At 54.5% G+C, this 83,169-nt stretch carries 76 protein-coding genes, 1 tRNA gene, 1 pseudogene and 1 riboswitch; of the genes and pseudogenes, 40 read left to right on the top strand and 38 right to left on the bottom strand.

Going from position 1 to position 83,169, the window contains the following annotated elements:
- Positions 1-326 (top strand): annotated as a pseudogene (locus G491_RS0122875) (IS4 family transposase); the annotation flags it as partial.
- Here G491_RS0122875 and G491_RS0122870 read toward each other — a convergent pair.
- Both G491_RS0122870 and G491_RS35635 read right to left on the bottom strand, forming a co-directional pair.
- Positions 323-2,182, bottom strand: a complete 1,860-nt coding sequence (locus G491_RS0122870) for a P-loop NTPase fold protein (protein ID WP_282706001.1) — start codon at positions 2,180-2,182, stop codon at positions 323-325. The pseudogene G491_RS0122875 and the gene G491_RS0122870 sit on opposite strands and share 4 nt — an antisense overlap.
- Positions 2,183-2,311: 129 nt before the next feature.
- Positions 2,312-2,809 (bottom strand): hypothetical protein, encoded by a 498-nt coding sequence (locus G491_RS35635; protein WP_157468510.1) that lies wholly within the window; start codon positions 2,807-2,809, stop codon positions 2,312-2,314.
- Between the two features lie 249 nt (positions 2,810-3,058).
- Here G491_RS35635 and G491_RS0122860 point away from each other — a divergent pair, with 249 nt between their 5' ends.
- The gene (locus G491_RS0122860; RefSeq protein WP_028316198.1) at positions 3,059-3,601 is read left to right on the top strand and encodes an REP-associated tyrosine transposase; all 543 of its coding nucleotides are present in this window, start codon (positions 3,059-3,061) and stop codon (positions 3,599-3,601) included.
- A gap of 396 nt (positions 3,602-3,997) precedes the next feature.
- Here G491_RS0122860 and G491_RS0122855 read toward each other — a convergent pair whose 3' ends face one another.
- Both G491_RS0122855 and G491_RS0122850 read right to left on the bottom strand, forming a co-directional pair.
- Positions 3,998-4,453: a DUF3795 domain-containing protein gene (locus G491_RS0122855; RefSeq protein ID WP_028316197.1), complete on the bottom strand. Its 456-nt coding sequence runs from the start codon at positions 4,451-4,453 to the stop codon at positions 3,998-4,000.
- 145 nt (positions 4,454-4,598) lie between these two features.
- Positions 4,599-5,030, bottom strand: a complete 432-nt coding sequence (locus G491_RS0122850; protein WP_028316196.1) for a DUF1499 domain-containing protein — start codon at positions 5,028-5,030, stop codon at positions 4,599-4,601.
- A 328-nt stretch (positions 5,031-5,358) separates the two neighbouring features.
- On the opposite strand from G491_RS0122850, the gene G491_RS35055 reads away from it, so the two are divergent.
- The 3 genes from G491_RS35055 (at position 5,359) to G491_RS0122835 (ending at position 7,551) form a co-directional block, all read left to right on the top strand.
- Positions 5,359-5,511: a TetR/AcrR family transcriptional regulator gene (locus tag G491_RS35055; protein WP_084511650.1), complete on the top strand. Its 153-nt coding sequence runs from the start codon at positions 5,359-5,361 to the stop codon at positions 5,509-5,511.
- A 46-nt stretch (positions 5,512-5,557) separates the two neighbouring features.
- Positions 5,558-6,745, top strand: a complete 1,188-nt coding sequence (locus G491_RS34500; protein ID WP_157468508.1) for a TetR/AcrR family transcriptional regulator — start codon at positions 5,558-5,560, stop codon at positions 6,743-6,745.
- An 80-nt stretch (positions 6,746-6,825) separates the two neighbouring features.
- Positions 6,826-7,551 (top strand): epoxyqueuosine reductase, encoded by a 726-nt coding sequence (locus tag G491_RS0122835; protein ID WP_028316194.1) that lies wholly within the window; start codon positions 6,826-6,828, stop codon positions 7,549-7,551.
- Between the two features lie 3 nt (positions 7,552-7,554).
- Here G491_RS0122835 and G491_RS0122830 read toward each other — a convergent pair whose 3' ends face one another.
- The 5 genes from G491_RS0122830 to G491_RS0122810 form a co-directional block, all read right to left on the bottom strand.
- Positions 7,555-8,358, bottom strand: a complete 804-nt coding sequence (locus tag G491_RS0122830; protein ID WP_015949410.1) for an enoyl-CoA hydratase-related protein — start codon at positions 8,356-8,358, stop codon at positions 7,555-7,557.
- Positions 8,359-8,454: 96 nt separating this feature from the next.
- Positions 8,455-10,224 (bottom strand): aldehyde ferredoxin oxidoreductase family protein, encoded by a 1,770-nt coding sequence (locus G491_RS0122825; protein ID WP_028316193.1) that lies wholly within the window; start codon positions 10,222-10,224, stop codon positions 8,455-8,457.
- Positions 10,225-10,226: 2 nt separating this feature from the next.
- The gene (locus G491_RS0122820; RefSeq protein WP_028316192.1) at positions 10,227-12,152 is read right to left on the bottom strand and encodes a molybdopterin biosynthesis protein; all 1,926 of its coding nucleotides are present in this window, start codon (positions 12,150-12,152) and stop codon (positions 10,227-10,229) included.
- 55 nt (positions 12,153-12,207) lie between these two features.
- Positions 12,208-13,440 carry a molybdopterin molybdotransferase MoeA gene (locus tag G491_RS0122815; RefSeq protein WP_028316191.1) on the bottom strand — a complete coding sequence of 411 codons (1,233 nt, stop codon included), beginning with the start codon at positions 13,438-13,440 and terminating at the stop codon, positions 12,208-12,210.
- Positions 13,441-13,508: 68 nt separating this feature from the next.
- On the bottom strand, positions 13,509-14,321 hold the full coding sequence (locus G491_RS0122810) for a M48 family metallopeptidase (RefSeq protein ID WP_035219886.1): 813 nt from the start codon (positions 14,319-14,321) through the stop codon (positions 13,509-13,511).
- A 176-nt stretch (positions 14,322-14,497) separates the two neighbouring features.
- Here G491_RS0122810 and G491_RS0122805 point away from each other — a divergent pair, with 176 nt between their 5' ends.
- From G491_RS0122805 to G491_RS0122775, 6 genes are all read left to right on the top strand, one after another.
- Positions 14,498-15,655, top strand: coding sequence for an iron-containing alcohol dehydrogenase (locus G491_RS0122805; RefSeq protein WP_028316189.1), 1,158 nt, complete (start codon positions 14,498-14,500; stop codon positions 15,653-15,655).
- A 102-nt stretch (positions 15,656-15,757) separates the two neighbouring features.
- Positions 15,758-15,982: a hypothetical protein gene (locus G491_RS0122800; RefSeq protein WP_028316188.1), complete on the top strand. Its 225-nt coding sequence runs from the start codon at positions 15,758-15,760 to the stop codon at positions 15,980-15,982.
- A gap of 77 nt (positions 15,983-16,059) precedes the next feature.
- Positions 16,060-16,482, top strand: a complete 423-nt coding sequence (gene arfB, locus G491_RS0122795; protein ID WP_028316187.1) for an alternative ribosome rescue aminoacyl-tRNA hydrolase ArfB — start codon at positions 16,060-16,062, stop codon at positions 16,480-16,482.
- Positions 16,483-16,510: 28 nt separating this feature from the next.
- A complete protein-coding gene (locus tag G491_RS34495; protein ID WP_051327468.1) occupies positions 16,511-16,939 on the top strand; it encodes a thioredoxin family protein in 429 nt (142 codons plus the stop codon).
- A gap of 266 nt (positions 16,940-17,205) precedes the next feature.
- A complete protein-coding gene (gene msrB / locus G491_RS0122785) occupies positions 17,206-18,285 on the top strand; it encodes a peptide-methionine (R)-S-oxide reductase MsrB (protein ID WP_028316186.1) in 1,080 nt (359 codons plus the stop codon).
- Between the two features lie 341 nt (positions 18,286-18,626).
- Positions 18,627-19,442, top strand: a complete 816-nt coding sequence (locus G491_RS0122775; protein ID WP_028316185.1) for an SDR family oxidoreductase — start codon at positions 18,627-18,629, stop codon at positions 19,440-19,442.
- A 719-nt stretch (positions 19,443-20,161) separates the two neighbouring features.
- On the opposite strand, the gene G491_RS0122765 is transcribed toward G491_RS0122775, so the two are convergent.
- Both G491_RS0122765 and G491_RS0122760 read right to left on the bottom strand, forming a co-directional pair.
- A complete protein-coding gene (locus G491_RS0122765) occupies positions 20,162-20,677 on the bottom strand; it encodes a hypothetical protein (RefSeq protein WP_028316184.1) in 516 nt (171 codons plus the stop codon).
- A gap of 198 nt (positions 20,678-20,875) precedes the next feature.
- Entirely contained in the window at positions 20,876-22,048 is a 1,173-nt protein-coding gene (locus G491_RS0122760; RefSeq protein WP_248635483.1) for an NADH:flavin oxidoreductase, read from the bottom strand.
- A gap of 123 nt (positions 22,049-22,171) precedes the next feature.
- On the opposite strand from G491_RS0122760, the gene G491_RS34490 reads away from it, so the two are divergent.
- Complete coding sequence (locus G491_RS34490; RefSeq protein ID WP_028316182.1) at positions 22,172-22,825, top strand: HEAT repeat domain-containing protein; 654 nt, start codon at positions 22,172-22,174, stop codon at positions 22,823-22,825.
- A 12-nt stretch (positions 22,826-22,837) separates the two neighbouring features.
- Here the strand turns inward: G491_RS34490 and G491_RS0122750 are convergent, their stop codons facing one another.
- Positions 22,838-23,608: an SDR family NAD(P)-dependent oxidoreductase gene (locus tag G491_RS0122750; protein ID WP_028316181.1), complete on the bottom strand. Its 771-nt coding sequence runs from the start codon at positions 23,606-23,608 to the stop codon at positions 22,838-22,840.
- Positions 23,609-23,915: 307 nt separating this feature from the next.
- Here G491_RS0122750 and G491_RS32090 point away from each other — a divergent pair, with 307 nt between their 5' ends.
- Positions 23,916-24,947 (top strand): DHH family phosphoesterase, encoded by a 1,032-nt coding sequence (locus G491_RS32090; protein WP_051327467.1) that lies wholly within the window; start codon positions 23,916-23,918, stop codon positions 24,945-24,947.
- A 9-nt stretch (positions 24,948-24,956) separates the two neighbouring features.
- Here G491_RS32090 and G491_RS0122740 read toward each other — a convergent pair whose 3' ends face one another.
- Entirely contained in the window at positions 24,957-25,334 is a 378-nt protein-coding gene (locus G491_RS0122740) for a response regulator (protein ID WP_028316180.1), read from the bottom strand.
- A 326-nt stretch (positions 25,335-25,660) separates the two neighbouring features.
- On the opposite strand from G491_RS0122740, the gene G491_RS0122735 reads away from it, so the two are divergent.
- The 3 genes from G491_RS0122735 to G491_RS34485 all read left to right on the top strand — a co-directional run bounded on the left by G491_RS0122735 (position 25,661) and on the right by G491_RS34485 (position 30,116).
- Positions 25,661-26,032, top strand: coding sequence for a cupin domain-containing protein (locus tag G491_RS0122735; RefSeq protein WP_035219883.1), 372 nt, complete (start codon positions 25,661-25,663; stop codon positions 26,030-26,032).
- A gap of 48 nt (positions 26,033-26,080) precedes the next feature.
- On the top strand, positions 26,081-27,121 hold the full coding sequence (locus tag G491_RS0122730; protein WP_028316178.1) for a TRAP transporter substrate-binding protein: 1,041 nt from the start codon (positions 26,081-26,083) through the stop codon (positions 27,119-27,121).
- 190 nt (positions 27,122-27,311) lie between these two features.
- The gene (locus G491_RS34485; RefSeq protein ID WP_084511648.1) at positions 27,312-30,116 is read left to right on the top strand and encodes a PAS domain S-box protein; all 2,805 of its coding nucleotides are present in this window, start codon (positions 27,312-27,314) and stop codon (positions 30,114-30,116) included.
- A gap of 265 nt (positions 30,117-30,381) precedes the next feature.
- Here the strand turns inward: G491_RS34485 and G491_RS0122720 are convergent, their stop codons facing one another.
- Together G491_RS0122720 and G491_RS0122715 are read right to left on the bottom strand one after the other, a co-directional pair.
- Entirely contained in the window at positions 30,382-31,527 is a 1,146-nt protein-coding gene (locus tag G491_RS0122720; RefSeq protein ID WP_028316177.1) for a DNA cytosine methyltransferase, read from the bottom strand.
- 5 nt (positions 31,528-31,532) lie between these two features.
- On the bottom strand, positions 31,533-31,943 hold the full coding sequence (locus G491_RS0122715) for a very short patch repair endonuclease (RefSeq protein ID WP_028316176.1): 411 nt from the start codon (positions 31,941-31,943) through the stop codon (positions 31,533-31,535).
- A 716-nt stretch (positions 31,944-32,659) separates the two neighbouring features.
- Here G491_RS0122715 and G491_RS0122705 point away from each other — a divergent pair.
- Positions 32,660-33,580, top strand: a complete 921-nt coding sequence (locus G491_RS0122705; RefSeq protein ID WP_028316175.1) for a DMT family transporter — start codon at positions 32,660-32,662, stop codon at positions 33,578-33,580.
- A gap of 7 nt (positions 33,581-33,587) precedes the next feature.
- Here the strand turns inward: G491_RS0122705 and G491_RS0122700 are convergent, their stop codons facing one another.
- On the bottom strand, positions 33,588-35,426 hold the full coding sequence (locus tag G491_RS0122700; protein WP_169829503.1) for a phospholipase D-like domain-containing protein: 1,839 nt from the start codon (positions 35,424-35,426) through the stop codon (positions 33,588-33,590).
- Positions 35,427-35,805: 379 nt separating this feature from the next.
- Here G491_RS0122700 and G491_RS0122695 point away from each other — a divergent pair, with 379 nt between their 5' ends.
- The 5 genes from G491_RS0122695 (at position 35,806) to G491_RS0122675 (ending at position 42,006) form a co-directional block, all read left to right on the top strand.
- Positions 35,806-37,806 (top strand): oxidoreductase, encoded by a 2,001-nt coding sequence (locus G491_RS0122695; protein ID WP_028316173.1) that lies wholly within the window; start codon positions 35,806-35,808, stop codon positions 37,804-37,806.
- Positions 37,807-38,080: 274 nt separating this feature from the next.
- A complete protein-coding gene (locus G491_RS34480) occupies positions 38,081-40,009 on the top strand; it encodes a methyl-accepting chemotaxis protein (RefSeq protein ID WP_084511652.1) in 1,929 nt (642 codons plus the stop codon).
- A gap of 135 nt (positions 40,010-40,144) precedes the next feature.
- Positions 40,145-40,558, top strand: a complete 414-nt coding sequence (locus tag G491_RS32075; RefSeq protein WP_015949436.1) for a MarR family winged helix-turn-helix transcriptional regulator — start codon at positions 40,145-40,147, stop codon at positions 40,556-40,558.
- Between the two features lie 47 nt (positions 40,559-40,605).
- Positions 40,606-41,169 (top strand): class I SAM-dependent methyltransferase, encoded by a 564-nt coding sequence (locus G491_RS0122680; RefSeq protein ID WP_015949437.1) that lies wholly within the window; start codon positions 40,606-40,608, stop codon positions 41,167-41,169.
- A 15-nt stretch (positions 41,170-41,184) separates the two neighbouring features.
- Positions 41,185-42,006 carry an EFR1 family ferrodoxin gene (locus G491_RS0122675; RefSeq protein WP_015949438.1) on the top strand — a complete coding sequence of 274 codons (822 nt, stop codon included), beginning with the start codon at positions 41,185-41,187 and terminating at the stop codon, positions 42,004-42,006.
- Between the two features lie 58 nt (positions 42,007-42,064).
- Here G491_RS0122675 and G491_RS34475 read toward each other — a convergent pair whose 3' ends face one another.
- Entirely contained in the window at positions 42,065-43,954 is a 1,890-nt protein-coding gene (locus G491_RS34475) for a leucine-rich repeat domain-containing protein (protein ID WP_051327464.1), read from the bottom strand.
- A gap of 527 nt (positions 43,955-44,481) precedes the next feature.
- Here G491_RS34475 and mgtE point away from each other — a divergent pair.
- Positions 44,482-45,867 carry a magnesium transporter gene (gene mgtE / locus G491_RS0122665; RefSeq protein WP_015949440.1) on the top strand — a complete coding sequence of 462 codons (1,386 nt, stop codon included), beginning with the start codon at positions 44,482-44,484 and terminating at the stop codon, positions 45,865-45,867.
- Between the two features lie 36 nt (positions 45,868-45,903).
- On the opposite strand, the gene G491_RS0122660 is transcribed toward mgtE, so the two are convergent.
- The 12 genes from G491_RS0122660 to G491_RS0122605 all read right to left on the bottom strand — a co-directional run bounded on the left by G491_RS0122660 (position 45,904) and on the right by G491_RS0122605 (position 52,754).
- The gene (locus G491_RS0122660; protein ID WP_015949441.1) at positions 45,904-46,320 is read right to left on the bottom strand and encodes a VOC family protein; all 417 of its coding nucleotides are present in this window, start codon (positions 46,318-46,320) and stop codon (positions 45,904-45,906) included.
- Between the two features lie 118 nt (positions 46,321-46,438).
- Positions 46,439-46,888, bottom strand: coding sequence for an arsenate reductase ArsC (locus tag G491_RS0122655; protein ID WP_028316172.1), 450 nt, complete (start codon positions 46,886-46,888; stop codon positions 46,439-46,441).
- Positions 46,889-46,911: 23 nt separating this feature from the next.
- Positions 46,912-47,352, bottom strand: a complete 441-nt coding sequence (locus G491_RS0122650) for an arsenate reductase ArsC (RefSeq protein ID WP_028316171.1) — start codon at positions 47,350-47,352, stop codon at positions 46,912-46,914.
- Between the two features lie 23 nt (positions 47,353-47,375).
- A complete protein-coding gene (locus tag G491_RS0122645; RefSeq protein ID WP_028316170.1) occupies positions 47,376-47,900 on the bottom strand; it encodes a (Fe-S)-binding protein in 525 nt (174 codons plus the stop codon).
- 101 nt (positions 47,901-48,001) lie between these two features.
- Positions 48,002-48,808, bottom strand: a complete 807-nt coding sequence (locus G491_RS0122640; RefSeq protein ID WP_028316169.1) for a sulfite exporter TauE/SafE family protein — start codon at positions 48,806-48,808, stop codon at positions 48,002-48,004.
- A gap of 23 nt (positions 48,809-48,831) precedes the next feature.
- On the bottom strand, positions 48,832-49,224 hold the full coding sequence (locus G491_RS0122635) for a rhodanese-like domain-containing protein (RefSeq protein ID WP_015949446.1): 393 nt from the start codon (positions 49,222-49,224) through the stop codon (positions 48,832-48,834).
- Positions 49,225-49,304: 80 nt separating this feature from the next.
- Positions 49,305-50,021, bottom strand: coding sequence for a cytochrome c biogenesis CcdA family protein (locus G491_RS0122630; protein WP_015949447.1), 717 nt, complete (start codon positions 50,019-50,021; stop codon positions 49,305-49,307).
- On the bottom strand, positions 50,011-50,424 hold the full coding sequence (locus tag G491_RS0122625) for a thioredoxin family protein (protein ID WP_015949448.1): 414 nt from the start codon (positions 50,422-50,424) through the stop codon (positions 50,011-50,013). The genes G491_RS0122630 and G491_RS0122625 overlap by 11 nt, the downstream gene beginning before the upstream one ends.
- A gap of 126 nt (positions 50,425-50,550) precedes the next feature.
- Complete coding sequence (locus tag G491_RS0122620) at positions 50,551-50,781, bottom strand: thioredoxin family protein (protein ID WP_015949449.1); 231 nt, start codon at positions 50,779-50,781, stop codon at positions 50,551-50,553.
- Positions 50,782-50,798: 17 nt separating this feature from the next.
- On the bottom strand, positions 50,799-51,176 hold the full coding sequence (locus G491_RS0122615; protein WP_028316168.1) for a DUF2703 domain-containing protein: 378 nt from the start codon (positions 51,174-51,176) through the stop codon (positions 50,799-50,801).
- A 13-nt stretch (positions 51,177-51,189) separates the two neighbouring features.
- Positions 51,190-52,302, bottom strand: coding sequence for a permease (locus G491_RS0122610; RefSeq protein ID WP_028316167.1), 1,113 nt, complete (start codon positions 52,300-52,302; stop codon positions 51,190-51,192).
- Between the two features lie 89 nt (positions 52,303-52,391).
- On the bottom strand, positions 52,392-52,754 hold the full coding sequence (locus G491_RS0122605; RefSeq protein WP_028316166.1) for an ArsR/SmtB family transcription factor: 363 nt from the start codon (positions 52,752-52,754) through the stop codon (positions 52,392-52,394).
- Between the two features lie 315 nt (positions 52,755-53,069).
- On the opposite strand from G491_RS0122605, the gene G491_RS0122600 reads away from it, so the two are divergent.
- The 12 genes from G491_RS0122600 (at position 53,070) to G491_RS0122545 (ending at position 65,446) form a co-directional block, all read left to right on the top strand.
- Positions 53,070-53,145, top strand: a tRNA-Gly gene (locus tag G491_RS0122600).
- A 219-nt stretch (positions 53,146-53,364) separates the two neighbouring features.
- Positions 53,365-53,913, top strand: a complete 549-nt coding sequence (locus G491_RS0122595; RefSeq protein WP_015949453.1) for a ribosome maturation factor RimP — start codon at positions 53,365-53,367, stop codon at positions 53,911-53,913.
- Entirely contained in the window at positions 53,907-55,373 is a 1,467-nt protein-coding gene (gene nusA / locus G491_RS0122590; protein ID WP_015949454.1) for a transcription termination factor NusA, read from the top strand. The genes G491_RS0122595 and nusA overlap by 7 nt, the downstream gene beginning before the upstream one ends.
- 187 nt (positions 55,374-55,560) lie before the next feature.
- A complete protein-coding gene (gene infB / locus G491_RS0122585; protein ID WP_028316164.1) occupies positions 55,561-58,683 on the top strand; it encodes a translation initiation factor IF-2 in 3,123 nt (1,040 codons plus the stop codon).
- 54 nt (positions 58,684-58,737) lie between these two features.
- Positions 58,738-59,025 (top strand): DUF503 domain-containing protein, encoded by a 288-nt coding sequence (locus G491_RS0122580; protein ID WP_015949456.1) that lies wholly within the window; start codon positions 58,738-58,740, stop codon positions 59,023-59,025.
- Entirely contained in the window at positions 59,022-59,393 is a 372-nt protein-coding gene (gene rbfA, locus G491_RS0122575; RefSeq protein WP_015949457.1) for a 30S ribosome-binding factor RbfA, read from the top strand. Before G491_RS0122580 ends, rbfA begins: the two co-directional genes overlap by 4 nt.
- 5 nt (positions 59,394-59,398) lie before the next feature.
- The gene (gene truB, locus G491_RS32065) at positions 59,399-60,412 is read left to right on the top strand and encodes a tRNA pseudouridine(55) synthase TruB (RefSeq protein WP_169829502.1); all 1,014 of its coding nucleotides are present in this window, start codon (positions 59,399-59,401) and stop codon (positions 60,410-60,412) included.
- A gap of 23 nt (positions 60,413-60,435) precedes the next feature.
- Positions 60,436-60,705 carry a 30S ribosomal protein S15 gene (gene rpsO, locus G491_RS0122565; protein ID WP_015949459.1) on the top strand — a complete coding sequence of 90 codons (270 nt, stop codon included), beginning with the start codon at positions 60,436-60,438 and terminating at the stop codon, positions 60,703-60,705.
- Between the two features lie 97 nt (positions 60,706-60,802).
- Positions 60,803-62,941, top strand: coding sequence for a polyribonucleotide nucleotidyltransferase (pnp, locus tag G491_RS0122560; RefSeq protein ID WP_028316163.1), 2,139 nt, complete (start codon positions 60,803-60,805; stop codon positions 62,939-62,941).
- Positions 62,886-64,142, top strand: a complete 1,257-nt coding sequence (locus G491_RS0122555; protein WP_028316162.1) for a M16 family metallopeptidase — start codon at positions 62,886-62,888, stop codon at positions 64,140-64,142. Before pnp ends, G491_RS0122555 begins: the two co-directional genes overlap by 56 nt.
- Before the next feature lie 8 nt (positions 64,143-64,150).
- On the top strand, positions 64,151-64,615 hold the full coding sequence (dut, locus tag G491_RS0122550) for a dUTP diphosphatase (protein WP_035219879.1): 465 nt from the start codon (positions 64,151-64,153) through the stop codon (positions 64,613-64,615).
- Positions 64,616-64,639: 24 nt separating this feature from the next.
- Positions 64,640-65,446, top strand: a complete 807-nt coding sequence (locus tag G491_RS0122545; RefSeq protein ID WP_028316160.1) for an MBL fold metallo-hydrolase — start codon at positions 64,640-64,642, stop codon at positions 65,444-65,446.
- 7 nt (positions 65,447-65,453) lie between these two features.
- On the opposite strand, the gene G491_RS0122540 is transcribed toward G491_RS0122545, so the two are convergent.
- Positions 65,454-66,557 (bottom strand): lipase secretion chaperone, encoded by a 1,104-nt coding sequence (locus G491_RS0122540; protein ID WP_028316159.1) that lies wholly within the window; start codon positions 66,555-66,557, stop codon positions 65,454-65,456.
- A gap of 200 nt (positions 66,558-66,757) precedes the next feature.
- Between G491_RS0122540 and G491_RS0122535 the strand changes: the two genes are divergently transcribed.
- Both G491_RS0122535 and G491_RS36770 read left to right on the top strand, forming a co-directional pair.
- Positions 66,758-67,027 (top strand): type II toxin-antitoxin system HicB family antitoxin, encoded by a 270-nt coding sequence (locus tag G491_RS0122535; protein WP_028316158.1) that lies wholly within the window; start codon positions 66,758-66,760, stop codon positions 67,025-67,027.
- A 4-nt stretch (positions 67,028-67,031) separates the two neighbouring features.
- Positions 67,032-67,262: a type II toxin-antitoxin system HicA family toxin gene (locus G491_RS36770; RefSeq protein ID WP_028316157.1), complete on the top strand. Its 231-nt coding sequence runs from the start codon at positions 67,032-67,034 to the stop codon at positions 67,260-67,262.
- 120 nt (positions 67,263-67,382) lie between these two features.
- Here the strand turns inward: G491_RS36770 and G491_RS0122525 are convergent, their stop codons facing one another.
- From G491_RS0122525 to G491_RS0122510, 4 genes are all read right to left on the bottom strand, one after another.
- Positions 67,383-68,276, bottom strand: a complete 894-nt coding sequence (locus G491_RS0122525) for an esterase/lipase family protein (protein WP_248635479.1) — start codon at positions 68,274-68,276, stop codon at positions 67,383-67,385.
- A gap of 62 nt (positions 68,277-68,338) precedes the next feature.
- A riboswitch (cyclic di-GMP riboswitch) is annotated at positions 68,339-68,418 on the bottom strand.
- 194 nt (positions 68,419-68,612) lie between these two features.
- Complete coding sequence (locus G491_RS32060; RefSeq protein WP_169829501.1) at positions 68,613-69,512, bottom strand: alpha/beta hydrolase; 900 nt, start codon at positions 69,510-69,512, stop codon at positions 68,613-68,615.
- Positions 69,513-69,910: 398 nt separating this feature from the next.
- Complete coding sequence (locus G491_RS0122515; protein WP_028316155.1) at positions 69,911-71,113, bottom strand: toxic anion resistance protein; 1,203 nt, start codon at positions 71,111-71,113, stop codon at positions 69,911-69,913.
- A 253-nt stretch (positions 71,114-71,366) separates the two neighbouring features.
- Positions 71,367-73,601, bottom strand: coding sequence for a dockerin type I domain-containing protein (locus tag G491_RS0122510; RefSeq protein ID WP_028316154.1), 2,235 nt, complete (start codon positions 73,599-73,601; stop codon positions 71,367-71,369).
- 615 nt (positions 73,602-74,216) lie between these two features.
- On the opposite strand from G491_RS0122510, the gene G491_RS0122505 reads away from it, so the two are divergent.
- Positions 74,217-74,654, top strand: a complete 438-nt coding sequence (locus G491_RS0122505) for an Hpt domain-containing protein (protein WP_015949470.1) — start codon at positions 74,217-74,219, stop codon at positions 74,652-74,654.
- A gap of 3 nt (positions 74,655-74,657) precedes the next feature.
- Here G491_RS0122505 and G491_RS0122500 read toward each other — a convergent pair whose 3' ends face one another.
- Both G491_RS0122500 and G491_RS32055 read right to left on the bottom strand, forming a co-directional pair.
- On the bottom strand, positions 74,658-76,379 hold the full coding sequence (locus G491_RS0122500) for a hypothetical protein (RefSeq protein WP_028316153.1): 1,722 nt from the start codon (positions 76,377-76,379) through the stop codon (positions 74,658-74,660).
- 14 nt (positions 76,380-76,393) lie between these two features.
- Positions 76,394-77,134 (bottom strand): class I SAM-dependent methyltransferase, encoded by a 741-nt coding sequence (locus tag G491_RS32055; RefSeq protein WP_169829500.1) that lies wholly within the window; start codon positions 77,132-77,134, stop codon positions 76,394-76,396.
- Between the two features lie 259 nt (positions 77,135-77,393).
- Between G491_RS32055 and G491_RS0122490 the strand changes: the two genes are divergently transcribed.
- Positions 77,394-78,776: a B12-binding domain-containing radical SAM protein gene (locus G491_RS0122490; RefSeq protein ID WP_028316152.1), complete on the top strand. Its 1,383-nt coding sequence runs from the start codon at positions 77,394-77,396 to the stop codon at positions 78,774-78,776.
- A gap of 10 nt (positions 78,777-78,786) precedes the next feature.
- On the opposite strand, the gene G491_RS0122485 is transcribed toward G491_RS0122490, so the two are convergent.
- Positions 78,787-80,175 (bottom strand): aminotransferase-like domain-containing protein, encoded by a 1,389-nt coding sequence (locus G491_RS0122485; protein WP_035219875.1) that lies wholly within the window; start codon positions 80,173-80,175, stop codon positions 78,787-78,789.
- Between the two features lie 167 nt (positions 80,176-80,342).
- On the opposite strand from G491_RS0122485, the gene G491_RS32050 reads away from it, so the two are divergent.
- Entirely contained in the window at positions 80,343-81,812 is a 1,470-nt protein-coding gene (locus tag G491_RS32050; RefSeq protein WP_084511645.1) for a pyridoxal phosphate-dependent decarboxylase family protein, read from the top strand.
- Between the two features lie 78 nt (positions 81,813-81,890).
- Here the strand turns inward: G491_RS32050 and G491_RS0122475 are convergent, their stop codons facing one another.
- Positions 81,891-83,048 (bottom strand): hypothetical protein, encoded by a 1,158-nt coding sequence (locus G491_RS0122475; protein WP_028316150.1) that lies wholly within the window; start codon positions 83,046-83,048, stop codon positions 81,891-81,893.
- Positions 83,049-83,169 lie beyond the last annotated feature (121 nt).

Raw genomic sequence — 83,169 nt, 5'->3', positions numbered from 1 at the left:
TGCTGTACATGGCGAAGGAGCAGAGCAATAATTTTGATGCATTGATCGCTTGTCATTCTCTGGTCATGATCCGTTATCTTCTGCTCGTGTACATTTTGGGCAAACGACAAATGAGCGGCCCAGTGGGGCCGCTTTTCAGGGAATTGTCCGATGATCAGAATGTATTGGTTGTCGCCCAGTCTTTATGGGAAAAGGTCAAGGAATTGCTTTTGGGATCAAGGCAGGTTCTTTGTTACGGAATTGAGCCTGACGTCATGAATTACATCCTTGACATTATTGAAAAAACAATAATTGACCAGATGTCTATAGCATCTGCGAAACTTTAGTTATTTATCTTCGCTTGCCATAATAAACCAGGCGGGTCGCAAAGCCGATTCATTGTCTTGTACAAGGCACTATGGTCCCCTATCTTTATAGCATTTAAAAATGACGAATGTTCGCTGGAATAGGCATCCTGGAAGGCTTGCCTAACCTTTTTTGCCCGGGTTTCGGTGTATTCCCATCCAGGAACAGGGGTGTAAGAATCTTCTCCCGTGACTATTCTCAACAAACAAGCCGCCATCGGCAAATGTCTGTCAAAGGCTTCAACTATGAGTTCTGAAACCAAATCATATAATGTGCCGGAATCAGGGTCATCATCCAACTTGTCGCGATTAAAGGCACGATAATAATCCAAGTCCTTAATACAAGGTGGATTCATTCCTCCAGGAACAGACTTTTGATAATTTATCACATATCGCAGGCAATCAATCACGAGAAGGCGGTAATGAGTTTCGTCTCCGATCAAATCAAAAAATCTGCTCACAGCCTCGCCATAAACATTTTCGTCAATGCCGATTATTTTTCCGTCGACAATTATTTCTATTAGTTTGTTTACCTCCGTTTCCTTCCAGGCGGCTATTTCTCGCATGATATCCTGGTCCGTCACTTTTTCAGATACCTGTTCTCTGACCAGTCTGTTCCAGTAGTTTGGAGCGTATTCGTTATTGACTCCGAGTCCTTGAGGAACATGAGAATTCGCATTCTCATTCAACCCCGGAAATAGAAAAACCAGCAGGGTGTTTACGGCATTTTGCCTTGCTCCCAAATCACTGGTGACAGCATTGATTTTTTGGGAAAGAAATTCTATTTTATCACCCTCCGCGCTTGATTCAGAATTGTTGTGATTCAGGACAACGTCAACAGAAGTCCCTGAATCGGACAATATTTCATTTGAATGTTTTACCATTTCAATATGTGAATTTATGAAAGCAAAAACGGAAAATGCCTCTTCACGGAGAAAGCAAGCCACTATCAAGTCGTCCAGGTCAATTTCACCTCGCAATGTTTCCCATGCTGTCCAGGCCCTCCGCAAGGCGGCTTTGATGGAACGTATGGAACTGCTTGCCAGGATGTGGAGAGCCTCAATGGGTTCCATGAGTAGTGCTTCTTCGGCCGATTTGGGATGCATGGATTCTGCGTTCAAAATGGCTTCGCACCCAAGTCTGTCTTCACACAAATCAAGCCCCAGAATTTCATTGTTAGTTTTTCTCATTGCAGAATCCACGCAACAGCCCTGGAAGTCGTTTATCAATTTAACAAACTCCCGTTTTTCCAGCACCTGGGGAATTACCTCCCGATGCTCTCCAACCCTCAATAGTTCGCTGGACTCTTTAAAGGATTCCCCTGCGGCAATCACAAAAGAAACCCTATTCAAGTCTTTTAAGCGGTCAAGCAAGGACGCCACTTGCTTCATCATGTTTTCAGGATTTGGGTTGCGGTCGATGTCTTCCACAAAAATGACCAGTCTTTTATTGATGGCCTGCAGGATAGAGTCAATTTTTCCAAGCACTTTGCAGGGATCTTGAGAGCCGGAAAGAAATCCTGAGAGCGCCTTAAGGACGGATTGGCCGCTTCCATCCAGGGCTTTTCTATAATTCTCGGGGAGCCGGATAATGCCTGTGCAGTCCACTTCATGAGATAATTTTCGGATTACATGCTTCAGAATGTTTTCCGCGGCGGTTCCTTCCACCACGCCCCATTCCCGCGCCCAGCAGACAAGGTATTCTGGTGACTTGCGGCGAGAAGCCTGCTGCCTGCAGAGTATGTTTTCAACCATATTTAGAATACTGGTCTTGCCGCACCCATAAGGCCCAACCAGGGAGACGGTCTTCATTTTTTCTTTTTGTAGTTGCTCCGCAATTCGATCGGCGAAAATTTTATTGTCAATCAGGTCGTCATCTCTTTTCTCAACGGGCTTTTCCTCTTTGATCCATTTAGGAAATTGTTGAAGATTATCGGGAGGCGTTTTGTTTGATTCCGATATGTCATCCTAATCGTTGCTTTCCATAAAGCCGCTTGGGCGGGAAAGGGACCGGGCGATATAGAAAATCAGCACTGAAACGAGCACAGCTATAATAAGCCCCAAAAGAGGCCATATTATGGCTTGCACAATGGAAAATCCCACCTTGCCAACGTCCATATGAATGAAATACGTGCTTGTGGCGATATAATACAGAACTGTTCCACAAATACCGGCAAACCAAGCAGGCGGGTATTTTAAGGATGAAGACGTGGCCTTACAATGATTAAAACCTCCGATTGGCGCAATGACAAAAAACAGAAGAAGGCCTAATAAGAAGCTCCATAGGACCATGGACCATGGGCTAACAAATCCGTTATCGAGTATATGGCATATCCAGCCGACCATTTTAAATAACAGGCTGCTGAAACATATGCTTATTGCTGTACCGATGAGAGTCAGCAGAACAATGTCCATCCATCGAACAAAAGTTGGCGAGCATGAACTGGATTTTTTGCGGTCAGGCACAATGAACTCCTAGTTCGGAAAGGTCAAAATAAACCTGGATTAGATTTTGTTTATCATAATATTATGAGGGTTAAAATGAAAATAGTTGTTTGTCCAGAGGGCATTTGATAAAGGCTTTTTGGGGGCCACAACCGCAGTAGTTTGGGGGCAACCCAGCACCTCTTTATTGACATCGCATTGTTCGACCATTAGTATTTTAAAATGATATATATCTCAATGGTTTAAAAGTAGAAGCCTTGGGGGAATGCCATGCGCTATCGACGCGTGAAAATGGGGGGTGGAACCTATTTTTTTACGGTGGTCACATACCAGCGCGCCCCTTTTTTCTGTGCTCCTGAAAACTGCCGGCTATTACGTGAGGCCTTCCGGCAGGTGATGGAAAAACATCCTTTTTCCATTGATGCGTTTGTTTTGCTCCCGGACCATCTGCACTGTATATGGACTCTTCCGAGCGGAGACCGGAATTATTCCATGCGCTGGAGGATGATCAAATCCCAATTTACACGGGAATGTAACCGGGATGCCTTGCCTCAACCCAGCGCCGCCAGGGCTCGCAAACAGGAGCAAACCGTCTGGCAGCGTAGATTTTGGGAGCACACCATACGGGACGCCCATGATTATAGGAAGCACGTTGAATACATTCATTTCAATCCGGTAAAGCACGGGCATGCGGAGCGCCCGGCTGAATGGGCGTACTCAAGTTTTCACCGTTTTGTGCGTCAAGGGATATACCCAGTGTCTTGGGGAAGACATCCGAAAGACTATGCCTTTAATGACGAAATCCTTGAGTGAACGTCAGCCGGGGCTGGTTTTGTTGGGTTTCGCATGTCAAGTTTTTGCTTTAAAATGGCATCGTCAACCGACCAATATTGTCGTCAAATTTCACTCTTTCCTATGCTCTACCCAACCTACAACTCATTACTGCTTTAGCTCAAATAAATATATTATATATTCAATGTGTTATAAGTAGAGGCGTAGGTTGGGTAGAGCGCTGGAAAGCGCTTCCAGAAGTTTGCGCGAGATGTCTATCCATGGAGTTGGCCAGGATTGATTTTCATTTCGCGAAACCCAACAACCGATGGCCCCAAGCCTGGGAAGATTAAAGAAAAGCCAAGGAGGTCTTTCTAAGTCATGCCAAGCATGCCGCCGGATTAACAAAAAACCGTCGGCATGCCCGGCTTATCAACTTTATGCCTCATCCCTTTTTGCCAGGATCCAGGGCAAATTGAAATAATCATGCCGGACCTGGGCGGATTTGGTTTCGGCCCATTTGTCCACGCCCATGCGTTTGATCAGGCACAGGTTGAAAACCTTGAAATTGTGGGGCAGCTCCGTGGACATATCCGCGTAGGGATGGAGATAATCGCAGGGAAAATCGTCGCAGTCGCCGCAGAATTCAAGCTCTTTCCCCTTGACGCATTCGTAGGAAGCGCACCGGTGATCCTCTCCAAAAAGGTGCTGATGCAGGGGGATCCTGCCGTCATGGGCCCGGCATCCCATGCAAAGCATGACGTCTATGGGCGTGCCGTATTGTTCGGATATTTTTTTCACTTCCTCCATGGCCGCGTCGTCTTCGTGGGCGAGATAGTAGATGCAATTAAAGCAATCCAGGCCGCAGGGGGCTGTCATAAAGGCATAATCCATGGCGCTTTCTCCTTGGTTGGGGTGAGATATTCATACTGCGCCGTTTTTTAGATCAAGGGGGCGTTGCGGGCATCCCCCAATTGGGGGAGGGGGGCTTTTTTTTTGGCGGCGGCCGATTTTTTTTATCAACCGCCGCCGGAGTTATTTATTGCTTGAACTTTGCGCAGATTTCCTCCATGCGCTTTTTGTTCATCCCAAAATCCGAGTATCCCGTCCTGGAGGCGGAGCGGAAGTGGATCTGATTGGCTTCTTCATCCACCAGGATTTCCACGTCGTCCTTGAACTTGAAAATTTTGGAGGAAAACACGGCGTGGATGTATTTGTCCGTCTTGGCGACGATTTCTGTTCTGGGCATGGCGCTTATAATCGCCGCCAGCTTTTCCATGGCCTGGGCGCCGTCGCCCGAAAAATCAAGAGGCGCCATATAATGCTTGGCGTCGCTGGAATCCGCTTTGGTGGAAACGCAATTGGGCGAATTGGGGCAAGGGTCGATATCAGGGTCTCCGGCCGACGCTCCGCCGGGACCGGCCAGCATGAGCATCCCGGCCAGGGGTATGATCCAAGCGTTAAATTTCATGGTGGGCCTCCTTTAGATGCAAGATTAAGTGTGGACGAACTAATACTAAAAAATGGCGCCGAAACGGATTGTGTCAAATTTTATGTGGTGATTTTAACAGGAATAGAACGATCGCGCGTTCTTTAATGCAAAAGTCGCACACTAGATCAATTCATTTTTGTGAACGGGTTTTATTTTATGAATATTCCGGGAAGCCGCGCCGTTTCAGGGCTTCCGCTTTCTTCCAATCCTGCCGCCGTTTTCAGCGGGTTGCGAGGACGTGAAACAATGATCGTGAACAATTTCACTAGTCGTTGACAGAAGGGTATGGTCCATATTAAAGGGACGTATGGCAAAAAAGGTTCAAAAGAAAAAAGTCGCCTCTTACACCAAAGGTAAGGAGACCCGGAGTAAGATAATCGCTGCGGCCAGAAAGGTTTTCGCAAGCCAGCCCTACACCTCCGCCAGCATCCGGGCCATTGCCAAAGAGGGGGGGATTTAACCACCCGTTGATTCATCATTATTTCCCTTCCAAGGCGGACCTGTTCATGACGGTCACCAGGGAGCTCTATGATGAATACATGGAGCTTAGCTCCACCTGGATGGAAGGCGTCTGGGACATGGGCATGGACGAAAGCCTCCGCACCTCCGTAGAGCGGATTGTGCAGGACGTGTTCGACCATCCGGACGCCTTGCGTACGGTCATGCAGAACATGGCCCACGGCCTGAAAGTGGCGGACCTTCCCGGCCTGGATTTTTTTCCGGAGTTCTGGGCGGGCATCCAGGAGGTTTTTCGCAAGGGGCTGTCGCCGTATGCGTGCCGGCGGGACATCGCCATGTGGATTTTGGGTTTTCACATGGTAATATTCAATTGTGTGGGCGCCCCCCATTATCACGCCAAGGTCCTGGGCATGTCGCATAAGAGCCCCGAGTACAAGCAATGGGTTAAAGACGCTCTGATGTTCCTTTTTTATCCCTCCCTGAAAAAGCTGGTTTTTTCCCAGCCCGGGGACGAGCAGCCCATGACCTGGCCGCTTAACCCGCCCCGCCAGGGCAGCCGAGCTTACGGCTCGCTGCACGCCCAACCGATTGAAAATCTGAAAAAAGGGGAGCAGACCCGGATAAAAATCCTGGAGGCCGCCCGCAAGGTGTTCACCACCCATCCCTATAATACGGCGAGCATCCGCATGATCGGCAAGGAAGGCGGCTTTGACTTCACCCTGATTCACCATTATTTTCCGTCCAAGGCCGAGCTCTTCGAAGCCCTGGCCGCCCAGACCATGGAAGACCTGCTGCCGCAGGCCTATGTGTGGATGGAGGACCTCGCTCCCCTGAAAGTGGAAGACGGGCTTTCCATCTTCGCGGACCGGGCTTTGGATTATTGCGGCAGGAATCCGGCGGCCCTCCACGGCCTCATGCAGAATATCGCCCAGATGAATCAATTGGAGGAAATTCCCGGTTTTGAGCGATTCGCCCAGCTCAACCTGGCCACCCAGGAGGCTTTTCGGGAGTCCACGGGAATTCGTCGGGCCACGGACAAGGAAATCCAGATGTTTTCCTTCGGGGTGTACATGATCCTGTATAACTGCCTGGGCATTGCGCATTTCCCCGCGGAAATCATGGGCCTGAACATGGATGATCAGGAGTACAGACAGTGGGTCAAGGACTTCATGATGATCGTCCTCTTGCCCGTCCTGGAACACATGATCAAACCAAGAGCCCAAAAAGCAAGCTGATTCCCTATTCATTGACCTGCCCATCGGCCTATTCTATCCTAAGATCAGATATCACCAAGACTTATGGCAAGGAGCCTGGCATGTCCGATGGATACACTCTCCGCATAAAAAACACGGCCTCGCAACTGGGCGCTGATTTGGCCGGGATCGCCGATCTCGCCCCATTCAAGGACGAAAAGACCTATCCGGCCTCATTGCTGGCGCCTTTTACCCGCGCCCTTTCCATGGCCGTTCATATTCCGTCCATGGTTTTCGAAACTATCCACGAAAAGCCCAGCGACTTGTACAATCACGTGTACAAGACGGCCAACATGCTCCTGGATCAGATCGCCCTGAAGATGGCGGGCGCCCTGGAGCAGGATGGACACCGGAGCCTGCCCATCCCCGCGTCCCAGATTATTGACGGGAAGGATTATCGCGGCGCTCTAAGCCATAAGGCGATTGCGCGCATGGCGGGCTTGGGCTGGCAGGGCAAGAGCCTGCTTTTGGTGACCCCCAAATTCGGCCCCAGGGTCAGGCTGGTGACCGTGCTGACTAACGCCCCCCTGGAACCGGACGGCCCCGTGAAAAACCGTTGCGGAAAATGCACCAACTGCAAGGACGCCTGCCCGGCCGGCGCCATCAAAGGGGTTCAAACTGAAGACCGCTATCTCACCCGGAACCATGCCCTGGATTTCCAAAAATGCGTGGATAAAACCGCCGAGTTCGCCCGCAAGGACAATATTGGCGCCAGGATTTGCGGCTTTTGCATCAAAGCCTGCCCCTTTGGTCGGAAAAATCCCAAAAACCTGCCCTGGCTGCAGTAGGCTTTACTTCCCCTCAAACTTGGGCTCGCGTTTTTCCTTAAAAGCCTTGGGGCCTTCCTGGGCGTCCTTGCTCATAAACACGGGCAGGGCCAGCTCCAACTCCCTCTGCAGGCCTTCGGACAACGGCTTGCCGCGGTTTTCTATGACGGATTTCTTGATGGCTTCCACGGCAAGGGGGCCGTTTTTGCAGATGATGCCGGCGTATCTTTCCGCCTCTTCCATCACTTTTTCCCTGGGAACGATCTTGTTGATAAAGCCTAAGCGCAAGGCTTCCTCCGCCTCCATCAATTCCCCGGTCAGCAGAATCTCCATGGCCCGGGCGTAAGGCAATTGCCGGGGCAGGCGGATGCTCGACCCTCCGGCCGGAAAGATGGCCCATTTGACTTCCTGCAGCCCGAATTTGACCCCTTCGGCGGCGATGCGGATGTCCGTTGCGTAGAGCGCCTCCATGCCGCCGGCGATGGCGTGGCCGTTGATGGCTGCAATGACCGGCTTATACAAGGGGTATTCCCGCAGGATGGCTTTGTTTACGATCATGGGATCGCTCTGGCAGGCTTTTTCCGCGTCCGTCTCCGCAGGCTTGGCGCCCGTGAACAAGGGTATCAGCTTGCCCAGGTCCGCGCCGGAGCAAAACACCTTGTCGCCGGTCCCGGTCAGAATGGCGCAGCGCATTTCCTTGTCTTCCGCGTAATCCTTCCATGCGTCGATCAATTGCAGGATGGTCTCCGGGTCCATGGCGTTTCTGGCCTCGGGCCGGTTAAAAGTCAGGTAAGCGATATTGTTTCTTTTTTCGTAGATCAAACCCATGGAATTCCTCCTTGATGATTGGGATTAAGGCCGTGAAGAGGGGGGACTAATTTGAATATTAATATAAAATATTCATTTTTGCAAGGAGGAATCCGTCTATAGGGACGAATCCCGTAATAATCCGGAATCGGTCCAGCCGCGCAGGCGGTAGTACTCCGTGAGCATTTCCCGGAAAAATTTCGGGGAAAGCACTTGGCCGGACTCGAGCGCCTGGGAGAAAAAGGCTTTTGGCAGGGTTTCGTGGACGGCGGGCTCCATGCCTTCCCGGAGGTTGAAGCGGCGGACGATGTCTGCAATGTTTCGGGCGATTTGCTGCAGGTTGGTTTTTTCCGGGCTTAGGCCGCAGGTGATGGATATGATCTCGCCCAGAGCGTCCCAAGGGTAAAGATCCCGGTAGAACCGGCAAAGGATCAGGGCGTCAAACAGGGTGAGCCTGTCTTCAAAGTCGATGTACAACTCAACCTTGCCCTCCAATTCATCCGGTTGGGACATGCCGGAAAGTTCGGCCTTATAAAAGGTGGAGCGCAAATGGCAGGCGCCCCTTGGCGAAGTGGCGTAGGCAAGGCCCATGCCTTTGAGCACGCGGGGATCGTACCCGGCAGGCTCCAGGCCCTTGACGTGGACGGCCTGGTCCTCCATGCCCCATTCCCTGGCGGCGTGAATGATTCCCCGCGCCAGGACGTCGCCCACTCCCTCACGCCGGGCGATTTTCCGCAGAAGATCGGCTGCGCCTTGGGCGTCGCCGTATCGGACGGGCAGGTCGACTCGGCCTCGCTCTACGGCTTCCATGGCGAAGGCGCACAGGTTGCCGCTGGTGATGGTGTCCATGCCAAGGGAGTCGCACAAATGGTTCAGATAGACGATTTCTTCAATGGAGTCGATGGCGCACAAACCGCCGAAGGCGTAGATGGTTTCGTATTCCGGGCCTTCTATGGTCAGTCCCTTGTGGGGGCCGTTCAGCACGGTTCCTCTCCGGCCGCAGGCCATGAAGCATTTTGCGCACGCCGCGGGAGTCACCCGGCATTTTTCGTGCAATGCTTCGGCGGAAATTTTCTTCCAGCTTTCAAAATATCCTTGCTTCCAGTATCGGGTGGGAAAGGCGCCGGCCTTGTTCAAGGCCTGCACCATCATGGGCGTGCCTTTGGATTTATAGGCCTGGACGGAGGGATTTTCCTTGGATTCCGCTGCGTAATCCCTGGAGAATTCCCGAAGCCGCGCCGGGTCCGCCATGGGCCTTTTGGCGCTGCCCCAAAAGACCATGGCCTTGACTTTCTTGGACCCCATGACCGCTCCGGGGCCTGTCCGGCCAGCGCTGCGCCACTTGTCGTTTTCAATGACCGCAAACGAAACCAGGTTTTCTCCGGCCGGGCCGATGGCGAGAGCGCCTTTTTTCCCGGCCTTGCCCGAGGCGATTTCAAGGGCTTTTTCCTCCGTTGATATGGCGTCCAGGCCCCAGAGGTTCGAAGCATCGTGAAAATGCACGCCGCCCGGCTCGATTTCCAATACCGTGGGCGCCGCGCACTGGCCTTGCAGGACAATGGCGTCGTATCCGGCGGCGTCCATGGCTTCGGGTGCGCGGCCGCCTGCATAGGATTCGCTGTAAAATCCGGTCTGGGGGCTTTTGGTGTATACCCCGTACCGGCATCCTCCCCAGATCAGGGAGCCGGTCGCAGGTCCGCATGCAAAAATCAGGTTGTTTTCCGGCCCAAGCGGGTCGCAATGAGGCGGGTTATGCTCGTACAACAGGAAGGAGCCCAGGCCCTTGCCGCCCAGGTAGGCGGCGAGGACGTCAGGGTCGGGCTTTTCAATCCGGAAAGATCGGCTTTCCAGATTGATAAACAGAATTTTCCCGTGAAAACCGAACATGGCTACATCAGCACTTCACCGGTGCGCTCCGTGTGGTAGCCTCCCAAGGCGTCCACCCGCTTTTTAAACGCGTCGGAACGAATGGTTTCCAGGAGAATGGCGATTTTTTCAGACTCAAAAATGCCTTCGGGAATGATCAAATCGTACTGCTCGGTGATAACCGGTACGAAATCCAGTTCCAGGGCCTTGGCGGCGGCGTAAATGCCCATGCCGGCGTCAGCCACTTGATTCTGTACCGCGGCGGCCACGGCCATGTGGGTGAACTCGTCGTCCCCGTAACCGTTGATTTTGGAGGGTTTGATGCCCAGTTTGCTCAGGTAATGGTCCAGCAGCACCCGGGTGCCGGAACCGGCTTGCCGGTTGATAAACCGCACCCCGTTCCGGCCGAGGTCTTCCACGGATTGGATGTTTTTGGGATTGCCTTTGGCCACCATCAGGCCTTGCTCCCGCATGACCAGGTGAACCAGCTTGACCGGAATGCCCGCCAGATAGGTTTTGATGTAGCTGATGTTGTATTCCCCGGTTTCCGTGTCCAAAAGGTGGGAGCCTGCAATATGGCACATGCCTTTTTTCATGGCCAAAAGGCCGCCCATGCTTCCCACATGGCTGGAGGACAGGGACAAATACCCCCCCCGGCTGCGCAGGGCGTCAGCCAGGAGATCCAGGGTGTTGTCATGGCTGCCCACGGCCACCAGGGTGTTGTCTATGGTGCGGTTGAAGCGGAGAAGTTCGGCTTCCACCGGCTGTCCGGGGTGCAGGCCCTCGTTTTCGTTGGGTATGCGGATGATGCCGTCCGCTTCGGTAAAGCTGGTGATGGACCCGGCGCCCCGGGGCAGGGGGGTGGCCGCCACCCTGTCGCCCACACGGCCCAGCTTCACCCGAACCATTTCCTCCAGGCCCAGCTTGGACGGAATCTTCCGGGTGGGCTCCACCATGATTTTTTTGCGTAAAGGTTCGGGCTGGCCGAGCATATGGCAAAGCATGGGGCGGATGAACTCGTCGAACACCACAATGGCGGAAACCGGATACCCCGGCACCCCGACCACGGGCACGTTGTTCACGTCGCCCAGAACCACGGGCTTGCCCGGCATGATGGTCACGCCGTGAACCAGCACGTCGCCCAGGTTGTCCACGATATTGGCCGTATGGTCTTCGGATCCGGCGGAGGAACCCGCCAGCACCAGGACCATGTCGTAATCCTCGGTGGCGCCCCGTTCCACGGCCTGCCTGATAACGAAAAAGTCGTCGTCCAGGCTGGTGTTTCGAATCCACTTTCCTCCGGTCTGCTCGATCAGCTTGCCGATCACCCAAGAGTTGGTTTCCAGAACCCGGCCGGGCTGCAGTTCCTCGGGGTAAATCTTTCGCCAATCCACAAGCTCCGTGCCGGTGGGAATAACCAGCACCTTGGGCTGCTTTTTGACTTTGACCTCAAACACCCCGCCTGTGAGCAAAGCGCCCAGACACGTGGGCGTCACCAAATGATTGGTGGGAAACAGCATTTCCGTGGCTACAATGTCCTCGCCCACCTTCCTGACGTAATTCCAGGGAACGGCCGCCGCTTCGATGCGCACCGTGTCGTCGTCTATAACCTGGACCTGCTCGATCATGATGACCGCATTGGTCTGGGGCGGAAGCTGATGGCCCGTGTTCACGTAAAAGGCCTGTTCCCCGACCTTGAGGTCCATGGGATTGGTCTCGCTGGCGTCGAATGTGTCCTGGGCCAGAACCGCAATGCCGTCCATGGCCGCCAAATGCGCGTTGGGCGTGGAAATGCGGGCGAAGGCCGGCTCCGCCAAAACCCTCCCCACGGCGTCCACGGAGGAGATCGTCTCATGCGCCAGTTCGACTTTTTCAGCAAAATGGCTTAACCAGATGTTGCGAGCTTCTTCACGGGTTTTCATGTTCAGGTAAACATGGCGTTTGTTCATGAGCGCCTCCGGCCTTTGGGGCCAAAAAAAATATAGAGATTAATAAGCCTTCATCTTATTTGTCGAACAGGTCCACGCGAACCATGGTTCCCGGGTCCAGCCCTTCGTCGTTCAAATCCACCTGGATAAAACCGTCGGCCTCCACCATGGTGCGGATGACTCCGGATTTTCCGAAGATGGGCTCGGCGGTCAGTTCGCCGTCCTTTTCCACCAGGCGAATCCGCACATAATCGGTCCTGCCTTGCACAGACGGCACGTTCCGGGCGAGTTTGGCCGGAACGGAAACAACTCCGTCCCCGCCTTCATATCCGGCGACATGATGAATAAAAGGACGCACCATGGCGTGAAAAACCACCATGGCCGAGGTCACGTGCCCTGGCAGGCCCCAAACCTGCTTGTCTCCGACTTTCGCCAAAATGGTGGGTTTGCCCGGGCTGATGGACACCCCGTGCACCAGAATGTCGGAGTTCTCAAAGCCTTCGATCACTTCGATGGTATGGTCCCTGGCGCCCACGCTGCTCCCGCCTGAAACCAGCAGCATATCGCACTCGTTTAAGGCCTTTTCGCAGGCCTGGCGCAAGGCTTGGGGATCGTCCCCCACAATGCCGTAGGACCGGTATTCGGCCCCGGCCTGATGGCACAAGCCGCCCAGGGCGTAAGTGTTCATGTCGCGAATTTGCCCCGGCCCGGGCTCTTGATCCGCGGACACCACTTCGTCCCCTGTGGAGACGATTCCAACGATGGGTTTTTTATACACGGACAGGATCGGCTCCCCGACGGAGGCCGCTACGGCAAGATCCTGGGGCCGCAAACGAACACCCTTTTTCAGGACGACTTCGTCCTTTTTCACGTCATCGCCCACGTCCAGCACATTGCCCAGGGGGGCCACGCTTTTATAAACCTCGATGGTTTTGTCATCCAGAATTTCCGTGTGCTCCACCATAACCACGGCGTCCGTCCCTTCGGGCAGCATTCCTCCCGTGGGCATGAGAGCCGCCTGGCCTGGGCCCACGGAAAATTCCGGGGTCGTTCCCATTTCCACCCGGCCCGCCACTTCCAGCATGGCAGGAATGCCTTCCGAGGCCCCAAAGGTGGAGGAGGCGCTCACGGCGTATCCGTCCATGGTGGAGCGGGCGAAAGCCGGGACGTTGTCCTTGCTGACGACGTCTTTCGCCAGAATTCTGCCGCAGGCTTGAAAGACTTCCACTTCCTCCGTCCCGGCCAGGGGGAATCTCCCTGCCATGTCCAGGACCTTCTGGATGGAAATTACCTGAAAAAATTCTCTCATAAGTTAATTGGGTCATCCTGTCTAAAGCGGATTAGTCGGGCATTAAACTTCAATGACCGGAAATTCGCCTATTTTTTGTAATACCTTCGGGCCTCGGGCAAGGTCTGCTTTATCTTGGCAATGCGCGTGGCGTCCGAAGGGTGTGTGCTTAAAAACTCCAGGTTGTTGCTGTTTTTGCTGGAAGCGGACATGCGCTGCCAAAAGCCCACGGCCTGCGCCGGATCGTATCCGGCCATGGCCATAAAAATCAGGCCAAGGCGGTCCGCTTCGGACTCGTGCAGCCGGGAGTAGGGCAGGATCACGCCCACCTGGGATCCCAGGCCGTAGGCCTGCAGCCACAAGGCCCGGGTTTGGGCGGGGCTGTCATGCAGGGCAAGGTCCAGGGCCATGCCGCCCATCTGGGCCATGAGGGACTGGCTCATGCGCTCGGCGCCGTGATTCGCCACAACATGGGCGATTTCGTGCCCCATGACCACGGCAAGCCCGGTTTCATTCTGCGCCACGTCCAGGATGCCCTCATAAACCACCACCTTGCCGCCGGGCATGGCCCAGGCGTTCACCTGATCGTCGGCGATGAGATTGAATTCCCACTGGAATCCGTTCAACTGGCTGCTCATGTTCGCCGCCGCAAAATATCTTTCCACGGCCCTTTGGATGCGATAGCCGACCCTTTGGACCATTTCGGTTTTTTGCCTGTCCGTGCTGACTTTGTGTTCCTTCAAAAACGCGTCGTACTGGGAATAGCTCATGGACTGCATTTGAGCCGGCGACACTAGGGAAAGCTGGGACCTGCCCGTAATGGGAACCGTGGAGCAGGCGGTTAAAACCAAACTAAGGCAAAGGAGCAGAAAGTAGAGCAACGATTTTTTCAGAGCTGGCATGAAATTTCTCCTTATTTTGCATTGATGCACAAATTATGCAAAAATCATATCATTGTAACCCGCTGGCATCAAATAATTTTAGGGGTGCAATTGACAAGCCGGAGCTGATCTGCAATTGAGAATTCTTGTCACAATTTAAGCCTTATGTCCACACATAGCAAACACGGAGTCCGACCATGAGAAATTTCGACTATCACAATCCCACGAAAGTGGTTTTCGGCAAGGGAACCATCAGCCGCCTGAAAAACCTGGTCCCGCCCCGGGGAAAGATCATGCTGGTCACCGGCGGAGAATCCATCCGCAAAAACGGAGTGCACGATCAGGTGATGGATTCGTTGAAAAAACGCGAGGTGGTGGAATTCTCGGGCATCGCCCCCAACCCGGAGTACGACGTCCTGATGCAAGCCGTGGACATGGTTAAAAAGGAAGAGCCTTCCTTCTTACTGGCTGTGGGCGGAGGCTCCATCATGGACGGAACCAAGTTCATCGCTGCGGCCAGCAAATACACCGCCGGCGATCCCTGGGAAATTTGCTCCAAGCTGGCCAAGGTGACGGACGCCCTGCCGCTGGGCGTGGTCGTGACCCTGCCTGCCACCGGTTCCGAAACCAATAATATCGGCGTGGTATCCCGCAAGGCCGAAGAAAAAAAGATCGTTTTTCACGCGGACAAGCTCTTTCCCCGATTTGCGGTCATGGACCCGGAAGTCACTTATTCCCTGCCGGACAACCAGGTGCGCAACGGCGTGGTGGACGCTTTCATCCACGTTTTGGAGCAATACCTTACCTATCCGGTCCAGGCCCCGCTCCAGGACAGGCAGGCCGAAGCCGTGCTCCTGACTCTTCTGGAAGTAGGCCCCAAAACCCTGGCCAAAAAGCAGGATTACGACGCCCGCGCCGGTTTTATGTGGTGCGCCAACCAGGCATTGAACGGGCTCTTGAAGTGCGGCGTGCCCACGGATTTCGCCACGCACAGAATCGGGCACGAACTGACCGTACATTACGGCCTGGCCCACGGCGAGGCTATCGCGGTGGTCTTGTGCTGGCTTTTGCGGCATCAAAGGGAGAACAAGCAGGACAAACTCCTTCAATACGCCCGAAGAATATGGATGATAGAGGATAAGGACGAGGAATTGGCCGTAAACCGGGCTATTGCGGAAACCGAATGCTTTTTCAACGAAATGGGCATGCCCACCCGGTTGACGGACTACGGCATCGACCCCGCCGAAGCTGCGGAAACGGTCCGCAAAGGCCTGGAACGGGATCAGGCGAAGCTGGGAGAGCGCGGACGGATCGGTCCCGCCGAAGCTGCGGATATTGTGCGGGCCAGCGTCTGATTTCAGGCAAGGTTTCGCCTCCGCCCAAAAAGGGTGGCGTTATCCCGTCGGGTGATGTTATGCTGTAGTGGTGTTGATAATCCAAACATGGGAGGATAATCCATGAAGAAGTTTATATGGGGAATTGTCGCGGTTATGTTGCTTTGCATGGCCGCCGGATGTTCCGGCGATGAAGACAACAAAGGATCTTCCGCTGCAGCTAAAGAAGTGAAGAATCCCATGCAAACGCAAGTCAACGCGATGGATAAAGCGGCGAAACTGTCGCACGACCTGTCCGCGCAGCAGCAGGCCAATCAGGCGGAAATGGACAAAATCTTAGAGGAATAAGCCATGTTGGGCGCCTGGCTGGGGCATCGATAGCCTTAATCAGCCAGGAGCATCAAAGCGGAGAAGCCAATTATAGCATGATAGTGGTTAACGACCGAGTAAGCCTTAACGAAGAGGAGATTGACTACGAGTTCGTCAGGTCTTCAGGCCCCGGCGGACAAAACGTAAACAAGGTCAGCACCGCCGTCCAGTTGCGGTTTGACGTCGCAAACAGCCCATCCCTTCCCGAAGACGTCAGGGCCAGGCTGGAAAAGATAGCGCACAACAGGATTTCGGCATCAGGCGTCTTGTTGGTTGACTCCCGGGGAACCAGGAGCCAGCTTAAAAACAAGGAAGAAGCCCTGCAAAGGCTGGTCCGGCTTATTGACATGGCATGCCGTAAGCCCAAGGCCCGGAAGAAAACCAGGCCGACCCTGGCTTCCAGGCAGCGCCGGCTGGACTCGAAAAAGAAGAGAGCCCGCAAAAAGCAGTTCAGGGGAAAGGTGTCTTCCTGGGATTGATCCCCACTATTAACAGGAGTATGTTGGAATGAAACGTTATATCGCAATCCTGGCCCTTGCCGTATTGGTCGCCTTGGCCGCCTGCACCGAGAAGGCGGACGTCGGCCCTTTAAGCATTGATTTTGTCCATGACTATCAAAAAGGCCTGTCCATGGCCAAGGAACAGGGCAAGCCCATCATGCTCGTGTTCGAGGCGGATTGGTGCGGCGCATGCCAGGAATTGAAAAGCACGGTGTTCACGGACAAAAGCGTGGGCGAGGCTTCCAAAAGGCTGATCAATATTTCCGTGAACGTGGATAAGGATAAGGAGAGCCCCAACCAATACCAGGTGCGCTACATCCCCGCCGTCTTTTTTCTCGATCCCTCCGGCGCCAACGTTATGCCCTATCAGGGCCCCAGGACTCCTGAACATTTCATAAAAATGATGAACGCTTTCGGAGACCGCTTTTCTTCCTGACGGAATTTTTCCCCTACCCGTTTTCCACCCCTCATGATTTCGCCATGGGCTTTCCCCCAAACCGGGAAAGCCCTTTTTTCGTTCGTCCTGAAAAGTCGTCATCCCAGCAAGACCCGGTCTGCTTTTTATGACCGCCCAGCAACCCCTATTGTCATCCCGCCGCCGCTCTTTGTTCGTGACAAATAAATGATAATGATTATTTTTTGCGTGTAAGAAGAGGCAACATGAAAAAATTCAGGCAGCCAAATAAAAAAAAGGAGCGACCCATGAATACTTTAATGACCATCATATTAGCGGGGGCGATGCTCCTGGCGTTCGGCGCCGGCGGCGCAGCGGCTCAGGGGCGCCTCCAAAAGGCCACTTTTGCCGGAGGCTGCTTTTGGTGCATGGAAAAGCCTTTCGAGCAAATAGAGGGCGTGGAAGCCGTCATCTCCGGCTATACGGGCGGGGACGTGACAAACCCCACATATGAACAGGTGTCTTCCGGCGCCACCGGGCATCTGGAATCCGTGGAGATCCATTTCGACCCGGACAAGGTGAGCTACGACCAGTTGCTGGAGGTGTTTTGGCGGCAGGTCAACCCTACGGACGAAGGGGGCCAGTTTGTGGACCGGGGCGAGCAATACGGCACGGCCATATTTTACCATTCGGAAGAACAGCGCCTTGCCGCGGAAAGATCCAGGAAAGCCCTGGATGAGTCCGGCCGCTTTGACAAGCCCGTGATCACCCCAATCCGGGAGGCGGGCGAGTTTTACCCGGCCGAGGATTACCATCAGGACTATTATAAAAGGAACCCCTTTCGCTACAAGATTTATCGTTCCAACTCAGGCCGGGACAAGTACCTGGAAAAGGTTTGGGATAAGGATGCAGCTCCCCCTGAAAACAAAACCTCCGGCAAGTACTTCAAGCCGGCGAACGATGTTTTGAAAAAGCGACTGACTTCCCTGCAATACAAGGTCACCCAAAAGGAAGGCACCGAGCCGCCTTTTAAAAACGAATACTGGGACAACAAGAAGCCGGGAATTTACGTGGACATAGTATCCGGCGAGCCTTTGTTCAGCTCCGCGGAAAAATACGATTCGGGAACGGGCTGGCCCAGCTATTACAAGCCCCTGGAGCCGGAGAATATTGTGGAGGTGGAAGACAAGAGCCTGTTCATGACCCGTACGGAAGTGCGGTCCAGGCACGGGGACTCCCATTTGGGCCACGTGTTTGACGACGGCCCTCCGCCCACCGGGCTGCGATATTGCATCAACTCAGCGGCTTTGCGCTTCATCCCCGTCACTGACCTGAAAAAGGAGGGGTACGGAGAATACCTCAAGCATTTCGGCGTTTCGGAGGAATAGAACTTTCTCTTTTTTTTTAGCTTCTTAAGCCTCCTTTTTGCGCCCGGCTCCCCTAAGGGGCCGCGGGCGGAACAAAAAGGACCCGCAGCAGCCTCTGGGGCAATTTGTCCCAATATTTCTGCCATATCTCCCGCCTTTTTGAAGGGAAAAGCAATCTTGCTACTTGTTTTTCCCTTTTCTTTTGGATAAAATCCTGAAAAACTATATGGAAGATCATGGGCCGCCGGTGAACGCCTGATAAATCGCCGGGAATAAACCGGGAAGCATGGCGGCCAAAGCATTCTTTTCACCGTTTTTCAGGTCATTCGGCTTAAAAGCTGATTGGCGCCAGGAGGTAGGCAGTGAAAAATCTGAAGGGGCAGTTGGTATTGATCACCGGAGCGGGAAGCGGCATCGGCCGGAAAATGGCCCACTATTTCGCCAGGGAAGGCAGCAGGCTGGTTCTTGCAGCCACCACCATGGCGGGGCTTGAAAAAGTCGCTTCGGAAGTGGAGGAATTGGGCGCCGAGGCCCGCCCCTATACCGTGGACGTCTCCGACCGCGAGCAGGTTTACGCCATGGCCGGGGAAATTAAAAAGGATCTTGGCAAGGTGGACGTTCTTGTCAACAATGCGGGCGTAGTTTCGGGCAAGCCTTTTCTGGAGTGCGAAGACGAGCAGTTGGAAAGAACCTTGTCCGTAAATGTTCTTGGCCATTTCTGGACCGTCAAAGCCTTTCTGCCGGACATGATAGAAGCCAACCACGGACACATCGTCACCATGTCCTCCTCGGCGGGCTGGATAGGGGTCAACTCACTTGTGGATTACAGCGCATCCAAGTTCGCCAATGTAGGCTTTGACGAGGCCATTCGGCTGGAATTGCGTAAAAACGGCGTCAAGGGCGTGGGAACCACCTGCGTATGCCCCTTTTTCACGGATACGGGCATGTTCGACGGCGTAAAAACCCGGTACAGCTTCCTGCTGCCCATCCTCAAGGAGGACGAGGTGGCCCAACGGGTCGTAAAAGCCGTGAAAAAAGGCAAGACCATGCTTAAAATGCCTCCTTTCACCCATACCATTCCTCTTTTGCGCGTCCTCCCCACCGCCGTGATCGATTTTCTGGCGGTTCATTTGGGGGTCACCAGCTCCATGGACGAATTCCGAGGCCGGGTCCATTAAGGTCCGGCGGACTAGTATACAAAAAAGCCCGTTTCGCACGACAAAGCGAAACGGGCTTTTTTTCTTTATAGGCCGGCGCCATATCCGGCATTTCCATCAAGAACCTCCCGCTCGTCACTCCTGAACGTTTCTATCAGGAATCCAGAGACCTCCCGCCCGTCATTCCCGAGTGTCTTTATCGGGAATCCGGCGTCTCAACTTCTTCTTTTTTCAAACCACGGAAAACACGGAACCCACGGAATGGAATATTTCCGCGCCTTCCGTGCTTTCCGCGGACGACGGGTAACGGGTAGCCCAGGCAGAGCAGTATCCTGCCTGGGTCGCAAAGCGACACGTTGTTCGGTCGCATAGCTTTTAACGCCTGACAACCAGCACGAACAGGCTGTGTTTCCATTGCCTGAAAAAAGGATTTCCTTGGTCTCATACTAAGAATGTCGGGTCGCTGCGCCCAGACTCCTCATCTTTTAAATGCGGATGCGGCGGAAAAACCTTTTAGGTAATCAATTTCAAATACACCGCTTCGCGTGACGGTATCTACATAACAACTTGAATTTTTGGTGGTTTTGTAGGTTGGGTCACGCGGAGCCCGATGCTGAATTAAATTTTCGGGTGCGCTTTCCCCGTCCGGGTTACTGTGAATTCCTTTGCTTCAACGCGAAGCGACCCGACATGATTTTTGGGGATGTTTCGAGAGTGCATGAGATGTCCCCTTAAACCTCTTATGCATTCTCTTGATATACTGATAGCCCTTCTTTAAACGCCTTCTCATAAAACTGGGATACATCTTTGGGGGCGTCATGAAAATACTGGCCTTGATCTTCTTCTACAAGTAAATAGTTGTACAAATACAGAACGCTTTTTTTTGCAAAATCCAGTTTAGGTATTTGAACTTTTTCAAATGAATCCAGATGGGCCACATACTTGTCTCGATAGATTTTCATCTCCTTAATATAATCTTCAAATGCGTCCTCTGTCAGTTCCAAATTCTGTAATAATCCATCAAGAAAGGAATTTGGATCTGAGACAACTTTTCTCCAGCAATGTTTACCCCTCAGGTCGCCAAATAGTTTGCACCATTCTATAACGCAAATATCAATGAAATTACCATTCACACCCTTCCAGAATTGAGTTTCGATTATAAGAGATCCTCCGCTCCAGCCAGCTCTATAATAGGCCATATGTCGAAGGCAGTAGAGGCAGAGTCTTACAACATTTCGAAGTTTATTCCTTTCCATGGGCTGTCTCCAGTTCCCGAGATTGACAATAACATTAGATGCATTTTACCGACATCCGTCAATCACTCATGAATTTCACATGATATTAAGAATCATAGGCGTCGGATCTATCAGAGATAACATATAGTATTGAAATCATATGCGAAGCAACCCGACAAGAAACTTATGTTCCCATGTCATACTAATTGTTCCACATATTTATTCAAACTTCGCCTTCCACTCCGCTCGTTTTTCCTTGGACCATTGGGTGCAGTAGGCCGGCTTGAAGCTCATGACAAGCTGCATGCAGGTGTCTCCGCAGGAGGGGCTGCATGGGATGATTTCGTCCTCCCGGTCATGGCGAACTTTTTCCAGCCAGCCGGGATCCGCCCACAAAGGTCGGGCAAGGCCTATGAGGTCGGCCTTGCCTTCCAGCAGAATCCGCTCTGCAACGGCGCCTTCCTGGATGCGGCCCGCCGCGATCACCGGGATCTCCACTTCCTTTTTCACGGCCGCGGCCAGATCCACCATATAGCAGGGCTGGATGGATTTGATCAGCACTTCGGGAACCATGAAGGATTCCCAGGAGCCGCCGGAAACCGACAAATAGGCCGCGCCCGCCTTTTCCAGAGCCCGGGCGTAGGGCAGGGAGTCCACCAACTCCAGGCCTTCGGGCAGCCATTCGTGAGCCATAAAGCGAAAGCCCACGGGCATGTCGCCCACGGCGTCCCGGACCTTTTTCAGGATCTCCAGGCCGAAGCGCATGCGGTTGTCCAGGGAGCCGCCGTACTCGTCGGTTCTCCGGTTTACCCAGGGGGATATGAACTGAGAGAGAAGGTAGCCCGTGGCGCCATGAAGCTCCACCACGTCAAACCCCGCTTTTTTCGCCCTGACGGCCGCTTCGGCGAACTTGTCCCCCACATGGGCTATGTCGTCCTTGTCCATCTCCTTGTAGGTGCGGCCCAAGCCGAAAGTATCTATATTGGTGGGCGACAAGGGATTGGTCACTACGGAAAATCGGCCCGCATGGTTTAGCTGGATGGCGGCGACGGCGCCTTGGGACTTGATGGCCTCGGCCAGCTTTTCCAGACCGTCCAAAAAGCAGTCGTCGTCGGCCCGGAGGGTTCTGGCGCCTCCTCCGGCCATGGGGTGGTCTATGGAGGTGCTTTCCACCACGATCATAGCGGCCCCGCTTTGGGCCATGAGGGAGTAATGGTCCAGGACCATCTGGGAGACCTCGCCGGTTTCCTTGGCGTATCCCACGTACATGGGGGGCATGACAACGCGGTTGTCCAGCTCCAGGCTTCCTATTTTCAATCCGGAGAACAAACGGGAGTGCATGGCTGCTCCTTTCATTTTATCGGGCGTGATTTTCAGCGTCCATGATAGCACGGGAACCGATTCGCCAACAAGTCCAAGCCTCAATTGACCGCCCGGAACATTTTTTTTCTTGTACACAAAAATGCATGATGTATAGTTTGAAAAAATATACCCAACTGCATGCAGGAGGAGTCCGTGAAAGAAACAGTCCGGTTTGTCAGCTTATGCCTTATGTCAGCGGTTTTGGCGGCCCTATGGGGCTGCGCAACGGTCCAGCAAACGGAACCCAAGGCCGGAGCCCGGCTTGAGGAGCCCCAGGCGCAGGTCCAGGCCCCGGCGCCCAAACCGGTCGAGCAGGTCCAAACGCAGGCGGTCCAGCCCAAGAAAAAGGCGGCTGCGTCCGCCGACGCAGCCGCTGCAAAGAAGCAAAAGACCCTGGCGGCGATCCGGTCCATGTCAAAATTGGGCGACATGGCCTTACAGCACCTGACCGAAATGAGCACCATGCGCGACAGGGACGTGCGGCTGGCCGTCATCGACGCTTTGGGCGGCATTGACAGCCCTTGCGCCTTGGACCCCATCATCACCGCCCTGTCCGACGACGACCGCATGGTCCGCGAAAAGGCGGTCACCTTCCTGATTTATCGCGGCCCGGAGTTGACCCGCGTCCACGTGGACAGGCTGACCAATATTATGCGCAACGCCCATAAATGCTGGCCCGATCCCGCCATGGATGGCGCAACCATTTACGCCTCCCATTTCGCCGGCAAGGTATTGTCCAAGGCCGAATCACCGTTCATCAGCCCGGAGCTGGCCCGGGAAGGGTACGAGGCCATGGTGCATTATTAGCCGGGACGGCCGCTATTTTTGGCTCGACTCCCATTTGTACAGTTTTTGGGCCTCGAACCAGGCAATGAACGGATACAAAAAAGGCAGGTATCCATTGGCTATCCGTATGCTGTTGAACAAGGACGATGGAAAAATCGAGTCCTTGTCTTTTTGGATTCCCCGGACGATGGCGGCCGAAACCTTTTCCGGCTCCTGGCTCGGCCAGGGCACGGGCGTGCCCGACCCCGCCTCCTTGAAAAAGCTGGTCCTGGTGGCAATGGGGAATACCAACTGAATCTTTTGATCCTTTGCAAGCTCAAACCGGTAGGCCGTTGCAAAGCCCCGGATAGCGGCCTTGGTGGAGGAGTACAAGGAATAGCCGGGCAGCGACAAAAAGCTCATGGCGCTGGCCGTCACCACCACCCTGAATGGGCGGTCCTTGTTGATTTCCTTCATTTTTTCCGCCGCGTAAAAGCTGGAAAACACATTGGTCTGGTAGATTTTTTCTATGTGCTTCCAGTCGGGGTTGTTGATCCGCTCATAGTAGGCGAAGCCTGCATTGGCTATGTAAATGTCAATATTGCCCCATTGCTCGAGGGCGAAGTCAAAGAGTTCGTCCATTTTTTCCGGATCGGAAATATCGCACGGAAATTTTACGACGTTGGGGTGGTCGAAATCCACTTTTTCGATGGTTCTCGCCACGGCTATGATTTTGCAGTCAAAGCGGGTCAGACGTTGAAGAAGATCCAGGCCAATGCCCGAGGAAGCCCCGGTCAAAATGATTTTTTTTCCATTGATATCCACAGCGCACCTCTTCCTTTTTTTGAATCCCGGACCGGCGGCGCCGGCCCCATGCGCCCGGGCGAACCTGGCCCGGCGCAATGGAAATTACGTTGTGGGGGGTAACGATTTGTCTGTTCAAATCCGAAAAAAACAAGGGATGGTTGAAGGCGGGCCCTGGCGCGGCTCCCCCAAGGCGGGGTTTTCGCCGACGATCCTTCCGCTTATAATGAAAAACTTACGAGCTATACCCCCTCCATACCTTGCAGTTTTTAAGATTCTATGATCTAACTCCTCAATCGGCGAAAAATCAAGGAAAAAGGAAGAAAAAATGGACGGGTTGCAGGATTTCACAGCTAGGGTTGAGGCCTTTAAGCAGCATATTCTGCCTGCCAGGTCTGTTCTTATTGCGGTTCACGACTATCCTGATCCGGATTGCCTGGCCTCCGGGTTCGGCCTGGGAAATCTCCTGACTTATTGGGGGGTTGACCGTTGGGAAATCACCCATGGCGGCTTTGTGGGCAGGGCCGAAAACCGGATGATGATGCAGTTGCTGGACATCAAGACAACCCCCTTCGCCCTGATCGACCTGCAGGGCTTTGATAAGATCATTATGGTGGACTCCCTTCCGGGCGGGGGGAACGTGTCGCTTCCGGAGGACGTCAAGGTCCACGCCGTGTTCGACCACCACGGCGAGGCGGATTTTCTGCCCGACTCCTGTTTTAAGGAGGTGCACACCCAGATAGGCGCCACCTCCACCCTGGTCGCCCACTATCTGTTCGCCGCCCAATGCCCCCTTTCCCTTAAATTGGCCACCGCCCTGTTTTACGGCATAAAAACCGACACTCAGGACATGGCCATGGACGTTTTGCCCGAAGACCTGGTGGCATACCGGAGGCTCTTTGAACTCATAGAGCACCGCTTGCTGGCCCAGATAGAACACCCTCCCAGGAACATCGACTTCTTTAAGACCCTTTACCGGGCTTCTGCGTCCTTTTCCGAAAGCGCCAGGGTGGGCCTGGTCTACCTGGGCAGGGTCAACACCCCGGACCACGTGGCGGAAATGGCGGACTTGTTTCACAGCCTGGAGGAATCGGAGTATACCGTTAGCTGCGCATTTTATGAGGACGGCCTGTTTTTTTCCATCAGGTGCAAGAAAAACCGCAATGCGGGAACTCTGGCCAAAAAGATTGCAGGCGCTTTCGGGTGCAGCGGCGGCGGGCATGAAAGAGCCGGCGCAGGCCGCATTTCCGTGTCCAAGGAGCAGGAGGAGGAAAAGCTCTGCGCTTTTCGCAAGGTGGTGAGAAAACACCTGGGCATCGAGGGCTCGCAGATAATCCCTTTGGTGGATCGTAAATTGTAGGTGACGCGATTATTCTTCCATAAGGCTTCTTATGGCTTGTGACAGGATATCCAGGTTGCGCAAGGGCTTGTAAAAAACGTGCTCCTGTTTCATGCCGATGTCGAGCAGGATGTTTTGGGGGTAATAATCGTCGGAGCCTGTGTAAATGATAAACTTCAAATGGCTTTGAATTTTCTTCGCCTCCAGCACCACCGTATCCCCGTCTATCCCGGGCAAGCGCATATCCACGATGGCCACGTCAAAATGCTCCTTGGCGGCAAGGTCCAACGCCTGCTCCCCGCTTTCCGCGGAAACCGGCTCAAAACCCTCGTCCTCCAAAAAATTGACAAGGCTGTTTCTCACTGGTTCATCATCGTCGACAACCAGCACCTTTACGTCTATGGTCATCGCACATCCTTTCCGAATAGAGTGGCTTGACAGGGCGGATCAAACAAAATTGCCGAAGCCGATTATCGAATACATGTGGAAGCGCTGTTTCATTACGTGTCCACGCTGGTAATTAGATTACGGCGCCGTTAGGGCTTTTGTCAACCAATCGGCGGTGTAAGAGCCTTCAGGATGGACAAAGGCGCGACGGCCCTGTATGGCTCTGTCGGCGCGACTCCGGCCGGGCCAAAGGGTGGGGCCGCCTTTAAGCGTTAAAGAATAATGAAGATTGTTCAGCCTCCGGTGAAATGCTTGTACTAAGGACGCCGATAAGGTACATTACAGCCATGATAAAAACCGAATACGATCACATAGCGCCTTATGTCACAAAGGACCAGACTTTAATCCGCGAACTGCTGCATCCGGCCGTTCACGGAGAAGGAAGGACCAGCCTGGCCGAGGCTGTTCTGGCGCCGGGGCTGGTAAGCGAGCTTCACCTGCATGAGGCGACGGAAGAGATCTATCATTACACCCAGGGACGCGGCGTTATGACCCTGGGCGTTGAAAAGCTGGACGTTCGCAGGGGAAGCACGGTGCTCATCCCGCCCGGAACCCCTCATCAAGTTGAAAATACGGGAGACGGGGACATGCGCATTCTCTGCATATGCTCGCCGCCGTACTCCCATGAAGATACAAAATTGCTGCAGCGCACTCCATGAAAGAGTTATCAGGAGGCGCGCCCTGCATGCCCGCAGTTTGAGGAACCTATGCTACAAATCAAGTCTGTTTTAGTCGTCTTTTTTCTGTCCATAGCCTGGATTTTCCCGGCCGCATCCCAGGCGGCCAGCATGCCTAACGGCGCTGACGCCTCCTATAAATGGAAATTCGCCACCCTCGCCCCCAGAGGCGTAGGATGGGCTCGCCAAGTGGAGGAGGTCCTTTTTCCCGTTATCCTGGAGGAATGTGAAGGCGACCTGTTCGTCAAAGTCTACTGGGGCGGGGTGCTGGGGGAAGACGCGGACGTGGTCGCCATGATCAAGAGCGGACGATTGTCCGGGGGAGGCTTCGCCGGTCAGGGCGCAACCCTGCTGTGCAAGGAGTTCGGCCTGTTTGAACTGCCGTTTTTGTTCAACGACTACGGCGAGGTGGACTTCATCAAGGAAAAAATGCAGCCCGTCCTGGATGAGGCCGCGGCCCGCAACGGGCTAAAGCTCTTTTTATGGAACGATCAGGATTTTGATCAGATATACTCCACCCGGCATCCCATCGCTTCTCTGGAAGATACGAAAAAGGCCTCCTTCATAGCCTGGTACGGCCCCATGGAAGAGACCCTTTTACACCGACTCGGCGCCAAAACCGTCAAGGTGGAGGTCTCGCGGGCCGCATCCGTCTTGCGCCAAGGCGAGGCCGACGCAGGCATCGCTCCCGCCATCTGGGTGGCCGGAACCCAACTTTACTCCATCCTCCGCTACGTCAATCCTATTAAAATCCGTTACTCTCCCGCCCCCATCGCCGCTTCCATGGAGGCCTGGAACACCTTGCCCGAGGAATACCAGACCGCCTTGTTAAGCCGCCAGATGGAATTGCAGGATAAATTCTGCCAAGGCGTGCGGGAGGACAATGAAAAAAGCATTAAAGCCATGCTGCAATACGGCCTTAAGGAAGTCCGGGTGAGCCCCAGGAACCTGGAAAGCATGCGGCGTCAAGCCCTGCCCGTGTGGAAAGAAATGACCGGCGTCATGTATTCCCAGGAGCTGTTGGATGAGGTCCAGGCTCACCTGGAGGCCTATCGGACCCCCACCCCTTAAGCGGCCCCGCACCTTGGAGGCGTCATCATTCTTGGATTTTTTGTCATCTTTATACCCCTTAAACATGTTCTGTTAAGTGGTTTTTTATGGATTTTATTGAACTGTGTTAAAAACCTTGATTTAATCCATTTCACAGCCTATTGTACTAGCCAAACAATAGAATATTTGGTATTTTATTCCAGAGGGCGGCATGCTAACGACGGGCCAGGAAACAGCCGGGGCGTCATCCCGGACAATGGACTTCAACCCCGTTACCTTGCGCTTTACAGGCAAGGATAAAGCACTGGAGTCGCTTTTCCTGGACGAGTATTTTGAAAAGTCCCTGAGCCAGGCCAGGGGATCGCTCTACCTGATTTTGTTTTATTACCTTTTTTTCGGCTTGCTGGATTCCCGGCTTCTGGCCGATTCAACGGTCAATGCCGTATTCACCATCCGTTTTCTGATCGTCGGCCCCATCATCACCCTGGCTCTTTTCCTCACCTATGCAAAGTTTTTTAAGCTGGTAATGCAGCCGGTGCTGGCCGCGGTCATGTTTATTACCGGGGCGGGCATCGTCATGGTTCTGATCATCGCTCCGCCGCCTCTCAACTTCGCCTATTATGTGGGGCTGATTCTTGTTTTCATCCATGCCTATACATTCACGAAAATCCGTTTCATCTGGGCCTCCCTGGCCGGGTGGGGGCTTGTGATCCTTTACGAAATCGTGACGGTTTGGGTGATTTACACGCCTGCCGCCATTCTAATCGGTAACAATTTTCTTTTAATCTGCGCCAGCGTGGTGGGCATGCTCACCTGCTATTCCATGGAATATTTTGAGCGCAAGAGCTTCTGGCTGAACCATCAACTGCTTACGGAGCACGAAAAGGTTAATCAGGCCAATCAGGAACTGGAGCAGGAAGTGGCCCGGCGCACCCAGGAAATCACCCGCGCCAATCAGGATTTAAGCCTGAAGATCGAGCAGAATCTCCGCATCATGGAGAAGTTGAAGGAGTCCAGGGATTTCGCCGAAAGCCTCATCAAATCTCTCCAGGACGGCCTAGCCGTATTCAGCCCCGAGGGGAGGCATTTGGAAGTAAATCCGGCCTTTTGTCATATGACGGGGTTCTCCCGGGAGGAAATCCTGGACATGTCCCCTCCCCATGCATACTGGGCGCCTGAGGATAAGGCCATGCTGACCCGGGCTTTCGCCAATTCTTCGGCCGTCAGCAGGCCTTCGGGAATGGAAACCGCCCTGGTGCGCAGGGATGGAACCCGGATTCAGATTCTCATAAGCCTGTCCCCCATCCGTCATGAGGGCGAAGATTTGACCGGCTACGTGGTCACCTTCAAAGACATTAACGCCCGGAAAATGGCCGAGCAGGCTTTGGCCCACAGCGAGGCCCGGTATCGGGCCATTCTGGCCAGCATGGAAGAGCTTTATTTTGAGCTGGACTTGTTCGGGCGCTTCATCTTCGTGAATGACGCGGTCATGCGCTTTACCGGATATTCCAGGGAAGAACTGCTGGGCCTGGAAAAAGGATGGTACAACCTGACCATGGATGGGGACCGGATGTTTGGGGCATTTTCCACCATTTACGCTTCGGGGCAGACGGCAGTACTGGAGGATTTTCCCGTCCTGGCCAGGGGCGGAACCGAGAAATTCGCCCAAATTTCCGCTTACCTGATGAGGGACAAGGAAGGCAACCCCATGGGGTTCAAGGGCCTGGGCAGGGACATCACCGAATCCATGGCCGTCGCCCGAGAGAAAAAGCTCCTGGAATCCCAATTGCGCCAATCCCAAAAAATGGAGGCCGTGGGCACCCTCGCCGGCGGCATCGCCCACGATTTCAACAATATCCTGTCAGCCATTATGGCCTACACCGAGGCCATGCTCATGGAGCCCGACGACCGGACTAAAAACGTGACTCGCCTGGAACACGTCAAAAAGGCCAGCCTGCGGGCCCGGGAGTTGATTCGCCAGATTCTGACGTTCTCCCGCAGCACGGAGCACAAAAAAACGCCCGTTTCCCTGCCTTTTGTCACCCGGGAAGCCCTCAAGCTGCTTCGCGCCTCCCTGCCTTCCACCATCAAGATTCAATATCGCGCCGAAGAGAAAATGGGCCGGGTCATGGCGGACCCCACTCAGATTCATCAGGTGCTCATGAACCTTTGCGGCAATGCGGAGCACGCCATGCGAAAAAACGGCGGCGTTCTGGATGTTTCGTTGGATACGGTTTTCCTGCCGCCGGGAGAGGCCGCGCCCCATGTGAACCTGTCGCCGGGGAGATATATCCGGCTTTCCGTGGCTGACACGGGGCAGGGCATGTCCCCTGACGTCAAAAAACGAATTTTCGACCCCTACTACACCACCAAGGAAAAAGGAGAGGGCACCGGCCTGGGGCTGGCCGTGGTCCACGGCATAGTGGAGGCCGGGCAGGGCGCCGTCACCGTGGAAAGCGAAGTGGGAAGAGGCGCGTGCTTCAGGGTTTACCTGCCCGAAACCCTGGAAAAAGAGGAAATTCAGGAGTCCGCAGCCGGAGATGTGGCCGGCGACGAAACCATCTTGCTGGTGGACGACGAATCCGATCTTCTGGATTCTTACACGGCCTTGTTTCGCCACTACGGATACCATGTCTCGGCCCATCAATGCAGTTCCCAGGCCTTTGCCCGGTTTATGAGCGGCCCGGAACAATTTGACCTGGTGGTTACTGATCAGACCATGCCGGAATTGACCGGCCTGGAATTGGCGGCCAAGATCATGAAGGTGCGCCCCGGCCTGCCCGTAATACTGTGCACCGGATACAGCAGCGACGCCGGAGACGAACAGTCCTTCGAAAAAGCCGGCATTCGCAAAATGATCATGAAGCCTTTCGCCTTTGACGAATTCATGAAGGACGTCCGCAAGATCCTGGACGAGGAAAAAGCAGCGCCCGCCAAAAAATTCAAAAAGCCGTCCTCCGGCTCAGGACGCCAAGGAGCAAGAGTTGCAGGCAGTAAAGATCCCTGGCCTTCCTGATTCTGTGTGCATTTCAGCTTTCCCTTTATATGCTTTTAGTCCCATCCAACCGCCTCCCTCCACGGGGATGACGGAGAGCGCCGGCCGTGCTGAATTCCTCAGTTGCTTTAAAACGTTTGAAATCAGTATTGCCCCTGAAAATTATTTCAAGTCCGGCAGTTGGGGAGGATGATTTCACGGAGACACGATCCTTATCTCAACATCATAACCGGTGAATTTTTTCGCCCATACAGAGATAAATTCATGTCCCCAGAATTGCAAAAAATCAAGCGCCGCCGTTATTCACACTGGCTAAAGGATAAAGCAAATTGTCAGCCAGCCAGGACACCACGGGCACGGCCAGGCCGTCGCCGATCAGGTGATAGGCTTCATTGTATTTTTGGGGCAATTGGTATTCGTCGGGCAGGCCCATAAGCCGGGCAGCCTCTCGGGTGGAAATCAGCCGGGTGGAAACGTCCTTGCCGTTTACGATCATCAAAATCTGCCGGCTGGAGCCGCCCGCCGGGGTGCGCAGGCATCCGCTGATCTGGTCGAACCGCACCTCCGCCCTTTGCACCCGGTTTCCGTCCGAATCCTTGCGGGTTCTTTTGTAGACAGTCCCCACGGTCAGCTTTCCGGATTTTTTCGCCGCTTCCACCTTGCTGATATTGGCCTCGGACATCATGGCGAGAATGCGTTTCGTCTCCTCCTGCGCATGCACCGAGACGCTTTCAGGAGCGTCTTCAATCAGGTCGGCCAGTTCAACCTTTCTCGGCTCGGGCCTGGGCAGATTCCACCAAATCCAATCCGTTTTAGTGGAAGCCGGCAGAGAGTCATACGCCTGCGCCGTTTTGGGCGTATGCCAGAATCCGTCAGGCCCTTCCCGGCGCAGGGATTTGGGGATGAGGAGGTTCTTTTTGCAGGCGACGATAAACAGCCTGGGACGGGATTGCGGCGTGAAATGCACCGCGTTCATAACCAGGGGGCCGAAGCGGTATCCCGCGCTGCTCAACGCCTTGGCCAGAACCTTGAAATCCTCGCCCTTGTTGGAGCTTAAAGCGCCCACCACGTTTTCCAGGACAATAACCGGAACGCCCCGGCCCAGGGAGTCCAGTTCTTTCATGAGATTCCAAAACGGCCAGAAGGTTCCGCTGCGGGCGCCTTGAAGCCCTTTTCCGTTCCCCGCCAGGGACAAATCCTGGCACGGAAAGGAGGCCCAGGCCAAATCCGCGTTTTCCCTGAGGTCGGCGGGAGTCGCCTCCGCCACGTCCCGAACGTCCACCCTGGGGGCGCCGCTGTGGTTGATTTTGTAGGAGCGGGCTTTTTTTGCGCACCATTCATTGGCGTAGACGCATTTCCATTGAGGCCCCAAGCCAAGGCTCGCCATGCCGCCCCCGGCGAAAAACTCGTAAAATCGGAACGTGTCAGGCATGGGCTTTAGTCCTCGAGGAAATCCCGGATGATTGTTTCTAACTGCTCCCCGTCTTTGATCTGGCATTCCCAAATAACGAGAACTCGCCAGCCGTCGTTTCCCAGGGTTTCGATATTTTTTTTATCTCGCTCCATGTTCCGGTCCAGCTTTTTGTCCCAGTATTCCGTGTTGGACGCAGGCCTGTTGGACGCCGGGCATCCCTGGTGCTGGTGCCAAAAGCAGCCATGGACGAAGATGATCTTTTTTCGCCCCGGAAACACAAGGTCGGGCTTGCCGGGCAGGTCTTTTCTGTGAAGCCGGTATCGAAATCCCAGTCGAAAGACGGTGCGTCGCACGATCCATTCGGGCTTGGTGTTTTTGCTCCGCACCTGCTTCATGGTGTGTTTTCGTTGTTTTTTCGTAAGGTTATCTGTCATAGGCGTCTGGGGTAAAAGTACATAATTTTTTGAAATTAGTCAAGAAAAGGGCGAGGGAGCCGCGTAACTATCGGGCCCAGCAAGCGGCGCCCCTACGGCGAGGAGACCCAGCAACTGCAAGCGCGGGGACCGTGCGACTATTTTGACTGTGATTCCTGCGAACGCAGGAATCCGGAGTCCTTGTTTTTTATGAATTCCGGCTGCGTCCGCTCTCCCGGCATTTTTGTAAAAAAAAACGATGGGTTCCCGTTTCCGGAATTTTGTCATGATGATTGCAAACCGCCGCAATCATCCCGCCAAAACCCCTCCACGGGAATGACGGACTGGGTTGGCGGAGTGAGCGCATATTGCCATGGGAGGCCGCGAGGCTGCCCAAAACGTTTTCGAATAAGGATTTTCGCCCGCCGGTCATCCCCAATTCCAGCGCACTTTCCTGGCCGCACATTTTGTTGCTAAAGCAACCCAGGCATCAAACTGCGATGCCTGGGCCACCCTAAAAACCGCTGGCGCCGCATAGGTTGCATTTGACTCGTAGCGGCAGGCCCCTGTGCCTGCCATAGGGCGCGCTTTGCGCGGTTCAAAATCTTTTAGTGATTTTGCAGCCAAGGGTGGAAGATTCAGTTGCCCTTTGCTTTTTGGCGTTTCCCTTTTTGTCGAAAGGTGTTATGAAGCCATGCTCTTTTGAGGGCCATGGAGGCGGGGCAGGGAGTAAAGAAGTGGAGCACAATAACATCGTAACAGCCGCTGGGGATCAGCCGGGCAAAGGGCTCGCCCTTGCCTATCTGGCCATATTCGCGGCAGTGGTTTTTTGGGGATTGTCCTTTGTGGCGTCCAAGATCGCTTTGGAAACCATCCCCATATTCACTCTGATTTTCATCCGGTTTTTTCTGGCCGCGCTTTTGTTTACAGGGATCTGGCTGAAGACCGGCTTTCCCCGCCTTCTTAAAAAGGACTGGATAAAAATAACCTTATTGTCCTTGTTCGAGCCGGGGTTGTATTTTTATTGCGAAACCAAAGGCCTGAGCCTTACTTCCGCTCCCAAGGCCTCCCTGATCATTGCCACCATCCCGGTTTTTGTGCTGGTTGCAGCCGTGTTTTTTCTTAAGGAAAAAGCCAGCAGGCTGAACTTCATGGGCGTGGCGGTTTCGTTGATCGGCATTGGGATTTTGGTGGCCGGGGGCCGGGAGATCGAGTGGTCCCTGTCCGGGGAGATGTTGGGCGACGCCCTGGTTTTCGGAGCGGTCATCGCCGCCAGCATATACATTATCATGGCCAGGGATCTGGGGCTGACCCATTCGGCTCTGACAATCACGGGCCTGCAATCGCTATTCGCCGCAACCCTTTATTTGCCCGCCTTTATTTGGGAATTTCCCCAGGTGAAGTGGGAAGGCCTGACCTCCCATTCCTTGTGGGCCTTGTGCTACCTGGTGATTTTCGCCACCTGTGCGGCTTTTTTCTGCTGGAACTACTCCCTGACCAAAATCCGGGCTTCCTCGGCTTCGGTGTTTTTGAACGGAATTCCCGTGGTCACGGCCCTGGCCGCCTGGGTTTTGCTGAAAGAAAGCCTGAACGCCGCGCAGATGAGCGGCGGCGCGCTCACCCTCATCGGCGTTTACATGGCCAACATGCGCAGATGAAGCTGCGTTAAAACAGCAAATCCAGGTACCAGGCGATCTCCAACCGATTTTTGTATTTGATTTTTTGTTGGGCCAGGTCCCCGGCCGTTATTTCCGTCGCCAGGTTCTCGACCCTCTGCAGAAAATCCTCTTCCCTGTCCATGCAAATTGAGGCGTCGTCCATAAAAGTCAGGTTTTCCGACTCGATGTAGGACGAACGCAGGGACAGGTTAAAAGAGCCCACCGCCGCCATCTTGGAGTCGAACAGGTATTCCTTGCTATGGCAGTAAGGCGCCGCCTTATCGCCGGGCTTTCCGTTGACCGTATAGATTCTCGCCCCAGCCTTCAGCAGGTCCTGCATATTGTTCAAACTGATGAAATAGCCGGCGCTGAAATACAACTGGCTGGAAGTCTCGTATGAGTTGGTCAGGATGCGGACGTCCACGCCTCGTCCGGCGGCGTCCATGATGGCGTCGCACAACAGGCTTTGAGACAGGGAAAGGTACTGGGAGGTGATGTACAGGCTTTTTTCGCTGGCTCGAATGCTTTGGATCAGGGCGTACAGGGCGGCGTAATCCTTGTCCCAGGGCTTGCTTTGGACGAACATGGCCTCCTGGTCCCCTAAAACCTGGTTCCGGACGGTCAAATCCATGGGCGCCCTGACTTCAGGATTGGTGCGGCCAAGCTCCCGGTAGTTAACCAGGAAGCCACCCTGGATTTGATCCACCACCGGGCCTTCCAGATACAGGTCCAGGTCGGTCCAAACGTCAAAATATTGGTCCTCCAGGTTGCGCCCTCCCACAATGGCCTTGGCGCCGTCCACCACCAGGATTTTTTCATGCACTGCGTGGTCCAGCAGGGGCAGGGCGGGCAGGCCGCCCGGGCCTTTGAAAATTTCCCGGATGTCCTCGGGGGGGCTCCGGTCCGGTGAGATCACGCCTTTATCCTCCAAAACTCTGGCAAGCCAATGGTCGGGAGGCCCCTTGCGGGCGTTATGTCTTTGGGCCAGGTCATTGGACGAAACCAGAATCAGATTCACGCCCCGGCCCGGGCTCTTGGATAAAAAGTTTTTCACCACGAACTCGCCGGGCTTGTTTGTGGAGAGCTTCTTTTCCGCGTTTTCCAGCCACTTTCCCACTAGCTCATCCAACTCCAGACGCAGGGCGCCGGAAGGCGACGTGGGCAACTGGCTGCCTGCATTGAGGATGATGTTAACCTCCACCCCCTGCCTCGCCTTCCTTAAAAGAAGCTCCATCAGGGCGCCCTGGGCCGCGTCTTTATCAAAGGTGTAGCTTTGAAGATTGATCTGGCGGGTCGCCTGCTCGATCAGCTCCATGCGTTTGGCCAGGGCGGCGGGGCCGTCGTCCAGAACCTGGATGACGTTTCCCGGGGCGAAATTGCTGTTGCCCGCCCTTTCCAAAAGGGTTTTGAATTCCGAAGAGCCGATGGCCGGGAAATCGTCCGGCCTGTGAAACACAACCTTAAACCGCGTCATACCCTGGCCCTGCATCCCAATGGAGTCCTCAGCCCGAAGGGGCGTCCAGTAGGTTCCGCAGTCGGCCAGGGAGTCCACCAGCAGGCTGCCTGTGTATCGGCCCTCTCCGGAAGGAAGGGTGCACCGGGGATCGGAACGCAGATAAACGTCCTGAAAAGTCGCCGTATGCCCCATGAGCGCCCGGACTGATTGAATGGAGCAGTTTTCGTTGGGCGAAAACACGGTGCAGGAAAACTTAATCCGGTTGGCGCCCGTATTGGGAACGGCCTCGGGAAAGGAATCGGCGTCCTTAACCACCACCGGGGAGGGGGCGGATCGCTCTGACAGCAAATTTCCGATAATGGGGTCGGCATAGGAGTCGTTGTTCAACAAACACAAAAAACACCATGCAAAAAGCGGTAAAACTATTTTTAATATTTTGATATCATATACAATATATCTCAACCTAAAGGCCCTCCGGAATGGCTTTTCCTTGCCTGGTAATGGTTCGCAATGCCTTTTGTGCCAAAATCATTAACCCGCCAATGCAAAAAGGTCCATTTGTTTTATCCGTCGTTGAATGTATATATTATGGATAACCGGCGTCCGGGGGTGGAGCGTTCGGCTCAACAAGCGTCCAAGGCCTTGGCTCCGAGAAAGAAATTAAGCGAGCCTTCGTTCGTTTTTTCAGAATTCGCTTGCGCATTTTTCCAATTTCTTTACAATTGCCCCAAACAAACCACCCCCCGAACACTTTTACAAGGAGTTTAGTATGTACGACTATCTTTTCTCTCCTATTAAAATCAACAAGGTGGAAATCAAAAACCGGATAGCCTATCCGGCATTGGGGGTGCTGTACAGCTATGACGGCTGTCTAAACGACCGTTATTACAATTTTTTCAGGGAGAGGGCGGCGGGCGGCGCCGGATTGGTGACCGTCGGCCCCGTGGGCGTGGATTTTATCGGGTCCGGATTCATCGTTTTGTCCCTGGCTTCCGACGAGGCGGTTCCCGCGTTTACCAAACTGGCGGACGTGATTCACGAAGCGGGCGCCAAAGCCTGGGTTCAGCTTTTTCATGCGGGGCGCTACGCCCATCCCATAGCAATCAACAATGAGCAGCCTTTGGGCGTGTCCCCGGTTTTCAGCCCCTATTCCAAGGCGACGCCCAAGGAAATGACCCTGGACGAGTTGGCGGGAATCCAAAAGGCCTTTGTGGACGCCGGAGTGCGGGCCAAAAAGGCGGGGTTTGACGGCGTGGAGATCATCGGGTCCGCCGGATACCTCATCACCCAGTTTCTTTCTCCCACGACCAACCTCCGTACGGACCAGTACGGCGGGTCTTTTGACAACAGGGTGCGCTTTCCCAGGGAAGTCATTGAAAAGCTGAGAGATGCGGTGGGGCCTGATTTTCCCGTAACCATCCGCATGGCCGGCAATGATTTCATACCCGGGGCGAATACGGATGTGGACATGCCCGCCATCGCCCAGGTTTACGAAAAAGCCGGCATCGACGCCATTAACGTCACCGGCGGCTGGCACGAAACCAAGGTGCCTCAGCTCCCCATGGATCTGCCCCGCGGGGCGTTCGCCTTTTTGGCGGCCAATGTAAAAAAGGCGGTCAATGTGCCGATCATGGCGTCCAACCGCATTTCCGAGCCGGCTTTGGCCGAGAAGATCATCCGGGACAATTGCGCGGACATGGTCAACCTGGGCCGGGTGCTGATTGCCGACCCGGAATGGCCCATGAAGGCGCAAGCGGGCCGGGAAAAGGAAATCCGTCCCTGCGTGGCCTGCAACCAGGGCTGCACGGACCAGGTTTTTTCGGGCCAGCCGGTATTTTGCGCGCTCAACGCCAGGGCCAGCTTCGAAGGCGAGCGGATCTTGAAGAAAACCGACTCCCCCAAGAAGGTCATGGTCATAGGCGCCGGCCCGGGCGGGCTGGAAGCCGCTGTTACGGCGACCATGGCGGGCCACAAAGTCGCCTTGTATGAGAAAAGCGACGACATCGGCGGCCAGTTATGGCTGGCGGGGGCGCCTCCGCATAAGCACGAGTTGTTTGAAATAATCCGCTATTACCGGGCCATGCTGGAAAGCCTTGAAATCGAGCTGCACCTGAACACGGAAGTAGATGCGGAGCTTATCAAGGCGGCGGCCCCGGAGTACATCATCGTGGCCGAGGGCGCCGAGCCCTTGATTCCGCCCATTGACGGAAAGGATGATCCCTGCGTGTTGAACGCCTGGGACGTCTTGAAGAACGATCCCCCCCTGGGCCCGGAAGTGGCGGTTGTGGGCGGCGGCGCCGTGGGCTTGGAGACCGCCATGTTCGCCGCGGAAAAAGGCACGCTCACCCCCGAAGCCGTGCATTTTCTCATGGCTTACGATGCGGTCCCGCCGGAACGCATCAAGAAGTTCATGTTCGAAGGCTCGTCCAAGGTGACGGTTTTTGAAATGCTGGACAAATCCGGCAAGGACGTGGGCCGGTCCACCAAATGGGTGCTGATGGACAACACCCGGCGTTTTGGGATCAACATTCTCACCAGCGCCAAGGTGCTTTCCGTAGCCGGCGGGCTGGTGAAGTTTGAAGTGGACGGAAAGGCCATGGAAAAGCAGTTTGACAACGTAATCATGGCCGTGGGCTCCCGGTCCGTAAAAACGGTTTCGAACATGGTGGAAGAGCTGGATATTCCCTACGCCGTGATCGGCGATGGCGCAGCCCCGGGAAAGATAGACGGAGCCGTGCACGGAGGTTTTTTGGCGGCCATTAACATTTAACAAGCTGAGTAAATTTATTGTGCGAATGGGGTAGTTAGGCTGTCATCTATGTTGCACCAGGCGGTTTGGATATAGGCCTGTTTGGTTAGTACGTATTGAAAGCATGTTGTTTTTGCAAAAGTTCGTGTGAAATTGCAATGGGCGCATCGTGTTATTCAAGACGGTGCGCCCTTTTTTTATATGCATAGGGCGGAGGCCGCCAAACAGGGTTTTGCGCCCTTCATCTTGCATTCATCCCCAACTTGATGAAATAAATAAGGAAAGGTTCCATCCCGTGAAGAAAAGCCTCCGCATCAAGTTCATGCTTCCCGCCGTGCTCGTCGCATTTGTTTTTTTAAGCATTATCGGCGCCATCAACTATTTCAAACTTAGCACCGTGCTTGTCAAAAATTCCGAGGCGCGCATCTCCAGCCAGGCGGCGTCCTCAGCGGCCCATTTAGGCTCCTGGGTGCGCAGAAACACGTCTGAATTGATTCGCCTTTCCAGGCAGGCCCATTACCGCAATTCCCTCAAAGACAATTTTTTGGGGCAGGCGTCCAGAGAGAGCGTGACCGAGGATTTTGAAAGCCTTGTGGAGTTGTACCCTTTTTTTGAACTTGTCACTTTACGGGATGTTGATGGAACCCCCATCGCCTCTGACGACATGGAGGCCGCGATCAAATATGCAGATTCCGGGAAAAAAGCGAATGTGCTGATTTCCAATGAGAAATACATAATATATCAGGCGATGAAAAGCCCCCTGTCCGGGCTCCCGGTGATTCCAATTCAAGTGGGCGTGGAAAACGGCTCCCTAAAGGGCTCCCTGACCGCCAATATCAATTTGATTTTTTTCCGCAGCCGATTCATGGAGAAGGAAAAGACCGTGGAAAGCGGACACGCCTTCCTGATCAATTCCCAGGGGCTGGTCCTCACTCACCCGGATGAAGGTCTTGATTTTACGCTGAATCTTACCGATATCGGCCTTGATAAAGGCTTCTCAGGCAATGAGGACGCAATTTATCATAATATAGTGCGGGAGGAGAACGGGAAGAAAATCATCTACACTGCAGCCATCACAAAAGTGAAGGGCACGGACTTATTCGTGGCGGTCAACGCCCAGGATCGTGAGATCCTCAAGGGCGTCAGGATTATGGCCAAGTGGGTGATCGGTCTAGGTTTGATCCTTATGCTGCTCATCGCTCTGGGGATCTGGTTCTTCCTGGAGTTTTCCATCCTGAAGCCCCTGAAGACCGTGCGCGACGGCCTCAAAGACGTGGCTCAGGGAGCGGGAGACCTGACCCAAAGGATAAAGATCGCCAATCAGGATGAGGTTGGCGACCTGGCCTCGTGGTTTAACACCTTCATGGACGCCCAGCAGGACATGATTAAGGAAATCATGGACTCCGCCCATTATCTGGCCAATCTCACCTCTCAGATTTCCGGCGCCGCCTCCCAGTTTGCAGCCAGCGCCGCCCAAATGGTCGCCTCGGTGACGGAAATCAGCACAACCGGCGAGGAAGTCAAGGAAACCGTCCGCCTCTCCAGCGGAAAAGCCGAAGAAGTGGCGCAAACCGCGGAAGCCACGGAAAAAGTGTCGCAAGGCGGGCTGTCCGCCACGGCCAAGACCTTGGACGGCATGGAGCGCATTAGAGCGGAAATGGAATATGTGGCCGAAAGCATCGTCAAATTGAGCGAGCAGACCCAGAACATCGCCGAGATCATCGACGCCGTGAACGAATTGGCCAATCAGTCCAATCTGCTTTCCGTCAATGCTTCCATAGAAGCGGCCAAGGCCGGCGACTTCGGCAAGGGCTTCGCTGTAGTGGCCCAGGAGGTCAAGACCCTGGCCGACCAGTCCAAGCAGGCCACAGAGCAGGTCCGGAACATTCTTTCAGAGATCCAAAAAGCCACAAGCGCCGCCGTCATGGCCACGGAACGAGGCTCCAAAGCCGTGGATGAGGGCGGCATGCTCTCCTCCGAAGCCGAGGAAGCCATCCGCAGATTGTCCCAAAGCTCCTCGGAATCCGCCAAGTCCTCCCGGCAAATCGCCGCCTCCAGCCACCAGCAATTGGCCGGCATGGAGCAATTGGCGCACGCCCTGGAAAACATAAAACAGGTGTGCGAGCAAAACATGGACAGCGCCAGGCAGCTGGAGCAGTCCACCGGAAGCCTGAAGGAGCTTGGGGAGTCTTTGAGCAATATGGCTAACCGTTTTCAGGTGTAACCAAGGCGGTTTTTCAGCTCCATAAAAAATGCAGATAGAAAAATAATGTTTGACATTAGTGTTTAGATGCTATACGCTTCCTTCATGAATACGAACGCGAACAAGCCGACGCCGTTCTCCCTGATCGGAAAATTCATGAAAGCCGTAAAGATCTGGCAGGACCTGGAAAAACAGCCCAGGAAGTTTGGCATAGAACAGGACTTGCACAGCGCTGAAATCCATATGATAGAAGCCGTGGGCCATCATGCGGGGGTGAGCGTGACCGATTTGGCGGATTTTATGGGCGTTACCAAGGGGGCGGTGTCGCAAACCCTTAAAAAGCTGGAAGCCAAAGGGCTTGTGGACAAGATTCCGGATCCGGATAACAGCTCCCGCTTGCTGGTTCACCTGACGTCCAAAGGCAAGGTGGCTTTTTTCGCCCATGAGCACTGGCACGAGACCATGGACGGAGGGTTTAAGGACTATTTTTTCGGCATGCCCGAGGAACAGTTGGTTTTTTTGGACGAGTTTTTGGACAAGCTGATCGAGTTTTTCGGGCAGCGCGGTTAAATTTTTTTGCAAAAAGCGTATACCTACTAAACAAAGGAGCCTACACCATGAGTCTGAAAGAAAAGGGATTCGGCCAAAGGATGGATCGCATGCCCGGATGGGCCTTCCGGGGCATGTCTTTCATTTTTAACATCCGGGACCGGTTTTTTCCCGTGGATTCTCGGCTGGAGGAACTTCCCATCCGGGAAGGAATGACGGTGGCGGATTACGGATGCGGGCCGGGTTCTTATATTCCCCGCGCTTCCCGCAAGGTCGGCCTCAAGGGGACGGTGTACGCCATTGACGTCCATGAGCTGGCCATTGAGGCCGTGGAAAAACGGATTCAAAAGGGAGGCCTCACCAACGTCAAACCCGTGCTGGCGGCCAAGGACAAGGCGCCCCTGGAGGACGAGTCCGTGGACCTGGTATGGGCTTTTGACATGTTCCATATGGTGAGCCAACCAACGGCTTTTTTGAAGGAGATAAACCGGTTCGCCAAGTCTTCGGCCGTGCTGTTTATTGACGACGGCCACCAGCCCCGGGAGCGGACCAAGGCCAAGATATTGGAGTCCGGGGCCTGGAGCATTGCGGAAGAGAAGCCCGAATATTTGAAATGCATACCCCTTAAATAGGGAAAGGAACTGCACATGAAGATTGCCGTCCTGTATTTTTCGGCCACTGGCAACACCAAAAAGATGGCGGACGTCATAGAATCGGCCCTTGCCGAACTGGGCGCCCAAGTGGAGAAGTTTGACGTCACTGTTCCCGCCGGCCGCAAGGAGCCCATGGATTTTTCCGTTTATGACGGCGTGATTTTCGGGGCTCCCATCCATTCCATGCGCGCCCCCCGGGTGTTGCGGGAATGGCTGCAGACCCTGAACGGCCAGGGAAAAAAGGCGGCCATGTATTTCACCTACGGCGGGTTTCACGTGCATCCCTGCCATTACTCCACCAGGGAGATATTGGCGACCGCCGGCTTCACCGTAGTCGCTTCGGCCGAGTTCCTGGGCGCCCATACCTTTAACAGGGGCGGCTGGCAAGCGGTTCCCCAGCGGCCGGACGCCTCGGATTATGCGGCTGCAAAGGACTATGCCGCCGCGGTTTACGCCCGTTTTTCCGGCAAAGACGGGGGCGTTTTGGGTGAGTTGGAAAAGACCGATATGAACGAGGAATTTCTGGACGCCATCGAGGGATTCCGATTCAAAGCCCTGACTCAGCTGCCCACCAGAAACGGCAAGGAGTGCAGCTTGTGCATGGCCTGCCAGGAACAATGCCCCAGCGGCGCCATGGACGCTGAAAAAGGGGAGGCCGACCCCGCGCTTTGCATCGCCTGTCTGGGCTGCCTGGACGTATGCCCGGAAGACGCCTTGGAGATCAATGACATGAGCGGCGTGTTCGCCCAAAGGATGGAGATGGAAAAGTCCACACCCCAGGATCTGAACAAAAAGCAGAGCAAAATTTATCTGTAAATCTTTATATATAGATACAGCGATCAAAGGCCGGGCGCATGCTGTCCGGCCTGTTTTTTCATGGGGTTAGACCCTCGCCCCAAACCTTGGAGCCTGTCACGCTTCCCGAAAGCTCCAACTCCAACACACCAGGTGATATGGGCAGCAAGGAGTCCCAATTTCCGGCCGAGGCGCCCTGATAAAACATCAGATTTTTCAGATTCAGGGTGTATGTGATCACTTCCCCATCCAAAAACGGAAAGTCCGTGGTCATCGGGTCTGACGAAGTGAAGGAAAAGTTGAATGTGTAATCCTGATTCATGACGCCCGGCGCACCTTGGGCCGAGCCTTCCACTGAGGCATGGTAGGCCGGATCTTCTCCCCATTGGTGGGCGATGCTCCAGATTGCGTCCGCCTCAATGGCATCCTGGGTGTTCCAACGGAGGGTCAAATCCACATCCAGGGTGGTAGGCTGCTCATTGTCCTCCAGAACCCATCCTTCCTCAACAATGCCCTGGGTGACGGTGATCGTCGTGGAGGCGTAATTCCCTCCGCCCTGGGCGTTCTCGCACCAGAAGACCGGTTGGTGCACCTGGGCGTCCTGGATTCCCGGGGTCCAGAAGAACAACCCGGTTTCCGGGTTCAGGGAGGCGCTTAAAGGCATGTTGGTCATGGTGAATCGAACCGGCGGGCTTCCAGGGGCCTCCAACTGCAGGGTAAAACTCAGGGGCTTCCCTTCCTCAATTTGCTTGCTCTGAACAGCGTCGATAACGGGCGCCGACCCAAAGGCTTGCATGGCGTGTAGAGCTTCCTCCATGCCGATTTTGTCATCCTGATTGACGTCGCCTGCAGCGATGTCTTGACATTGGCTTAAATTGGCCGCCATGAATTGCAAAGCGTCCAGGGCGTCCTCCAAGGTCAGGATGGAATCGCGGTTTAAATCTCCGGCGTAGAAAAAATCGATCTGATAGGATTCCCAATCTCCGCCCGTCTGCTTGGCGTTCATAAAGGCGCGAACTGCCGCATCATCCGTAAAAAGTTGATTGTACCTGAAATCATTTTTTTCGTCCTGGAGGGAGGCCAGGTGGACGATTTCTTCGGGAATAGGTCCGCAAAAACGGTTATTGCTTAGATCAAGGACAATGAGACTAGTGAGGCCTCCAATGCTGGAGGGAATGCTTCCGCAAAGGCTGTTTCGGGAGGCCAGGAATTCCTGAAGCTGAGACAGGCCGCCAAAGCCGCATGGCAGGCCGCCTGTCAAGCGATTTTCGCTGACGTTCAGCTTGGTCAGCATGAAGAGATTGGTCAACTCCGCCGGAATCCTCCCGGTAAATTTGTTGGCGTGGATCAATATTTGCTGCAGCCAGAAAAGATCTCCCAACCATGCAGGAATTTCACCGCTCAACAAGTTGTGATGGATGTCCAGTATCCTGAGCTCCGACAACTTGGAGAATTCCTCGGGCAAGGGCCCGGAAAGGGTGTTGCGATTGGCGTACAGTTGTTCAAGGGCGCCTAAATTTCCCAGGGAGGCGGGGAGCGAGCCTTCCAACTGGTTGCGATGAAGATACAGGCCGGTCAACGCGCTCAGACTTCCCAGCGAAGCGGGTATTTCCCCTTCTATTGCATTTTTCGACAGGTCGAGAGTCTCCAACAGGAGCAGGTCGGATACATCCGCGGGGATAGTCCCTGTCAAGCCGTTTCCCGAAAGAGCGAGGCCGGTCACATGGCTTTCGTCATTATTGCATGTCACGCCGTACCATCCGGCTTCCGTCCCCGGCTCTGCAAATCCGTCCTCTGCAAGAGGCTCCTCTTTCCAACCGCTTGCATTCGTCCAACTGCTTCCCCCCGCAGCGGTGTATAGCGCTATAAGGGCCGCCCTTTCCGCTTCCGGTATTTGAGCCGAAACCTGGGGAACCCAAAAGAATAAAGCCAGCGTGAAGATAATCGGCAAACGGGCGTATTTGGGCATTTTTCTCCCTCACTAGCAAAAAACCAATTGCTCGTCGAAAAAACATCCCCCCTGCAAACCTATTGCAAAAAGTTTATACGATTGTTGAATTAGGCTGAACCGTGTCACACCCTTCCGGATTAGTCAAGAATTGATGTGGTATTTCATGTTAAAAAATGAGAAATCATAGTCAGTGTAAAATTTTATAAATGTCATTTTACTAGCCTGCTAAGTCAGAAGTGATTTCGGCCGAATATTTTTCTTGCCTTCCAATATGATCAGGAGGATAATCCTTTCTCGGCTAAGGAGGGCGGACGTTCGCCCGTATATCAGAACTCATTAGGAGAAAGCCCCATGAACGACCCAGGAGACAGTCACAGTCCCCGTTGTCCGGACGCACAAATCGCATGGCGCTCATGCGCCTTTGCTTTGCGGCGTACACGCAATGCGGCCCCCTTCGCGATGGGCAGGCTCTCCGGTTCGTTATAGCCCGTTGATTCGCCTCCGGCCGCCACGCGTTTTCGCCGCGGCTCAAAAGGAGGTGAATCATGAACATCAAAAATCCGCTCCACATCATTGAACTGCGCGAAATGCTCGCGCACGCCGATTATCAATCCGTAAAGAATTACTGCCAATCCTATCATCCGGCCGACATCGCCGACGCTTTGTCTTCCTTTCCGGACAGCGAGGCGCGGGTAGTCCTTGGCCATGCTCCGGCCCCTTTGGGCGCTGAGATTTTCAGCCATCTGGATGAAGACGTTCAAGTGAACATGGCTTCCGGGATGCCCCGGAAGGACCTTGCCGCCCTGCTGGCGGACATGCCCCCGGACGACCGGGCCGATTTATTCAAGAAAATGAGCAGCGAACTGCAGGAAAACGTGCTGCCGGCCCTGGCCCAGGCTGAGCGGGAGGATATCCGCCGCCTGGCCTCGTATGAAGAGGGGACCACCGGCGCCGTCATGACCTCGGACTACGCCGTGCTTTCAGCGGACCTCACCGCATCCCAGGCCATCGACCGCCTGCGTGAAGCAGCGCCGGACAAGGAAACCATTTATTACACCTATGTGGTGGACGAAAAGCGCAGGCTGCTTGGGTTTGTATCCTTAAAGGACCTTATTACGGCGCGGCGCAACGCAAGGGTGGGGGACATCATGCACAAGGATGTGATTTTTTCCCGGGTGGAGGACGACCAGGAAGCCTCTGCCAGGAAAATCCAGAAATACGACCTATTGGCCCTGCCTGTCGTCAACGGAGGCGACGCCCTGGTGGGAATTTTCACCCATGACGACGCGTTGGACGTCATCACCCAGGAAACCACGGAGGACATGGAGAAGCTGGCGGCTATCACCGGAACCCACGAAGCCGGCGTATATCTTAAAACCCCGTCCTGGATTCATTTTAAAAACCGCGCTTACTGGATTGTGGGCCTGGCCGCCCTGGGCCTGATTTCCGGCGTGATCATTCATTCTTTTCAGGCCAGCCTCATGCATATGTTGATTCTGGCGCTTTATATGCCCATGGTGGCGGATACCGGCGGAAATACGGGCAGCCAGTCGGCGACTGTGGTGGTGCGCGCCCTGGCCTTAAAAGAAATTTCGCCCAAGGACACCTTCAGGGTGCTTTATAAGGAATTGAAAATTTCAGTTTTGCTGGCGCTGATTTTGGGGGGCCTGTCCTGGCTAAAGGTCATGTTTCTCTCCCACGGAGACAACATCCCCATGGGAATTTCCCTGGCCAAGGTGGGGGTCGCCATAGCCGCCGCCCTGGCGCTGCAGGTGGTTACCGCCACCCTGGTGGGGGCGATTTTGCCTTTGTTTGCAGCAAAGATGAAATGGGACCCGGCCATCGTGGCCAGCCCGGCCCTAACCACAGTCGTGGACATCACCGGGCTGCTTATCTACTTCACGTCGGCCAAGTTGATTTTGGGGGTGTAAAAGGGAGAAGGGCGGGGGCGTCCCCCGCCTTTATCATCAGGCCTCTTCGTCCTTGGGGCCGATCCAAAAATAGGGATTGTACGCAACTTCCCAAAGATGCCCGTCAGGGTCGGCGAAATATCCCGAGTACCCGCCCCAGAAAACCTTTTGGGGAGGCTTGACCTGGGTCGCCCCGGCTTCAAGCGCCTGAGCCAGGAACGCGTCCACCTCAGCTTCCGAGGCCAGGTTGTGAGCCAGGGTCACGCCCCGGAATCCCGTTCCTTCCGGCGGAACCTGGGCGTCTTCGGCCAAAAGGTCCCAGGGGTATAATGCCAGCCAGGTTCCGTTCAGGGTGAAAAAGGCGACCGCCGGGTCGTAGTCCATTTTGGGCAGTCCCAGGCCCTCTTCATAAAATTTGACTGCCCGGTCCATGTCCCGAACGCCCAGGGTGATCATGCTGATTCTCGGCTTCATACGCCCTCCGGTTTCAATAGTTGGATGTTGGGTTCGACAATAACATTGGCGGGTATAAAAGCCAATGTCGCGTTTGAAGAGCGCCAACAGAGCGGTCTTGGCATGAAGAATCCTTGGTTCAAGGCTTTACAAGCTGGCAGCAATCAGGATCGGCCAGCCATTTTTCCACTGTTTCGCGGATTTTATCCCGAATCTGGCGGGTTTGCTCCAGCTTTTCCTCTTCGGTCCCTTCAAGGTTCCAGGGATCGGGGAAACTCCAATGGCAGCGCCTTACAATGCCGGGAAAGACGGGGCATTGCTCGGCCAGGGATTCGTCGCAGACGGTGATCACAAATTCATAAATGCGCCCGGATTTATAAAGGTCGAAAACCTTTTGGGATTCCTTGGCCGTAATGTCCATGCCAAGCTCAGCCATGACCTCGGCGACCAGGGGATTCACCGGCGCGATATCAAAACCTGCGCTTTCCGCCATGTGCCGGTCGCCCGCCAAGGAGTTTAAAAAAGCCTCGGCCATTCTGCTCCGGGCGGAGTTGTGTTCGCAGACAAATAAAACGCGCGTTTTTTGCATGGTAAATCCCCTTTTGAAAATGGTCAGTCGTTATTCAGATTGTCGGGCATGGCTTCCACAAAGGCCCGGATTTCATCCCGGACCTTTCTGTAATACACCAAGGCGTCTTCTTCGGTTTTTGCGTCGGCGGCCAGAGCGGGCGGGTCTTCAAAGCCTGCATGGACCTTTTTTGCCTTGCCCAAAAACATGGGGCAGGATTCCTTGGCGTGGTCGCAAACCGTGACCACGTAATCCAGGTCCTTGTCCAGAAATTGATCCACCAGTTTGGAGGTGTGGTGGGAAATGTCGATTCCGACTTCGGCCATGGCCTTGACCGCCAGGAGGTTTAGCCCGTGGGTCTCCACGCCTGCGGACCAGGCCCGGAACTCGTCGCTTCTTAATTCATTGACAAAGCCTTCGGCCATCTGGCTGCGGCAGGAATTCCCGGTGCACAAAAACAAGATTTTGGTCAGTTCCTCGGACATAATTATATCTCCAAAAGCCCTTATCAGGCGTCAAAGTCGAAATCCGCCAGATAATCCTGCAGGCTTTCCAGTTTTTCTCCGGTCAATTCCGGACAGTCTTCCGCGCCCTTGCCGCCTTCCCGCACCAGATTGGCGAAAACCATGCACGTGGGCTGGCCGCATTTTTTGCAATTGGTTTTTGGGAGGCGTTTCAAAATTTCTAGAAACAGGGGCGATTTTTTTCCTTCGTAACAGGGGGTTATGGAATCCTTTTCCTCCCAGACCCGGTTGATTTCACGGATCATCCAGGTCAGGATTTTGTCCGCTTCCGCCTCGTCCGCCAGGGCGTTGATGGCGATTTCCCGGGCGCCCACCTTGATGATCCGGTTGTTCACCCGGAACATGACCGTGGGCGGGTCCTTGTGGTATTCAATGCCGCCCAGCTCCGCGTTGAGATAGGGCAGGGCCTCGCCGACGTCGGAATCCAGGCTGGCTATGCAAACCACGGACTCAAAGCTGTGGTTGCAATCCGGCCGCGTGATGCGCTTGGAGTAGCTTTCCAGAAGCATGAACTACCTCCGTAATGTGCAGAATAAACTTAGTTTGTTTGATTTGCGTTAGCCAGGGGCGGGCCGCGATAAAATCCGCAAGTGCATGGTCCGGCTTCCGGCTAAACAATTCCCTTTGTATGCAGCGCGTTTACAATCATAAACAGGGCTGCGAGCCAGTTTGTATATGCAAAAATTTTTTTTAAGTGTTTGGGCTTTGAACGCAACGCCAGTTTTCCGCCAAGAATGCCTCCCGCAACGGTGATAACAGCCAATGGGCCTGCCCAGGAAGGATTAAAGTCCCCCTGGATCGCATGGCCTGTGAAGCCCATGAAAGCGGTCGCCGCTATGAGCGTGGACGCCGTTCCCACAGCCGTGTGCATGGGAACGCCGCATACCAGCACCATCAAAGGAACCAGAAAAGATCCTCCTGACACCCCCACCATCCCGGATCCGAAGCCCGTCAAAATCGTCACTGGCAAGACGATCCATAAATTGACGTCATATGTTTCCATGCCGGATTGAATGCTGATGACGCCGAGACGTTTTTTTCCGGCGGCGCTGTGACGCTCAGACACGGGAATGAGCATGACAACGCCCGCGATCAGCAGCATGATTGCGAATACTATTTTTAGGGAAAAAGCGCTGAACAGATGGGAAAAATAGCCCCCGCCAAGGGCGGAAAACGCCGTAACCGTGCCGATCCAAAAAGCCAGAAGCCAAGAAACTGACTTATTTTTTTGGAAAATAATCATGGCTGCGATGGACGCTGCAAAAAGAATAAATTGCCCGGTTGCAGCCGCTTCATGCATGGGAACGCCGGTGATCGCCAAAATCACCACATAGAAATTGCCGCCGCCCTTTCCCACCATGGTCATGGTAACGGCTACAAGGAAAATCAGGAAACCGGCGATAATTAGACTGGTCATTTCATGGCTCCTGGAATCCTTGGCTATTTCCCGCCCTGGAGCGACTTAAGCAGCGGCCCGGGCTTCAAGGCGTCCGTTAGATCGGAATAGCCGCCTTCAATAATACGGACGTCCGAAAATCCTTTGGAAAGCAAATAGGCGTAAGCAATGGCGGATCTGACGTTTGCAGGGCAAAATACTCCGATGGGTTTGTTTTTCGGCGCTTCGTCAAGTCTATCCGGAATTTCATGGACCGGAATGTTTTTGGCTTCTATGTTTGGGTGCGCCTTCATGGCTATGGGAATGGAGTCGGCTTCTTCTTTGGATCGGACGTCCAGCAAAAACGCATTTTCCATTTCGAAAAACTTCTGAGGCGTTATTTTATGCTTCCCTTTACCGAAAAATTCCAATGTAAGTTTTTTTAGCACTTGTTCCATGTTTTTCTTCCTTGCTGAGCTGAATTTGTTCTATGCAGGTTGAATCCTGTACAAAAAAGTTCCGGCCAATTCAAAGGCGTTTAAACCGGGGGATTTTGGATAAACGGCCGGACGATAAAATAAACAGCTAGGCCCGCCGCCAGAACGCCGGCGCCTTTTCGAAACCAGGCGCCCCCCCGTAGAAAGGCGTTATTCGACAAAACCCTGCGCACCAACGCAGCGCTGGACCCGGCCGCTGCGATGGGAATGCAATGGCCTACTCCAAATAATATGATCATCATCACGCCTGTTGCAATTTTTTCCTGAACCGTGATGACGGCCAGAATAGGAGCGATAAATCCAAAGGTGCATGATCCGGAAAGAATTCCGTAAGCGAGGCCGAGAATAAAGGCGCCGCCTATCCCCTTGACGCGCAGCCTGGACATGGCGCCGGAGGACATGGAGCAGGCTTGAACTCCCAGCATGTCCAGGGCGACCCAAAGAAGAATGGCGCCCACCAGAATGGTCCAGTACGGGCTCACATCTCCCAGCATACGCCCCAGGACGGCGCACACGACTCCTAAAGCGGCGATGGTTATGAACAAGCCCACAGTAAAAGCAACCGCGTATTTTGCGGCGCCCTTAACTTCCAGAATTTTATCCTGTCCCCCCACATATCCTACTATCAGAGGGATGGAAGCCATATGGCAGGGGGACAAAAGCACACTGATCATTCCCCACAGCAGGCATCCGATGGCTGCGGTGAGGAGGCCCCCGGACATCCATTGGTTTATTGTGACGAAAAGGTCATTGAGCATTGTCTGACGCCTTGGTTTTAGGGACTCCCAGCTTGTCAAATATGGCGACAATGCTGTTTTTATCCATATAGCCCACGTGGCGGCTGACTTCCTTGCCGGTTTTGTCGTAAAAAATCTGGGTGGGGATGGCTCTGAGGTTGTATTTGGCGCCTTCCTCCCTGTTCTGCCACACGTCGATAAAGATGACGGACGCCCGTCCTTGATACTCCTTTTGCAATTCCTGAATGACCGGCGCCATCATTTTGCAGGGAATGCATTTGTGGGCGCCCAAATCCAGCATGGTGACCATGCCCGGCGTGGGGACCTGAGGAACCGGCTCTTCCGCGGCATCCTGGGACGCCGCCGGATTTTGAAGCAACAGCATAAAAAGAAACAACAAGTTGACAAAGACCAGCCTTTTCATTGAACTCCCCCCTTGTTTGGATAATAATCCACGGCCAAGCCAGTTAAAAATGCGGCCCCTTACACGGCCCGGCTCCCGTAGTCAAAGCAATGTAAAAATGGGCGCAATGGCCCCATTTTTCGCCGCCTATTTCAGCCAGGAAAGGACGTCTTTTTTCTTGGGAACCTTGCCTGCAATTTTCATTTGGCCGTCCACCACCACGGAGGGGGTGGCCATGACGCCGTAGCCCGCAATCTCCATCATGTCGGTAACCTTTTCCACATTGGCTTCCACGCCGGCTTCAGCCAGGGCTTCCTTGACGATTTTGGCGGTTTGTTCGCATTTTTTGCACCCGGGCCCCAAAACTTTGATATCCATTGTATCTCCCTTTTCCTTTATTCCGAAAATTCTTTTTTGCATAAGGCCGCGGCCTCCATAATCATGGAAGCGGGAATGGCCTCGTGGGTTGTTCCATTATATTTCACGGTCCGGCACATAACCGGAGCGCCCAGCATGTCTCCGCAGGACGCGCAGCAGTTTTCCGACTTTTTCGCCCCCGGCAGAATTTCTTCAATGGGAACGCCGTTAATCAGGATGATATTGGACTGGTCCAGGTTTTTTTCGTCCAAAGGGATTTCATTCAGCAAGACCTCCCAGCCCATCTTTCTCAGGTCGCTGGCCGCACGGCGCACCTCCCACCCTGTGTCCGAACAACGATCGCAAGTCTTGCCGTCTTGGGTCAAACGCCGCCATTCCAGCTTAATTTTCTTCATGAAACCCTCGCGTCTAAAACAGGAAGTTGAAAATGTATCCAACCAGCAGGATTCCCACAGCCACCACGCCGATAAATACGGCTATCAAACGGGGCTTCAATACCTTCCGCAGGATGATCATCTCGGGCAGGGAAAGGGCGATGACCGACATCATGAAGGCCAACACCGTTCCCAGGGCCGCGCCCTTGCCCAGCAGGGCCTGAACAATGGGAATGATCCCGGCGGCGTTGGAGTACATGGGAATGCCGATTAACACGGAGGCCGGAACCGACCACCAGGCGGACTTGCCCATGAAGGAAGCCATAAAGCCTTCGGGTACGTATCCGTGAATGCCCGCCCCCACGGCGATGCCCAGCATCACGTAGAGCCACACCTTGCCTACAATGTCCCTGACAGCCTCAATGCCGTAGCGGATGCGGCCGACCCAGTCCAGGTCTTCCTCTTCTGCGCCCAGACCGCCGGATTGAATCTGAAAAACCCAATCCTCCAAGTGCTTCTCCATCTTAAGACGGCCGATGGTCCAGCCGGCGATCATGGCGATGAGCAATCCCGTGCCTGCATAAATGGCGGCTATCTTCCAGCCGAACAGGCCGTAAAGCAGCACCAGGGCGATTTCGTTGACCATGGGGGCCGCGATCAAAAAGGAAAAGGTGACGCCCAGGGGAACGCCCGTGGTCACAAATCCCAAAAACAGAGGCACGGCGGAGCAGGAGCAAAAAGGCGTCACCACCCCGAGCAGTGCCGCCAGCACGTTGCCCACCGACTCCCGTTTGCCCGCCAATATGGCGCGGGTGCGCTCCGGCGTGAAAAAGGACCGCACAATGCCCACGCCGAAAACCACCAGGGTCAAAAGCATGAGCACTTTGGGAACTTCATATATAAAGAAGGATATGGCGCTTCCTAAATGCCCATCCAAATCAAAGCCGGCCGTCCAGGCCAAAAAGGCGGACGCCGCTTCTGAAAGAGGTAGAAGGTTTTTATAAAGAATCCACCAAGCTACAAGGAATACGGCGCTTCCGCCCAAATACAGGGCAAGGGGTTTTCTTTCCATGGCCGCCTCGGCGGCGACGTTCCCGCCCGTCCGGGGGGCTTTGCAACTGCATGCATTTTCCTGAATCGGTTCCATTTTACCTTTGCTCCGTTCGCCGTAGCCGCTCCCTGGAGGGGACGTCCGGCATATCTTTTATATTTCGAAATGTATCGATGTATGGGTTTTTAGCTCGCCAGGGCGCGGCCCTTGGAGCATATTTCCTCCCGGTTGATGTCCGGAAGCCGCGTCATCAATCCCTGCACCCCGGCGTCGTCTTCGAGCCAGTGTTTCAAATGTCCGAGGAGGCTGGCCGCATAGGGGCTGTCCGAACCGTCCGCCAGGCGGTAGTTCACCCACAAGCCGTCCTTATAAAACTCTATCAGTCCGGCTTCCTCGAGTATTTTCAGGTGTTTGGAAACCGTGCTTTGGGCCAGTCCCAAGGCGTTTTGCAGTTCGCATACGCACATAACCTTGCGTCCCAGCATTTTTACGATGCTTACCCTGCTTGGGTCAGACAGGGCTTTCATGACTTTTATGAATTCTTTCATGGCGTCCTCCATATCGCTATATGGCAATATAGCGCATGCAGGAAGCGGCGTCAAGCAGGTTTTTTTTCAAGGATCCATTCCGGCCGCAGCAAAGCTCCTTATATAAAGGTGGATTACAAAGGCCCCTTCTCCATAAAAAACAGCCAATCATCCTGCAAGCCGGGGTGTTGACGCAAAACCCTCGATGCTGTAAATAAAGCCAACCTTGGAGGAGAGGGAGTCGATGCATGAGGCGGTAAAAAGCCCCTTTGGCGAATATTCCTAAAAAAAAGTTGACAACCCACTCTAAAAAGGCCATATTTGCAAGCTGCGTTGGCGGGCATAACTCAGTTGGTAGAGTACGAGCTTCCCAAGCTCGGAGTCGCGAGTTCGAATCTCGTTGCCCGCTCCAAAAGAATGGCTTCGCCTGCTCCCTGACCGAGGCGGCTTCCGGTTTCGTCACCAACTGCCGGACGTTTGACTTTGGCTGTGGAGTTTTTGATAACGGTTGACCGGTGACGTATGTAATCACAAGGTGTCCGCGTTCAGGAAACGGGCGATTAGCCCGTTTTTTATTTGTTGGACCCCAGGGCTGGGAAAAAAACGGCCAAGCCCTTGACTGAACAGGAATATGGGACAAAAAACGAAAAAAGATAAGTCCCGAAAAGGCGCCCCACGGGTTTCCAAAGACAGAATTCGCCGCGTGGATGCGGACAGGATTTTGGAGCAGGTTCGGAAACTGACGGGCGCGGCCCTGGAAGCCGAGGGCATGGACTTGGTCCTTGCTGAGTTCAAAAGGGAAGGCGGCGGTTATATTTTGCGCCTGTACGTGGACAAAGAAGGGGGCATCACCCTGGGCGATTGCACCATGGTCAGCCGGTACGTAGGCGACCTTTTGGACGCCTATGCGGATGAAATGCCCCGGTATCGTCTGGAGGTTTCCTCGCCGGGTCTGGACAGGCCCCTGACCAGGGAGGATCATTTCAGGCGGTTCGAAGGGCGGACGGCCCTTATTGTGACCAAGGAGCCCCGGGAGGGACGCAAGAAGTTCAGAGGCGTCTTGTCCGGCGCTTTAAACGGCGTGATAACCTTAGTCGCGGACGAAGTCCCCATGGAGTTTGCGCTCCATGAAATTGAGTCCGCCAGACTCCAATACAAGCACGGAGAAAGCACATGTTGATCAGCGACATCGGCCGTGTCATAGACCAGGTCAGCCGGGACAAAGGCATAGACAAGAACGTGCTCATTGCCACCCTTGAAGAAGCTCTTCAGGCTGCAGCCCGAAAAAAATTAGGCCCCAGGGCGGACATCGAAGTCCAATATAATGAGGAAGCCGGAGAGCTGGAAGTCTTCCAGTTCAGGGAAGTGGTCGAGGAAGTGACCGAACCGGACCTGGAAATGTCCATGGAGGACGGCAGGGAATTGGATCCTGATTGCGAACTGGGCGACAGCCTGGGCAGCAAAATGGATACCGCCACTTTCGGAAGAATCGCCGCCCAATCCGCCAAGCAGGTCATCATCCAGAAGCTCAAGGACGCCGAGCGAGACGCCGTCTACTCCAGCTTTATGGATCGCAAGGGCGAAATCATCAACGGCATCATGCAGCGCATGGACCGGGGCGACATCATCGTCAACCTGGGTCAGACCGAAGGCGTGCTTCCTTCCCGCGAACAGGTTCCCAGAGAGACTTATCACCGGGGGGACCGGATTCGCGCTTTCATCCTGGACGTGGTCCTGGAAGGCAGGGGGCCCCAGATTATTTTATCCCGGACCCATCCCAACTTCCTCACCAGCCTGTTTAAAATGGAAGTGCCGGAAATCGGCGAAGGCGTCGTCAGCGTGATGGCCGGCGCCCGGGAGCCCGGAGTCAGGGCGAAAATCGCCGTGGCCTCCAGCGACTCGGACATTGACGCCGTAGGCGCCTGCGTGGGCATGAAGGGCAGCCGGGTTCAGAACGTGGTGCACGAACTCCGGGGCGAAAAAATCGACATCGTGCCCTGGCACGCGGATTCCGCCAAGTTCGTATGCAACGCCCTGGCGCCCGCCCAGATTTCCAGGGTCATCATCGACGAAGAAAACCATGCCATGGAAGTCATCGTCCCCGACGAATTTCTTTCCGTGGCCATTGGCAAGAAAGGGCAGAACGTCCGGCTGGCCTCCAAGCTCACCGGCTGGCATTTGGATGTCAAGAGCGAAACCCGCTACAGCAGGACCATGCAGGACGGCTACAACTCCCTCATGGAACTGGCTGAGTTGGATGAGAACATCGCCGACGCCCTATATGAAAAAGGCTTCTACTCCGTGGAAGAGCTTTCCGCCGCGGATCCCGACGATCTGGTGCAGATCAAGGGCATAGACCTGACCCTGGCCGACACCCTCATCATCGCCGCCCAGGAAGCCATGGCCAGCATGGCCATGGAAAAGCAGGCCTCTGCGCCGCAGGAGGCGGAAGCAGCCGAGGACGCCCAGCAGGAGGAAGCAGCGCCTGAAGAGGAGTCCCCGGAAGAGAGCGAAGAAGCTGAAGAAGAGGAAGAAGCCGAAGACGAGGAAGAAGTTCCGGCGGACGAGCCTGAAAACGGCTCGGACGAAGATTCGGCGGAAGAACCGGCGCCTGAAGAGGAGCCGGAAGAAGAGAAATAACGCAATAGGATTACGAACACCAAAACGAATAAACCAGGGGCCCTTCCGGCCAAGCCGCCCAGCGGCGCGGGAACGGTCCAAAGGGTTGCATAAAACGTTTAGAGGGGTATTTCTTCTTTTGAAACGGGAACAACTTCCGAAACTGACCGGAAGCAGTCAAATGCAAGACCAGGTTTAGGGGGAATGGATGGCAAAACTCAGAGTGCATGAATTAGCCCGGGAGCTCAACATGACCAATAAGGTGCTCCTGGATAAACTCCAGGCCATGGACCTCCCCACGCCTGTGAGGAGCCACATGAGCAGTCTGGATGACGATGTGGTGGCCTTGGTGAAAGCCAGCCTGGTCCGGCCTAAAGCGAAAAGCGTGGTGGAAAAGCGCATAGGGACAACTGTTATTCGCCGGCGTAAGAAAGTCGTTAAGCCGGCCGAAGGCGGCCCCGAAGAAACGGCGAAGCCCGAAGAAGGGGCGGAGGAAGGCGTGCAGGAAATGGATGCTGCGCAGGAATCCGTCAGCGCTCCGGAAGCTGAAAAGGCTCCGGAACCCGTTGCCGAAAAAGCGCCCGAGCCCCAAAAGGCTGCTCCCGCCGCAGAAGAGCCCAAGGCTGAAGAGGGCGCCCCTGCGCCCGAAAAGGCTGCTCCCGTACAAGCCAAGGAAGAGCCAGAGGAGGCTCCCCAGGCGGAAGCCAAGCCCGCACCCCCGAAAAAGGTGGATGTGACTCCTCCAGGGGACAAGGCCAAGATTATTGCCAAGCCCGAGCCGCCTCAACCGGCTGAGCCCGAGCCGCCCAAGGAAGAGCCCGCGCCTGTGGAACTGCCTGAGGAAAAACAGGCCGTTTCGGCCAAGGCCGCCGACACTCCCGCCGAGCCCCAGGAAGAGCCCGAGGCCAAGCCGGAAATCAAGGCTGAGGCTAAAGCCGAAGAAGAGGCGCCAGAGAAGCCTGCGGAAGAGCCTAAGGCTAAAGAAGAGCAGAAAGCCGCTCCGGAAGATTCCAAGGAAGAGCCCAAGGCCGAAGAGCCCGCTCAACCTGCGGAAGACGAAAAAGCCGAAGAAAAGGCCAAAGCTCCGGAAGAAAAGGAGCCCGCCAAATCCCAGGAGCCTCAAGCCGCCAAGGAGCCCTCCAAGGAAGCTCCCAAGCCCAAGGGCAAAAAGAAAAAGAAAAAGGAGACTGCGGCGAAAATCATCAGTCTGCCCACAAGACCCGTGGAACCCGTTGTTCCGCCCGCATCCCGCCAAAAACCTGCTCCTCAGTCGCCGGCTGGACCAGGCGGACCAGGCGGACCAGGCGGACCTCCGCAGCCCCGTGCGCCTCAGGACCTTGGCGGAGATCCTGCTGCGAAAAAGGAAAAACGCAAGAAAAAGGGGCGCCGCGACGGCGGAACCACCGAGGAAACGGATTCCAAGTTTTTCAAGAAAAAGATTTCTTTCCGCAAAAAGGCCGTAGTCGAAGGGGCCGATCTTTACGACAAAACCCCCGGAAAATTGCGTAAAGGCAAAAAGGGCGGAAAAGCCCAGCCTGTCAGGCAGCAAAAGACCCAAACCACCACGCCCAAGGCCATCAAGCGCCGCATCAAGATTGACGAGGCCATCGCCGTGGCCGATCTGGCCAAACGCTTGGGCATCAAGGCCGCCGAGCTTATCAAAAACCTGATGGGTATGGGCATTATGGCCACGGTCAACCAGATGCTGGACTATGACACCGCCGTGCTGCTGGCCGCGGAATTTGGATATGAAGTGGAAAAAGCCAATTTCGAGGAGGAAACCGTACTCAAGGCTGAAGAGGACGCTCCCGAAACCTTGTCGAACCGTCCGCCCGTCGTGACCATCATGGGCCACGTCGACCACGGCAAGACCTCCCTGCTGGACGCCATTCGCGAGAGCAACGTGACCGGCGGCGAAGCCGGCGGCATCACCCAGCACATCGGCGCTTACCTGGTGGACTCGCCCAGGGGCAGGATCGCTTTCCTGGATACTCCCGGCCATGAGGCCTTTACGGCCATGCGCGCTCGCGGCGCCCAGGTTACGGACATCGTGATTCTGGTTGTGGCCGCCGACGACGGCGTCATGCCCCAGACCGTGGAAGCCGTCAACCACTCCAAGGCGGCCGGCGTTCCCATCATCGTCGCCGTCAACAAGATGGACAAGGAAGGCGCCGACCCGGACCGCGTCATGCGCGAACTTTCCGATCACGGTCTGGTGCCGGAAGACTGGGGCGGAGACACCATCTTCGTTCAAGTATCCGCCAAGCAGCGCCAAGGCCTTGACGACCTGCTGGAAATGGTCCTTCTCCAAGCCGAAGTGCTGGAGCTTCAGGCCAACCCGGACAAACTGGCCAGAGGCCATGTTGTGGAAGCCAAGGTGGATCCCGGAAGGGGCCCCGTGGCTACAGTCCTGATTCAGGAAGGTACGCTTCACGCGGGAGACGTGGTTGTCTGCGGCATTCATTACGGCAAGGTGCGCGCCATGTACAACGAAAAGCGCCAGCCCCTGGACGCCGCCGGCCCTGCGTGCCCGGCCGAAATCCTGGGCCTTTCCGGCGTGCCCATGGCGGGCGATGAAATCATTGCCGTGGATGACGAAAAGGTGGCCAAGCAGGTCTCCTCGCACCGCGCTCAAAAACAGCGGGCCACGGAACTGGCGAAATCCAGCAAGCTGTCCCTGGACAACCTCTTCGACCAGATGCAGGCCGGGAATGTAAAGGACCTCAACCTGATCATCAAAGCGGATGTGCAGGGCTCCATCGAGGCCTTGCGCGAATCCCTGGAGAAGCTCTCCGGCGACGAGGTCAAGATTCATGTGGTCCATGCCGCCACCGGTACGGTTCTGGAGTCGGACGTGGCCCTGGCTGCTGTGTCCAACGCCATCATCGTGGCCTTTAATGTACGGCCGAGCCCCAAGGTCAGCGACATGGCCGCGGAAGAGCATGTGGACATCCGCTTCTACGACATTATTTACAACGCCATCAACGAGATCAAGGACGCCATCGTGGGCCTGATGGAATCCACCTACAAGGAGCACGTTTCCGGCCGCGCGGAAGTCCGCGACACCTTCACCATTCCCAAGGTGGGCACCATCGCTGGCTGCTACGTGACCGACGGCAAGGTGGAAAGACACAACCAGGTCCGCCTGCTCCGCGACGGCGTGGTGATTTTCGACGGTAAACTGTCTTCTCTCCGCCGCTTCAAGGACGACGTTAAGGAAGTGGCGACCGGCTACGAATGCGGCATGGGCATCGAGAACTTCAACGATATCAAGATCGGCGACGTTCTGGAGCTTTACTACCTGGAAGAGATCAAGCCGGTTTTGAAATAAGGCCGCAAAAAACCGGCGCCGGGCGGGCCGGAAAAAGCCGCCCGAACATAGAGTATGGTTATAGGCTACGGGGTGTTGGTGTTGAGAATACCCGACACCCATTCCCTCAAGGGAAAGAGAAAGATCGTGAAATCCGTGGTGGGGCGCATGCGAAGCAACTTCAACGCTTCGGTGGCCGAAACCGGGGATAATGATATGCACCAAAGGGCGGAAATAGGCTTCGCCCTGGTCGGCAACGACCAAAGACTGTTGAACTCAAAGATGGACCGGATCATCAACCTTGTTGAATCCATGGGCGTCTGTGAGATCATAGATTCGGAAATGGAGATAATGCATCTGTGAAATCCATAGGACGCCAGGACAGAGTGGCGGGACGCATCCAACAGGAATTGTCCGCCCTCATTCAAAAACGCATTAACGACCCGCGCCTGGAATGGGCAACCATCACAGGGGTCAAAATGACCAAGGATTTGAAGATCGCCCGGGTCTATTATTGCGTGTTCGGCGAGGAAGAAAAGAAAATCAAAGTCGGCGAGGCCTTTCAGCAGGCCCACGGCTTTATTAAGCGGGAACTGGCCAAAAAACTGGGGCTCAGGTATATGCCGGAGTTGGAGTTTTTCTTTGACGAGTCCTTTGATTACGGCCGGAAGATTGAAAGTATCCTAAGGGAAATCGGTCCCCTGGACAGCCCGGAGGAACCGGAGGAATGACAGGCATGCAGCTTGAAAAAGGGGCGGTAAATCACGGAATCATCGTGGTGGACAAGCCGTCCGGAATCACCTCCGCAAAGGCTCTGGACAAGGTCAAAAAGACCTTGGGCGTCAAAAAGGCGGGGCATACCGGCACCTTGGACCCGTTCGCCACGGGCGTGCTTGTATGCTGCCTGGGCGCAGCCACCCGGCTGGCCAGGTTTTTTCTTCATGGCGATAAAACCTATGAAGCGGTTATGCACTTGGGCATCGAGACCGACACCCAGGATTTGACCGGCGAAGTCGCCTCCCGCATGGAGGCTGAGGCCGCCCAGGTTACGCCCCAGCAGATCCGGGAAGCCGCGGCCAGGTTCCAGGGGGAAATCGATCAGTTTCCGCCGGTGTATTCCGCGCTTAAGCATCAGGGAGTTCCTTTGTACAAGTTGGCGAGAAAAGGAACCCCCGTGCAAAAGGACGCGCGGCGCATCACCATTTACTCGTTGGATGTGACTGACATAAACCCGCCCATGGCGGGATTCACCGCCCGCTGTTCGGGCGGAGCATATATCAGAACCCTTTGTGCGGACATAGGGCGCGAACTGGGCTGCGGAGCCCATCTGCACGCCTTGCGCCGTACGGAAAACAGCGGCTTTTCCATCGAGGAGGCCGTGACTCTCGACCAGTTGGAAGACCTTGTCCAATCGGGAAAAATCAATGAGCATGTCGCGCCCATGGCCCATGCATTACGTCAAATGCCCGAATATACAGCGTCCTCGCAAACGGCCAAGAAAATCACCCACGGGGCGGCCCTCACATGGCTGGACCTTGGAGAAAAAACAGGCAGGCAAGACCTGCAGGATAATCCCAAGCATATCAAGGTGGCTTCCCAGGAGGGAGACCTGCTTGCCGTGCTTACGCCTAAAACGGATGGCATAGGCTTCACCTATGAATGCGTCTTTCCCCCAACCCGTCCTGTGGGAAGAATGCATTCAAAGGGCGCGCCCATGCTCCCCAACGCAAGAAACAGTTTTAACAGTTAACCTACACAGGAGGCTTGAGAAACGTGGCCTTAACAGCGAAAACCAAACAAGAGCTTATCGAAGAATTCAAGACCCATGACTCTGACACCGGTTCCCCGGAAGTGCAAGTGGCCTTGTTAACAAATCGGATCACTTACCTGACCGAGCATTTTAAAACCCACAAAAAGGATCACCATTCCAGGCGTGGGCTGCTTAAACTGGTCGGCCAGCGTAGAAGGCTCTTAAACTATTTGAAAAATAAGGATGTGCAGCGATACCGCACATTAATTGAGGCGTTGGGACTACGCAAGTAATCATTGTAGAGGTCAACATGCTTGCGACGAGGCTTTTCGCCGCGCCGCGGGCTGACATAAGCACTGGTTTGCGCACGACCACCGTCGGGAGATGCTAATGGAAGTAACACTAGAAAGGAATTTGGGGGACAAGCCCCTGCGTATTCAAACAGGCAAGCTGGCCAAACAGGCTAGCGGGTCGGTTGTGGTTTCGTATGGCGAAACTATCACGTTAGTAACCGTGGTGGGTTCTCAGGAACTCCGCCCAGGCATTGATTTTGTTCCGCTATCAGTTGAGTACCAGGAGAAGGTGTATGCCGCCGGAAGAATTCCCGGAAACTATTTTCGCCGGGAAATCGGGCGGCCCTCAGAAAAAGAAACCCTAACAGCAAGACTTATAGACAGGCCCATCCGGCCCTTGTTTCCCAAGACCTGGCGTTATGAAACCCAGGTGATAGCCACCGTGCTGTCCATGGATCAGGAAAACGACCCGGATATGTTGTCTATGGTAGGGGCTTCCGCCGCACTTTGCATTTCCGACCTGCCCTTTTTCACGCCTATCGCCTGCGTCAGGGTAGGCAGAATCGACGGCGAACTGGTGGCAAACCCCACTATCAGCCAGCAGGAAAATTGCGACCTCAACATCATCGTGGCAGGCTCCCGGGACGGGGTTGTCATGGTGGAAGGCGGAGGCCAATTTATTTCTGAAGAAGAAATGCTGGACGCCATTTATTTTGGCCAGGAATCCCTGGAGCCCCTCCTTGAGATGCAGGAAGAACTCATGGAGAAGGCGGGCGTCCCCAAAAGATCGGCCGATCCTGTAGAAAAGGACGAAGACCTGGCCGCCAAAGTGGCTGAGCTGGCTGATCCCGAGATCAAAAAGGCTCTTGAAATCAACGATAAGCTGGAGCGTCAGGACGCCATTCGCGACGTCAAGAAAACCGTCATGGAAGGCCTGGGCGAGGAATACGAAGACCGGGGCAAGGAAGTTTCGGAATTCATCCATGACCGCACCCGCGTGATTATGCGCGCCATGGTGTTGGACGAAGGCCGCCGCATCGGCGGACGGCGCTTTGACGAAGTCCGGCCCATTACGTGCGAAGTGGGCATTCTGCCCCGGACTCATGGCTCCGCCCTGTTCACCCGCGGAGAAACCCAGTCCCTGGGCATCCTCACTTTAGGGTCCTCCGGCGATGAACAGCGTGTGGAAACCCTGTACGGCGACGAAACCCGTCCCTTCATGCTCCACTATAACTTTCCTCCTTACTCCGTGCGCGAGGTCAAAAGAATCAGCGGCCCCAGCCGGAGGGATATCGGCCACGGCGGCTTGTCCACCCGCGCCATCAAGGAAGTGCTTCCTTCCAAGGAGGATTTTGACTACACAATCCGGATCGTTTCCGAAATCCTGGAATCCAACGGCTCTTCCTCCATGGCCACGGTTTGCTCCGCAAGCCTGGCGCTCATGGACGGCGGCGTGCCCATTACCAATCCCGTCTCCGGCATCGCCATGGGGCTGATGGCCGAAGGCGACAAGATTGTGGTTCTCTCCGATATTCTGGGGGATGAGGACCACATGGGCGACATGGACTTCAAGGTGGCCGGAACCAAGGACGGCATCACCTCCGTGCAGATGGACATCAAGATTTCCAGCCTCACCCGGGAAATCATGGAAAAAGCCCTGGCCCAGGCCAGAGTGGGACGTTTGCACATCCTGGAAAAAATGCTGACCACCATCAGCGAATCCCGGGAGGAAATGTCTCCTTACGCGCCCAAGGTGTTCACCATCCAGATCCATCCTGACAAAATCCGGGACATCATCGGCCCAGGCGGCAAGGTGATCCGGGCTATCCAGGCGGAAACCGGAACCCGCGTCGACGTGGACGACAGCGGCCTGGTCAAGGTCTCTGCGGTGAACCTGGAAGAAGGCGAAGCAGCCCTTCAGATGATCAAGGACATTACGGCCGTTCCCGAAGTGGGCGCCGTCTACGAAGGAACCGTCGTGAAGATCATGGACTTCGGCGCCTTTGTGGCTATCCTCCCCGGCACGGAAGGCCTGTGCCATATTTCCCAACTGGATACCAAGCACGTCAAAAAGGTGTCCGACGTGGTTAAGGAAGGGGAAAAGATCAAGGTCAAGGTGCTGGAATTAACCAAGGATGGAAAGATCCGTCTGAGCCGCAAGGCGCTCCTGGAAGAAGAGAATGGAAAATCCGGTCCGGAAAACGGAGCTCCACAACGGGATAAGAATCGTCACTAATTCCATGCCGCATGTGCGGTCTGTGTCCATGGGCGTCTGGGTTAACGTAGGCGCCCGGGACGAACCTCTTGAAAACAACGGCATGTGCCACTTTATCGAGCACATGGTTTTCAAGGGCACGGAAAAGCGGGACGCTTTTCAGATAGCGGCCGAAATGGACGCCATCGGAGGAAACGCCAACGCGTTCACCGGCATGGAGGATACCTGTTACCATGGCAAGGTTCTGGATACGCACTTGCCGCAGCTGACGGATATTCTATCGGATATTTTTCTTAATTCCGTCTTTCAACCGGAAGAATTTGTTCGGGAACGAGCTGTCATCCTGCAGGAAATCGGCATGCAGGATGACAGCCCTGACGACCGAGTCCATCTTATGACCAGCGAGGCGCTTTTCGGAGAGCATCCCCTGGGGCGTTCCGTCCTGGGTTCTCCGGATAACCTGCTTTCCTTTGAAGCCCACTCTCTGCTGGATTATCTCAAGGAATGGTATCAGCCCAGCCGCATTGTCATCACCGCGGCCGGGCATCTGGACCATGACGATTTTGTATCCCTCACCGGGCCGGCTTTCGAGCAAGTGAGCCCGGGGCCTGAACTGCCTCAACGCGTTCCGCCGAAAAACAATCCCGAACTGCGGGTGGAGCATCGGGACCTGGAGCAGGTGCATTTGTGCCTGGCCGCTTCGGGCCTCGGCGCCGTAGACCCCAGGCGCTACGCTTATTCCCTGATGAACATTATTCTGGGCGGAAACATGAGCTCCCGGCTTTTCCAGGAAGTGCGCGAAAAGCGCGGCCTGGCTTATTCCGTGTATTCCTTCGCCCCGTCTTTTTCCGACACCGGCGCCATCGGCGTCTACGCGGGCGTGGATCCCTCCAACCTGGACCTTACCCTGGACCTCATTTACAAGGAATTGAGCCGCTTGAAAGGGGACAAGGTGAGCGAACAGGAGCTAAGGGGCGCCAAAGAGTATGTGCTTGGCAGCTTGATTATGTCCGCGGAGAGTACGGACAACCAGATGTTGAGGGCGGCGCAGAACGAAATCAATTTTGGGCGCCACAAACCCATTTCCGAGTCCGCAAAAAATATTGAAGCCGTCACCAGGGAAGAAATTCTGGAGCTTGCCAACGAATTGTTGGAAGCGCCCATGGCCCTGGCCGTCCTTGGCCCGGTCCAGGACCCTGACAGCCTTAGAAGATTCGTATAGGATTATTCATGCTATCCCAAGAACAGCCGGAAATCAGGATCAAACGATTAAATCCCGGAAAGGACGGAGACCTGCCCTTGCCCAGGTACATGACCCCCGGATCTGCAGGCATGGATATTTGCGCGGCCCTGGACGAAGATCTCGCCATGGCGCCCGGAGACATCGCCCTGGTTCCCACCGGCCTGGCCATGGCCATTCCCCAAGGCTTCGAAGTGCAGGTGCGCCCCCGTAGCGGCCTGGCCATCAAGCAGGGGGTCAGCCTGGTTAACACGCCCGGCACCATTGACTCGGATTACCGGGGAGAAGTAAAGATCGGACTCATCAATCTTTCCCGCGAAACGCGCACCATCTCACGGGGCGACCGTATCGCTCAGCTTATTGTGGGGCGGGTGTTCCAGGCCAGGCTGGTGGAGACGGATTCCCTGGACGAAACCGAACGCAACAGCGGCGGCTTCGGGCATACCGGCGTATAAGTTCTTTTTTCGGATACGGATTGGATGACAAACTCTCCTTCAGAAAACCCGTTCAAAATCTGCGTGCTGGCCTCGGGCAGCAAAGGCAACTCCATTTATGTCACCGATGGAACAACCTCCATCCTGGTGGATGCGGGCCTTTCCGGCGTGCAATTGGAGCGGCGCATGGCCGAACGGGACATTGATCCCAAAAGCATCAGCGCCATACTGGTTTCCCATGAGCATACGGATCACGTGAGCGGGGTGGGCGTGCTTTGCAGACGGTACGGGTATACGGCGTATTTTACGCGGGAGACGTACAAGGCCTCCATCAAAGGCCTGGGCAAGATGGAAAAATGCAAGGGCTTTGTCCCGGGACAGGAGTTCACCATAGGCGGCATGACGATTCATCCTTTTTCCACCAGCCACGACGCCGTCAATCCCGCCGGGTTCACCATTCAGGCCCATGGCGCCAAAGCGGGAATCGCCACGGACCTGGGAATCGCCACGGCCATGGTGAAAAATCACCTCCAGGACTGCAATGTCCTGCTTATGGAAGCCAACCACGACGTGCAAATGCTTTTGGACGGCCCGTATCCCTGGCACTTGAAGCAGCGGATCAAAGGCCGGTCCGGACATCTTTCCAACGACGCATCCCGGGAATTGCTGGAGGAAATCCTTCATGACGGCCTGTCGCACGTCATCCTGGGGCATTTATCCGAGACCAACAACCTGCCGGAAATCGCCTTGGATACAGTGGCTCCGGTTCTGGACGGACACAAGGCCAAGCTCTGCGCCGCTCATCAGTCCGTGTGCGGCGACCTCATCGACATCTGCTGCAAAAAAGAATAATTTCCGATCAGTTCAACCCCTGCTCCTGCATCAAGGCTTTTTTGCCGTCGCGGATGGCTTTGCGGCGAAAATAAGCCGGAGCGTCCTCCCCCAGCATTTCGTCGGCCGCCTGCTCTATGGCCGCGTCCTTTTGCTCCTGGGTCAGGTCGGGATTGCTTTCAATTTCCTGCTCTTTGGCCTGAAGTTGGTTTTCGATGGTCTGCTTTTCAGCCAGCATGACGTCCACTTCATCCAACGCCGCCACCTGCTCCGGGGTGAAGAACTCCTCCCGGAATTCCCGGGTGAGGGCTTCCTTGTCTTCTGTGGAGGTCATTTCGGAAAAATCCTTTTGGTACATGCGCAGCTTTTCCTGATACCGATTGTAAGGCAGTCCGTAGGCCTCCACATCCGAGGTCTGGTCTCCCCACATGTCTTCGTTCAACTGCGCCAACAGGGCTTCCTTTTCCTCGCCGTAAAGCTCCTTGTCCGCCACAATGGCGCCGCGGCGCACCCGGTATTCCTTGGTTTTTATTTCGGCTCCGTACAAGGCGTCGGCAGTTTCTTTGCCCAAATAATCCCGCCGATACGCCTGAATGCGGGCCAGAAGCGCGACCACCTCCTCCACCGTAGTGGGCTGCCCCCAGGATTCCTGGGCGTAGGCCAGGTCCATTTCGCAATTCAGGTAATCCGTATACAAGGCGAAAAGCTCCATGGCTTCGTCCTCAGGCAATTGGGAAAGCAGAAAGGCCTTCACCTCCGCCAGGTGGCTTTCCAGGTCTTTGCTGTGCTTGAATTTTTTTTCCAGATACTTGAAATACTTGCGGGTGAACACGGTTACGCCCATGCCCTCGTCGAAATACTGGCTGACATTGACCTGGGAATATCGGCCGGGCTCGGCCGAAGCCCTGGCCTGATTGACGGAATCTTCGGGGGAGGCGACGCCGTGGGATTTGACAATGTCCTTAAGCGGGACGTCGTAGGTTTTGTCAAAGATGTATCCGTCCGGGGCGGCCTCGGGCAGGACGGCCCGCCGGGAATCTCCGCCTGACAGAAACACATACCCCAGAACTATTATAAATAGTGCGGCGCCGCACAATAAACTGATTTTTTTCCACTTGCTTAAGCCGGACATTGATTGTTCCCCCCGATTGCACTGCAAAGGCCGTAATGAATTGAGACTTGGAAGATGTGAGGTCAAAGACGGACGTAAATGTAGCAAAAACGCTTCTTTCCTGCAACCGGTGAATGGACTTGCAGGCACTCTCCTGGGTCTTGACTTCACCCGGATTTCAACCTATTATTTTAAAAGTCTTTCTGAATAGGAGGTTATCCATGAACATTTACCTGACCACCCAAATTCTAAAAGAAAATGACGTTTTCATCGCCTACGCTCCTGAGCTTGACATTTCAAGCTGCGGACGGAATCCGGATGAGGCTGCTAAAAATCTAAGAGAGGCTGTTGAGCTTTTTATTGAGACTGCCATGGAGCAAGGGACCCTCCAAGACATTTTGGAGGAGTGCGGGTTTTCCGAAACCGGCTCCTATTGGAAAGGACCGGAGATTATTTCAAGCGAAAGCCTCCAACTATCCATGCCGGCTTAGCGCCATGCCCAGAATTACTCCCCTCCACTATACCATTCTAATAAAAATTTTCGAGGCTGAAGGCTTTGTTTTTGCCAGGCGGAAGGGAGACCATTTCTCTTACGTCAAGGAAGGAATTCTTCGGCCGGTGGTGATTCCAACTTGGCCGGAAGTTCCTGTTTTCATCATCAAGAATAATCTCCGAACAGCAAACATTTCCCGGGAACGTTTTTTTGAGCTTTTAGAGCAGGTTTAAGTCCTTGCCTGACGCTTTATTATCATGATCCAGTTTCAATCGCTGAACTTAAAAAGGGAGCCCGGTCTGACTGGACTCCCTTTGTATTTCAAGGCCTGTTTACTCTTTGAAGTTTGGGAATCAGTATCCCCTGTCTTTCAGGTCGCTCACGATGTCCACGAAGAAGTCAGGAGCGTCAAAGCCGGGAGTGATGCCGAAAAGCTGACCCACGATGTTCAGGTGATCCACGCCCAGGCTCCACCATGCGCCGTCTTCCACGCCGCGGAACTTGCCCCATTTGGCGCTTTCCACGCCGACCAGCCCGTCATTGGCGCCTTCGTAGCCCAGCATGATCAGCCAGGTGGGAGTCAGGACCACGCTGTTGCAGCCCACTTTGGCTTTGGCGGCCCAGCTTTGGTAGTATACGCCGCTCAGGTTCGGGGTGTTGGGATTGAACACGTCGGACATGTAGTCGGTCACCAGGTCGTAGCCGTTTTCCAGGCTCTGGGGATTGTCATCGCCGAAGATGAAGGCGTAGACAAAATCCAGGACGTCGCCGCCCACGTTCAGCAATCCGGAGGGAAGGCCGTTCATGATCAGGTCGGCGATGCTGCTGCCCCTGTGGGGGCCTGCAATGCTGGTGTGGCTTTTGACGTAGCGGCCCAGGCTCAGGTTGGACATGGCGTACCGGGTGTATATGGTTCCGTGGGAGTGGCCGATGATGTTGATCTTGGAGGCGCCGGACACAGCCATGATTTGAAAAGCCTGACGCTGAAAGTCGGCAGCCTTGTTTTCCGTGGCGTCCATGCCGTTGACCGACGTGATGTACACTTCCGCGCCCTCGTCTTCCAGCGCTTCTTCAATGCCCCACCAATAATCCATGATCCCCAGGATCTCGGCCGATGCGCCCATGCCATGGGCCAGAACCACCGGGTATTTGGTGTCGCAAATGTCTTTGCTTCCGCCGGCGAGCGCCAGTCCGGGAATCAGCAAAAGAGCGGCCAGCGCCAGAATTAATGCTTGCTTCTTCATCATCGTTCTCCCCCTGAGAAGTTTTGGTGTGGTGAGATAAAACTAAAAAAGCCGGGTTGCCCTTGATGCGCAACCCGGCTGTCTTTTATGATCAAGACCCGTGGCTTTCCGTCCCGGCCTCGCGACCGGTTTGGCAAAACAATTTGTTGGTTTGGAATTCGCCCGGGTGAAGTGTAGGCTTTGAAGGTCGTACTTTCTCACCCGCGTTGAACGGAATCTAACTTAAAACTTCTACGCCTGTCAAGAAAAAAATTCTACACATGGGTAAGAACGCTGTTGTAAATATCAGTCGCCATTGGACTCAAATCCACCATGGGACTAATCTGTTATTTTGGTCTCTTAATCCAAGCGATCAGCCAAAAACCGTCCGCCCCGGATCAACAGGGACCGCCCCAGGCCGGAGCGTCCGGCCAGGCCCTGAAGCACGTGGACCCTGCTGTTGTAAATTTCCAGGGCCGCATCCACGCCATGGGCCCGGGCCCGTTCCACGGTTTCCCGGGCGTCGCAGCGGAGAAGTTCTCCTTTTGCCGCCTGGACCAAAATGGGCGGCAGGCCGGCGTAATCTCCGTAGGCCGGGCTGATCAGGGGATTTTTTTTGTCAGATCCGGCGGCGTACAAGTCCGAGGCGTAGCGCACATACCGGTCCTGGCGATGCTTGACCCCAGTCCTGTGAAAGTGGCCTGACTTGTTGCATTCGTACAGGTTGGTCCAGGGGGACATGCAGTAGGCTCCGGCCGGCAAGGGGAGACCTTTTTGCTTGAGCGCCAGGAGCAGGGCCAGGGTCAGGCCTCCGCCCGCGGAATCTCCGGCGATCACGATTTTTTCCGGCTTGACCCCGGAGGCCAGAATCGCGCCGTAAGCCAAAAGGGCGTCTTCCAGGGCGGCGGGAAACGGATGCTCCGGCGCCAGGCGGTAATCTATGATCACGCCCCGGGCCGAAGTTATGCGGCACAGGGCCGAGGCCAGGGGCCTGTGGGTGCTGATGGAGCCCATGAGATACGCCCCGCCGTGGAGGTACAACAGGGTCCTGCCGTCCGGTTGCGCCCAGCCGGTTATGATTTCAGCAGGTATGCCCTCAATGCGGGTTTTGATGATCTTGGCTTTTTTGGGCGTGCTGCCCAGGGTCTTAACGATTCCGTCCAGCATAAACCGCTGAAACCAAAGGGATTGGGGGCTGTTATTGAACATGGATCTTAACAGAATATTAGGTTTTTTTCCACCGGTGGATCTCGCTGCCATCGCCCCTCCCTGATTTTGTTGGTTGGATAAAGAAACTGACATGTCAGTCCTGTCGGCAGGATAAATTTGAACGGTCGGATTGTCAAGGAGATATAAGTTGGAAAGAGGCGATAAGGGCCCTGTCGGATTTTAAAATGTCCCTGGCGCCTCCTTTGTCATTAGGGGGAAGGGGGTTGCCCCGCCCGAAGCAGGGGCTGGGTCTCCCAGCCCAAAAAGCGCGGGGACCGCGTTATCTCGTTACATTAACCTTTGCGGATGGATATTCACCTTATCCGTCGCGGTTGACAATTCTCCCCCCCCCTCCTGATATCAAAATAAAAAAACCGGGACTGACGGCCATTGCCAACCGTCAATCCCGGTTTTGTACTCTATCAAAGCCCGCCTCAAAAAGGAGCCTGTTAATCGATCTTGTTCACGGCGTCCCGGGCGGCTTCCTGGGCCTGGGCGCGTTTTTCCATGTCCTTGGTCATTTCCTCCAACTGGGCCATGTTGGATTTGGCGGACTCCAGCATCTGGCCTTCGATCTTGGAGGCCTCCTCCATGCGGGAGGTGAGGATATTGTAGGACTTGACCAGATCCTGAAAGCGCACCAAAGGCTCGTTGGTGACCTTGGCCACCTCGGCCGCGTTGTCCATGGAGTCCTCGGCGATGGACACCATGAGCCCGCCCAGGTATTGCTGGGATTCGGCCAGGGCCTGGGCGATTTGCTTTTCGTCCTGTTGGGCGATCTTGAGGGCCAGGCCGTTTTCCAGGACAGGGCGGGTGAGGTTGACCATGCTCTTGATGGAGTCCCGCAGGTTGTCGTGGTTGTCCATGGTGATGTTCATGGTCACGAAAAACTGGGAGAACGCGTTTTCGGTCACCTTGATGTTTTGGAGCCTTCTCACCACCCGGACAATGGCTTTTTGCAGGGCCTGCTTTTCGCCCTCGTCAGTCATTTCGGGCTGGAGCTTTTCCATCTCCTGCAAAAGCACCTGAAGTTTGTAGCCCCTCAGCTTCAATTCGTTTTGAAGCTGCTTGAGATTATTGTACCGTTCCTCGATTTCCAGGGTGTTTTCCAACAGCTTGTCGCTGCCCGCCATCAGGGACTGGATAATGGCGTCCACCTGGGTCTGGACCGACTCATAACGCATGGCAATGTCGGCCAGGACCTTCCCTACGCCGGGCACGCCCCGGAACATGCGGGATAAAAAGCCCGCGGTCTGGGATTTTTTCAACTGCTCAATGGCCGGATACGGGTTGATTTGATCCATGACCTCGCGCAATTTCACCAGGTCCTGGGGAATGCCGTTTTTCTCGCCGTTGCTCATCCGGTCCATGACCTTGCCCAAAGAGGTGCGCATAAGCCCGAACTCCCCGTTGGCCTTGGTCTGGACGTCGTCGCCCACGGAGGCGGCCTCCCGAAGCGCAGTCCTGTCCGTGGGGTCGGTCTTGATTCTTTCCAGCAGGACCAGGGCGGCTTCCTTGGCGGCGTCGGCCTCGGGCGCGGGGACGTTCTTGGGCGGCTCCAGGACGGCGGGAACCAGTTCCTTTAAAGCCTGCTCCGGGCTTTGCTCCACGATTTCAGCGTCGATGACGGGAGATTGTCCGTTTTCTGTCATAACCGTATTCCTCCTGGGAATCCTGGGTGTTTGATTTTTTCATATCCGACGGGCAAAATGAACGCGCCGAAGCATACATGCTGAAAAGCTGACTAATACTAGAGGGCTGGAAGGGTTGTCAATGCCGTCCGCCCCGTCTTTCCATAATTTATCAGGGTTTGGTTTTTGTTAAAAGGCGAATCTATAGAAAAGGGGCGGCTTGGAAAGCAACCGCCTCCAAACCGCCCCTTGTGGATAATCCGAAATGTTTGACTTACCGCAGGCCCGCCACTTTTTGGAGCACAAAGAGGCTTTCGGCCTGATCCACCTTGCCGTCGCCGGTCACGTCCGTGGGCGCGGACTGCACTCCCGTAGTTTTGCCTGACAAGGCGCCCATGGAAAGCACGGCGTCCGCCAGATCAATGCGTCCGTCCCGGGACACGTCGCCCTTTACCGGGCTACAGACAACAATGCCCTTGTTGACGGATTGAAGCCAGAACATGCCGCCGGCAAAGTACACGTTGCCTGCAGTATCCACGGTCATGCGATCCTGGGCCGTACCGGACAATTCTTCGGGAGCCCCAGCCAGATCCACATTTGCGGGAATATCGCCGTTCAAAAAGCGCAAAGGACGAGTTTCAAGAGGCGTGAGGTCGGTCTGAGTGGTCCACGTGTTGGCTGCGCTGTCGTAAGTTTGGTTCACCGAGTTCCAGATTACGCCGTCTCCGTCCAGGAAAACCCGATCCGTGTATCCTCCTTCGTACCCGGTGCCGTCGCCTGATTCAAACTGAATCCAGACGGTGCCGCTGATGGGATCGTTTTTGGCGACGCACAGCCCGTAAAAGGTGGAGAACCACATGTTCTCCTCTGCGTCCATGAGGGCGTTCGTTACGTTTTCATATGAAAACTTGGTTGAGTCCGTCGTATCGTATGTGGTCCAGTCCGCATTGTCTGCATCCAGATAATAAACCCGTTCCGAGCCAAGGAACCACTTGCCGTCTTTCGGGTCAACATACACATTATAAAAATAGGTGTCCGCGGCCGGTCCCGCCGGGAGATCCAGCCATTGCTCCGTGTTGATGTCGTAGGCAATGGGCGCGCGGCGATTGGGAGCCATGTATATGATGTTATTGGAATCCACGCCGATTCCAGGGATGCTGCCGCTCCCTCGGGACCAGAGAAGATCCATGGCGTCTGTCGCATACTGAACCCAGGTTCCATCGGCTTTCAATCGGGCCACGCTGGGGGCGTCATAGGCGGCGAACCACACGCCGCCGCTCAGATCGGCCGCGATGCTGTTAATGCGGTTGCTGGTAAGCGAGGTGCTGTCCAGACGGTAGGTGTAGGAAATTACCGAGGAGTCCGCGGTGGTAAGGGCGTACACGCCTGCGTTGTCTCTGGGTTCTGCCGAATCTTTATAGGTGGTGAACCACAACGTTCCGTCGTGATAGGACATGTCTAGGACGATTTCGGTCAGAATGCCAAGGCTGGCCAGGGTGGTGCGCGACCATGCTCCGCTGGCGTAAGTTACTATGCCGCTGCTTTGATTGAAGCCGAACCACATGGTTCCGTTGTCGCCTGCGGCCATGCAGGTAACCTGGTTGGACGAGCCCGTTTCAGTCTGGAGGTTGTACTTGGCCCAGTCGTTCGTGCCGTCAGGATTGGTAAGGCAATAAACTCCGGAAGAGCCGTAGTTACCATTGGCGAACCACATGTTGCCAAGAGAGTCTTCTGTGATGCGGGTTATGGCTTCGATGGTGGACGTGATGACAAGTGGATTGTACGGAGGCGCATCCGGATCGTTTTTGTAGGCTTCGGAGTAAGCCGGAAACTCAGTATTCAAAAGAGTTGTCCCAAACTGCACCCCGTAGTCATCGCAAACCCAGTATCTGCCGTGGCTGTCATAGTAGGCGTCCCGGATCAAGTAGTTATTATAGTTTTCATAAACCCTCCGGGTTTCCGTCACGTTAAAGTTCGAATCAACTCTTATGACGCTCCGGTAGGCAATGAGCAACGCGTCCTGAGATCCGTCCTGGTTGTCTATCAGGCGGATGGTATGGGCGCTGTCCACGTTTGTAGTATCGGATCCGTAGGAAATGTCCGAGGTGTCCACCATGTTGATTGTCAGCCACGAATCATCCGCCTTTTGGACCAACACGGAGCGGTTGTTCAAGGCGTACCACACATTGCCGTCGTCATCCTGAACGGCGTAGTTGATTTCTTCATTCAGATTGGGCTTTTCCACCACGTTATTAAAAACCCCGGTGAGCCAGTTATTGGCCCGAGAGTCCGTCAAGTACTGAAACCGGGTTTCGCCGGAAGGCAGGTTCCAGACTCCGGGTTCGTCCTCCGATCCGTTGGAGGCAGTCACCCACACGCCGCCCGTGGAATCCACGGTGATGTCTTCCGGATAATAGGGCACGCTATTGGTTCGGATTCGCCGCCAGTCCGGCGGGGTTTCTTCCTGGGCCAGGGCCGTTTGAAAACCTGCGCACAGGAAAACCAGCATGAGGCAGAGATGCATCCTTACCAAGAGGCTATTTGGGAGTAGAGAGGTTGCATTGATTTTATGAGTATTTCTCACCATGGTCATGCCCTTTCAAAAAAATCATAACAAAAACAGGGTGCTATGAACTTCCAGCAAAGACTTTACATGAAGGCGAACACATTCATGCGCTCGGTTCCGCAAAATGGATGAACCCATTCGTTCTCATATGCCGAGATTTTTTAAACTCCCAGTCTTTTCAAGTTCAGGTATGAACTTTCAGGAAAAATGATCCCAAAACTTCACCTCAAACCAAACTTCCGGAGGACCCGAAAGGTCTTTCTCCACACAATATTTATTACTATTTTCAAAAGTAAAACACAAGCAAATTGTACGAATCCCCTCCTTCGATTTTGAAGAAAATAGGCTTGTTGTGCGGCTTAAAGCGGACTTTGCATTCTAAATGCCCTCTTATAGCTTGTACTGCCGCCAGCCTGTGACGGGTATTGAAAATACACCCGTTTCCACCGGTAAAAATGAGGATGAAAAAATTATGTTAAGTTTTTGGGGGCATGTGACGAAGATCACTTTATACAGCTCTGCTGCACAAAAAAAACTCTGAGCGGATTGGAGAGTCGCATGAACCTGCACGAATCATTTGACAACAAAACCATCGAATACGGAAGCGATCTGGCGTGGTCCAAAGCCCGGCCCGTCATGGCGGAGCAGGCCTCTTTGGTTTTCGACAAGCAAAAGTTTTTCGCCCAGGTTTTGGGGGACATGAACCTGGCCAAAAAAGTCTTGAAGATATTCATGGATGAGGCGCCTGTGCTTATGAGGGGGCTGGAGAAAGCCGTGAACAATGGCGCCCTTGAATCCTGCCAGGCGATCGCGCACAAGATCGCCGGCACGGCAGGCAGCATCAGCGCCTTGTCCTTGTGGAGCGCGGCCAAGCAGATGGAAAAGGCTGTTTTGGAAGAAGAAAACGTCAACCTGCGTCTGATGAAAGACGAAGTGCTGATGCAATTCGACTTGTTCAAACGGGTTATCGGATGGTGGGGCATTTTGGAAGAATAGCCCTTAATCCCTATTAACTGTCTTGTCACGCCTCGGCGCGTCTTCCTTGGGTAACACGCGGAAAATGCACAGCCGGGGCGTTTCCATTTCCAACTCAAGAAAGGGCATGGTTTTTAATCTCTCCTCCATGCCCTTGTCCTTTTTCAAAACAAGATCCTTGTGAAAGACCACGTGGCTTAGTTTGTAGGGCCTGAATTTATCGAACGCCTCCAGGTTCCCCTCGTAAAACACCTTGTCCGTCAGCCCTTCAAAATACACCCGGAAGGAAGGCGCATATCCGTTGATGCCGTTTAGAATGTGCCTCCTGTGATCCAACTGCCAGTGCATGTAGATGAACTCCCGGTTAAACCCGAACAGATAATCGTCTTCAAAGGGAACCACGGCGATGTCCGTGGATGGCAGATCCAGGATCACGGCGTCATCCATGCCCTGGAAATACTCCTTGTATTCCACGGGCGGATCGCCCATGGGCCCCATGGGATAGGCGGCCAGGGGAAAGGGCGTGTTCTCCAGGCAATGGAAGATCAAAAATGCAGCCAGCACGGCGCGCTTCATCCAAGGCGACGCAAACCATTGCCGGACGACGCTCAGGCCCATTCCGCCCAATATGGACAACGCCATGGACGTCAGGATGAAAAACCGGCTGGGAACCCGGAAGAAGTTCAGCAAGGAGTCGTCGCCCGTGTAATAAAAGGGCAGGCGGTACACGTCGCCCAGGACGTTCAGGTCTTTGACGGCGAATGAGAATGCCAAGCCAAACAGGGCCAGCAGGACCAGTTCGATTTTTCGGCCTTTGGCTTTTATGAGCCCGAGCAACGCCAATAGCCACAGCCCGAAGCCCACAAAGGCCATGATCCGTACATGGCTCCACACAACATAATCGGAGGTCGTCGCCGGATAAAGCAGGTTGCCGGGCAGGACGCCGAACAAACTCCAGGGCCGCAGGCTGGTCCCGTCCATCACCAAGTGGACGGGCCAGGGAAAATACACGTTTCCATAGGCTTTTGCGTACAGATAAAAAGCGATCAAAGGCAGGGGGACGAGCCCGTACAATAAAACCCTCGGGGCGATTATTTTTACCTTACCCCAGGAGGCCCAGCTTCTGACGTACACCAGGGCGAACAGGACCAGGGCGGCGCTTTGCAGCACAAAGGCGTAAACCGATACATAAGCCTCAAGCCCTCCTATGACGGCCATCCAGACCAGATGCTTCGGTTGATTTTCATGGATGTACTTCAGGAAAAAATGCAGGGCCAGGCCCGTGGTCAGGGCGCAGTAAATGGGCGCGTCGTCTATGCCTCCGAATAGGAAGTTGGAGCACGCATAGGCGAATCCGGCGAAAAAAGCGCCGCCCGCATCTTTCGTGTAATTTCCGGCCAGGATGTACACTCCCCAGGCCGCCCCGGTAAATACCAGCACGATAATCCAGTAGCAGCACCACAGGTCGCTGGCGCCCAAAATTTTGCACGCCCCGAAAATCACGGTGGTGATGAGGGAGGTCTCGCCGTAATAAAAAACGTTTTCCGCAGGATAAAAAAAGGTTCCTAAAAATTCCCCGGAAAAAAGGCTTTGCAGCTTGGTCAGGAGCGTTTTCCACATGACTATCTGCATCCAGGCGTCGTAATTGCCCGGCAGGCAGTTTTTTAAAGGATATTGCAAAAACAGAAGGGAAAAAAAGGCCAGGTAGATGAGCAAAACAAGGATGTGTCGTCGATTCCTGGTCATGAAATTCCGCCTGGTTATTTTCTGAACACCGCCAGATAACTCAGTGATGGGGACGGGATAAACCGGTCAACGCGCCGGAACAGGGGAGTCAGAAGGTCCATCATATAGACCTGGAAGCCTCCGAAGCTCCTTTTTTTCAATACCTGCCCGTTAAGCACCCAAAACACCGTGCTTACCCGGTTATACGGAATGATGCGCTCCACGGTCAGGCCCGTCTTCCTTGCCAGGCCCACAAGCATGTCCTTGGAATACCGCCTTTTGTGCCCCACCAGTTCGTCTAGAGTCCCGAAAAAAGCCTGCCCCCGGGGAACCAGGATCACCGCCCGGCCGCCCGGCTCCAGCAGGCTGGAAATATTTTTCACGGCGCCCAGGTCGTCCTCCAGATGCTCTATGACGTTGATGCAGACCACGGTGTCGAAAGAACGGCGGGCTTTGGTGAATTCGGAAATGTCGTTCAAATCCAGATACGAAACCTCCAGATAAGGCCGGCTTTCCGTGAGCCTGCGCGTGATTTCCAAATGGAACGGGTTGATGTCCGTGCAGGTGTAGCTTCGCCGGGGCAGGAGCTTTTTCGTCAGGCTGCCGATTCCCGAGCCGATCTCCAGCACCTTTTCCCCCACAAAGGGGCGAATGGCGTCGGCCATCCACGTGTTGAACCGGTCCGCCTTGGCCAGGCGCATCAATACCCGGGTTCCGTCGTCCAGGGGCTGCGCAAGTCCTTGGGCGCTTGGATTGTTCGCAAATGTTTTTTTCAAGGCCTTGTCCATGGAAGGTGAATCCGCCGTGGGGAGCGGAGCAGGGTTTGGCCCTTATGCCGCATGTTTAAGACCCCGGACCTTTATCCCCTCCGCAGTTCCCAAATTAAGATGCTGAATTTTTGCACAACGCGCCGGTTCTTGCAAGCACAAGTCTTTTCGTCCAAGACCGCAGCATGGAGTTTGACAGGCCTCGCCCCCTATTGTATTTGAACGCTGAGGGTGAAAATAAGCAGCTTCTGCGAGCATAAAACCGAATATGACGAAAATTCTTCTGATCAAACCCACGTCGGGCAACGCGGCCCATATCCAGGCGTCTCCGCCCCTGGGGCTTATGTACCTGGCTTCGGCCCTGAAGGCGTATGGGGACCATGACGTCCGGATTCTGGACATGCGTTTGCACGCCGAACCCATGAGTTTCGCCCTGAAGACAGCCCGCGGCATGGCGCCCGGCATTGCGGGGATTTCCGCGTTCTCCCTGGAGTCGTCCACAGTCCACGAACTGGCCGCCGGCCTCAAGGCCCTGCCTAAGCCGCCGATGGTGATTGCGGGCGGCCCTTATCCCACCTCCGGGCCTGACGACGTTTTGTCCGACCCCAACATTGACCTGGCGGTCTTGGGGGAGGGGGAGGAAAACTTTCCCGCAGTGGTCCGTTTTTTAGAAACAAGCCAGGGCCGGTTGGAGGACATCCCCGGACTGGCGTTCCGGCGGGATGGAAAGATCGTTAAAACGCCGCCCGCCCAGGAAATCCAAAACATGGACGCCCTGGCTTTTCCGGCCTGGGACTTGATCGACATAAGCGCCTACGCCAAAGCCGAACGCTTCGCCAATGTGCGGAAAAATCGGTACATGCCGGTTTTCACCTCACGCTCCTGCCCGTATCAATGCATTTACTGCCACCGAATTTTCGGCAAAGGCTTTCGGCCCAGAAGCCCGGAAAATGTGGCGGACGAAATTGAAGCCCTGGTGCGCCGGCACGGAGTACGGGAAATTGAAATCGTGGACGACATCTTCAACCTAAACGCCGAACGCGCCGAAGCTATTTGCGATCTCATCATCAGCCGGGGCCTTAAAATAAAAATTTCGTTTCCCAACGCCATGCGGGCCGACTTGTTGAATTTTCGTCTACTGAAAAAACTGAAAAAGGCGGGGGTGCATTTTTCCGGCATTGCCGTGGAAACCGGGTCTCCCAGGCTCCAAAAGCTCATCAAAAAAAATCTGGACCTTACAAAGGTCAATGAAGCCATCAACATGGCCTTTGATTTGGGCATAACCACCGTGGGCTTTTTTATGCTGGGATTCCCCACCGAAACCCGGGATGAGCTTATGGCCACCGTGGATTTCGCCTGCCGCTCCCGCTTGAATTTCGCCACTTTTTTTGTGGTGACGCCCTTTGAAGGAACCCCGCTTTACGACCTGTGCCTGCCCAAGCTGAACAAAATGGGCGCTCCTGAGGACATGGACTACCACCGCAACGCCTGTAATTTTTCGGAAGTCCCGGACCAGGAGTTTTTCCGCATCCGGCATCAGGCCTATCGCCGGTTCTACTCCAAGGCATTTTCCCGCATCATCCTGTCCGGCGCCTATCAAGACGTCAGCCTGTTTCAGATCCTCCGGCTCAGCGCCCTCAGGGTCTTGTAGTCAGATTGAATTAAAGAATGCCTTCCGGCGGAGGGCCGGGGGCGTCCAGAATATCCCGTAATACGGAAAGCCCCTTGGAGAGGGCTTCCAGAGACTCCGGCCCGGTCAGGGATATGCGGGCGGCGGCAGGGGCGGGAGTTCCTCCCACGGCGAATTTTTCCGCCCCAAACACTCGTACGCCGGCGTTTCGGGCTGCATCTTCATAAGTCCGACCGGTCCACGGTCTGGGCAGGTTGAGCCAAAGAAAAAATCCGGTGTCGTAGCCTGTGTAGGAAAAACCTTTCAAAATGTCGCGCGCCCGAATGTTCCGGCGGGCCGCTTCCTCTCTTTTTGCTGCCAGCACTTTATCCGCTTTTCCGCTGAGAATCATTTCCGCCGCCAGGGCGACGTTTAAAGGAGGCGTCATCCAGACCGTGTTCAGGACCGCCTCTGCCAGGATGCGCTGGATTCGGGCCGGAACCACGCAAAAGCACACCCGCAGGCCCGGCCAGAAGGCCTTGGATATTCCGGCGAAAAAAATGGCGTTGTTGGGGATGAAAGAAGACACCGGCGGCGTCTTTTCCTCCCGCGTCATGGCATAGGCGTCGTCTTCCAAAAGCGTCAAACCGCGCTTTTCAATCACTTGGGCGATGGCCTGCCTGCGCTCCATGCTCATAAAGGCGGCCGTAGGGTTTTGCACGCCGGGCATTAAATACACCCCTTGGATTTCGTCCCGGCGGCAGGCCGTGTCCAGGGCTTCGGGGATCATGCCCTGTTCGTCCATTTCCACGGGCGCAAGCTGCACTCCCGCCATGGAGGAAAGGGACTTGATTCCCGGATAGGTCAACTGCTCCACGGCGATGTGCTCCCCCGGCCGGAACAAGGACAGCATGCAACAGGTCAGGCCGTGCTGCACCCCGGAAAAAACCACCACCCGGTCCTGCGGCGCAGGCATTTCGTGCTTCCCGGCCCAGACCGCCCCCGCCTCCTTGTGCTCGGGCAGGCCGCCGGGCGTGCTGTATCTTAAGTAACCGGAAAGGTCCCTGTTTTTAGCCAGACGCTCCATGCTTTCACGTACGTCCGGGTCCAGCCCGTACAAAGGCGTGACCAGCCCCAACTCCAGCAAGTTCGGCCCGTGCATCGACTCCGTGGAAACCAGCGCCCTGTCTGCGCCCGCGTCCGCGGCAATAAAGGTGCCTCGCCCCACGGTCCCGCAAATCAAGCCCTGGTGCATGGCCTCCTTATATCCCCGGGTGACCGTGCTCACGTTTACTCCTAATGCGTCGGCGAGATCCCGGTGGGTGGGCAGCTTGTCGCCGGGGCGCAGAAATCCGGCGCGCACGTCGTCCGCAATGGCCCGGGCAAGGGCCGCGTAGCGGGGCAGATCGGGGTCGAGCGTATTTGGCGTCCAATTTGTCATGCATACAATATTATAATTGACTGCATTCAATGTCAAGCCTATGCTGAATATAACTCCAAGGGTTGATGCAAGATCTTTTGGACGAAAGCAATTCATAAACAAATAGTTATGATATAATAACGCCTCTGTAATTGAGGAGCAAAAAGGCGCACACAAGGAGCCTTATTATGGAAAATAAGTCACACAATACGCAGGATGTGCGGGCCGCTATGGCAGATATGATGGCGTCTAAAGAAGTCTTTCGGCAGGCGGTCTCTTATTCTTTTGAGTACATGGACGGCGTTTCCGACCGTCCCGTGTTCCCTGAACAAAAGGCCCTGGACGGCCTGGCGGCCTTTGACGAGCCTCTGCCCGAAACGCCCGGGGACCCGAAGCAGATCCTCTCGCTCCTTCACGAAAAAGGATCCCCCGCAACGACGGCTCAGACAGGCGGGCGTTATTTTGGATTTGTAATCGGAGGGACGATTCCCGCGGCCTTGGCGGCCAGATGGCTGTCTGACGTGTGGGATCAGAATGCGGTGCTGCATGTAGCCTCTCCCATTACGGCCAAGCTGGAAGAGGTGTGCGAAGGGTGGCTGGTGGATCTCCTGGGGCTTCCACAGGGAACGGCGTCCGGGTTTGTAACCGGAACCTCGGTGGCGACTTTTTGCGGCCTGGCCGCCGGGCGAAACGCCTTGCTGGAGGGGGCTGGATGGGACGCCGCGACAAAGGGATTGTTCGGCGCGCCGCCTCTCCGTGTGATTATGGGCGAGGAAGCCCATGCCACGGTGTTCAAAGCCCTGTCCCTGCTGGGTTTGGGATCGGAAAACGTGGAAAAGGTTCCGGTGGACGGTCAGGGCCGCATGGACCCCGCCCGGATGCCGGAACTGGACGAACGCTGCCTGTTGATTTTGCAGGCCGGCAACGTCAATTCCGGCGCCTTCGACTCCTTTGCCGAAATTTGCCCCAAAGCCAGAGAGGCGGGCGCCTGGATTCATATAGACGGCGCCTTTGGCTTGTGGGCCGCAGGCTCGAAACGGTTTCAAAACTTGACCCAGGGCGTGGATTTGGCCGACTCCTGGTCTCTGGACGCCCATAAAACCCTGAACATACCGTATGATTGCGGCATTGTGTTGTGCCGCCGCAGGGAGGCCCTGGCCGCGGCCATGCAGGCGTCCGGCTCTTACATCATATACGGTGAGGAGCGGGACAACATGCTTTACACCCCGGACATGTCGCGCAGAGGCCGGGGTCCTGAATTATGGGCGGCCCTGAAGTTCCTGGGCAAAGAAGGGGTAGGGCAATTGGTGGACGGCTTGTGCGACAACGCCGCTCTTTTGGCGGAAATGCTGCGGGAGCGCGGTTTTCGTATATTAAACGACGTGGCCTTCAACCAGGTATTGGCCGCTTGCGAAACCGACGAGCTGACTCAAAAGACCTTGGCGGCCGTCCAGGCCTCGGGCGAATGCTGGTGCGGCGGCGCGGTCTGGAAAGAAACCCAGGCCATCCGGGTGAGCGTTTGCTCCTGGGTCACCACCCGGGACGATCTGGAAAGAACGGCGAATGCTTTTTTTCAAGCACTAAATAATGCTAAAATGGCAACCAAAACAAACGCGAAAAGGACCCTCTTGAAAACGATTTCGACCAAGATGAATTAATGAACCCCTACGGGGGAACATGCTTGGAGGCCCCTATTCTGGGGACAAACCAAGGCAACTCGCCATGCCGGTGGCATACTACTCAGTTGAGTAATGAAATTGCAGATCAAAAGCAAATTTTGAATACATCTCGGAGTTTAAATCTAATGTATCGTCAAACCCATCATATGATTCATCAAAATAGATACTATTTGTATTCTTTTCAAGAACTATGTTACAAAATAATTCTTGGAGCCTATAGTCTAAAAACTTTTTAATCGTTGAAACCGTCATTATCGGGTTTTGCTTCGTTCGAATACTAAAGACATTTTGTTCAAAGTCATATCTTATCTTTTTTATATCTAAATATTTTCGAAGTATTGAATGGATTATCTCTTGATTTTTATCATTTTCATGTATTTGAAAATGAAAGTGCTTAGGGTCTCCAATTTGCGCCAAATTGCCTGGCACAAAGTGATCTTCTGATTTAAGCATAAAACTTTTAAATAGATACTCCTCTCGAAATTTTGCCATAACGAATTTTTTATATTTAGGAATTATACAAATGTCGATACAGTTCTTTTCAACATCGATGTTTAACACATGAGTGGGTATAGATCTTCCGAACCAAATTATCATTACAGTACTCATCCAATGAATATTCTGAATATCTTGTTCTGGAACCTCAATCTGTAGCATCATTCCCATTTCAATATTGCAGTTGCTGTCAATTAAGCAAGTAGTCTTATTAGTTTCAAAATCAGGATACCTTCGTCCCTTATGTCGAACGTTTGAAAATTTAATAAATGCTACATCTCCCTTTTTTACACTATCTAAAGATTGATCATTTTTTAACACTTGGTCGATCTGTACCTTTGCCATGACACTTAGAGCTGAATTTATGTCTATGGGAGCCATAAGTACAGACTCACGACATGCCACATTTCCACTAAATATTTTTGAGCGGTAGAAATTCCCCTTACCGGGGATATAGTGTGATTTATCCACTAATCCAAAAAATGGTTCATAAAGATTATTTTCAGCAATATGTGTTTCTTTTTTGAATACTATGTCTAATAGGGAACCATCACAGTTTTTTGAGTTTTTGTATATTACATTATAGTCACTTAGCAAACTCTCTTCCATCGCATTATGAATCGCTATTGGGATAATCTCAATTGTTTTATCTTGCAATATTTTTTTTAAAATATCACATGCCTTCTCGTATAATTTTCTATCGTAGCAAATTTTATCCATCTTGGAGACAACAACAAAAAGACGATGGTAAGCGTTCAGGGGGCTAAAAAAAGTCCTACTTAGGAATTATTCCTACTAGACGTCCTCTGTGTTATGTGCTAGGGTTGTTTCATGAAACCCA

Origin of the sequence: Desulfatibacillum aliphaticivorans DSM 15576 (genome assembly GCF_000429905.1) — a bacterium.
Lineage (GTDB): Bacteria > Desulfobacterota > Desulfobacteria > Desulfobacterales > Desulfatibacillaceae > Desulfatibacillum > Desulfatibacillum aliphaticivorans.
The sequence above is the reverse complement of the archived record's forward strand: the minus strand, read 5'-3'. Positions and strand labels throughout refer to the sequence as shown.

Coding starts and splice junctions, on each gene's coding strand:
- G491_RS0122860 (WP_028316198.1), top strand. CDS start 3,059: ATGCGCTATCGACGCGTGAAAATGGGGGGTGGAACCTATTTTTTTACG.
- G491_RS0122855 (WP_028316197.1), bottom strand. CDS start 4,453: ATGGATTATGCCTTTATGACAGCCCCCTGCGGCCTGGATTGCTTTAAT.
- G491_RS0122850 (WP_028316196.1), bottom strand. CDS start 5,030: ATGAAATTTAACGCTTGGATCATACCCCTGGCCGGGATGCTCATGCTG.
- G491_RS35055 (WP_084511650.1), top strand. CDS start 5,359: ATGGCAAAAAAGGTTCAAAAGAAAAAAGTCGCCTCTTACACCAAAGGT.
- G491_RS34500 (WP_157468508.1), top strand. CDS start 5,558: ATGACGGTCACCAGGGAGCTCTATGATGAATACATGGAGCTTAGCTCC.
- G491_RS0122835 (WP_028316194.1), top strand. CDS start 6,826: ATGTCCGATGGATACACTCTCCGCATAAAAAACACGGCCTCGCAACTG.
- G491_RS0122830 (WP_015949410.1), bottom strand. CDS start 8,358: ATGGGTTTGATCTACGAAAAAAGAAACAATATCGCTTACCTGACTTTT.
- G491_RS0122825 (WP_028316193.1), bottom strand. CDS start 10,224: ATGTTCGGTTTTCACGGGAAAATTCTGTTTATCAATCTGGAAAGCCGA.
- G491_RS0122820 (WP_028316192.1), bottom strand. CDS start 12,152: ATGAACAAACGCCATGTTTACCTGAACATGAAAACCCGTGAAGAAGCT.
- G491_RS0122815 (WP_028316191.1), bottom strand. CDS start 13,440: ATGAGAGAATTTTTTCAGGTAATTTCCATCCAGAAGGTCCTGGACATG.
- G491_RS0122810 (WP_035219886.1), bottom strand. CDS start 14,321: ATGCCAGCTCTGAAAAAATCGTTGCTCTACTTTCTGCTCCTTTGCCTT.
- G491_RS0122805 (WP_028316189.1), top strand. CDS start 14,498: ATGAGAAATTTCGACTATCACAATCCCACGAAAGTGGTTTTCGGCAAG.
- G491_RS0122800 (WP_028316188.1), top strand. CDS start 15,758: ATGAAGAAGTTTATATGGGGAATTGTCGCGGTTATGTTGCTTTGCATG.
- arfB (WP_028316187.1), top strand. CDS start 16,060: ATGATAGTGGTTAACGACCGAGTAAGCCTTAACGAAGAGGAGATTGAC.
- G491_RS34495 (WP_051327468.1), top strand. CDS start 16,511: ATGAAACGTTATATCGCAATCCTGGCCCTTGCCGTATTGGTCGCCTTG.
- msrB (WP_028316186.1), top strand. CDS start 17,206: ATGAATACTTTAATGACCATCATATTAGCGGGGGCGATGCTCCTGGCG.
- G491_RS0122765 (WP_028316184.1), bottom strand. CDS start 20,677: ATGGAAAGGAATAAACTTCGAAATGTTGTAAGACTCTGCCTCTACTGC.
- G491_RS32090 (WP_051327467.1), top strand. CDS start 23,916: ATGGACGGGTTGCAGGATTTCACAGCTAGGGTTGAGGCCTTTAAGCAG.
- G491_RS0122740 (WP_028316180.1), bottom strand. CDS start 25,334: ATGACCATAGACGTAAAGGTGCTGGTTGTCGACGATGATGAACCAGTG.
- G491_RS0122735 (WP_035219883.1), top strand. CDS start 25,661: ATGATAAAAACCGAATACGATCACATAGCGCCTTATGTCACAAAGGAC.
- G491_RS0122730 (WP_028316178.1), top strand. CDS start 26,081: ATGCTACAAATCAAGTCTGTTTTAGTCGTCTTTTTTCTGTCCATAGCC.
- G491_RS34485 (WP_084511648.1), top strand. CDS start 27,312: ATGCTAACGACGGGCCAGGAAACAGCCGGGGCGTCATCCCGGACAATG.
- G491_RS0122720 (WP_028316177.1), bottom strand. CDS start 31,527: ATGCCTGACACGTTCCGATTTTACGAGTTTTTCGCCGGGGGCGGCATG.
- G491_RS0122715 (WP_028316176.1), bottom strand. CDS start 31,943: ATGACAGATAACCTTACGAAAAAACAACGAAAACACACCATGAAGCAG.
- G491_RS0122695 (WP_028316173.1), top strand. CDS start 35,806: ATGTACGACTATCTTTTCTCTCCTATTAAAATCAACAAGGTGGAAATC.
- G491_RS32075 (WP_015949436.1), top strand. CDS start 40,145: ATGAAAGCCGTAAAGATCTGGCAGGACCTGGAAAAACAGCCCAGGAAG.
- G491_RS0122680 (WP_015949437.1), top strand. CDS start 40,606: ATGAGTCTGAAAGAAAAGGGATTCGGCCAAAGGATGGATCGCATGCCC.
- G491_RS0122675 (WP_015949438.1), top strand. CDS start 41,185: ATGAAGATTGCCGTCCTGTATTTTTCGGCCACTGGCAACACCAAAAAG.
- G491_RS34475 (WP_051327464.1), bottom strand. CDS start 43,954: ATGCCCAAATACGCCCGTTTGCCGATTATCTTCACGCTGGCTTTATTC.
- mgtE (WP_015949440.1), top strand. CDS start 44,482: ATGAACATCAAAAATCCGCTCCACATCATTGAACTGCGCGAAATGCTC.
- G491_RS0122660 (WP_015949441.1), bottom strand. CDS start 46,320: ATGAAGCCGAGAATCAGCATGATCACCCTGGGCGTTCGGGACATGGAC.
- G491_RS0122655 (WP_028316172.1), bottom strand. CDS start 46,888: ATGCAAAAAACGCGCGTTTTATTTGTCTGCGAACACAACTCCGCCCGG.
- G491_RS0122650 (WP_028316171.1), bottom strand. CDS start 47,352: ATGTCCGAGGAACTGACCAAAATCTTGTTTTTGTGCACCGGGAATTCC.
- G491_RS0122645 (WP_028316170.1), bottom strand. CDS start 47,900: ATGCTTCTGGAAAGCTACTCCAAGCGCATCACGCGGCCGGATTGCAAC.
- G491_RS0122640 (WP_028316169.1), bottom strand. CDS start 48,808: ATGACCAGTCTAATTATCGCCGGTTTCCTGATTTTCCTTGTAGCCGTT.
- G491_RS0122635 (WP_015949446.1), bottom strand. CDS start 49,224: ATGGAACAAGTGCTAAAAAAACTTACATTGGAATTTTTCGGTAAAGGG.
- G491_RS0122630 (WP_015949447.1), bottom strand. CDS start 50,021: ATGCTCAATGACCTTTTCGTCACAATAAACCAATGGATGTCCGGGGGC.
- G491_RS0122625 (WP_015949448.1), bottom strand. CDS start 50,424: ATGAAAAGGCTGGTCTTTGTCAACTTGTTGTTTCTTTTTATGCTGTTG.
- G491_RS0122620 (WP_015949449.1), bottom strand. CDS start 50,781: ATGGATATCAAAGTTTTGGGGCCCGGGTGCAAAAAATGCGAACAAACC.
- G491_RS0122615 (WP_028316168.1), bottom strand. CDS start 51,176: ATGAAGAAAATTAAGCTGGAATGGCGGCGTTTGACCCAAGACGGCAAG.
- G491_RS0122610 (WP_028316167.1), bottom strand. CDS start 52,302: ATGGAACCGATTCAGGAAAATGCATGCAGTTGCAAAGCCCCCCGGACG.
- G491_RS0122605 (WP_028316166.1), bottom strand. CDS start 52,754: ATGAAAGAATTCATAAAAGTCATGAAAGCCCTGTCTGACCCAAGCAGG.
- G491_RS0122595 (WP_015949453.1), top strand. CDS start 53,365: ATGGGACAAAAAACGAAAAAAGATAAGTCCCGAAAAGGCGCCCCACGG.
- nusA (WP_015949454.1), top strand. CDS start 53,907: ATGTTGATCAGCGACATCGGCCGTGTCATAGACCAGGTCAGCCGGGAC.
- infB (WP_028316164.1), top strand. CDS start 55,561: ATGGCAAAACTCAGAGTGCATGAATTAGCCCGGGAGCTCAACATGACC.
- G491_RS0122580 (WP_015949456.1), top strand. CDS start 58,738: ATGGTTATAGGCTACGGGGTGTTGGTGTTGAGAATACCCGACACCCAT.
- truB (WP_169829502.1), top strand. CDS start 59,399: ATGCAGCTTGAAAAAGGGGCGGTAAATCACGGAATCATCGTGGTGGAC.
- pnp (WP_028316163.1), top strand. CDS start 60,803: ATGGAAGTAACACTAGAAAGGAATTTGGGGGACAAGCCCCTGCGTATT.
- G491_RS0122555 (WP_028316162.1), top strand. CDS start 62,886: ATGGAAAATCCGGTCCGGAAAACGGAGCTCCACAACGGGATAAGAATC.
- dut (WP_035219879.1), top strand. CDS start 64,151: ATGCTATCCCAAGAACAGCCGGAAATCAGGATCAAACGATTAAATCCC.
- G491_RS0122545 (WP_028316160.1), top strand. CDS start 64,640: ATGACAAACTCTCCTTCAGAAAACCCGTTCAAAATCTGCGTGCTGGCC.
- G491_RS0122540 (WP_028316159.1), bottom strand. CDS start 66,557: ATGTCCGGCTTAAGCAAGTGGAAAAAAATCAGTTTATTGTGCGGCGCC.
- G491_RS0122535 (WP_028316158.1), top strand. CDS start 66,758: ATGAACATTTACCTGACCACCCAAATTCTAAAAGAAAATGACGTTTTC.
- G491_RS36770 (WP_028316157.1), top strand. CDS start 67,032: ATGCCCAGAATTACTCCCCTCCACTATACCATTCTAATAAAAATTTTC.
- G491_RS0122525 (WP_248635479.1), bottom strand. CDS start 68,276: ATGATGAAGAAGCAAGCATTAATTCTGGCGCTGGCCGCTCTTTTGCTG.
- G491_RS32060 (WP_169829501.1), bottom strand. CDS start 69,512: ATGGCAGCGAGATCCACCGGTGGAAAAAAACCTAATATTCTGTTAAGA.
- G491_RS0122515 (WP_028316155.1), bottom strand. CDS start 71,113: ATGACAGAAAACGGACAATCTCCCGTCATCGACGCTGAAATCGTGGAG.
- G491_RS0122510 (WP_028316154.1), bottom strand. CDS start 73,601: ATGCTGGTTTTCCTGTGCGCAGGTTTTCAAACGGCCCTGGCCCAGGAA.
- G491_RS0122505 (WP_015949470.1), top strand. CDS start 74,217: ATGAACCTGCACGAATCATTTGACAACAAAACCATCGAATACGGAAGC.
- G491_RS0122500 (WP_028316153.1), bottom strand. CDS start 76,379: ATGACCAGGAATCGACGACACATCCTTGTTTTGCTCATCTACCTGGCC.
- G491_RS0122490 (WP_028316152.1), top strand. CDS start 77,394: ATGACGAAAATTCTTCTGATCAAACCCACGTCGGGCAACGCGGCCCAT.
- G491_RS0122485 (WP_035219875.1), bottom strand. CDS start 80,175: ATGACAAATTGGACGCCAAATACGCTCGACCCCGATCTGCCCCGCTAC.
- G491_RS32050 (WP_084511645.1), top strand. CDS start 80,343: ATGGAAAATAAGTCACACAATACGCAGGATGTGCGGGCCGCTATGGCA.
- G491_RS0122475 (WP_028316150.1), bottom strand. CDS start 83,048: ATGGATAAAATTTGCTACGATAGAAAATTATACGAGAAGGCATGTGAT.